The 112861-nt window shown below is 66.1% G+C and carries 110 protein-coding genes, 1 tRNA gene and 1 pseudogene (2 of these 112 only partly in view); 52 read left to right on the top strand and 60 right to left on the bottom strand.

Translation table 11 applies throughout. The features are described from left to right. Positions 1-1245, bottom strand: partial view of an alanine--tRNA ligase gene (gene alaS / locus NP511_RS10375; RefSeq protein WP_049965245.1) — the start only. The gene continues 1533 nt to the left of window position 1, outside the view; 1245 of the gene's 2778 nt are visible here — the first part of the coding sequence; the start codon lies at positions 1243-1245; the stop codon falls past the left edge of the window. 333 nt (positions 1246-1578) lie between these two features. Between alaS and NP511_RS10370 the strand changes: the two genes are divergently transcribed. Genes NP511_RS10370 through NP511_RS10360 form a run of 3 tightly spaced genes read left to right on the top strand, consistent with a single transcriptional unit; the run spans position 1579 to position 5108 of the window. Beyond that, entirely contained in the window at positions 1579-2235 is a 657-nt protein-coding gene (locus NP511_RS10370; RefSeq protein ID WP_049965412.1) for a hypothetical protein, read from the top strand. Beyond that, positions 2232-2942 (top strand): hypothetical protein, encoded by a 711-nt coding sequence (locus tag NP511_RS10365; protein ID WP_049965246.1) that lies wholly within the window; start codon positions 2232-2234, stop codon positions 2940-2942. The genes NP511_RS10370 and NP511_RS10365 overlap by 4 nt, the downstream gene beginning before the upstream one ends. Positions 2943-2987: 45 nt before the next feature. Next, positions 2988-5108 carry a GAF domain-containing protein gene (locus NP511_RS10360; RefSeq protein ID WP_049965247.1) on the top strand — a complete coding sequence of 707 codons (2121 nt, stop codon included), beginning with the start codon at positions 2988-2990 and terminating at the stop codon, positions 5106-5108. 9 nt (positions 5109-5117) lie between these two features. On the opposite strand, the gene NP511_RS10355 is transcribed toward NP511_RS10360, so the two are convergent. Further along, the gene (locus tag NP511_RS10355; RefSeq protein WP_006648477.1) at positions 5118-6110 is read right to left on the bottom strand and encodes a replication factor C small subunit; all 993 of its coding nucleotides are present in this window, start codon (positions 6108-6110) and stop codon (positions 5118-5120) included. Positions 6111-6240: 130 nt separating this feature from the next. On the opposite strand from NP511_RS10355, the gene NP511_RS10350 reads away from it, so the two are divergent. The 4 genes from NP511_RS10350 (at position 6241) to NP511_RS10335 (ending at position 8543) form a co-directional block, all read left to right on the top strand. After that, complete coding sequence (locus NP511_RS10350; protein WP_049965248.1) at positions 6241-7338, top strand: bactofilin family protein; 1098 nt, start codon at positions 6241-6243, stop codon at positions 7336-7338. An 84-nt stretch (positions 7339-7422) separates the two neighbouring features. Continuing rightward, positions 7423-7689 (top strand): ubiquitin-like small modifier protein SAMP2, encoded by a 267-nt coding sequence (gene samp2, locus NP511_RS10345; protein ID WP_049965249.1) that lies wholly within the window; start codon positions 7423-7425, stop codon positions 7687-7689. 2 nt (positions 7690-7691) lie between these two features. Then, complete coding sequence (locus tag NP511_RS10340; protein WP_049965250.1) at positions 7692-8114, top strand: GNAT family N-acetyltransferase; 423 nt, start codon at positions 7692-7694, stop codon at positions 8112-8114. 60 nt (positions 8115-8174) lie between these two features. Next, a complete protein-coding gene (locus NP511_RS10335; protein ID WP_006648473.1) occupies positions 8175-8543 on the top strand; it encodes a hypothetical protein in 369 nt (122 codons plus the stop codon). Between the two features lie 41 nt (positions 8544-8584). Here the strand turns inward: NP511_RS10335 and NP511_RS10330 are convergent, their stop codons facing one another. From NP511_RS10330 to NP511_RS10320, 3 genes are all read right to left on the bottom strand, one after another. Next, positions 8585-9931 carry a tryptophanase gene (locus tag NP511_RS10330; RefSeq protein ID WP_049965251.1) on the bottom strand — a complete coding sequence of 449 codons (1347 nt, stop codon included), beginning with the start codon at positions 9929-9931 and terminating at the stop codon, positions 8585-8587. A 153-nt stretch (positions 9932-10084) separates the two neighbouring features. Then, positions 10085-10711 carry a hypothetical protein gene (locus NP511_RS10325; protein ID WP_049965252.1) on the bottom strand — a complete coding sequence of 209 codons (627 nt, stop codon included), beginning with the start codon at positions 10709-10711 and terminating at the stop codon, positions 10085-10087. A gap of 144 nt (positions 10712-10855) precedes the next feature. Continuing rightward, complete coding sequence (locus NP511_RS10320) at positions 10856-12034, bottom strand: aspartate kinase (protein ID WP_049965253.1); 1179 nt, start codon at positions 12032-12034, stop codon at positions 10856-10858. Positions 12035-12240: 206 nt separating this feature from the next. Between NP511_RS10320 and NP511_RS10315 the strand changes: the two genes are divergently transcribed. Beyond that, on the top strand, positions 12241-12678 hold the full coding sequence (locus tag NP511_RS10315; protein WP_015298622.1) for a hypothetical protein: 438 nt from the start codon (positions 12241-12243) through the stop codon (positions 12676-12678). Positions 12679-12910: 232 nt separating this feature from the next. After that, positions 12911-13099 carry a hypothetical protein gene (locus NP511_RS10310; RefSeq protein ID WP_136396885.1) on the top strand — a complete coding sequence of 63 codons (189 nt, stop codon included), beginning with the start codon at positions 12911-12913 and terminating at the stop codon, positions 13097-13099. Between the two features lie 29 nt (positions 13100-13128). On the opposite strand, the gene NP511_RS10305 is transcribed toward NP511_RS10310, so the two are convergent. Further along, positions 13129-14688, bottom strand: coding sequence for a DNA-directed DNA polymerase II small subunit (locus NP511_RS10305; RefSeq protein WP_049965254.1), 1560 nt, complete (start codon positions 14686-14688; stop codon positions 13129-13131). A gap of 178 nt (positions 14689-14866) precedes the next feature. On the opposite strand from NP511_RS10305, the gene NP511_RS10300 reads away from it, so the two are divergent. Further along, positions 14867-15742, top strand: coding sequence for a S26 family signal peptidase (locus NP511_RS10300; protein ID WP_049965255.1), 876 nt, complete (start codon positions 14867-14869; stop codon positions 15740-15742). A 92-nt stretch (positions 15743-15834) separates the two neighbouring features. Next, positions 15835-16794: a S24/S26 family peptidase gene (locus NP511_RS10295; RefSeq protein ID WP_006648467.1), complete on the top strand. Its 960-nt coding sequence runs from the start codon at positions 15835-15837 to the stop codon at positions 16792-16794. Positions 16795-16881: 87 nt separating this feature from the next. On the opposite strand, the gene NP511_RS10290 is transcribed toward NP511_RS10295, so the two are convergent. Next, positions 16882-18642: a Cdc6/Cdc18 family protein gene (locus NP511_RS10290; protein WP_049965256.1), complete on the bottom strand. Its 1761-nt coding sequence runs from the start codon at positions 18640-18642 to the stop codon at positions 16882-16884. A 1247-nt stretch (positions 18643-19889) separates the two neighbouring features. Between NP511_RS10290 and NP511_RS10285 the strand changes: the two genes are divergently transcribed. From NP511_RS10285 to NP511_RS10270, 5 genes are all read left to right on the top strand, one after another. Next, on the top strand, positions 19890-20528 hold the full coding sequence (locus tag NP511_RS10285; protein ID WP_006648465.1) for an Era-like GTP-binding protein: 639 nt from the start codon (positions 19890-19892) through the stop codon (positions 20526-20528). A 6-nt stretch (positions 20529-20534) separates the two neighbouring features. Next, positions 20535-20936: a DUF2073 domain-containing protein gene (locus NP511_RS10280; protein WP_006183099.1), complete on the top strand. Its 402-nt coding sequence runs from the start codon at positions 20535-20537 to the stop codon at positions 20934-20936. Continuing rightward, positions 20936-21940, top strand: a complete 1005-nt coding sequence (locus NP511_RS10275; RefSeq protein ID WP_049965257.1) for an OapC/ArvC family zinc-ribbon domain-containing protein — start codon at positions 20936-20938, stop codon at positions 21938-21940. The genes NP511_RS10280 and NP511_RS10275 overlap by 1 nt, the downstream gene beginning before the upstream one ends. A gap of 253 nt (positions 21941-22193) precedes the next feature. Beyond that, positions 22194-22283: a hypothetical protein gene (locus tag NP511_RS22970; protein ID WP_015299283.1), complete on the top strand. Its 90-nt coding sequence runs from the start codon at positions 22194-22196 to the stop codon at positions 22281-22283. Then, positions 22283-23065 (top strand): DUF7089 family protein, encoded by a 783-nt coding sequence (locus tag NP511_RS10270; RefSeq protein WP_049965258.1) that lies wholly within the window; start codon positions 22283-22285, stop codon positions 23063-23065. The genes NP511_RS22970 and NP511_RS10270 overlap by 1 nt, the downstream gene beginning before the upstream one ends. Positions 23066-23193: 128 nt before the next feature. Here NP511_RS10270 and NP511_RS10265 read toward each other — a convergent pair whose 3' ends face one another. Then, positions 23194-23772 (bottom strand): DUF7090 family protein, encoded by a 579-nt coding sequence (locus NP511_RS10265; RefSeq protein WP_006648462.1) that lies wholly within the window; start codon positions 23770-23772, stop codon positions 23194-23196. A gap of 349 nt (positions 23773-24121) precedes the next feature. Between NP511_RS10265 and NP511_RS10260 the strand changes: the two genes are divergently transcribed. Next, positions 24122-24802, top strand: coding sequence for a class I SAM-dependent methyltransferase (locus NP511_RS10260; RefSeq protein WP_006648461.1), 681 nt, complete (start codon positions 24122-24124; stop codon positions 24800-24802). Between the two features lie 204 nt (positions 24803-25006). On the opposite strand, the gene NP511_RS10255 is transcribed toward NP511_RS10260, so the two are convergent. Both NP511_RS10255 and NP511_RS10250 read right to left on the bottom strand, forming a co-directional pair. Further along, positions 25007-25582 carry a DUF1684 domain-containing protein gene (locus NP511_RS10255; protein WP_049965259.1) on the bottom strand — a complete coding sequence of 192 codons (576 nt, stop codon included), beginning with the start codon at positions 25580-25582 and terminating at the stop codon, positions 25007-25009. A 144-nt stretch (positions 25583-25726) separates the two neighbouring features. Continuing rightward, positions 25727-25963 (bottom strand): DUF7127 family protein, encoded by a 237-nt coding sequence (locus NP511_RS10250; RefSeq protein ID WP_049965260.1) that lies wholly within the window; start codon positions 25961-25963, stop codon positions 25727-25729. 183 nt (positions 25964-26146) lie between these two features. Here NP511_RS10250 and NP511_RS10245 point away from each other — a divergent pair, with 183 nt between their 5' ends. After that, on the top strand, positions 26147-28519 hold the full coding sequence (locus NP511_RS10245) for an ATP-dependent DNA helicase (RefSeq protein ID WP_049965261.1): 2373 nt from the start codon (positions 26147-26149) through the stop codon (positions 28517-28519). 25 nt (positions 28520-28544) lie between these two features. On the opposite strand, the gene NP511_RS10240 is transcribed toward NP511_RS10245, so the two are convergent. Next, positions 28545-29033: an FAD synthase family protein gene (locus tag NP511_RS10240; RefSeq protein ID WP_049965262.1), complete on the bottom strand. Its 489-nt coding sequence runs from the start codon at positions 29031-29033 to the stop codon at positions 28545-28547. After that, positions 29030-29338, bottom strand: coding sequence for a DUF7521 family protein (locus NP511_RS10235; RefSeq protein ID WP_049965263.1), 309 nt, complete (start codon positions 29336-29338; stop codon positions 29030-29032). The genes NP511_RS10240 and NP511_RS10235 overlap by 4 nt, the downstream gene beginning before the upstream one ends. Before the next feature lie 378 nt (positions 29339-29716). Between NP511_RS10235 and NP511_RS10230 the strand changes: the two genes are divergently transcribed. Further along, positions 29717-31600, top strand: a complete 1884-nt coding sequence (locus NP511_RS10230; protein ID WP_049965413.1) for an SLC13 family permease — start codon at positions 29717-29719, stop codon at positions 31598-31600. A 21-nt stretch (positions 31601-31621) separates the two neighbouring features. Here NP511_RS10230 and NP511_RS10225 read toward each other — a convergent pair whose 3' ends face one another. The 5 genes from NP511_RS10225 to NP511_RS10205 all read right to left on the bottom strand — a co-directional run bounded on the left by NP511_RS10225 (position 31622) and on the right by NP511_RS10205 (position 36306). Then, positions 31622-31813 carry a hypothetical protein gene (locus NP511_RS10225; protein WP_049965264.1) on the bottom strand — a complete coding sequence of 64 codons (192 nt, stop codon included), beginning with the start codon at positions 31811-31813 and terminating at the stop codon, positions 31622-31624. A gap of 74 nt (positions 31814-31887) precedes the next feature. Next, positions 31888-32199, bottom strand: coding sequence for a hypothetical protein (locus tag NP511_RS10220; RefSeq protein ID WP_006648452.1), 312 nt, complete (start codon positions 32197-32199; stop codon positions 31888-31890). A gap of 84 nt (positions 32200-32283) precedes the next feature. Continuing rightward, the gene (locus NP511_RS10215) at positions 32284-33321 is read right to left on the bottom strand and encodes an ABC transporter ATP-binding protein (protein ID WP_049965265.1); all 1038 of its coding nucleotides are present in this window, start codon (positions 33319-33321) and stop codon (positions 32284-32286) included. Next, entirely contained in the window at positions 33318-35219 is a 1902-nt protein-coding gene (locus tag NP511_RS10210; protein ID WP_049965266.1) for an ABC transporter permease, read from the bottom strand. The genes NP511_RS10215 and NP511_RS10210 overlap by 4 nt, the downstream gene beginning before the upstream one ends. 4 nt (positions 35220-35223) lie before the next feature. Further along, positions 35224-36306 (bottom strand): thiamine ABC transporter substrate-binding protein, encoded by a 1083-nt coding sequence (locus NP511_RS10205; protein WP_049965267.1) that lies wholly within the window; start codon positions 36304-36306, stop codon positions 35224-35226. Positions 36307-36404: 98 nt separating this feature from the next. Between NP511_RS10205 and NP511_RS10200 the strand changes: the two genes are divergently transcribed. The 3 genes from NP511_RS10200 to NP511_RS10190 all read left to right on the top strand — a co-directional run bounded on the left by NP511_RS10200 (position 36405) and on the right by NP511_RS10190 (position 38461). Further along, on the top strand, positions 36405-37517 hold the full coding sequence (locus NP511_RS10200; RefSeq protein ID WP_049965268.1) for an AI-2E family transporter: 1113 nt from the start codon (positions 36405-36407) through the stop codon (positions 37515-37517). Between the two features lie 84 nt (positions 37518-37601). Then, complete coding sequence (locus tag NP511_RS10195) at positions 37602-37814, top strand: hypothetical protein (protein WP_049965269.1); 213 nt, start codon at positions 37602-37604, stop codon at positions 37812-37814. 89 nt (positions 37815-37903) lie between these two features. Next, a complete protein-coding gene (locus NP511_RS10190) occupies positions 37904-38461 on the top strand; it encodes a DUF5518 domain-containing protein (protein WP_049965270.1) in 558 nt (185 codons plus the stop codon). On the opposite strand, the gene NP511_RS10185 is transcribed toward NP511_RS10190, so the two are convergent. The 3 genes from NP511_RS10185 to NP511_RS10175 form a co-directional block, all read right to left on the bottom strand. Beyond that, positions 38462-39742 carry an ABC transporter permease gene (locus NP511_RS10185; protein ID WP_049965271.1) on the bottom strand — a complete coding sequence of 427 codons (1281 nt, stop codon included), beginning with the start codon at positions 39740-39742 and terminating at the stop codon, positions 38462-38464. Then, positions 39739-40497 (bottom strand): ABC transporter ATP-binding protein, encoded by a 759-nt coding sequence (locus tag NP511_RS10180; protein WP_049965272.1) that lies wholly within the window; start codon positions 40495-40497, stop codon positions 39739-39741. Before NP511_RS10180 ends, NP511_RS10185 begins: the two co-directional genes overlap by 4 nt. Before the next feature lie 110 nt (positions 40498-40607). After that, complete coding sequence (locus NP511_RS10175) at positions 40608-40919, bottom strand: hypothetical protein (protein ID WP_049965273.1); 312 nt, start codon at positions 40917-40919, stop codon at positions 40608-40610. A gap of 318 nt (positions 40920-41237) precedes the next feature. Between NP511_RS10175 and NP511_RS10170 the strand changes: the two genes are divergently transcribed. From NP511_RS10170 to rpiA, 3 genes are read left to right on the top strand one after another with little or no spacing between them, the layout of a single operon-like run. Next, the gene (locus NP511_RS10170; protein ID WP_084158268.1) at positions 41238-42179 is read left to right on the top strand and encodes an ABC transporter ATP-binding protein; all 942 of its coding nucleotides are present in this window, start codon (positions 41238-41240) and stop codon (positions 42177-42179) included. Beyond that, positions 42176-43030: an ABC transporter permease gene (locus tag NP511_RS10165; protein WP_006648441.1), complete on the top strand. Its 855-nt coding sequence runs from the start codon at positions 42176-42178 to the stop codon at positions 43028-43030. Before NP511_RS10170 ends, NP511_RS10165 begins: the two co-directional genes overlap by 4 nt. Positions 43031-43083: 53 nt before the next feature. Beyond that, positions 43084-43791, top strand: coding sequence for a ribose-5-phosphate isomerase RpiA (gene rpiA, locus NP511_RS10160; protein WP_049965274.1), 708 nt, complete (start codon positions 43084-43086; stop codon positions 43789-43791). A 22-nt stretch (positions 43792-43813) separates the two neighbouring features. Here the strand turns inward: rpiA and NP511_RS10155 are convergent, their stop codons facing one another. Both NP511_RS10155 and NP511_RS10150 read right to left on the bottom strand, forming a co-directional pair. Continuing rightward, positions 43814-44269: a hypothetical protein gene (locus NP511_RS10155; RefSeq protein ID WP_049965277.1), complete on the bottom strand. Its 456-nt coding sequence runs from the start codon at positions 44267-44269 to the stop codon at positions 43814-43816. A 117-nt stretch (positions 44270-44386) separates the two neighbouring features. Beyond that, positions 44387-44554, bottom strand: coding sequence for a DUF1931 family protein (locus NP511_RS10150; protein ID WP_004267503.1), 168 nt, complete (start codon positions 44552-44554; stop codon positions 44387-44389). Between the two features lie 298 nt (positions 44555-44852). Between NP511_RS10150 and larB the strand changes: the two genes are divergently transcribed. The 5 genes from larB (at position 44853) to NP511_RS10125 (ending at position 48703) form a co-directional block, all read left to right on the top strand. Next, positions 44853-45611 carry a nickel pincer cofactor biosynthesis protein LarB gene (gene larB, locus NP511_RS10145; RefSeq protein ID WP_049965279.1) on the top strand — a complete coding sequence of 253 codons (759 nt, stop codon included), beginning with the start codon at positions 44853-44855 and terminating at the stop codon, positions 45609-45611. Positions 45612-45728: 117 nt separating this feature from the next. Beyond that, entirely contained in the window at positions 45729-45878 is a 150-nt protein-coding gene (locus tag NP511_RS10140) for a DUF7563 family protein (RefSeq protein WP_006183067.1), read from the top strand. Positions 45879-45955: 77 nt separating this feature from the next. Continuing rightward, entirely contained in the window at positions 45956-46204 is a 249-nt protein-coding gene (locus tag NP511_RS10135; protein ID WP_006183066.1) for a GIY-YIG nuclease family protein, read from the top strand. Between the two features lie 88 nt (positions 46205-46292). Beyond that, positions 46293-47246 carry a DUF8054 domain-containing protein gene (locus NP511_RS10130; RefSeq protein WP_211249103.1) on the top strand — a complete coding sequence of 318 codons (954 nt, stop codon included), beginning with the start codon at positions 46293-46295 and terminating at the stop codon, positions 47244-47246. A 62-nt stretch (positions 47247-47308) separates the two neighbouring features. Continuing rightward, positions 47309-48703 (top strand): phosphoglucomutase/phosphomannomutase family protein, encoded by a 1395-nt coding sequence (locus NP511_RS10125; RefSeq protein ID WP_049965281.1) that lies wholly within the window; start codon positions 47309-47311, stop codon positions 48701-48703. Positions 48704-48991: 288 nt separating this feature from the next. On the opposite strand, the gene cysE is transcribed toward NP511_RS10125, so the two are convergent. The 4 genes from cysE to NP511_RS10105 form a co-directional block, all read right to left on the bottom strand. Continuing rightward, a complete protein-coding gene (cysE, locus tag NP511_RS10120) occupies positions 48992-49507 on the bottom strand; it encodes a serine O-acetyltransferase (RefSeq protein WP_049965282.1) in 516 nt (171 codons plus the stop codon). Between the two features lie 195 nt (positions 49508-49702). Beyond that, positions 49703-50371: a metallophosphoesterase family protein gene (locus NP511_RS10115; RefSeq protein WP_049965283.1), complete on the bottom strand. Its 669-nt coding sequence runs from the start codon at positions 50369-50371 to the stop codon at positions 49703-49705. Positions 50372-50497: 126 nt separating this feature from the next. After that, positions 50498-50884, bottom strand: a complete 387-nt coding sequence (locus NP511_RS10110) for a hypothetical protein (protein WP_049965284.1) — start codon at positions 50882-50884, stop codon at positions 50498-50500. 79 nt (positions 50885-50963) lie between these two features. Continuing rightward, positions 50964-51554 (bottom strand): IMP cyclohydrolase, encoded by a 591-nt coding sequence (locus NP511_RS10105; RefSeq protein ID WP_049965285.1) that lies wholly within the window; start codon positions 51552-51554, stop codon positions 50964-50966. A gap of 116 nt (positions 51555-51670) precedes the next feature. Between NP511_RS10105 and NP511_RS10100 the strand changes: the two genes are divergently transcribed. From NP511_RS10100 to NP511_RS10090, 3 genes are all read left to right on the top strand, one after another. Further along, complete coding sequence (locus NP511_RS10100; RefSeq protein WP_049965286.1) at positions 51671-52465, top strand: homing endonuclease associated repeat-containing protein; 795 nt, start codon at positions 51671-51673, stop codon at positions 52463-52465. A 116-nt stretch (positions 52466-52581) separates the two neighbouring features. Then, positions 52582-52654: transfer RNA gene (locus NP511_RS10095), tRNA-Gln, on the top strand. Between the two features lie 127 nt (positions 52655-52781). Next, entirely contained in the window at positions 52782-53480 is a 699-nt protein-coding gene (locus NP511_RS10090; RefSeq protein WP_049965287.1) for a rhodanese-like domain-containing protein, read from the top strand. 4 nt (positions 53481-53484) lie between these two features. Here the strand turns inward: NP511_RS10090 and NP511_RS10085 are convergent, their stop codons facing one another. The 3 genes from NP511_RS10085 to NP511_RS10075 form a co-directional block, all read right to left on the bottom strand. Then, the gene (locus tag NP511_RS10085; RefSeq protein WP_049965288.1) at positions 53485-54855 is read right to left on the bottom strand and encodes an oxidoreductase; all 1371 of its coding nucleotides are present in this window, start codon (positions 54853-54855) and stop codon (positions 53485-53487) included. Positions 54856-54916: 61 nt separating this feature from the next. Beyond that, the gene (gene cgi121, locus NP511_RS10080) at positions 54917-55417 is read right to left on the bottom strand and encodes a KEOPS complex subunit Cgi121 (RefSeq protein WP_049965289.1); all 501 of its coding nucleotides are present in this window, start codon (positions 55415-55417) and stop codon (positions 54917-54919) included. After that, positions 55417-57789, bottom strand: a complete 2373-nt coding sequence (locus NP511_RS10075) for an ATP-dependent DNA helicase (RefSeq protein WP_049965290.1) — start codon at positions 57787-57789, stop codon at positions 55417-55419. Before NP511_RS10075 ends, cgi121 begins: the two co-directional genes overlap by 1 nt. A 320-nt stretch (positions 57790-58109) precedes the next feature. Between NP511_RS10075 and NP511_RS10070 the strand changes: the two genes are divergently transcribed. Next, the gene (locus tag NP511_RS10070; RefSeq protein WP_049965291.1) at positions 58110-58568 is read left to right on the top strand and encodes a universal stress protein; all 459 of its coding nucleotides are present in this window, start codon (positions 58110-58112) and stop codon (positions 58566-58568) included. Between the two features lie 36 nt (positions 58569-58604). On the opposite strand, the gene NP511_RS10065 is transcribed toward NP511_RS10070, so the two are convergent. Together NP511_RS10065 and NP511_RS10060 are read right to left on the bottom strand one after the other, a co-directional pair. After that, a complete protein-coding gene (locus tag NP511_RS10065) occupies positions 58605-59813 on the bottom strand; it encodes an inorganic phosphate transporter (protein ID WP_049965292.1) in 1209 nt (402 codons plus the stop codon). A gap of 79 nt (positions 59814-59892) precedes the next feature. Beyond that, entirely contained in the window at positions 59893-60735 is an 843-nt protein-coding gene (locus NP511_RS10060) for a class I SAM-dependent methyltransferase (protein WP_049965293.1), read from the bottom strand. 114 nt (positions 60736-60849) lie between these two features. Here NP511_RS10060 and NP511_RS10055 point away from each other — a divergent pair, with 114 nt between their 5' ends. Then, positions 60850-61095, top strand: coding sequence for a ferredoxin (locus NP511_RS10055; protein ID WP_006648419.1), 246 nt, complete (start codon positions 60850-60852; stop codon positions 61093-61095). 111 nt (positions 61096-61206) lie between these two features. Here NP511_RS10055 and mdh read toward each other — a convergent pair whose 3' ends face one another. After that, positions 61207-62121: a malate dehydrogenase gene (gene mdh, locus NP511_RS10050; RefSeq protein WP_049965294.1), complete on the bottom strand. Its 915-nt coding sequence runs from the start codon at positions 62119-62121 to the stop codon at positions 61207-61209. A 169-nt stretch (positions 62122-62290) separates the two neighbouring features. Here mdh and NP511_RS10045 point away from each other — a divergent pair, with 169 nt between their 5' ends. From NP511_RS10045 to NP511_RS10035, 3 genes are all read left to right on the top strand, one after another. Then, positions 62291-62749, top strand: coding sequence for a TIGR00725 family protein (locus NP511_RS10045; protein ID WP_049965295.1), 459 nt, complete (start codon positions 62291-62293; stop codon positions 62747-62749). Between the two features lie 60 nt (positions 62750-62809). After that, positions 62810-63529 carry an Sjogren's syndrome/scleroderma autoantigen 1 family protein gene (locus NP511_RS10040; protein WP_049965296.1) on the top strand — a complete coding sequence of 240 codons (720 nt, stop codon included), beginning with the start codon at positions 62810-62812 and terminating at the stop codon, positions 63527-63529. A gap of 246 nt (positions 63530-63775) precedes the next feature. Beyond that, positions 63776-64633 carry a phosphatase PAP2 family protein gene (locus NP511_RS10035; protein WP_049965297.1) on the top strand — a complete coding sequence of 286 codons (858 nt, stop codon included), beginning with the start codon at positions 63776-63778 and terminating at the stop codon, positions 64631-64633. 1 nt (position 64634) lies between these two features. Here the strand turns inward: NP511_RS10035 and NP511_RS10030 are convergent, their stop codons facing one another. The 8 genes from NP511_RS10030 to NP511_RS09995 all read right to left on the bottom strand — a co-directional run bounded on the left by NP511_RS10030 (position 64635) and on the right by NP511_RS09995 (position 75731). Continuing rightward, entirely contained in the window at positions 64635-67070 is a 2436-nt protein-coding gene (locus tag NP511_RS10030; RefSeq protein ID WP_049965298.1) for a DEAD/DEAH box helicase, read from the bottom strand. Between the two features lie 755 nt (positions 67071-67825). Further along, on the bottom strand, positions 67826-68770 hold the full coding sequence (locus NP511_RS10025) for a hypothetical protein (RefSeq protein ID WP_136396884.1): 945 nt from the start codon (positions 68768-68770) through the stop codon (positions 67826-67828). Positions 68771-69196: 426 nt separating this feature from the next. After that, complete coding sequence (locus NP511_RS10020; RefSeq protein WP_049965300.1) at positions 69197-70024, bottom strand: ABC transporter permease; 828 nt, start codon at positions 70022-70024, stop codon at positions 69197-69199. Between the two features lie 256 nt (positions 70025-70280). Beyond that, a complete protein-coding gene (locus NP511_RS10015) occupies positions 70281-71492 on the bottom strand; it encodes an MFS transporter (protein WP_049965302.1) in 1212 nt (403 codons plus the stop codon). Positions 71493-71591: 99 nt separating this feature from the next. Continuing rightward, positions 71592-72176 carry a diacylglycerol/polyprenol kinase family protein gene (locus NP511_RS10010; protein ID WP_006648411.1) on the bottom strand — a complete coding sequence of 195 codons (585 nt, stop codon included), beginning with the start codon at positions 72174-72176 and terminating at the stop codon, positions 71592-71594. A 145-nt stretch (positions 72177-72321) separates the two neighbouring features. After that, positions 72322-72951 carry a DUF7978 family protein gene (locus NP511_RS10005; protein ID WP_144240367.1) on the bottom strand — a complete coding sequence of 210 codons (630 nt, stop codon included), beginning with the start codon at positions 72949-72951 and terminating at the stop codon, positions 72322-72324. Between the two features lie 166 nt (positions 72952-73117). After that, on the bottom strand, positions 73118-74887 hold the full coding sequence (gene glyS / locus NP511_RS10000; RefSeq protein WP_049965304.1) for a glycine--tRNA ligase: 1770 nt from the start codon (positions 74885-74887) through the stop codon (positions 73118-73120). Continuing rightward, positions 74880-75731 carry a CBS domain-containing protein gene (locus NP511_RS09995; RefSeq protein WP_006648408.1) on the bottom strand — a complete coding sequence of 284 codons (852 nt, stop codon included), beginning with the start codon at positions 75729-75731 and terminating at the stop codon, positions 74880-74882. The genes glyS and NP511_RS09995 overlap by 8 nt, the downstream gene beginning before the upstream one ends. A gap of 129 nt (positions 75732-75860) precedes the next feature. Here NP511_RS09995 and NP511_RS09990 point away from each other — a divergent pair, with 129 nt between their 5' ends. Next, entirely contained in the window at positions 75861-76022 is a 162-nt protein-coding gene (locus tag NP511_RS09990; RefSeq protein WP_162834891.1) for a DUF7556 family protein, read from the top strand. A gap of 178 nt (positions 76023-76200) precedes the next feature. After that, positions 76201-76722, top strand: coding sequence for a DUF7974 family protein (locus NP511_RS09985; RefSeq protein ID WP_049965305.1), 522 nt, complete (start codon positions 76201-76203; stop codon positions 76720-76722). Between the two features lie 158 nt (positions 76723-76880). Here the strand turns inward: NP511_RS09985 and NP511_RS09980 are convergent, their stop codons facing one another. Next, complete coding sequence (locus tag NP511_RS09980; RefSeq protein WP_162834892.1) at positions 76881-77036, bottom strand: hypothetical protein; 156 nt, start codon at positions 77034-77036, stop codon at positions 76881-76883. A gap of 270 nt (positions 77037-77306) precedes the next feature. Between NP511_RS09980 and NP511_RS09975 the strand changes: the two genes are divergently transcribed. Continuing rightward, positions 77307-77576, top strand: coding sequence for a hypothetical protein (locus tag NP511_RS09975; protein ID WP_136396882.1), 270 nt, complete (start codon positions 77307-77309; stop codon positions 77574-77576). Between the two features lie 1085 nt (positions 77577-78661). Here NP511_RS09975 and NP511_RS09970 read toward each other — a convergent pair. The 6 genes from NP511_RS09970 to NP511_RS09945 form a co-directional block, all read right to left on the bottom strand. Beyond that, the gene (locus NP511_RS09970; RefSeq protein ID WP_136396881.1) at positions 78662-79555 is read right to left on the bottom strand and encodes a hypothetical protein; all 894 of its coding nucleotides are present in this window, start codon (positions 79553-79555) and stop codon (positions 78662-78664) included. 668 nt (positions 79556-80223) lie between these two features. Then, positions 80224-81543 (bottom strand): ABC transporter ATP-binding protein, encoded by a 1320-nt coding sequence (locus NP511_RS09965; RefSeq protein ID WP_049965307.1) that lies wholly within the window; start codon positions 81541-81543, stop codon positions 80224-80226. After that, on the bottom strand, positions 81536-82696 hold the full coding sequence (locus NP511_RS09960; protein WP_006648403.1) for an ABC transporter ATP-binding protein: 1161 nt from the start codon (positions 82694-82696) through the stop codon (positions 81536-81538). Before NP511_RS09960 ends, NP511_RS09965 begins: the two co-directional genes overlap by 8 nt. A gap of 2 nt (positions 82697-82698) precedes the next feature. Continuing rightward, positions 82699-83727, bottom strand: coding sequence for an ABC transporter permease (locus NP511_RS09955; RefSeq protein WP_049965308.1), 1029 nt, complete (start codon positions 83725-83727; stop codon positions 82699-82701). A gap of 2 nt (positions 83728-83729) precedes the next feature. Then, positions 83730-84731: an ABC transporter permease gene (locus tag NP511_RS09950; RefSeq protein ID WP_006648401.1), complete on the bottom strand. Its 1002-nt coding sequence runs from the start codon at positions 84729-84731 to the stop codon at positions 83730-83732. Between the two features lie 96 nt (positions 84732-84827). Continuing rightward, entirely contained in the window at positions 84828-86405 is a 1578-nt protein-coding gene (locus NP511_RS09945) for an ABC transporter substrate-binding protein (RefSeq protein WP_049965309.1), read from the bottom strand. Between the two features lie 291 nt (positions 86406-86696). Here NP511_RS09945 and NP511_RS09940 point away from each other — a divergent pair, with 291 nt between their 5' ends. Next, positions 86697-87116 (top strand): PPC domain-containing DNA-binding protein, encoded by a 420-nt coding sequence (locus NP511_RS09940; protein ID WP_049965310.1) that lies wholly within the window; start codon positions 86697-86699, stop codon positions 87114-87116. 1 nt (position 87117) lies between these two features. Next, the gene (locus NP511_RS09935; RefSeq protein WP_049965311.1) at positions 87118-92283 is read left to right on the top strand and encodes a DNA polymerase II large subunit; all 5166 of its coding nucleotides are present in this window, start codon (positions 87118-87120) and stop codon (positions 92281-92283) included. Positions 92284-92574: 291 nt separating this feature from the next. Here NP511_RS09935 and NP511_RS09930 read toward each other — a convergent pair whose 3' ends face one another. Next, the gene (locus NP511_RS09930; RefSeq protein ID WP_049965312.1) at positions 92575-93486 is read right to left on the bottom strand and encodes an alpha/beta fold hydrolase; all 912 of its coding nucleotides are present in this window, start codon (positions 93484-93486) and stop codon (positions 92575-92577) included. A 352-nt stretch (positions 93487-93838) separates the two neighbouring features. On the opposite strand from NP511_RS09930, the gene NP511_RS09925 reads away from it, so the two are divergent. Both NP511_RS09925 and NP511_RS09920 read left to right on the top strand, forming a co-directional pair. Then, positions 93839-94177 (top strand): TFIIB-type zinc ribbon-containing protein, encoded by a 339-nt coding sequence (locus tag NP511_RS09925; protein ID WP_006183028.1) that lies wholly within the window; start codon positions 93839-93841, stop codon positions 94175-94177. A gap of 174 nt (positions 94178-94351) precedes the next feature. Beyond that, positions 94352-95257, top strand: a complete 906-nt coding sequence (locus NP511_RS09920) for a ketopantoate reductase family protein (protein WP_049965313.1) — start codon at positions 94352-94354, stop codon at positions 95255-95257. A 97-nt stretch (positions 95258-95354) separates the two neighbouring features. On the opposite strand, the gene NP511_RS09915 is transcribed toward NP511_RS09920, so the two are convergent. Further along, positions 95355-95720, bottom strand: a complete 366-nt coding sequence (locus tag NP511_RS09915) for a NifU family protein (protein ID WP_006183026.1) — start codon at positions 95718-95720, stop codon at positions 95355-95357. 72 nt (positions 95721-95792) lie between these two features. Next, on the bottom strand, positions 95793-96110 hold the full coding sequence (locus NP511_RS09910) for a DUF5783 family protein (RefSeq protein WP_006648395.1): 318 nt from the start codon (positions 96108-96110) through the stop codon (positions 95793-95795). A gap of 157 nt (positions 96111-96267) precedes the next feature. Here NP511_RS09910 and NP511_RS09905 point away from each other — a divergent pair, with 157 nt between their 5' ends. After that, a complete protein-coding gene (locus NP511_RS09905; RefSeq protein WP_006648394.1) occupies positions 96268-96657 on the top strand; it encodes a hypothetical protein in 390 nt (129 codons plus the stop codon). Between the two features lie 32 nt (positions 96658-96689). Here the strand turns inward: NP511_RS09905 and NP511_RS09900 are convergent, their stop codons facing one another. Further along, entirely contained in the window at positions 96690-97496 is an 807-nt protein-coding gene (locus NP511_RS09900; RefSeq protein WP_049965314.1) for a DUF7260 family protein, read from the bottom strand. Next, a complete protein-coding gene (locus NP511_RS09895) occupies positions 97493-98419 on the bottom strand; it encodes a DUF7551 domain-containing protein (protein WP_049965315.1) in 927 nt (308 codons plus the stop codon). The genes NP511_RS09900 and NP511_RS09895 overlap by 4 nt, the downstream gene beginning before the upstream one ends. A 1015-nt stretch (positions 98420-99434) precedes the next feature. Here NP511_RS09895 and NP511_RS09890 point away from each other — a divergent pair. After that, on the top strand, positions 99435-100190 hold the full coding sequence (locus NP511_RS09890; RefSeq protein ID WP_006183022.1) for a CehA/McbA family metallohydrolase: 756 nt from the start codon (positions 99435-99437) through the stop codon (positions 100188-100190). Positions 100191-100519: 329 nt separating this feature from the next. On the opposite strand, the gene recJ is transcribed toward NP511_RS09890, so the two are convergent. Further along, on the bottom strand, positions 100520-102004 hold the full coding sequence (gene recJ / locus NP511_RS09885) for a RecJ family nuclease (RefSeq protein WP_049965316.1): 1485 nt from the start codon (positions 102002-102004) through the stop codon (positions 100520-100522). A 158-nt stretch (positions 102005-102162) separates the two neighbouring features. Between recJ and NP511_RS09880 the strand changes: the two genes are divergently transcribed. Genes NP511_RS09880 through NP511_RS09870 form a run of 3 tightly spaced genes read left to right on the top strand, consistent with a single transcriptional unit; the run spans position 102163 to position 104803 of the window. Beyond that, positions 102163-103041 carry a complex I NDUFA9 subunit family protein gene (locus NP511_RS09880; protein ID WP_049965317.1) on the top strand — a complete coding sequence of 293 codons (879 nt, stop codon included), beginning with the start codon at positions 102163-102165 and terminating at the stop codon, positions 103039-103041. A gap of 53 nt (positions 103042-103094) precedes the next feature. Next, positions 103095-103778, top strand: coding sequence for a DUF4166 domain-containing protein (locus tag NP511_RS09875; RefSeq protein ID WP_049965318.1), 684 nt, complete (start codon positions 103095-103097; stop codon positions 103776-103778). Then, entirely contained in the window at positions 103775-104803 is a 1029-nt protein-coding gene (locus tag NP511_RS09870; protein WP_006648388.1) for a YndJ family transporter, read from the top strand. Before NP511_RS09875 ends, NP511_RS09870 begins: the two co-directional genes overlap by 4 nt. 15 nt (positions 104804-104818) lie before the next feature. On the opposite strand, the pseudogene NP511_RS09865 reads toward NP511_RS09870, so the two are convergent. From NP511_RS09865 to hemC, 5 genes and pseudogenes are all read right to left on the bottom strand, one after another. Beyond that, a pseudogene (locus NP511_RS09865) lies at positions 104819-104971 on the bottom strand (recombinase RecJ); the annotation flags it as partial. 63 nt (positions 104972-105034) lie between these two features. Continuing rightward, positions 105035-106123: a CapA family protein gene (locus NP511_RS09860; RefSeq protein WP_049965320.1), complete on the bottom strand. Its 1089-nt coding sequence runs from the start codon at positions 106121-106123 to the stop codon at positions 105035-105037. Further along, positions 106120-106860 (bottom strand): uroporphyrinogen-III synthase, encoded by a 741-nt coding sequence (locus tag NP511_RS09855; RefSeq protein WP_049965321.1) that lies wholly within the window; start codon positions 106858-106860, stop codon positions 106120-106122. Before NP511_RS09855 ends, NP511_RS09860 begins: the two co-directional genes overlap by 4 nt. A gap of 3 nt (positions 106861-106863) precedes the next feature. Then, entirely contained in the window at positions 106864-107670 is an 807-nt protein-coding gene (gene cobA, locus NP511_RS09850) for a uroporphyrinogen-III C-methyltransferase (RefSeq protein WP_006648384.1), read from the bottom strand. Positions 107671-107684: 14 nt separating this feature from the next. Then, on the bottom strand, positions 107685-108824 hold the full coding sequence (gene hemC / locus NP511_RS09845) for a hydroxymethylbilane synthase (RefSeq protein ID WP_049965322.1): 1140 nt from the start codon (positions 108822-108824) through the stop codon (positions 107685-107687). Positions 108825-109008: 184 nt separating this feature from the next. Between hemC and NP511_RS09840 the strand changes: the two genes are divergently transcribed. After that, positions 109009-109374 carry a group I truncated hemoglobin gene (locus NP511_RS09840; RefSeq protein WP_049965323.1) on the top strand — a complete coding sequence of 122 codons (366 nt, stop codon included), beginning with the start codon at positions 109009-109011 and terminating at the stop codon, positions 109372-109374. Between the two features lie 250 nt (positions 109375-109624). Further along, positions 109625-111949, top strand: a complete 2325-nt coding sequence (locus NP511_RS09835; protein WP_049965324.1) for a nitric-oxide reductase large subunit — start codon at positions 109625-109627, stop codon at positions 111947-111949. Positions 111950-112123: 174 nt separating this feature from the next. Here the strand turns inward: NP511_RS09835 and NP511_RS09830 are convergent, their stop codons facing one another. Then, positions 112124-112576, bottom strand: a complete 453-nt coding sequence (locus NP511_RS09830) for a hypothetical protein (RefSeq protein WP_233274328.1) — start codon at positions 112574-112576, stop codon at positions 112124-112126. A 96-nt stretch (positions 112577-112672) separates the two neighbouring features. Continuing rightward, on the bottom strand, positions 112673-112861 hold the end of the coding sequence (gene hemL / locus NP511_RS09825; protein ID WP_049965325.1) for a glutamate-1-semialdehyde 2,1-aminomutase. 1158 nt of this gene lie beyond the right edge of the window; 189 of the gene's 1347 nt are visible here — the last part of the coding sequence; the start codon falls outside the window, past its right edge — the gene reads right to left on this strand; the stop codon is at positions 112673-112675.

Genomic DNA, 112861 nt, shown 5'->3' with positions numbered 1-112861 from the left:
GCGGATCGTGTCGCGGTTCTCGTACTCGAGGCGCTCGGCCTGCATGTCGACGAGTTCGTCCAGCGGCGCGTCGACGCCGACCGTGTCACAGAGCCGTTTGGTGCGGCGAAGCACCATCCGCGCGAGGTAGCCGGTACCGACGTTCGAGGGGACGATGCCGTCGCCGAGCATGTACGCCAGCGTCCGGCAGTGATCGGCGATCGCGTAGATGTCCTCGAGCGGTTCCATCAGTTCCTCGAGGGTGTCGACGTCGACGTCGAGTTCGGCCGCGATCTCGCCACGGGCGGTCTCCATGTCCTCGGCCTCGTCGATGTCCATGTGGCCCGCGAGTTTCGCGGCCCGATGGATCAGTGCCTCCTGCTCGTCGGTGTGGTCGAGGCCGGCGTTGTCCTTCAAAAAGGCGATCATGTCGGGGTAGACCGCCTCGTAGACGGTCGGGGTCCCCTGTGAGACCCAGGTCCAGCGCTCGAGGCCGTAGCCCGTGTCGACGATGTAGGTGTCCATCGGGCTGTAGCGGTTCCCGTCTTTCATCTCGTACTCGCCGTCCGGGTCCTGTTCCATCGACATGAAGACGAGCGTGGCGAGTTCGACGCCGCGGTAGATGACCTCGATAGCGGGGCCGGCATTGCCGCCGCCGACCCACGGGTCCTCGATGTAGATGACCTCCTCGAGGTCGACGCCCATCGAGTCGAAGAAGCCGTCACAGAGTTCGACGGTGCGGTCCTTCCAGTAGACCTCGCCGTGGTAGGCGTACTCGTCTTCCTCGACCTCCTCGCGCGTGTTGAACGCGTGATGGGCCATCATCTCGAAGGCCATCGTGTGCCGTCCGGTCTTGCCGACGTTGTCGATGTCCTGCATCCGGATGCAGGGCTGGGAGACCGTCAGCGGGTTCGCGGGCGGGGGCGTCTCGCCGCTGGTCACCAGCGGCTGGAAATCGTAGATCGACGCCTGGGTCAGCAAGACGTCGTCTCGCCAGCGGTTCGCCGCGACCGGGTAGGGATCGATTCGCTCGTGGTCGTGGTCCTCGAAGTAAGAGAGAAAGGCCTCGCGCATCCCCGAGAGGTCGTACGACTCCTCGAAGCCGGAGTTGTCGATGAAGCCGTACTCCTCGCAGGGCGGTTCACCGCAGGTCTCCCTGCCGTGATCGCGCGTCCAGAAGTGCGCGCCACACTTCGGGCACTCCTTGCGCTCGAACCCTTCCTCCTCGAAGTACTCGAGGCGGTATTCCGCCGCCAGTTCGCTCATTACGCGTCTATTGGCCCTGCAGCGCGTAAAACAGTTCCGCAACCCCGCCGCCCGCCGGCGAGCGGGGCGAACGTGATCGGGAACGTAACGGCCGGACACGGATGTCGACCGACGACGATCAGGCGTGAGAGTCCCCGAGAGGGACCGCCGCTGCGCGTTATTGTCCGCGTGTCAAATTGGAAAACTAATAAATATGATCTTGTTGAAATAGTGACCAATGAGACAGGGTCAGCGGAACCGAGGCGAACGACGAGCGATCGGCGACGACGGCGGAGAGTGCCCGCCGTCGACTCCGGGTTCGGGAGTCGGACGCCAGCGACGGCAGAGGTAACCGTGTCGACGCGACGGAACCTCCTGCGAAAAGCCGGGTTGGCCGGCGTCGGGACCGTCTCGGGTGCGGCACTGCTTCCGTCCCCACCGGACGCAACCGACCCGAGCGGGACGGTCGAGGCCGCCGAACCGCCCGCGGAAGCCGGCGACTGGGTCGACGACCCGATCACCGACGAGGACGAGACACCGATCGGCCGCTACCACTACGAGCCGACGCTCGACGGCTACCGGGCGACCGCCCCGTTCAACGTCGTCGTCCTCCCGGCTGCGGGGGGCGAGAGCGGCCTCGAGCGGATCATGTCCGTCCTCGTCGACGAGGGGTGGGTCCGCAACCCCGAAGAGTACACCCGGTACGCCTGGGATCGGACGACCGAGGAGTACGTCCGTCAGGAGGCGACGGCCGCCCAGACCTACTACGGGATCAACGGGCGGCGACACGTCCGGTGCTGGTCGTTCGAGGGCGTCGTCTCCATGCAGGCCCACGAGGATACCCCCGCCCGGCCGACACACGGGGTCACCTCCTACCTGCGTGGCCGGGAGACGATGGAACGGATCTTCGCCGACGAGGGGTGGCGCGTCTCCCCGCGCGCGATCGATCTGCGAAACGAGACGGAGCCCGACCACGACGGGCTCGCGACCGTCATCGCGGAGGAGCCATGAGTCCCGGCACGGACGGCCGGAACGCGACGGGCGCGGCCACGTCGATCGGTGCCGCGCTCGAGCATCCCCTCGTCGGCCGCTATCGGCGACGGACGGCGCTGACGATTGCGTATCTGGGCGGACTGGTCGCGATGTTCGCCGGGAGCTACCTCGGGGCGCGAGTGAGCGTCGGCGGCGACGTCCTCGACACCGTCTCGACGACGGGGTTCGACGCGCTCAGCATGGTCTTTATCGCGCTCGTCGCGCTCACGCTGCTGGTCGTTCCCGTCTGCTATGCGCTCTGGAACGGCGGTCCCGGACTGGCCGCGCTCCTCCCGCTGGTCCCGGTCGCGCTCGGCGACCTCGTCGTCGGGAGCTACGTCCTCGATCTCGATCTCGCGACCGGGCTGACCGTCGGTGCGAGCGCGGCCGCGCTCGCACTCGTCGCGGCGGACGCCCGGCGAGCTGGCTCGCTGCGGTTCTGGGAGGCCCCGATCGACGACGACGGCTTGCTGTTCGTCACCGCCGTGTCGCTCGTCGGCGCGTTCGGCGTGGCCCGGTTCGTCGCCGCCGCACCCGCGTACGTCTACGAGTGGTACGGGCCCTTCGGCGCCCTCTGGCTCGTCCCTGCGGTCGTCGTCGGGAGCTACTGGCTCCGCCGGCTCCGGTCGGCGTGGCGTTCCCGATCGACGGCCGCCGCTCTGACGACCCGGCTCACCGGTCGATAGCGACGACAGAACTTTGTCCCGCGAGTCCAGTCACGTGGGACAGACGTGAGCCGCGACGGCACACCCCCTTCGGCGACCTCGAGACCCCGAACGGTTCTCTACGTGGCCGACACCGAACGGGCCGCCAGCGACGGTGCCGCCGCGCTCGAGGCCGTCGAGTCGGGGCCGACGCGGTCGGTCCACGCCGTGACGACGGTCGAGCGGGTCCGCAACTGGGCGGCCGAAGCCGACTGCGTCGTCTTCGCCGAGACGCCGACGACGGCGGCGGGAGCGACGCTGCTCGAGGTCGTCGACGCCTGCGGGGAAACGCCGCTGGTCCTCTTTACCGAGTCGTCGTACGCGCCGACGGCCGCCCGATCGACCGACGGGATCGACGGCTACGTTCGCCGGGACACCGACGACGCCGTTTCGCACCTCGCCGACGAGATCGAGTGGGTCTGTGCGGGGGCCGGGACCGTGGCCGACGGGCCGGAACGAGAGTCCGAGTCCGAACCCGCTGCGATCGCGCTGGCCGGCGACCGGGCGCCGTCGACCGACCGGGCGGCCGAGCGGCTGCTCGAGGCGGTCCCCGAGCTGGCCGCCTGTCGCGACCGCGACCGGCTCTTCGAGCTGGTCGTCGAGACGGTCGCAGACGCCCTCGAGCGGGATCGCTGCTGGCTGTCGACGGTCAACTTCGGGACGTTCGAGCCACGGGTGACGACATCGGCGATCGGGACCGACGAGCTATCGCCGCTTCCCCGCGAGGGACCGCTCGAGGGCATCCTGCAGTCCGGCGAGGCGCTTCGGATCGACGACCTCGCCGCCGACGATCGGCTGGCCGCCCCGCTCGCGGACGCGGCGTCGCTGTGTTGTGTCCCCGTCGGCGACGTCGGCCTGCTCTGTGTCGCCGCCGCCGAACCTGACGCGTTTGACGAGGCCGACTGCGAGGTCCTCTCGGCGTGGTGTCAGGCCGCCGGCGCGGTCCGCGAGCGGATCGACGACGAAACGGGTCGCCGACGCGAGCGGGACCGCCTCGAGAACCAGCGGGATCGATTCCGGAGCGAACGGGATCGACTCGCCGAGGAACGCGACCGACTCGAAGACGAACGCGATCGCTTCCGGGCGCTGTTCGCGAACGTCCCGGAGCCGACGATCCGCTATGAGACCGAGGACGGCCGGCCGGTCGTCCGCGACGTTAACGACGCGTTCCGCGAGGTGTTCGACGTCGATCCCGAGTCGATTACGGGGACGCCGGTCGGCGAAGACGCCGTCCCGCCGGGACTCGAACACCGACAGACCGCACTGGCGGACGCGCTCCGGTCGGGCGAGCGTCGCCAGCTCGTCAGCCGCCGGGAGTCGGTCGAGGGAGTCCGGGAGTTCCTGCTGACGCTGGTCCCCGTCGAACCCGACCCGGAGCGCGACGATCACAACCCCGAGGGGCTGATCGTCTACAGCGACGTCACCGCGGCCAACCGGACCGAGCGGGAACTGGCCGCCGCGCGGGCGCGCCTCGAGACGATCACGGACCTGGTCGACGACGGCGTTCGAACGCCGCTGAACGTCGCCCGGGGCTATCTCGAACTCGCGGCCGAGACCGGCGACCCTGACCACTTCGCGGAGGTCGACGAGGCACAGGAACTGCTGCGGGAACGGATCGACGAACTGGCCGCGATCGCCCGCGAGGACGACGTCCTCGTCGAGACCGAACCCGTCGCGGTCCACGACGTCGCCCGGCGGGCCTGGGTCGCCGTCGACACCGGCGACGCGCGGCTCGTGACGCAGGCGCCAAACGACCGCGTCCTCGAGGCGGACAAGGCGCGGCTCCGGGAGCTGTTCGAACACGTGCTGGCGGCCGTTATCGACGAGACGGCCGAGAGCGAGGGCGGCACGGACGGTGGCGGCGGGCGCGACGACGGCACCAGTGAGACGCCACCGGTCGTCACCGTCGGCGCGACCGACGACGGGTTCTACGTCGCCCGGCGGGCCAGTGAGGACGCCGACGAGGGAAGTCCGGCGACGGAGCCCGTACCCGGCCAGTTGGCCGCCGCCGACGGCACCGGGTACGGGCTCGGCACCGTCGAACGGATCGCCGACGCCCACGGCTGGGACGTCGGCGTCGCCGAGGACGGCGACCGCATCGCTTTCGCTTTCCGGGGCGTCGACTCGGCCGACGACGGACCTGCGTAGAAAAGCGCGTTAGGGCTCGTTCTCGAGGGCCAGCGACGCCAGCATCGCCTCGAGTTGCAGGCGTTCGTTCGCCCCTTCCGTGATCCGGTAGTCGACCTCGCCGAGTCGCTCGAGCAGGCGCACGGTCGCCCGCTCGGGGACGTCGAACTCCCACGCGGAACGGTGCAGTTGGTCGATCACGTCGCCGCCGGCCAGCCCGCGCTCGGTCAGGAGGTCCTCGAGGGCGGCGCGGGCAGCGGTGAAATCGCCGTCGATGGCGTGTTCGACCATCGCCTCGACCTCCTCGGGGCGGGCGGTAGCGGTGATCGCGAAGACCGTCTCCTCGTCGACGGTCTCGCCCATTACGGCGGCGGCCTGCAGCCCGTTGATCGCCTTCCGCATGTCGCCGTCGGCCGCGAAGACCAGCGCGTCGACCCCGTCGTCGGTGACGTCGATCCCCTCGTTCGCGGCGATCTCACGAACCTGTGCCTCGATGGCGTCTTCCGTGAGTTCGGTAAACCGGAAGACGGCACACCGCGACTGAATGGGGTCGATGATCTGACTCGAGTAGTTACACGAGAGGATAAAACGGGTGTTGTTCGAGAACTGCTCCATCGTCCGCCGGAGCGCGGACTGGGCGTCGGAGGTCAGCGCGTCGGCCTCGTCGAGGAAGATGATTCGATGCGAGTAACCGCCGAACGAAGAACGTGCGAAGTCCTTGATGCGGTCGCGGACGACGTCGATCCCGCGCTGATCGGAGGCGTTCAGTTCGAGGAAGTTCTCCCGCCAGTCGTCGTCGTAGACCTCGCGGGCGATGGCCTGTGCGGCCGTGGTCTTTCCCGTACCCGCAGGACCGGCGAAAAGAAGATGGGGGAGGTCGTCCTGCTCGACGTAGTTCTCGAGTCGCGGGACGATATCCGTGTGGCCCTTGATATCGGCGAGCAGTTCCGGCCGGTACTTCTCGATCCAGACCTCCGTCTTCCCGGGGGTGGGCTCCGCCGCCTCGGCGTCGGCCTCGCTCATACCGGTCGAAGGTGCGGACGCAAGATAAATCGCCCGAAGGGAGTTCTCGCATCTCGAGCCGACAACGGAACCGGCATGGTTATTAATACCTCATAACACGTTTTTCTATTTGCTCGTGGTCGGGAGGCGTATGCAGGGAGAGCGCTACGGTTCACGGCTCCTCGTCGCGATGCTAGTCACAATCGTGATCATCGGCATCGGTCCGCTGACGGTCGCCGCCCAGTCGAACGGCCAGACCGGCGGCACCGTCGTCGTCGAGGAGGACGAAACGGTCGACAGCCTCGAGGCGTTCGGGGGCAGCGTCGTCGTTCGGGGAACCGTCACCGGCGACGTCAGTGCCGTGGGCGGTGACGTCCGGATCGAACGCACCGGCGAGGTCGGCGGCGACCTCGAGGCCGCGGGCGGGAGCGTGACGATCGCTGGTACCGTCGATGGCGACGTCGATGCCGGCGCGGGGAGTCTGACGGTCACCGAAGACGGCACCGTCGGCGGGGCCCTCACGGCCGGCGTCGGGACCGCGACGATCGACGGCACGATCGAGGGCGACGCCGAGATCGGGGCCGATACCATCCGGCTGGGCGAGACGGCGTCGATCGCCGGGGATCTACGGTACGACGGCGACCTCGAGGGGAACACCGACGCGGTCGCGGGCGAGATCGAGGAGGATGCCTCGCTGGGGGTCGACGTCGCGCCGACGATCCAGCCGTTCGCGTCGTGGTTGTTCACGGCCTACGCCTTCGCCGTGAACCTGTTGCTGGGCGCGCTCTTGCTCGGGCTGTTCCCGCGGTTCTCCGACGGCGTGGCCGACCGCGTCGCAAGCAGTCCGCTCCGGTCGGGGCTGGTCGGGCTGGCCGCCTTCATCGGGATTCCCGTCCTCCTGTTCGCGCTCGCGATCAGCATCGTCGGCCTCCCACTGGCGTTCGTCGGCGGCTTCGCGTTCGCCCTGCTGCTCTGGGTCGGAGTCATCTACGGTCGCTTTGCCATCGCCGCCTGGGTCCTGTCGCTGGTCGGGCTCGGGAACCGCTGGCTCGCCCTCGTCGTCGGGCTGGTCGCCGGCGCCCTCCTCTCGCGGCTGCCGGTTCCGATCGTCGGCGAGGCCATCGGGCTGGTCGTCCTCCTGCTGGGGCTCGGCGGGCTCGTTCGGGGTCTCGTCGGCGGCTGGCGGACCGCGCGGAACCGCGATCGCGAGCGGTCGGCTCCCGGATCCGACGAGCCGACCGCGGACTGAGACGGCCGACGAGGCGGACCCCGATCCCGCCCCCGCACCGACCGCGAGCGACGCGCTCAAGAGCGCCCCGTTGCAAGTGGGAGTATGCACGTCACCGTCGACGTCAAGGGAGGGGACACCTACGAGTTCGATCTCGAGGCGGTCGCGGGAGCCGACGCCGACGCTGACGCCGCCGACGGGGCCGACGGGCGCGACACCGACCCGCCGACCTACGCCGATCTCCTCCGCGAGATCGACCTGAGTCCCCACGAGGTGAGCGTCCTCATCGACGGCCGTCCGGTGCCCGAGGATCGACCGGTCGAGAGCGAGCAGGTGACCGTGCTGCGGCTCATCAAGGGCGGCAGCCGGTAGAGATGTTCGTCCGTCCCGCGACCCCCGAGGAGTCCCTCGACGTGCGGCGGATCCTCGACGCCGCCATGCTCGAGCCCGGCGACGTCGAAGCCCGGATCGAAAACGGCGACGTCCTCGTGGCGGGCGACCGGCGCGAGGGGAGCGCCGACGGAACGGCTGGAACCGACCGGATCCTCGGCACCGTCGTCCTCGAGCCCCTCCCGGACGAGCGGGGTGCCCACGTCGCGTCGATCGGCGTTCGCCGTCGCCATCGTGATCGGGGGCTCGGGTCGGCCCTGATCGATCGCGCCTTGGAGCGCGAGCGCCGGCTCACGGCCCGATTCGACGACAGCGTCCGACTGTTCTACGAGCGACTGGGGTTTACGATCGAGGCGATCGACGACCGGCGACACCGCGGCGTCGCGGTGCAGGGAGACGACGATTGACCGAGACCCGTCGCCTGCCGGCCCAGCTTTATCCCGACGGAACGTGGTAGCCACCGTCGCATGGCGCTCCAACGGCTGCTCAGCGGTGATCCGTCGAAGAGTTCGAAGGTCTATCTGGCGATCGGTGCGCTCTCGCTGGCGAAAGCGATCGCCGTCCGCAACGACCGGGAGCGGTTCCGACGCGAGCTACGCGACGCCGGCCTGTTCCTCGGCGTCGGGCTGGCGCTGCGCCGGTTCGGCAAGATGCGGGCCCAGAAGCGCCGGGAACTCGAGTCACAGGTCCCCGACTGGGCGATCGAGTTGGCGACCTCCGAGCCGGCAAAGCAGGGCGTGCGAAACGTCGCGAAACAGCGTCTCGGGCGTGTGTCGGAACCGCAAGCGGAACCGAGCCTGAAGGACCGAGCCCAGCGCGTCCTCTCGAGTCGCTGATTGCCCAGTACAGCGACCGTCTCGAGCGATCGGTCGCGTTCTCACGACGGGATCGGCTCGAGGCTGGCAGTGAAGTGACGCAGTTCGCGGTTTTCGGGCTCGGACGTGATCTCGAGTCCGTCGACCGCTTCGCGCTTCTCGAGGACGGTCGCGGCGGTCTCGGCGACGTGTTCGAAGTGTTCCGCGTGGTACGTACGGCGCGGGACAGCGAGGCGGACCAGTTCCGGTCGGTCGGTGTCGGGGAACGCGAAACTCCCGAGTTCGACCCCGCGGACGCCGCCCTCGCGATACAGTTCACAGACCAGGGCCTGACCGGGGAACTCGTCGTCGGAGAGGTGGGGAAGCGCCGCACCGGCGTCGAGGTAGACGGCGTGACCGCCGGGCGGCGTGTAGATCGGGACGCCCGCGTCCTCGAGCAGATCCGCGAACGCGCGGACGCCGTCGAGGCGGTCGTCGACGTAGGCCGCTTCGACGGCCTCGCGAAGGCCGGTAGCCATCGCGGCGAGGTCCCGTCCGGACATCCCGCCGTACGTGGGAAAGCCCTCGTAGAGGATCGCGCGCTGCTTGCACCGCTCGAACAGCGCCTCGTTGTCGGTCGCGACGAAGCCGCCCGCGTTGGCGAGCCCGTCTTTCTTGCCGCTCATGACGATCGCGTCGGCGTAGCCGAGTTGCTCGCGGGCGATCTCGTCGATGTCGGCGCCGGCGAACTCGTCCTCGCGGCGGCGAACGAAGCCGGCGTTCTCGGCGAACCGGCAGGCGTCGACGACGAACGTCGCGCCGATCTCGTCGGCGAACGCCCGCACCCGACGGGTGTTCTCGACGGAGACCGGCTGGCCCGCCGTCGAGTTGTTCGTGATCGTCAGAATCACCAACGGTACGCGCTCAGCGCCCACTTCGTCGACGACCGAGCGGGCCCGCTCGAGCGAGAAGTTGCCCTTGAACGGCTCGTCAGACGTGAGGTCGTGGGCTCCTTCGACGGGACAGTCGACCGGGTCGGCCCCCTGATTCGCGACGTGGGCCCGCGTCGTATCGAAGTGCGTGTTGTTGAGCGCGACGTCGCCCTCCTCGAGAAGGGCGCCGTAGAGGACGTTCTCCGCGCCGCGGCCCTGGTGGGTCGGGACGACGCACTCGAATCCCATCACGTCTCGAACGGCGGACTCGAGGTCGTCGAAGCTCCGCGACCCCGCGTAGGACTCGTCGCCACGCAACAGTGCGGCCCACTGGGCGTCACTCATCGCACCGGTGCCGCTGTCGGTCAGGAGATCGACGAAGACGTCCTCGGCATCGAGATCGAAGACGTTGTAGCCGGCCTCGGCGAGCGCTCGTTCGCGACGGTCTCGAGAGGGGAGTCGGATCCGTTCGACGACTTTCGACTTGTAGGCGACCATACGGCAACGAGGACGGCGCGCGTGTTCAGTCTAGTTGCGGCTCCGTGTCCATCGATGGCGCGAACCGTCCGTTGCAGGATGGATCGGCTCATCGACGGCCGAAACGGGCGGCCTGCGGTCGAACGCGGCTGCCGAACGCCTCGTCGACCGCAGTCAACGGGCACCGGTGTCGCCGAACGCGTCGTTCCCGACCCGCGTCGGCGTCGGTTCGGGACCGACGAGTTCCAGATCGGTTCCGGCCCGGACGGTGAGCGCGGAATTCGAGTCGCCATCGTCCCCGCCCGCATCGCCGGTCTCGGTCGTCTCGGCTCGCCGGCTCGAGGCCGTGGCACCGCCACTCGAGGCGGCGTCGGAGCTGTTGTCGGTATCGGCCGACGCGTCCTCGCTCGACCCGGTCGCCGTGACGGCGCTGAGTTCGGTCGCCGTCGCGTCGATCACGTCGCCGTCGTCACGGACGACGACGTCCGGATCGCCGACGAATTCGAACGCGAGGGCAGCGGCGGGACCGGCCACCCCGTCGGCCGCGTCGCTCCGATCGGGCGGGTCCGGGTCAGCCGCTGAGTCCGCGTCCGCCGGCGTGACGGTCTGGAGGTCGGCGAAGAGTTCGGCCGCCGTCGTGTCGTCGACGGCAGCGTCGTCGGGGATCGGGTCGTGAGCGCCGTCACCCTCGAGGTCCGCCGGCGAGTCGACGCCGAACTCGGCGAGGACCGCGTCTGGATCTGGCTCGACGTCGGGGAACACTTCAGTCGGGGTCGAATCCGGGCTCATGACTCGCCCCATTCGGCACCGCCCCTTCGTTACGGCGTCGCTACCGTTGTTTCGGTAGTGATAGTCACGTACTAAAATTCGTCTCGATCGGACGACGGTCACGATCTGGAATCGATCGAGCGGCGTCGGAGCGGAGCCGACGCCGGAAACCGGTGCCTAGAACAGGTCCTGGGTCAACTCGAGGGTCTGCTCCCGGTCCTCCCAGTCGACGAACAGCGCGACGCTGGTCGCGCTGGTGATGATGTCGTTGAGGTGGATCCGGGCCTCGGACAGCGGGTTGACGATCTCGCTGATGATGCCGGGCTGGTTGGGGAGTTCGCCGCCGGTGACGCGGACGACCGCGACCGGCGAGTCGACGGTGACACTCGAGAGTTCGTCGCGGGCGATGACCTCGCGGTGAAGGATGTTCTCGGCGCGTTCGGCCTCCTCCTCGTCGATGTAGAAGGTGATGGTGTCCATCCCGCTGGCGACGGCGTCGACGTTGACGTCGCTTTCGGCAAGCGCCTCCGAGAGGTGGTTGAAGATGCCGGGCTGGTTCCGGATCGCCCGGCCGGCGACGGTGAGACAGGCCAGCGGCCGCTCGCGCAGGTCGACGAGGTTCTTGAACTCGCCCTCGATGCTCGTCCCGCCCGACAGCAAGTCACCGTGCTGGTAGTGGACGACGCGGACGTCTAGCTTGCCGTCCTTGTAGGAGAGCGCGGAGGGGGCGACGACCTCGGCCCCGCGAAACGAGAGGTTCCGGAGTTCGTCGACCGAAATCTCGCCGACGTTGCGAGCCCCTTCGACGACGTGGGGGTCGCCGGTCATGACGCCCTCGACGTCGGTCACGATGACGACCTCGTCGGCGTCCATGTACTTGCCCATCATGACGGCGGTGGTGTCGCTACCGCCCCGACCCAGCGTCGTGATCGAGCCGTCCGGCCCCTCCGCGAGGAACCCGGTGATGACCGGAACCGTGCCGTCGAGGTCGGCGGCGACCTCCTGGGCGCGTTTCTGGGTCTCCTCGACGTTGACCTCGCCGTACTCGTCGGTGACGACGGGCCAGCGATCGCTGCCGGGCTCCAGGAAGACGGCGTCGATGCCCCGGGAGGTGAGCGCGGCCTTGAGCATCCGAACCGACGTGCGCTCGCCCATGCTGACGATCTGGGCGCGGTCTTGCTCGTCGGTCTCGAAGGTGATCTCCTCGAGCAGTTCGTCGGTGGTCGACCCCATCGCACTGGCGACGACGGCGATCTCGTGGCCGTCCTCGACGGCGGCGGCGATCGAGTCCGCGGCGCGGTTGATCCGGTCGCCGCTGCCGAGACTCGTGCCGCCGAACTTGGCTACGACGCGCATGCTGACACCTCGCTGACCGTATGCGTGACGGTGGTGTGACTCATACTCGGACCGTTACCAAGGCGTGCAGATAACTGTGTCCCATCGACCGTGTTTTTGCCCCGGTCGTTCGGCCCGCAACGGCCCGAAACTGACAGTAACGATACCAGTCAGGGAAGACACTCGCGACCGGGATTTATTGTCGTGCGTAGCATTACCACATGCCGATGAACGTACGGGACGCTCTCGAGGCCGACGCCGACGCGCTCGCGTCGATCGCCGACTCCCCGACCGACGTGATGCGGAATCTCGTCCACGACCGGACGGTGCGCGTCGCGGAAGACGGGAATCACGATCCCAACGCCGACGTCTCGGGATCGCAATACGACGGCTCCGATCCGGAGGACCTCCTCGGGTTCATTAGCTTCGACGCGCGCGAAGATACTGTTCACGTTACCCAGCTCGACGGGACGGACGAAGCCTGCAAACGGCTGCTGGCCGAACCGGTCCGGTTCGCCGAACGCGAGTCGATGGCCGTCGAAGTGCTGGCCGCTCGCGACGCCGATCCGATCGAGACCGCCGCCGAGGACCTCGGCTTCGAGCGCCGGGGCCGCGGCCCGCGGTTCAACGGCTCCCCGACGGTCCGGTTTCGACTCGAGCCCTAGGTTCGACCCCGGTCGGTAGCGACCGCCTCAGCCGACGGTCGACTCGCGTACGGCGACGAGAGCGTTTTCGCTGGGACTTGATTTACTCGACCCCACCGTGATCCCAACTCGAGGTGATGTTCGGAACGGCGATGCACCGGTACGGGTGAGTGGATCACGAATGACCTACGCAACAAAAATGAGGGGGACCAAAGGAAGTTTTTAACCAGTGTGACGCTACACATGTAGATTCATGGACGCTTCCGACCTCGTTCAAGTATTACTCCTCTGGTACGTTGTGCGAATCGCTCTCGATATGACTCACCTCTCAGGGACAATGGGAGCAGTCTCCGACGTGGTCGGACTCGCACTCTTCTTTTTCCTCCCGCTCTATATTGCCAAAGGAGTTGTAGAAGTGATTGGAGATGCATCTAACGTGTGACTTCGGACGCCACATCGAGTGACACGGAGCTAACTGAACTTCTGGACGGTCACGTCGAGCGTGTCTAGATCGACGATCGGCGCGAAGCCGGCGTCGGGATCGATGTTGACGCTCTTCTGGAAGTCCGTCTGGGCCTGCCAGCAGCCGGAGTTGATCGCCAGCACGTCGTGGTACTTGCCGAAGCCGAGCTTGTGGACGTGACCGGTGTGAAAGATATCGGGCACCTCGTCGATGACGAGGTAGTCCTCCTCCTCGGGGGCGAGCCGCGTGTGGCCGCCGAACTGCGGCGCGACGTGGCGCTTCTTGAGGAGGTGGTACATCGCCTTGTGGGGGTCGTCGTAGCTGGCTTTCGACTCGGGCAGTTCCGCGATGACCTCGTCCAGACTGACGCCGTGGTACATCAGGACGGAGACGCCCTCGAGGGTCACCGTCGAGGGGTTGCTCACGATCCGGGGGTCGTGGGCGGACATGATCTCGCGCAGTTCCTCGTCGAAGCCGGGCTGGGGTTCGGCCAGTCGGACCGCATCGTGGTTGCCCGGGATCATGACGATCTCGATGTCGCCGGGGATCTTCTTGAGATGTTCGCTGAAGGCCTCGTACTGTTCGTAGATGTCGACGATGTCGAGTTCCTCGTCCTGATCGGGATAGACGCCGACGCCCTCGACCATGTCGCCGGCCAGCAGCAGGTACTCGACGTGTTCCGCTTCCGCGGTGTGAAGCCAGTCCGCGAAGGCGTTCCAGGCGTCGGCCATGAACTCCTGACTGCCGACGTGGACGTCGCTGATCAGCGCTGCCTGCACGTGACGGTCGGCCGTCGACGGCTCGTGGGTCCGAGGAACGTCGGGGAAATGCAGCGAGTCGACGAAGGCGATTCCCGAGTCGTCCGCCAAGGTCCCCTCCATCGCCAGCACCTCGTCACAGAGCAGTTCGTCGACCAGATCGACGTACTCCCGGTCCTTCATCACCAGCCACGGAAAGGTTCCCGTGGCGTCCTCGAGTTCGATCAGCCAGTGGCCGCTGGCAGTCGATCGGATATCGTTGACCAGTCCGACCATCGCGACCTCGCTGCCGCCCGGCATGTCCTGAATGGCGGTCGCCGGCCGGTGGTTGACCCGTCCCTTGAGCTTGCCGCCCAGCCGGTCGAGCCGGTCGCGAAAGACCGAGACGAAGTCCTCGTACTCGCCCGTCCCGGTACTCTGGCCGGTCATGTCGCCGACGATCTCGAGAGCGCGTTTCGCGGGATCGACGGAGCGATCGGCGGGCGGGGACCCCCCCGTTTCAACTGGAGTGACTCCGGCCGGTTCGTCGCCCGGGTCCGGGTCGGTTCCAGTTGAAACGGAGGGGGTCGAATCGCCGTCGGGAACGGCGGTCGGCTCGGCACGAGCGGCGTCGGGGGCGTCCGCCGAGAGCGCCGCCTCGACGTGTTCGGTCCGGACGACTAAGGCGTCCTCGGGGACCGCCTCGAGGACGCGTTCGAGGGCCGCACCGGGATCCGAGGCCCCGGCAAGCCGCGTCACGGCCTCGCGTTCGGCGTTGTAGCCGCGGCTCGTGAGTTCGCCGACGATCCGCGCGGGGGCCTCGAGTGGCACAGCCGTCACATTCGCGAGCGGAACAAAAAGGGTAGCGAATGCCGGGTCCGCCGGCAACCGGCGACCGATCGGGCTGCTCCGTCGCCGGGACGGGATCGTCCGAAGCCGGACGAGCGATCGGTCGACCGACCGGCCGCCGCCGGAAGGTTCATGCGCGACTCGACGCAACTGCTCGTCAATGGACGGGCCCGACGCCGGCGAGAGCGACCGCGGCCGATCGGGGCCACCCGACGATCCGCCGACCGCCGACGTGTCCGATTCGGCGGCCGAGCGGGACGGGGCCGACGACCGACTCGCGTCTCGACCCCGCCCGGGCGAAGGCGTCACGATCGACGACGGGATCGTCCGCTGGTTCCTCGAGGCCGACGACCGAGCGGCAGCCGTGGGTCGGGATATCGCTGCGAGCCTCGCGATCGTCGGCGTCGTCGGCCTCCTGCTGTTTGCCGTCGCCGGTACCTGGCCGCCGCTGGTCGCCGTCGAGAGCGGCAGTATGGAACCCCACCTCGAGCGGGGAGATCTCGTGATCGTCGTCGACGAGGGGCGATTCGCCGGCGACGGTGCTGTCGACGGAACCGGCATCGTCACGCGCGAGCGCGGACTGGAGACGGGCCACGAGACGCTCGGCGATGCGGGCGACGTCGTCGTTTTCAGACCGAACGGCGACCCGCACCAGACCCCGACGATCCACCGGGTCGCGTTTCGGGTCGAGAAAGGGGAACGCTGGATCGAGACGAAGGCCGACCCGGCGTTCGTCAACGGCGCGACCTGTACCGAGATCCCGTCGTGTCCGGCACCCTACGACGGGTTCATCACGAAAGGCGACGCCAACCCAGCATACGATCAGATCCCGCGGTCCGGGGCGGACACGACCGTCGTCAAACCCGAGTGGGTCCGGAGCAAAGCGATGGTTCGGCTCCCGTGGCTCGGCGAGATCCGGCTGGCGGTGGATTCCGCCCGTTCGCTTTTGGGCGTGGGTCCGGCGGGCGTCGCAGTCGTCGCAGGACTGGTCGCGATCGCGCTGTTTGCCGCGGCTGCCGACGGCCGCGATCCGTAGGACGTTTCGTGCCGGGCACTACGATCCGTCGCGGCGATTGGCAGTCGCGACGAACGGAAAGTTGATTGGCGGCCCCGGCAAAACGGGGCACGATGAGCGGTTCTGATTCCGGGGATCCCCCCGGCGATTCCGGCGACGATCGCGAGCGGTCGGCGGCGAGTCCCGGCCGCGACTCGCCGGATGACAACGCCGAGAGTTCACAGCAGCGCGGTGACCGCGAACACGCCAGTGGCGACGGCGTCACGATCGAGGACGACGGCATCGTCCGCTGGTTCCTCGAGACCGACGACGAGAACGTCGTGTTGGTTCGCGACGTCGCGAGCAGCGTTGCTCTCGTTGCCGTCGTCGGCCTCCTGTTGTTCGCGGTCAGCGGACTCTGGCCACCGTTGGTCGCCGTCGAAAGTCCGAGCATGGAACCGAACATGCACAGGGGCGACCTGATCTTCATCGTCGAGGACGGGCGGTTCACCGGCGACGGGGCCGTCGGCGACACCGGCATCGTCACGATGCAGCGGGGCGAGGAAACCGGCTACTCGGAGTTCGGGAATCCCGGCGACGTGATCGTCTTCCGGCCGAACGGCGTGACCGAAACAACGCCGATAATCCATCGCGCCCACTTCTGGGTCGAGAAGAACGAGAGGTGGGTGGAAACGAAGGCTAGCGAGGAGTTCGTCAACGGCGCGACCTGCGAAGAGATCGCGTCCTGTCCCGCTCCCTATGCCGGGTTCATTACGAAAGGCGACAACAACCCCGGCTACGATCAGTTGCCGGGGTCGGGTGCCAGAACGACCGTCGTCAAACCCGAGTGGGTGACCGGCAAGGCCATGTACCGGATCCCGTGGCTTGGCCACGTTCGACTGACCGTCGACAGCTTCCTGGGCGGCATGGTCGTCCCCGGCTCGCCTGCGGGTTCGGCCGCTCCCGCGACGACCGCGTCGGCTGCTGGCTCCGGAGCGTCAGGGACAGGACTCGGTGGGGCAGTCGCCGGCGCGACCGGTATCGCCGGACTCGCCGGCGGTGCCGTCCTCGCTGCCGGTCGCTACCGGTCCTGACTCGCAGTTCCGTTCTTGGAGCGTCACCCGTCGGTACTGGCAGCGAAACGAATCGGCGACGAAAAGACCATCGGAGACCGGCGGAACTCAGTTCTCGAACCGAGCCTGTACGAACGGCTGGACGTCGTCGATATCGGAAAGCCGTGAATCGGAAAGGAGGACGGCCTCCGTCTCCTCGAGCGGGACCGAGAGGCTGATCTCCTTGGTTCGGCCGTACCGGCCCTTGGAGACGACGACGGCGTTGACGATCCCGAGCATATCGAGTTCGCTGATGAGGTCGGTCACCCGGCGTTGGGTCAGTACGTCGGCGTCGATCTCCTCACAGAGGCGCTTATAGATGTTGAACACCTCGCCCGTGTTGATGCTGTGGACGCCGTTTTTCTCGAGTAGGATGATCGCGAAGAGGACGAGTTTGCTCTGGGTGGGGAGAGTGCGAACGACCTCGACGACCCGATCGAGTTCGATCTTGTCCTGAGCCTGTCGGACGTGTTCCTCGACGATCGTCTCCGACTGGGAGCGCTCGGCGAGTTCGCCGGCGGTCCGCAGCAGGTCCAGCGCACGCCGTGCGTCCCCGTGTTCCTGTGCGGCGAAGGCCGCACACAGCGGGATCACGTCGCCTGAAAGCGCGCCCCCCTTGAACGCGACTTCGGAGCGATGTTCGAGGATGTCCCGCAGTTGATTGGCGTCGTAGGGCGGGAAGACGATCTCCTCTTCCCCCAGCGAGGACTTCACGCGGGGATCGAGGAAGTCGGTAAACTTCAGGTCGTTCGAGATGCCGATGATCGAGACCCGCGAGTTCTCGAGTTCGGAGTTCATCCGCGAGAGATTGTACAGCGTGTCGTCACCGCTTTTCTCGACGAGTTTGTCGATCTCGTCTAACATGATGACGACGACCCGTTCGTCGTAGTCGACGGCATCGAAGAAGACGCTGTAGACCCGGTCGGTCGGCCAGCCGGTCATCGGTACCTCTTCGAAGGAGTCCTTGTCGTCTCGTAACCCCGCGATCCGGGCTTCGATCTCGTCCCGGTCGTCGAACGGCGTCGATGCGAGCGGGTGGTCGGGCGTCGGATCACCGGCCCCATCTCCGGACGCCTCGGTCCCGTCGGCAACGTTCTCGAGTGCCGCCGGTTCGGTTTCGGACGATGAATCTGTTCGGTCACCGGACCCCCCTTTTTCGAGTGGAGAATCACCGGACTGCGGTCCGATGTCAGTTCCAGTCGAAGTTTCGGCGTCGCCGTCAACCTCGTCCTCGGAGACGAAATCGAACGGGTCCGAGGCCGTCCCGTCCGCCGGCTCGTCGCTCGAGGCATCGACGTCGATAGCGCGGTCGTACGCCTCGAGATCGTCCAGCAGGGACTGGAGTTCGTCGATCCGCTCGTCGATTCGAGCCTCGTTTTTCTCGATGAACTTGTTCGCGAGCTGTGCGAGGACCCGGTACTGGGTGTCGGTGACCTCGCAGTTGATGTACTCGACGTCACAGGGGACCGAGTACTTCTGTGATGTACTCTCGAGTTCCTTGCTGACGAACTTCGCGCTCGCGGTCTTGCCGGTCCCGGTTTTCCCGTAGATGAGAATGTTCGAGGGGGTCTCCCCGCGGAGCGCGGCGACCAGAATCGTCGCCATCTTGTTGATCTGATCGCTCCGATGGGGGAGTTCGTGTGGGGTATAGGACGGTCGCAGGACCTCCTTGTTCTCGAAGATCGGTTCGCCGCTCAACAGATCATCGAACAGGCCCTGATTCGACTCTTCGTCGCCGAGATCCGCGTTCTCGAAGTTTCCCGAGAACCCGTTCGCTCCGTCGACCTCGACCTCGTCCGAACCCGTGATCTCTGAATCGTCGTCTGACATCGGTCGTACACGAACCCCCTGGTTTCGGGTGGAGTACCGAGCCGGCAACCGGGAAGAGCCTCGTACGATGGCTTCCTTCAGTGGATTCGCGATCCCGGTTACACGATTCGGGTCCAGTTGATGCAAACGAAACAGAGGAAAACCACGCTAATAAATTTGTCCCTTCCCCGTCCGGATCGAGAAGCAGCCGCCGATCGATGGCTGTGACTCGGCCCTGCCAACGACGTCGCGTCCGCCGTTCGGTGGCCGAACGGAACCGATCGCCGCTGTTCACACGCTTGAGTCACGAGCGACACCGCCGTCCGAAAGGTGAGTTCGAACCCGGGATCGGGGGCAGGGGAGAGCATTGGGAACGGAATTTCGAGTCGACCGGCAGGGGGCTGGCTTCGACTGGAACGGACGGACGTACTGCGTGTGCGTTGGTATCTACATGTCGACGTACATGTCGACGATACATGTTGGGGTAGTAACCGAAGAGTGCGGCCGAGTTCTGTATCGGAAGTAGATGTGGGTCCGACTGACAGAGTCGGAAGAGAATGTGTGGTGTGCGATACCAATAGCCGATACCTCTCCCCCCCACCCCTTCGTTTCGGGTGGAACGCAGTCCAAGGGTGGGGTGGGGGGAGGGGGTCATTTTGGAGGGAAAGTTTTATTTAGATAGACTAGAAACAGTATCCGCAGAACTAGCAGACAACAGTATTTTGCTAGAGGGTTATTCGGTGTTGCTAGTACCTACTAGATCGACACCTCATAGCACCTCTAATTACTAGATTAGTCTTCGAGTTACTAGAACCGATCCCTCCGCCGCGTTCGGCCTCGAGACCCTCCCGAACGGCGGCTCGAGTGGAAGTCAAGGGAGAATCCGCACCGACTCCGTCTCTTGATCCACTCCCCCGTTCGTTGGTCTCCACTCGAAACGAAGGGGTGGGGGGCTCCGCTCCGTGATCCTACTAGGTGGTCCTTTATCACATACAGTTCGACACACCGTATCGGGCCACTCGTTACCAGAGACCAATGTTGCCCTTCGAAACACGGGTCTATGCTAACGGCTCGGAGAGGAACGCGTTCTCGAGTCCTACTGCCGTTTTCCCTCGATTATCAGTCACTTCTCGTCAGTTCTAGGTAAACCACTGTCCGTCCGACCGACAACTCCCGTTCATCGAATTGTCTACATGTCTGACGTAGGCTTAAGTGAGTTCAGTTTGTAGTACGCGCAACTGCACCCCGCGGTGCTGGAGGCCCCACAGATGGGACTGTTCACAGAACTCAAAGATAGTATCTCTCGGGCAACGGATCGCCTGTTTTCGGAACAGGAGCCCAAACGAATCGGTATCTACGGTCCGCCCAACGCTGGAAAGACGACGCTCGCGAACCGCATCGCGCGTGACTGGACCGGTGACGCGGTCGGCGCGGAGAGTCACGTCCCGCACGAGACGCGACGCGCACGCCGGAAAGAAAACGTCGAGATCGAACGCGACGGCAAGACGGTGACCATCGATATCGTCGACACGCCCGGCGTGACGACGAAGGTCGACTACGAGGAGTTCACCGACGATATGGACGAGGAAGACGCCATCCGTCGCTCCCGGGAAGCGACCGAAGGCGTCGCCGAGGCGATGCACTGGCTGCGCGAGGACGTCGACGGCGTCATCTACGTCTTAGACAGCGCCGAGGATCCGATCACACAGGTCAACACGATGCTGATCGGCATCATCGAATCGCGCGATCTCCCCGTTCTCATCTTCGCGAACAAGACCGACCTCGACGACTCGAGCGTCAAACGGATCGAAGACGCGTTCCCCCAACACAAGACCGTCCCTCTGTCGGCCAAAGAGGGGGACAACATGGACGAAGTCTACGACAACATCGCGGAGTACTTCGGGTGACCACCGATGCCAAAAGCAACTAACGCGGACGATGCCGATGCCCCCGACGGCGTCCAGATCGACCTGATCAGCGGCGAACGCATGGCCGGCATGGCGACGATGGAGAAGATCAGGATGATCCTCGACGGTGTCCACGACGGCAATATCGTCATCTTAGAGGAGGGGCTGACGCCCGACGAGGAAAGCCGGCTCATCGAGGTGACGATGGCCGAGATCAGTCCCGACGAGTTCAACGGGATCGAGATCGAGACCTATCCCAAATCCGAGACCCGCGACTCGTCGCTGTTGGGCCGAATCATGGGCAGCAACGAGACGGAAGCGAAACTGACGGTGATCGGCCCGGCCAACCAGATCGAGACGCTCCACAAGGACGAAACGCTCATCAGCGCGCTCGTGTCCCGCAACTAATGCCCCATCAGTGTACGAACTGTGGCCGGCAATTCGCCGACGGCTCGAAGGAGATGCTGTCGGGCTGTCCCGACTGCGGCGGGAACAAGTTCCAGTTCGCGCCGACCACGACGGCCGCAGCCGATTCGTCGGCCTCGACGGAGGCCGAAACCGACGGTTCAGGGGCAGTCGACGCCGGATCGTCACCGGACTCGAGCGACACCGAGTCCCCGGACGGCGTCGCGACTCGAGCCGCCGAAACCGTCCGGAACCTGATGTCCGCCGGCTCGGCCGACGACGCCGAATCGGACGGTGCCGACCACCGACGACCGGCGGATACGGAACCGACTGCGGACACGGAACCGACCGTGGACACGGAACCGACCGTGGACGACGGTTCCTGGCCCTCGGGCGGGGCCGCCGAGACGGACGGTTCGGAGCCGGCAACCGGCAACGATGCCGGTTCCGCAGGGGAATTCGACGAATGGCCGGAGACGGCTCGCCGACCCGCGGACCGCTCCGACCCGCCGGCGGATCGGACGGTTGACGACACCGACCGGCCCGATCGGTCGTCGGACGGCTCGAGCCGGCCGACAGAGGGCCCGACGACGACGTACGCCGACGACGAGAACACGGCACAGGCCGACGCCCGAAGCGAGGTCGTTCCCACGGACGAACTGCCGGCACACGAGGGTGACGAACCCCGACTCGAGACCGAGAGTGGCGACGAGTCCCATCCCGGCACCGATGCCACGGGCGACTCCTCGCCCGTGACCGACGCCGCCGACGCGCCACCGGACCACGGACGGGTCGTTCAGGAGCCGAGCGGCCAGCGCCCGTCGATCGAGGAACTCCGGGCGGAACTCAACGAACAGTTCGAGAGCATCAAGATCGTCCGCCCGGGTCAGTACGAACTCAACCTGATGGAGCTGTACAACCGCGAGGAGTACATCATCTCGCTTCAGGAGGACGGCCGCTACGTGATCGACGTACCGGACTCGTGGCGAGACGCCGACGACGAGTGACACGGCCTCCGACACCCCTCCGTTTCGATTGTAATTCACCTGTCGTCTCCTTCGTGGCTCTCTCACACAGTGAAACCCGTTCCATTGGAAACGATGCCCACAATCCGGCTCTCCAACAGGTCGTACTGACGGCGATCCGACGACGGAGTCTCACGCAACTTCGGTGTGACCGTCGAATCCACTGTAGCCGCTCGAGGGCAGTCTCCGAACGAAGAAAGATGGATTTAAACGACGCGGCTACGACCCCTCGAACATGAGTACCGCAACCAAGGTCGTTCTCGCGACGGTCGGAGTATCGGCGCTCCTGTCGATCCTGCTCGTCTTCCAGACCGCACTCGCCTGATGTTCGAGGCCCGTGCGCTCTCGGCGGCGGTCGACGCCGTCCGCGAGAGCCACGCACCCGACGTCCGTGTCCTCGACTGCGAACGCGACTTCGAGACGTTGAACCCGGCACGCGCGGAGGATCTCGGGTTGGTCGTCGACTCGCTCGAGCCCGCGAGCTACCCGGCAGCGTGGCTGCCCGAGGACGCACCGACACTGCTCGCTCGCTACGCGAGTTCGGAGCTGACGATCGGGATGCCGGGCGACGGCAGCGTCGCCTGGACCCGCCAGACCGAGCCTCCGATCGTGCTGGTCAAACCGCGCGTCGAGGGCTCGCCCGACGCCTTCATCGACTTCCTGATCGCCGAGGCGCTGGTCCAACTCGATCTCGGCGTTCCGGAACACTTCATCGGCTTCTTCGAGGACTCCTATCCCGCCCTCGATCGGGCGGTCGAACTGGACCCGAACGGCACCTATCAGGTCGCCGCGGCGCTGTACGACGGCTGGGTCGGACTGCAGACCCGGGAAGTATTCGCCGAGTGGCACGACGACCACCCCGGCCTCGCCGACGCTTGGCAGGACGCGGGGACCCGCCTCGAGGATCGTGTTTCGGACCTGCCGCGGGCGGTCGCACGCGGCGACACCGACTTCGCCGACGCGACGGAACTGGCGTGTGCGGCGATCAAGCACGCGATCGAGTTGCCGGCACCCTTCGCCGCGCTCGACACCGAGGCCTACCTCGATCACGGCCCCGAGTACGCCATCCAGTGGGCCGAGACGACCTTCGAGTCGCTCGAGAACTAGTTCGTTTGGCGTCGGCTGTCGGCAACTAGACGCCTGCACTCGATCGTCCAAACGAGTCATGACACAGCACGCGCCACGCTGCGACGCTTTTCTGTGACCGGGAACCCGAACTCACCGCTGATCGCCGCTCAGAAGTCGGCGTCGATGCTGCCGTCCTCGTCGAGGTCGATTACGCCGTCGAACCGGTCGCGGAATCGGTCGACCAGTTCCTCGTCGTGGGGGTCCTTGGCGAGGTGGAACAGTCCGACCGCGTCGTACTCGGCGAGCAACTCGAGGATCCGGTCGACGGCCTCGAGGGCCTGCTCGTCGCCGGCGTAGTAGGCGAGTTCGGTGACGGAGTCGATACTGATGCGGCGTTTGCCGTCGTGTTCCGCGAGGAAGCCGTCGATGTGATCGACGATGCCGTCGACGTCGTCGGGGGCAGCGACGTAGTGGACGGTATCGGAGGAGCGCCGGGAGTAGCCGCGTTCGATGCTCAGCGTGTCTAGGATCTCGGCCCGTTCCTCGTCGACATCGTAGTACTCGAGTTTCTGTCTGACTTCGCGGGCGGTGGTTCGGGTGGAGACGACGAGGAAGTTGTCGGTATCGGTCTTGAAGAAGTCGGTGTCGATACGGTCGGTCTCGCCGGTACTCGGATGCAACAGGAGTACCCCGGTGCCGCCCGGTATGGTTGCCGGTGTCCCGTCTATCTCGAGCGTATACTCCATACTGGCCGCAACAACTCCGGGAACTCCCTTAAGCGTGCGGATGTCTCTCCCGGGGAAGTCGGAAGCGGTGGAAGGGTCTGAAAAACTGGCGAGGGGTGGGACAGTGCGACTCACCGAACGTCGAGACGAAATCCGGATGCCCACGGATTTCGATCCGACGACCCTTCGCCCACTACTTTTTAGGCCAGCCTAAAGAGTCTGTCGGTGGTTCTCGTGGCAGTGAGAACGATCGCCGATACCGGTGATCGTCGTCCCATCGATACCCCTGCGCTACTGCTGTCCCATTCCATCGGGGTTGCTTCCGTCTCGATGCGAACGCGTTTAGGGTCGCGGCGCGACGCTTGTGGATATGAGCGTTCGCGAGGAGTTCGACGACTGGGCGGCCAGCGGTCGGGATAGAGGCATGGAAGAACGACACTGGCACACCGCAAAACACGCGCTCGCACGGATGCCGATCGAGTCCGGCGACACCGTCCTCGATCTCGGCTGCGGGAGCGGCTACGCCGGCCGCGCCCTGCGGGACACGAAGGACGCAGGGCGGGTCTACGGCCTCGACGGCTCGCCGGAAATGGCACACAACGCGGCCGGTTACACGGACGAGTCGGCCGTTGGCTACCTCGTCGGGGACTTCGACGAGTTGCCTTTCGCCGACGACTCGATCGATCACATCTGGAGCATGGAGGCGTTCTACTACGCCGCCGACCCCCACCACACCCTCGAGGAGATCGCCCGGGTTCTCCGGCCCGGCGGTACCTTCTACTGTGCGGTCAACTACTACGAGGAGAACGTCCACTCCCACGAGTGGCAGGAGTTCATCGCCATCGAGATGACCCGGTGGGACCGCCACCAGTACCGCGACGCCTTCCGGGAGGCGGGCTTGCACGTCGCCGAACAGGACAACATTCCCGACCGCGAGATCACGATTCCGCCCGCGGCCGAGTTCCCGACCGAGGACTGGGAGACCCGCGAGGCGATGGTCGAACGCTACCGCGAGTTCGGGACCCTCTTGACCGTCGGCGTCGCACCCTGATTCCCCGCATTCGGCCGCCCGCCACACAAGAATCGCGTTCTGCCGCCCGCGATCGATCCGGAGTCGTGGGTCGAAACCCCCCGGTTTCCACTCGAGGTTCGTAACCCCCTTCGAGGGGCCGTCACACGGCCGCTGACTCGAGTCGAAACGGTCCCGTCCGATCGGTGACAATCATCGGCTCGTGACTGTGGCGTTTCGCCGTCGTTATTCGTGGCGTTCGCCGGCCGGGATCGCGACCTCGAGCCAGTTCTCCTCGGGCGGGAGCGGACAGTCGAACGTATCGCTGTAGGCGCAGAACGGCGAGTACGCGAGGTTGAAGTCGACGACGATCTCGTCGCCGTCCGCGAGGTCCCGATCGGGCTCGAGTTCCATGTAGCGGCCGCCGTCGTAGCTCTGCTGCCCCGTCGTCTTGTCCCGGAAGGGAACGAACAGCGGCTGTTCGTTCGGGCTCTCCTGCTCGTAGGCCGCGAGTTCGAACGTCCCGTCCTCGAGGTCCTCGTCCTCTCGATCCAGTTCGAACTCGAGGGTCGCGACCCGCAGGTAGCGCATCTCTCGGCCCGCCGTGGTGTCCATCAGCACGACCTCGGGGTCGTCGTGGACCGTCGCGGTCGCGGTCACGCGGTAGGCCGGATCCGGCTCGAAGTAGTCCAGTCCCGCGAAGTCCTCGCGCTCTTCGGGCGGGATCGGCGACTGCGGATGATCGGCGAAAAAGTCGTCTTTCTCGGCGCGCTTGGACTCGAGTTCCGTGCGCCAGCGGTCGACGTCGATGGAATCGCTCATAGCCGACGTAGTCGACCGAGTGGGGAAGGCGTTGCGCTTCGGCTCGCGGGGTCGCTGCGGGGCGCGTTCGATCGGCGCGTCGAAAACGGCGCGTAAGCGGGCCCTCGCTGTGACCGGTCGGCCGCTCTCCGACAGTCCGGCTCGTTACTCGTCGATCGTGAGGACGCCGTTCCGGGCCGAGACGGCGGTCGCTTCCGGCGGGAGTTCGAACTCGAACTGCTCGCCGTCCGCGACGATGATCGCGGTCGACCCGACGACGTCGACCGAGATGTCTGCGGCCGAGGTGCCGAAATCGACCGCGATGGTGCTACCGTCATCGTATTCGAACGTGCGAACGACGACGTCTCGGTCGACGTTCTCGAGAGAGTGGGGAACCTTCACATACGGTCGTAGGTACTGAGCTAAGTAAAGGCTCACGCTGGCAGCAATCGGGCGAGTCGATCGCGGAGGGTTCGGTGGCCGTCATCGCGTTCCGATCCGCTGCTCGACCCGACGTTTATCACTGATCGGGCGGCGACTCCAGTCCGTCAACGCTATGGACGACCGACCATGAGTACTGGCAGAATGACGGACTGGCGGACGGTGTTCGGCCACGACGAGCCCTACGAGCCGCAGGTCGACGGTATCGAGACGGCCATCGACACCGGACGGGAGGGCGGTTACACCGTTATCGAAGGGGCCTGTGGCACCGGGAAGACGATGATCGCGCTCACTGCCGGGATCGATCTGGTGCGCGATCCCGACACCGACTACGAGCGCGTGTTCGTCCTCACGAGCGTCAAACAGCAACTCCGCCAGTTCGAAGCGGACCTCGAGACGATCAACGAGAACCTGCCGGCCGACTGGAACCCCGTGTCGGGACTGACACTCGTCGGGAAGGCCGACGTCTGCCCGTACAACCGGGAGAAGACGGCGGGGTTCGACGACGGCAACGTCTACGACCGCTGTGAAACCCTGCGGGACCGCACCCGCGATCTCACCGGCGAGGGCGGCGACACGACCGCGAAGAACCTGGCCGCCCGCGCCCGCAGCCAGCAGATCGGGCTGGCCGACAGCGGGACCCGATCGAAAAACACCTTCCTCGAGACCGCCGGGGAGCCGACGCCGTACCCGCCCGACCTGCCGGAGTACGGCGAGGGCGGGCCGGTCGGGGCCGAGACGGAGTACTGCCCGTTCTACGCGCAGTATCTCGAGGATCTACCCGACGACGAGGAGGGATCGGCCGCCGAAGCGATCCCCTACGACTTCACCGACGCCGGGATGGTCACGCCCGAGGACCTCGTGGCCCGATCGGTGACACACGGCACCTGCCCCCACTCCGTGATGGGGGCCGCCCTCGGCGAGGCCGAGGTCGTCATCGGCAACTACTACCACGCCTTCGATCCCCGCACCGTCGGCTCTTTCACCGGCGCGCTGCTCGACGACTCGACGTTCGTCGTCTGCGACGAGGCCCACATGTTAGAGCCCCGCGTCCGCGACCTGGTCAGCGAGGGCGTCGCCGACCGCACGCTTCGGGACGCCGAGACCGAACTCTCGCGGGTCATCCAGCCGGTTAAGTTCGAGCGCGAGGGCCGGCAGGCCGAGGGCGGCTCCAAGACCGCCGATGCCGACCTCGTCCGCGGCGAACTGAACGACAGCGACGTCTCGTTCGAGGAACTCAACCGCACCCTCGAGTTCGTCCAGGATCTCCGGGCCGAACTCGATCGGCGCGTGACTGCCTCCCTCGACCGCAACCACCGGGGCTGGCAGTCGAACCTGAACGACCTCGAGGACGCGGAACTTCCCCTTCGAGACCCCGCAGCGCCCGCCGAGGACGAACTGACCGAGTGGGCCCGCGAGGCGGGGTACGGCGACGCCGACTGGGTCCGCGCCGAGGCCGTCGGCGCGGTCGTCCAGCGGGTCTTAAACGAGGCTGAAGACGAGGACCGGACCCGCGCCGCGCCCGCCGTCGGGCGGGTCCTCGGCGAGTGGTACCGCCGCGGTCACACCGATTACTTCCGCGAGATCGAACTCGAGCGCACCTGGGACGACACCGAGCCGCCCGATTCGTGGCGACGGGCCTACAACGCTCGCCTCTCGCTTCACAACTGCGTCCCAAGCGACGCCATCGGCGACCGACTCGGGCACTTCGGCGGCGGCGTCCTGATGAGTGCCACCCTCGAGCCGATCGAGGCCTTCACCGAGGTGACGGGCCTGCAGTACCTCGCACGGGAGGAGGACCGACCGGTCGTCGAACGCCGGTACGGCCTGCACTTCCCCGCCGAGAACCGCGAAAGCTTCGCGGTCGCCGCGCCGAAGTACACCTACGACAACCGCGGCCGGCCGGGCGAGGAGAACCCGACCCGCCGCTCCTACGCGAACGCCGTCGCGACGGTCGCCCGGCTCCCCGGCAACGTCCTCGTCGGCATGCCCAGTTACGCTGAGGCCGAGTGGATCGCCGGCCGGCTCGAGAGCCGGGTCGACAAACCCGTCCTGCTCGACGTCGCCAGCGACGACGAGACCACCGAGTCGCTCAAAGACGAGTTCTTCGCGGGCGAGGGGAAGGTACTCGTCACGAGCCTGCGGGGCACGCTGACCGAGGGCGTCGACTACAGCGGCGACCGCCTCGCCGCCGCGGTCGTCTGTGGCGTGCCGATCGTCAACACCTCGAGCCCGCGAACGAAGGCCGTCCGGCGGGCTTACGACGACGAGTTCGGCGACGGCTTCACCTACGCCCTGACGATCCCCGCGGTCCGGAAGGCTCGACAGGCCATCGGTCGGGTCATCCGCAGCCCCGAAGATGTCGGCGTTCGCGTCCTGCTCGACGAACGGTACGCCCGCGACAGCTGGGACTCGGTCCGCCCGTATCTCCCCGACGACAACGAGTTCCAGCCGGTCAGTCCCGACATGCTCGACGTGGGTCTCGATCGGTTTCAGTCGCGGCTCTCCTCGCAGTAGTAGCCGGCGATAATCACTGCCCCGCTCAGTCGTCCGATTCGGCCTCGAGCGACGGCCGTCGCTCTCCCCGCCGCCGCGCGAGAACCCGGTCGACGATGTCGCTGCTCGAGTGCAGGCGCTCCCCCGTCGGCTCGAGCCCGCTCGCCCGCTCGACGCGACAGTCGATTCCCCACGCTGCAAGCAGCCCGGCGATCTCGTCCTCGTCGTGGTGCTGGTCGTGACCAAGCACGACGACGTCGGGATCGATCTCGCGGATCGGGACCGAGAAGTCCGATGGATGGCCCAACCGGGCGTGATCGACCGCCTCGAGCGCGGCGACGGCGTCCCGACGCTGTTCGCCCGGCAGCACGGGGTCGGGTTTGTGCGTGACGCCCGCCGCGCGGGCGACGATGACGTGGAGTTCGTCGCCCGCGTCCGCGGCCGCCTCGAGGTAGTGAACGTGGCCCGGATGCAGGAGATCGAAGGTGCCCTGGGCGACGACCCGCGTCGCTCGGCCGGACGGTCCGTCGGTCATGTCGATAGCTCCGTGGTTACGGTAATGCCGCCCGTTTCGGCGTACAGCGAGTAGAGCAAGATCGCGAACCCGAGCGCCGTCGCCGAACTCTGGAGGGCGATGCCCAGTCCCATCGTGTCGCCGAGGAGGTGGACGCCGCCGCCGAGGATCGAGCCGACGACGATGACGCCGAAGCCGCCGGCGACGGCACGCAGCGCCGCCGACCCGGTCCGGCGGAAGGCCCGATAGGCGAGCGACGCGATTGCGCCGCCGGTCAGTACCGTCGCCGTGTTCGCGATCGCGATGGGGAGCGTGTACTCGTTCATGACTCGGTGGGTCCGGGGCCGCCGCCCGACTCTCCCGCTCGAGTCGGTCGCCGCGAGAGGCGCTGGGGAGTCGCGGCGACGAGAGGGGGTCGACCGTCGGCCGTCTCCGTACCCGTTCGTCCTCGGAACAGTCACTTGAGTACGCCCACCGGTTCTCGAACCAAAGGAACGTGGCCGATGATGTTCGCCGCATTCCGATGGCCGACCCGCCGCCGATCGCCCGGGAGGACAGCCGATCGCGACGGCGTCGGCGAACCGGGGGCTTCAAGCGGCATCGTCAAGGAATCCGTACTATCAACCGTGACCGGACGTCTCTTCTCCGAGGGCGGAGTCGTACCGCTGGCCGTCGATTCCGGCGGGCTCGCGGTGACGCCCCAGATGCTCGTGGTGTTCGCGATCATCCTTTTGGCGCTGGTACTCTTTATTACCGAGTGGCTGCCGATCGACGTGACCGCCATCCTGATCATGGTGCTGTTGATGATTCTGGGTGCCGATGGCGTCGCGAACTTCACCGAAATCTCGACGACGGAAGGGACCTCCGGGTTCTCCAATTCGGCGACGATCACCGTGCTGGCGATGCTCATTCTGAGTTCGGGGATCAGTCAGACCGGCGTCGTCCAGATCATCGGCCGGAAGATGTCCGCGTTCGCCGGCGAGGACCTCGATAAACAGCTGCTCGCGACGATCGGGGTTAGTGGTCCGATCTCCGGGTTCATCAACAACACCCCCGTCGTCGCGATCCTCGTGCCCGTCGTCTCCGACATCGCTCACAAGGGCAAGACGTCGCCGTCGAAACTGCTGATTCCACTGTCCTACGCCTCGATGTTCGGCGGCATGCTCACGCTGATCGGGACCTCGACGAACATCCTCGCGAGCGACGTCTCCGCGCGCCTCGGCGCGGAGTACCCCGAACTCCACGCCTTCTCGATGTTCGAGTTCACCAAACTCGGCGTCATCGTCCTCCTCGTCGGCAGCCTCTATCTCATGACCGTCGGTCACCGGCTGCTCCCCGAGCGAGTCCCCGTCGACGAGGACTACGTCACGGAGTACGCCATCGGGGAATACCTGACCGAAGCGATCGTCGACGAGGGCTCCCCGATCGTCGGCTCGACGGTCGCCGACGCAATCGATCGCGTCGAGTTCGACGCCGACATCCTGCAGGTCGTCCGCGACGGCGAGGAGTTCATCGAACCCATCGGCCAGAAGACGATCCGCGCCGGCGACACGCTCCGGCTGCGGGCCGACCGGCCGACCGTCCAACAACTCGTCGAACGCGAGACGCTCACGATCGACGGCGGTCCCGAGACCGACGCCGAACTCGAGCCCGAGGACATCTCCGACCGCACGCTGGTCGAGGTCGTCGTCCCCCGGGGCTCCTTCCTCGTGGGTGAGTCGCTCGAGACGTCGACGTTCCGCCAGCGCTACGACGCGACCGTGCTGGCCTTCCGTAGTCGAGGGGAAACGGTCCGCAGCGACATGGACGAACGCCGCATTCGAGTCGGCGACACGCTGTTGGTCCAGGCGGCACCCGACAGCATCGACCGGCTCTCGCAAAACGACGACTTCATCGTTGCCCACGAGCCGGACGAGCCCGATTACCGCACGGAGAAGATCCCTCACGCGGCGGCGATCATGGCCGGCGTCGTCGGCTTCGTCGCCGTCCCGTGGGGGGCCGTCGGGACCGCGCTGGCCGGCGTGACCGGCGTCGCCGCCCTCGAGTCCATGTCGGCGCTGTCCCTGCCGATCATGGTCACCGCGCTGGCCGGCGTCGTCGCGATGGTCGCGTCGGGCGTCCTCAAGCCGACCGAGATCTACGACGCCGTCGAGTGGGACGTGATCTTCCTGCTTGCGGGCATCATCCCGCTGGGGATCGCCTTAGAACAGACCGGCGGGGCCGACCTCCTGGGGTCGCTCGTCGCGTCGACCGGGGCCTACCTCCCGGCGCTCGGCGTCCTCTGGGTGTTCTACCTCGCGACGGGGCTCATCACGGGCGTGATCTCGAACAACGCCAGCGTCGTGTTGATGCTCCCGGTGGCCGTCGAGACCGCCTCCCAGATCGGTGCGAACCCCTTCGCGTTCGTGCTGGCGGTCACCTTCGCGGCCTCGACGGCGTTTCTCACGCCCGTCGGCTACCAGACGAACCTGTTCGTCTACGGCCCCGGCGGCTACAAGTTCATGGACTTCGTCCGGGTCGGCGCGCCGCTGCAGTTCCTGCTCTCGATCGTCACCGTCCTCGGGATCAACTTCTTCTGGGGGCTGTAGCCCTCGCGTATCGCCCGACCGCTACTCGTCGCTCGAGTCGCCTTCCTCGGCCGATTCCTCGTCGTCCGCGGCCGACTCGTCCCCGTCGCCCGCCTCGTCGGCCGGCGGCTCGTCCTCGTCGTCGCGCTCGAGGGCCTCCTCGAGTTCCCGCTCGCGCTGGCGCTCCTCGGCGTCGTCGGCCTGGTCCTCGCGCCCGTCCTTGGTGTCTGCCATAATCCCACACACATCGCCGACGGGGATAACGCTGTGCCATGGCGCTTCAACGCCGTCCGCCCGCCGAGCGCTCGTCACCGGGACCCGACGAGACGACGCGGTCGGCGTCTCGAGGCCGTCGAGACGACCCGAACGAGCGCCGACCCCGGCTCGTAGGCCACGCGGTCGGTCGGGGACTTCGCGGCGACGAGCTTCCAGAAGCCCGGCGCGTCGAGTCGCAGCCGACACAGTCCCCGCTCGTCCGTGCGGGCCGATTTCCGTCCCGCCTCGACGAACGCCCCTTCGACCGGCCGTCGCCGGTCGTCGCGGACGCGAACGGTGAACTCGGTTCCGACGGGTACCTCGTGGCGCTCGAGGTCGACCCGGAGCCGACGAGTAACTTGCATGCAGGTAAGTAACACGATCCGATCGAAAAGCGGCCACCCTGTGTATTCCGGTCCGGAGACGGGGCGCCGCGTCACGCGCGCGGCTCAGTCGGTCGCGACGACGTGGGCATCGTCGGGGTCGAACCCGACCGTCAGTTCGTCGGCTTCGGGGACCGCGGGCAGTTGGAGGACCATCTCGGTCCCGTTCCAGCGGCCGTGGACGCGGACGGTCTCGCCGAGGAACTCGCTGGTTTCGACGGTCATCGGCAGCCGGTTGGTCCCGACGTTCCGGGAGAGCGCACCCGGTCGCACGCAGACGGTGACCCGGTCGGCCCCCGGCGGGACCGCCGACACCGCGAGGGTCTCGCCGCCGACGTCGATCCGCGCCTGGTCCTCCTCTCGAGCCCGAACCGTGCCCTCGAAAACGTTGTTGTCGCCGACGAACTCGGCGACGAACCGCGTCGCGGGCTCGCGGTAGATCGCCTGTGGCCGGCCGACCTGCTCGACCCGGCCGCCGTTCATCACCGCCACGCGATCGGAAATCGCCAGCGCCTCGGCCTGATCGTGGGTGACGTAGACGGTCGTGATTGCGAGTGCCGACTGGATCCGTTTGACCTGCCGGCGCAGCGACTCCCGGAGCTGTGCGTCGAGCGCGCTCATCGGCTCGTCGAGCAAGAGCAGGTCGGGAGCCGGCGCGAGCGCCCGCGCCAGCGCGACCCGCTGGCGCTGCCCGCCCGACAACTGATCGGGGTCGCGCTCGCCCATTCCCTCGAGGTCGACCAGCGCGAGCAGTTCCCGGACGCGTTCGTCGACGGTCTGCCCGTCCGGCGGCTCCCGGAACCGCAGCCCGTAGCCGACGTTCTCGGCGACGCTCATGTGCGGAAACAGCGCGTAGCTCTGGAAGACGACGCCGACGTCTCGCGCCTCCGGCGGGACGCCGTCCATCGCCCGGCCGTCGAATCGGACGGTCCCCGCCGTCGGCGACTCGAAGCCGGCGATGGTCCGCAGCGTCGTCGTCTTCCCGCAGCCCGAGGGGCCGACGAGGGTGAAAAACTCCCCGTCCCGGACCGTCAGGTCGATCCCCTCGAGCGCGACGGTCCCGTCGTAGCGCTTGGCGACGCCCTCGAGTGCGAGGTCGGTCATCGCTCGAACCTCCCGCCGACGCGGTCGACGACGACGAAGCTCGCGGCCGTGACGAACAGCAGGACCGTCCCCATGGCGATCGCGGGACCGGAGCGACGACCGAGATAGCGCTCGACGGCGACCGGCATCGTGTAGGTGTCGCCGCTGCCCGCCAAAATCACCGTCGAAGAGAACTCCCCGATCGAGATGGCGAAGGCGAAGGCCGCGCCGGCGACGATGCCGCTGGCCACGAGCGGCAACTCGACGTCCCGGAGCGCGCGGTACCGGGAGGCACCCAGCGCACGGGCGGACTCGACCATCGCCGGATCCAGGTTCGCGAGCAGCGGCGAGACGTTGCGCGTGACGAACGGGTAGGCCGCGACCGCGTGGGCCGCGACGATCGCGACCGCGCCGGTCACCTGAAACCGCCAGCCGCCGGGCAACGGAATCCCGAAGACCAGTCCTCGGAGCAGGCCGATCCCGAAGACGACGCCGCTGACCGCAAGCGGCAACATCGCCAGCGCGTCGACGACGGCCCCCGCACGGCCCGCCCGGGCAGTTACGACCGAGATCACGACGCCCATCGGGACGGCGACCGCGAGCGTCGCGACGCCAAACAGCAGCGAGTTCCGGATCGCGATCCACGGCAGCGTCTGGTAGCTGGCCCCCTCGAGCTGGCGCTCGAGCAGGAACGCGTAATGGCGACCCGTGAGCCCGCTCCCGTCGGTGACGCTGCCGACGATCAGGCTCGCCATCGGTCCGACGAAGACCACCAGTACGACGAGTCCGTAAGCGACGATCGCCAGCCGGCGCGGCGACAGCGCGGTCCGCAGGTCGGGAACGAGCGGCCGCCTCGCGGTCGACCCGGCCGCACGTGCCAGTCCCGACTGGGCGGACTCGTATCGGAGATAGGCGTACGTCAGTCCCAGCGAGAGCAGCGTCTCGAGGACGGCAAGCGTCGCGGCCTCGCCGTAGGCCAACTGGCGCACCCGGTCGTAGATCCAGACCTCGACGGTCGCCAACTGGAGCCCGCCCAGCGCGAGGACGATGGGGAAGGTCATGAACGTGAAGATGAAGGTCAGCAACGCGCCGGTCAACACTGCGGGAAACAGTTGCGGGACGACCACGTCGCGGAACGCCCGTCGCGGACTCGCGCCGAGGCTGCGGGCCGTCTCGACGGCCCGGCGGTCGACGGACTCCCACGCGGCGACGGTCACGCGGGCCACCAGCGGCGCGTTGTAAAAGGCGTGGGCGACGATCACGATCGCCAGCGGGTTCCACTCGATGAACGGGTACGGCCCGAGCCCGACCAGTCCGAGCAGGCCGTTGAGCGTCCCGCCCCGGCCGAACATCGCGTAGAAGCCGACCGCGACCATGATCCCGGGCAGGACGAAGGGCAGGATCGTCAGCGACCGGACCGTCCGCCGGCCCCGGAACTCGTAGGTCGCCAGGACGTAGGCCGCGGGCAGCCCGAGCGCGACGCTTGCCACCGTCGACAGCGCCGCCTGATAGGCCGTAAAGCCGAACAGTCCCAACCGGACCCCCGGCGTCTCGAGGGCGAGCCACGGCACCGGCAGGTCGAGGCCGGGGATCGGCCGGACGACGGTACCGGACACCGAGACGGCCCCGAGCCAGCCGGCGACGCCCTCGAGATGTGTCCGGACGGCGAGCGGCTCCGCGAGGACGTCCGCGAGCGCCCCGACATAGAACGGATCGGTCAGGACCGCGCGGAAATGGGCGAGCGTCGGCCGGCCCGCCTCGAGGACGGCCTCGACGAAGACGACCCCGACCGGCAGGTAGAGCATGATCGCAAGCACCGCGGCCGTCGCGAGCGCCGCGAGCGAGAGGGCGTGGCGCTCGAGGCGCGACCGGAGGGTCACGACCGCGTTCCGGAGCCCAGGGCGATCCGATGCGGGCACGGGCTTACTGGCTGACGTACTCGCGGGCCCAGTCGTCGACCCAGCCGCCGAGGCTGCCCCGAAGCGCCTCGTAGTCGAATGCGACCGTTTCGGACGGCTCGTGGGCGTACTCGTCGAACGTCGAATCGAGGTCGACGTGATCGTCCGCGACGGCCGGGAACTGGACGTTTCGCTGGGCGATTTCGGCCTGGGGCTCGCTCGAGAGGACGAAATCGAAGAAGTCGTAGGCGACGTCGACGTCCGTCGCTCCCTCGAGGATGCCCATTCCTTCGGGGTTGGCGTAGCCCTGCCCGTTCGGGAACGCGACCTGATGGCGGCTCATCTCGTAATCGAACTCGTTCGCGTACACCTGATCGGTCGAGTAGGAGACGACCATCGCCCGCTCGCCCTCCATGTACGCGCCGCTGTAGGACTCCGTCCAGCCGTCGAGGACGCGAACGCCGTTGTCCTCGAGGTCGCCCCAGTAGTCGAGGTAGCCGCCCTCGCCGTGGGCGTCGATCGTCCACAGCAGGAACGCCCGTCCCGGATCCGAGTTCTGGGCGTTCTGAGCCAGCAACGCGTCCTCGTAGGCCGGCTCGGTCAGGTCCTCGAGCGTCTCGGGTTCGTCGACGAGCGTCTCGTCGTAGACGAGACAGATGTAGCCCGTGTCGTAGGGCAGCACGCGACCGTGGGGGTCGCCCATCTCGAGTTCGTCGCGGATCCGATCGGCGTTGTCGAGCCGATCGACCTCGAGTTCCTGCAGGAGTTCGCCGTCGCCGAGTTCGTCGTCGATCCGGACGAGGTCGTCGACGTTGACCCCGACGTAGGCGTCGGCGTCGATGTCCGCGTTCTCCCGCGCGCTCCGCACGTACTGTGTGAGCCCTTGGTCGGGAACCGTCCACTCGATTTCGGCGTCGTGTTCGGCCTCGAACGCCTCTTTGAGCCACGGCCCGGCCGAGTTCTCCGTGTTGACCATCGAATCGTAGGTCGCGATCCGCAGCGTTCCGTCGTCGCCGTCGCCGTTCCCGCCGCCGTCGCGAGTCAGACAGCCGGCGACGCCGGTGACCGTCCCCGCACCGACCGTCCCGATGAACGTCCGTCGATCCATTACTCGGTGGTTACACTGAGTGGTCTTAAACGGCGTGATCGGCCGATCGGTCCCGTCAATCGGACAAAGACTTTACCGCTCGAGTGAGAGTCTCGGCTGTGACTGGGACCGCTCGCGGGGACGATCGCTCGAGACGAAAGCGCCGCTACGTCCTCGCGGGGATCGTCGTCGCGCTCGGGGTCGTGACCGGCGGGATCCTGCTCGAGGTACTGGGAACGATCCTCTTCGCACTGACGGTTGCCTACGTCCTCATGCCGGTCCAGGGGTGGCTCGTCAGGCGCGGGCTCTCGGAGTGGACGGCCGCGCTCGCGGCGACCGTGATCGGCTTCGCGAGCGCAACCGCCGTCTTCGCGCCGATCGTCGTGACGCTGTACTTCCGCATCGAGGGCGTCCTCGAGGCGGTCGAGGCCCTGCCGCGTGAGCTGTCGATCACGGCCTTCGGGGCGACCCAGACCATCGAGGCCGGTGAGGTTCAATCGATGGCGGTCGATTCCCTGAGCGGCGTCGCGACCGACTTCGCGCTTTCCCTCCCGGTCCTCGCGATCAAGTTCGCGCTGTTTCTCGTCCTCATTTTCGGCGTCCTGCTCAAAGGCGACGAGGCGGGCCGGGCCGCCGTCGCGCCGATCCCCTACGACTATCGCGACGTCGTCTACGCGCTCGCCACGCGGGCTCGAGAAACGCTGTACGCGATCTACGTCCTGCAGGTGGCGACCTCGCTCGCGACGTTCGCCGTCGCCTACCCGCTGTTCTGGGCGCTGGGATACGAGGGCGCGCTGACGCTCGCGATCGTCGCCGCCGTGTTACAGTTCGTGCCGATCATCGGCCCGAGCATGCTGATCGCGCCGATCGCGATCTATCAGGCCGTCGCCGGCGACCTCGTCGCGGCGGCCCTGATCGGCGTCCTCGGTCTCGTCCTCGTCGGCTGGCTCCCCGACGTCGCCGTCCGGCCGCGGCTGGCGCGTCGCTCCGCCGGCCTCCCCGGGAGCCTCTACTTCGTCGGCTTCACCGGCGGGCTCTTTACCCTCGGCCCGATCGGCGTCGTCGTCGGCCCGCTGCTGGTCGCCGTCTTCGTCGAGGCCGTCGACCTGCTGGCCGACGAGGTCAACACCGACGCCACGTTCAGCGAGATCATCGAAGCCGACCTCGAGTCCGATTCCGAGGACACCGAGACGACCTTCGAGGAGTCGAGTCCGCGGACGGCCGACGACTGAGGCCGGGATATCGCTGGCGCGGCCGGTCGCCGTCGGAGCGGGGTGAACGACACGTTAATCCAGTTGGGTAACAAACACGTTCGCATGAAACGTCAGCCCCCGCTTCCCGTCGCCCTCTTGATCGTAGGGATCGCAACCGTCTGTGCGCTCGTCATCGCGTCCGGCTTCCTCGATCCCGAGTGGATGCTCGAGACGCTCGGGCTCGAGCTGTATCTCGGTGCGATCGTCGGGATGCTGGGCTGTGGCGTCCTCTCGTTCTGGTTCGACCTCGCCGGACCCATTCGCCGAGCGCTGTAACGCTGCCTTCGGTTCCCCGCTAATCGATATCGTCACCGTGCCGATCGCTTTCTCCCCACAATTTTTAGGATCCCCGTCATCCGTTCGGTATGGTCACCACTCGGACGCTTCTCAACGCCGTCATCGGTGCCGTCGTCGGTGTCGTCCTCTCGTTCATCCCGTTCTCGACCGTCCTCGGCGGCCTCGTCGCCGGGTTCCTCGAGGGACCGGACGGCCGCGAGGGCGCGATCGTCGGTGCGCTGGCCGGTGCGATCGCGTTCCTGCCGATCGCGGGGCTGGGACTGCTCCTGTTCGGGCTCCTCGGAATCGGCCTCGCCGGCGGGGTTCCGCTCGAGGGGTTCGCGGTGGTCTCGGTCGTGATCGTCGTCGCCGGGTTCTTCGCGCTTGCCTACACGGTCGGGCCGTCCTTGCTCGGCGGCTATCTGGGCGCGTATCTCGCCCGCGAGTATCCCGACCAACACCACCGGACGCGGGCCACCATCGGCTACGAAACGGAGTCGGGTGGGGTTCCCCCCACCGAGGGCGCGCCGACGCGGGACCGCGAGTACGACCGCGACTCGGGAACCGCGGACTCGAGGGAGTTCGGTGCCGATCGAATCGACGACGAACGGGACGACGATCGCGAACGGAACCGCGACCGGTTCTGATCACTCGTAGCGCAGTGCGTCGATCGGGTCCGTCCGCGCGGCCCGCCACGCGGGGTACAGCCCCGCCAGGATCCCCACGAGAATCCCCACGACGACCGCGAGCGCGACGTACTCGAGCGGGTAGACGAGCGGGAGATCGACGTACTCGGCCCCGACGTAGCCGCCGACCAGTCCGAGACCGGTGCCCAGGATCGCGCCGATCACGCCGAGGATCACCGCCTCGGTCAGGAACAGCCCGAGGACGTCGCGGTTCTGCGCCCCGACGGCTTTCATGATCCCGATCTCTCGAGTCCGTTCGGTGACGCTGACGAGCATGATGTTGGCGATGCCGATCGAACCGACCAGCAGGGAGATGGCCGCGATGCCGACGATGAAGTTCCGCAGCAGATCCAGCACGTCCTGGAGCTGCTGGAGCAGTTCCGTACTCGTCCGGAACGTGACCGCGAGGTCGTCGCCGAGCAACTCGCTGGCGTCGGACCGATCGCTCTCGAGGTACTCCGTCGCGCTCTCGCGGGCGGCGTCGATGGCGGCCTCGTCGTCGGACGGGGCCTCGATGATGATCGCGAGGAAGCGGGCCTCACTGCCGTTCCCGTCGCCGCTCTCGTTGCCGCCGCCGGCCCCCAGTCCCGACGCTTGTTCCGTGTAGTAGGGGTCGGTCGGAACGTACACCCGCGGCGAGGACTCGAACCCCTCGAAGGGGCTCAGCCCCTCGCTGGTGTCGGTGATCCCGACCACCTCGACGGTCCGCTGCTGGCCGCCAAGGATCGTCACCGTGAGTTCGTCGCCGACGGTGACGTTCTCCTCGAACTGGTTGGCCGCCGCCGGGTTGAGGACCGCCTCGCGTTCGCCCTGCCGGAACTGTCTCCCCTCCGCCAGTCGCTCCTCGCGGATGTAGGACGGCCCCGAGGCGATCAGTCCGTTCCCCTGCGCGACCGTCTCGTTGCCGTTCGAGATCGCTTGCGTCTGAATCGTCGCGTAGCCGTAGGCCGCCTCGACCTCGTCTAAGTCCCCGACCGCCGCGAGGTCGTCGTCCGTAAACACCGGTTGGGCACCCGCGAGCGGCCCGCCCTCGGTGTCGGGATCGGCGGCCCAGCCGTAGACGTTGCGCTGATCGTCGGGACTGATGTCGCCGATGATACCGGCCTGTAGGCTCGCACCCAGTGTGACGAACGCGATCACCGCCGCGATCCCGATCACGATCCCCAGCGTCGTCAGCGCCGACCGGAGCTTGTGGCCCCGGATCGAGCGCCACGCCAGCCGCAGGCTCTCGAGCGGGTTCACTCGGAATCGGCCTCCGTCGGCTCCGACGAACCCGTTCGGGAGGCCGGCTCCGGTGTGCCGTCGCCCTCGAGTTCCTCGATCCGTTCGATCCGCCCGTCGAGCAGGTGGACGATCCGGTCGGCCCGCTCGGCGACGTGGCGCTCGTGGGTAACGACGATCATCGTCGTCCCGGCGTCGTGGAACTCGTCGAAGAGATCCAGGATCTCGGCCTCGGTGTCGGTATCGAGGTTGCCGGAGGGCTCGTCGGCCAGCACGATCGCCGGGTCGTTGACCAGCGCCCGGGCCAGTGCGACCCGTTGGCGCTGGCCGCCCGACAGTTCGTTGGGCAGGTGATCCCCGCGGTCGGCGAGCCCGACCCGCTCGAGCAGGTCCCGGGCCCGCTCGCGCCGTTCCGTCCGGTCGATCCCCTGAAACAGCTGCGGGAGGGCGACGTTCTCGACGGCGTTCAGTCGGGGCATGAGGTTGAACGTCTGGAAGACGAAGCCGACCTCGGTGCCCCGGAGGCGGGTCCGCTCGCGGTCGTCCAGCGTGTCGACCGCTCGACCGCCGACGACGACCTCGCCCTCCGTCGGGGTGTCCAGACAGCCCACGAGGTTCATCAGCGTCGACTTGCCCGAGCCGCTGGGGCCCATGATCGCCGTGTAGGACCCTTCCGGTACCTCGAGCGAGACGCCGTCGAGCGCGTGGACGGGCTCGCCGATCCGATAGGTCTTGCGGACGTCCGAGAGGGAGACGGCCGTCTCCGCCGTTGCCATGAGCGTTGATCGACGGACGGCTCAAAAAAAAGTTCGGCGTAACGATGTGTCCGCAACGGCGGCCGACTGCACGGACGTCGGGTCTCGGAGTCGGCGACGATCCGGTGGCGCTACCACTCCCCGCTCGTCGCGTCGCCGCCCATCGGCTCCGTCGCCGTCTCGTCGCCTCGGAGGAGGACGTACGCGATGACGGCGAGGATACCGATCGGGAAGACGACGAACAGCAACGCGCCGACGCCGACGGCCCACGCGAGTTCGTTGTTCTCGCGTTTCGCGGCGTCCTTGTACACCCAGTAGGCGACGCCGACCGTGATCGCGACGGCGATGACGAAGCCGATCACCATCGCGGCGAGCATCGTCGTCGAGTCGACGGGGAGTTCTTCACCGCTGGACTGGAGCGGAAGGAGGGCGAGTTGCAACATTATACCACCCGGCTCGAGCGGCGGGTCGGTCGTCGAGCGGGACCATGTTGCCGATCGGGACCGGCGTAATCGGCGGGGTGGAGAGCAGGGTCTCGCATACAAGTGATTGTGTCCCAACAGGTACTATAGCTCTTCCGATCCGATTCCGAAATTGACAATACGTCCTCGCTGCCGGGACGGATATCGTAGCCGCTGAAACGATTGACACACTGATTGCAACGCTGTCGTACGATCAGGTTCGCAGTGAGTTTCAGTGGCGACTATCGTTCCGGCATGCAGAAAGTTATTTGTCACCCAAAATAGTAGTATAGTTAAACAGTGCCCTCCATCGATATATCCAACGTGACGAAACGGTACGGTACCGAAACGGCACTCGACGGACTCTCGCTGTCCGTCGAGCGCGGCGAAATATACGGCTTTCTCGGTCCCAACGGGGCCGGTAAGTCGACAACGATCAACCTCCTATTGGACTTCATTCGGCCGACTACCGGCGAGGTTCGGGTGTTCGACCTCGATGCGCAGGCGGACTCCCTCGAGATCCGCCAGCGAACCGGTATCCTTCCCGAGGGCGCCGAACTCTACGAGCGCCTGACCGGCCGCCAGCACGTCGAGTTCGCGATCGAGTCCAAGGGGGCCGACGACGACCCCGACGAACTCATCGAGCGGGTCGGTCTCTCGCCCGACGCGGCCGCGAAGAAGGCCGGCGGCTACTCGAAGGGGATGGCCCAGCGGCTCACCTTCGCGACGGCCCTGGTCGGCGAGCCCGACCTCCTGATCTTAGACGAGCCCTCCACCGGCCTCGACCCCAACGGGGCTCGCCGAATGCGCGAGATCATCCGCGAGGAAAACGAACGCGGCGCGACCGTCTTCTTCTCGAGTCACGTCCTCGGGCAGGTCGAGGCGGTCTGTGACCGCGTCGGCATCCTCCGGGACGGCGACCTGATCACCGAGGACACCGTCGAGGGACTGCGCGACTCGATGCCCGACCAGACCAGACTCCGCGTGACCCTCGATCGGATCCCCGACGACTCGGATGCTGCCCTCGCAGCGGTCGAGGCGATCGACGGCGTCTCCTCGGTGACCCCGGAGGGACGGTCCCTCGTCGTCGCCTGCGAGGACCGCGCCAAGACCGAGGTCCTCCACGTCGTCGAGGAGTACGGCGTCACTGTCGAGGACTTCGAGACCGACGAGTCCTCGCTCGAGGACCTGTTCGTCGCCTACACTACGGGGGCCGACGGCGGCCGGGAGGTGGTTCGATGAGCGCGATCACCGTCGCGAAGAAGGACTTTCGTGACGCGGTCCGGTCGCGCCTGCTGCTGGGACTGACCGCGCTCTTTGCCCTGTTTACCGTCGGCGGAGCCGCGCTGGCCTCGTGGGCTTCCGGGTTGTTTTCGGAGGGTGGCGGCGAGTCGACGATCGGACTGATCTTCGCGTTGCAGACGCCGGCGGGCTTTCTCGTGCCCGTGATCGCACTGATCGTCGGCTACGGTGCGATCGCGGGCGAACGCGAGACCGGGAGCCTGAAGTTCCTGCTCGGACTGCCCCACCGCCGTCGGGACGTCGTCCTCGGGAAGGTCCTCGGTCGAACGGGCGTCGTCGCAGTGTCGATCCTGATCGGCTTCGCCGTCGGCCTGATCGGGCTCGTCGCCTTCGTCGGCGAGGTTTCGCCCGTCGACTATCTCGCCTTTACGCTGGTGACGGTCGCTTTCGGGTTCGTCTACGTCTGTCTCGGCGTCGGCATCTCCGCGATGACCCGGTCGACGACCAAGGCCGCCGTCGGCGCGATCGCACTCGTGGTCCTGTTCAAAGCCCTCTGGGGAATACTCTCACAGGTCCTGCTCTACGCCATCGAGGGAACGTTCCTTCCCGAGACGTTCCCCGGCTGGTACCTCGTCTTCAACTCCATCACGCCGGATGCCGCCTACGGCTCCGCGATCGGGTTCGTCCTCCGCGAATCGCAGTTCACCTCGGCGGGTGCCTACGAGTCACAGGGACTGATCGAGAGCGTGCCGCTGGTGGCCGAGCCGTGGTTCGGTTTCGTGATCCTTGCCGTCTGGGCGCTCCTGCCGCTGGCACTGGGTCTCTGGGGGTTCGGACGAGCGGATCTCTGAGCGGCCGATCGCGAATTACAACGTTTTTGCCCTCGCCGCTCCCGTGAGGTGGTATGAAGACGGCAGGTGGCTCCGACGCGGCGAAACGACGGGCCGGCGAACGCGCGGCCGAGGACGTCGCCGACGGGTTCGTCGTCGGCCTCGGCACCGGCTCGACGACCGCCTATGCGATCCGCGCGCTCGGCCGGGCCGTCGACGACGGCCTCGAGATCCGGGGGATCCCGACTTCCTTCCAGTCCCGCCAGTTGGCTCTCGAGGTCGGCATCGAACTCACGGACCTCGACGCGGTCGACGGCCTCGATCTGGCGATCGACGGGGCGGATCGGGTCGTCGACGACCCGGACGCGGCCGCACACGGCGCGTTGATCAAGGGTGGCGGCGCGGCACACGCACGCGAGAAACTCGTGGACGCGGCGGCCGACCGGTTCGTCGTCGTCGCCGACCCCTCGAAGCTGACCACTCGCCTCGAGCGGTCGGTCCCGGTCGCCGTCCTTCCGGACGCCCATACCGTCGTCGCGGACCGGATTCGGGACCTCGGCGGCGAGCCGACGCTCCGAGATGCCGGCGAGAAGGACGGCCCGGTCGTGACCGACAACGGCAATCTCGTCCTCGACTGTGCGTTCGGCGCGATCGACGATCCCGACGAACTGGCGGCGCGGCTCTCGGCGATTCCGGGTGTGGTCGAACACGGGCTGTTCGTCGGTATGGCCGACGCGACCTACGTCGGCACCGACGACGGCGTCGAGGTCCGCCGGTACTGAAACGGTTTCGGGCTGGAGCCCCTTACCGCGCCGGGAGCGGGAGCCGACCCGACGACTCCGCGATCTCGGATTCCCGTTGCTCGGTCGCCGACTCCTCGTTCGTACTCCGCGAGAGCAGCGTCACGGTCAGATAGAGGACGCCGAGCAGCCGCGCCGCGGGCTCGACCCACGGCCGCAACTCGAGGTCGTCGGTGTTCGCGTAGACCAGGTGCTGGCTGAGGTCGATGACCGGTCGCGGGACGAGGACGAGCGTCAGTCCGGCGAGCCCGAGCAGCCCGGAAACCAGCGCCGATCCCTGCCGGCCGCGGACGAGCAGCCAGACGAAGACCAGCCCCTCGAGCCGAGCGCCGGCGAGCGCGAGCGGCCGCGGTTGGGGCTCGCCGGGGTTTCGGAGGCCGATCCGTTCGCAGGCGGCGATCACCGGTTCGGGTTTCACGATCTCGAGGAGGCCGAAGCCGATCAGCAGTCTGCGCAACATATCCGTCCGTATCACGGCATCGGGCAAAAAACTCGAGCCGGCAACGTCGCCCGGGTGTCGGCCGGCGACAGCTATCGCTATCGACCGTAGCGTCCGAAAAAATTGGGGTGGCGTCCCTTACAGGTCGCGGGGCTGGACCGTTTTCCGGTCGTTGGCTTCCGCGCGTCGGGCGGCGTCCTCGAGAAGCTCGTCGACTTCCTCGTCGAGTGCGTCGTAGAAGTCGGAGGCAACGTTTTTGTCATCGAGCGCTTCCTTTACGGCGGCTTTGACGATAAGATCTGCCATACGGTGTATCGGTTTCGCATAACTCCATATAAGAATTTTGGTTAGCAGCGGAAATACGGGGGTTGCAGCGGTTGATTCGCCCGTTTCGACCACCGATTTCACCGGAAAGTATATGGCATATGAGTGGCGGCCCCGCCGAACGGGGGTCGCGAATCGGCTGAGTTGCCTCGCGCGCGGTCCTCCGGGGCTCGCACGTACGTTACGAGATCACAAGATCCTCGACGGCGTCCGCGCCGTGACTCGTCCCGGACCGACCGCCAGCCGACGCATTCGAGTACGTCGACCCCGGAACGGCGGTATGCGCGAACTCCTCGAGGCCGTGGCCGACGGCGACCTGTCGCCGGCCGAGGCCGAAGCCGAACTCAGGGGGTACGTGGTCGGCGAGGCGGGCCGGTTCGACGCGGCCCGTCGACAGCGCCGCGGGATCCCGGAAGCGATCTTCGCGGAGGGGAAGTCGGCCGAACAGGTCGTCGCGCTCGCCGAAACCGCCCTCGAGACGACGGGCCGAGCGCTGCTGACGCGTCTGTCGGAGCCGCAGTTCGACGCGCTCAGGGATCACTTCGCAGCGACCGCCCCCGACGCGACGCTCGAGCGCCGGAGCGCGACGGCGCGAGTGCTGGCTCCCGACTACGAGCCGCCGTCGCTCGATGCGACGGTGGGGATCGCCACCGGCGGGACGGTCGACGAAGCGGTTGCCGACGAGGCCGAAACCGTCCTGCTGGACGCGGGCGTGACGGTCGATCGCGTCGACGACATCGGCGTCGCCGCGCTGTCCCGAACCCTCGACCAACTCGACCGGCTCCGCGGGGCTGACGTGTTGATCGTCGTCGCCGGCCGAGAGGGTGCGTTGCCGACCGTCGTCGCCGGCCTCGTTGATACGCCGGTCATCGGTGTCCCCGTCGCGAGCGGCTACGGCTACGGTGGCGACGGCGAGGCGGCGCTTGCCGGGATGCTCCAGTCCTGTACCGTCCTCTCGGTCGTCAACGTCGACGCGGGCTTCGTCGCCGGAGCACAGGCGACCCTCATCGCCCGTGCGATCGCCGCCGGCCGCGACTGAGCCCTACCCCGTTCGGCAAAAATAGTTTCCACAACCCAAAAGCCAAACAGTGTTTGGAGAAGGCTATTTAACCGTACACCCGGTATATCCGGGTACCGGCTCCGGCCGGTGTGACCAATGCCCAAGTGTGACCACTGCGGCGCGCACGTTTCCGAACGGTTCGCACGCGTCTTCGCCGACGAACGCGGCGAGATCCACGCGTGTGTCAGTTGTTCGGCCAACGCCGGCATCGCTGAAGCCGCGAAAGAGCGCGCTCGCGGCACCTGACCATCGCGATCGATCACGACTACCACGCGCCCCCACGGACGAGACGCTTTTTAGGCTGGTCTCCCTGCTCACGACCGATGGCCGATCACGTCGTCTACGTCCTCGAGTGTGCCGACGGCTCCCTCTATACCGGCTACACGACCGACCTCGAGCGACGCGTCGCCGAACACGATGCGGGCGAGGGCGCGAAGTACACCCGCGGTCGGACGCCGGTCGAACTCCGCTACCACGAGCGCTTCGACTCGAAATCGGCGGCGATGTCCCGCGAGTACGAGATCAAACAACTCTCACGAACTGAGAAGGAACGGCTCGTGGGCCTCGAGTAACGCCGGTCACGACGAATGTCTCGCCGGTCATTTCCCTCTGACACACGCCGAAAAATAGATACCCATCGGGAATGACAGTTCTCTCGAGATGCAAATCGACGTCGTCGACGAACTCAGACAACCGGAGTACACCGGCGACAACCGGTGTGAGCCCTGTACAGTCCTGAACCTGGTTATCGCGGCGATACTCGGCTCGATCGTCGCCCGCAAATCCCGTCTCGGCGGACTGGTCGCCGTCGGCGTTTCGATCGCGCTGATCTACCTCCGTGGGTATCTCGTCCCCGGGACGCCGACGCTGACCAAGCGGTACCTCCCGCCTGCAGTACTGCGCTGGTTCGGCAAGGATCCCGAGCCCACGGTCGCGAGCGGCCTCGGCGGCGGCCCGACGACCGAAACCGACCGCGATTCGACGGCGGACGACGCGGTCACGTTCGACGAGGACGCGGCCGTCGCGACCGACGACACGACGTCAGCCGCCGACGGCGACGGGACCGCCGCTGCCGGAGCTGACGCCGATCCTGTCGCCGATCTCGAGACGTTCTTCCTCGAGAACGACGTCCTCGAGCCCTGCGAGGATCGCGACGATCTCTGTCTCACCGACGAGTTCGAAGCCGTCTGGTTCGGCGAGATCGACCCGCTCGCTGAGTCGGGGGTCGACGTCGAGGCGGCCGTCGACGCCTTCGGGTTCGACGCCGACCCCGAGCGGTTCGAACTCAGCGAACACGGGGAGGCATACCGACTGCTCTCGCAGACCGGCGCGGCCGGCCGCTGGCCTTCCCACGCCGCCCTGCTCGCCGACGTTGCCGCCAGCCGCGCGCTCGCGTCGTGGACCGACGACTGGGACGCCTATGCGCCCGAGACGAAAGGCGAAGTCCTCAACGGACTCCGGATGTTCCTCGAGACCTGTCCCTCCGGCGGCGACGTCCGGATGGGCGAGGAGGTCGTCGAGTCCTGCTGTAGCTCCCACGAAGTGATCGCGGTCACCTGCGAGGACACCGGCGAGCGGCTCTTCGAGCAGCGACTCGCGGACGTCGACGCCTGATCGCTTCCGACCGGCCCCGTCGTCCCGTCGCTTTTTTCGCGCCGGCCCTCGACCACCGGTGCATGGAGTCGATCAGCTTCGGTACCGACGGTTGGCGGGCGACGCTCGAGGAGTTCACGTCGCCCCGCGTTCGGATGGTGGGGCAAGCGGTCGCGACGTATCTCACCGACGAGGGCCTCGAGGGACCGGTCGCGGTGGGGTACGACGCCCGCGAGGGTTCGCGGGGGTTCGCCGAGGAACTGGCACGGGTGCTGTGTGCCAACGGGTTCGACGTCCTGCTCGCCGATCGGGACCGACCGACGCCGCTCGTCGCCTACGCCATCGCCGACCGTGACCTCGCCGGCGGGCTGGTGATCACCGCCTCGCACAACCCGCCGGAGTACAACGGCGTCAAGTTCATCCCCGGCGACGGCGCGCCGGCCCTCCCCGACGTTACCGACGCCATCGCCGACCGGCTCGCCGAGCCAGATCCGCTCCCCGAGGCCGACCACGGGGCCGTCACCGAGGTCGACTTCGCAGGGCCACACGCCGACGCCGCCCTCGAGCTGGTCGAATCGATGGCCGGCGACGTCGACCTCGCCGACCGCACCGTCGCCTACGACGCCATGCACGGCAGCGGCCGCGGGACCACCGACGCCCTGCTCGAGCGGGCCGGCGCGTCCCTCGAATGCCTGCGCTGCGAGCCCGACCCCGAGTTCGGCGGCGGCGCGCCGGAACCGGCCGCCGAGAACCTCGAGACGCTGATCGACCTCGTCACCGCCGACGACACCGCGCCGGAGCTGGGGATCGCCAACGACGGCGACGCCGACCGCATCGCCGTCGTCACGCCCGAGCGGGGCTATCTCGACGAGAACCTCTTTTTCGCCGCGCTCTACGACTACCTGCTCGAGACGGACTCGGGGTCGGCGGTCCGGACCGTCTCCACGACCTACCTGATCGACCGGGTCGCCCAGTCCCACGGCGAGACGGTCCACGAGGTCCCGGTCGGCTTCAAGTGGGTCGCGCAGGCGATCGGCGAGTACGACGCGCTGGTCGGCGGCGAGGAGTCGGGCGGGTTCACCGTCCGGGGCCACGTCCGCGAGAAAGACGGCGTCCTCATGGCGCTGCTCGCAGCCGTGATGCACGCCGCGGAGCCGATCGACGACCGGGTCGATCGCCTGCTCGAGGCCCACGGGACCGTCGTTCAGGACAAGATCAGCGTCGACTGTCCCGACGACGAGAAGTCGCGGGTACTCGCCGACCTCGAGGACGTGATCCCCGAGACCGTCGCGGGGACCGCCGTCGAGGACATCAACACCGCCGACGGGTTCAAGCTGCTGCTGGCCGACGGCTCGTGGCTGCTGGTGCGTCCCAGCGGCACCGAGCCCGTGCTGCGGGTCTACGCCGAGGCCGAAGACGAGGCGCGGGTGAGGGAGTTGCTCGAGGCGGGTCGGGAACTGGTCGAACCGCTGGTGTGAGTAACCGCATCTGTTGAACGGTTTGCGTAGGCAGCAGTTCCGGGGTTCAGCGCGTTCTGCTATCGTGGCAACAGGGAGCGGCCACGCCCTCCCCAGCCGATTCGCTCGTTCCTTCCAGTCACTCGCTCATCCCTCGCGCAGTGTCATCGATCGCCCTCGCTAGCGCTCGGTCGATCGACAGTACGCGCCACCGCAGACGACAATTGGCTTGCAGTGAGACGCCTTTCACGTGTCTGTTTGAGGCGTCGGTCGGGCGTGCTGGATGAGGCGATCCGTTTCCTCGATCCCTCAGTCGACCCGCTCTGCGGGGACGCCGACGACGGTCGCACCGTCCGGAACGTCGCTCGTGACGACCGAGCCGGCGCCGACGGCCGCGTCCTCGCCGATCGTGATGTCCCCCAAAAGCGTCGCGTTCGCGCCCAGTTGCGCGCCGTCCTCGACGGTCGGGTGGCGCTTGACCGGTTCGTTCGTGTCGCCGCCGAGCGTGACGCCGTGATACATGTGAACGTCGTCGCCGATTTCGGCCGTCTCGCCGACGACCACGCCCATCCCGTGGTCGATCGTCACCCGGCGGCCGAGTTCGGCGGCCGGATGGATCTCGACGCCGGTCAGCCAGCGCACCAGATGCGAGATCAGTCGTGCGAGCAACCGGAACCCGCCGCCGCGGTTCCAGCAACGGTGGGCGAGCCGATACCCCCAGACCGCGTGTAGCCCCGAGTAACACAACAGGACCTCGAGTCGCCCCTTCGCGGCGGGGTCGCGCTCGGCCATCGCCCGGACGTCCTTACGCACGCGCTCGAACATCGGTCTCCGTCGCGGCGGCGGTCTCGCGGCGACGCGTGCGGTGCGGGGACGGCAAGCGACAACACCGGCCCACGGCGCGACGGGGTCGGTTCCGAGCGGGACGCGCGGTGTGGCCGATGGATACCATGTCCGGCAGTAGCAGCGGGGTGAGTGTAAAAGGGTTCGTTTCGGGGTGCCGACCGCGTCGCTCGAGTCCTATTTCCCGCGGGCCAGCCGGGTGCCGATGCGACTCGGCAGTCCGGCCTCCTCGACGGCCGCCTGGACGGCGTCGATATCGTACTCGACGCGGTGGGTCTCGACGGTCAGCGCGTCGAGATCGACGACCGCGTAGCCGGCCCGCGGGTCCCCGTCGCGGGGCTGGCCGACGCTACCCGGGTTGACGACGATCCCCTCCCCGAACCGTTCGACGCCCTGCACGTGGGTGTGGCCGAGTACCAGCACGTCCTCGTCGCCGAGCATCCGTTCGGTGAACTCCTCCGGGTAGGTGTAGCGCGTGTAGCGGTCGGGATCGTCCGGGTGACCGTGAACCAACTTCACCCGGCCGTCGCACGCGAGTCGCTCGGCCGGGAGGTCGGCCAGCCACTCGAGCTGGTCGTCGGATAGTGTCGCCTTCGCGTGGTCGACGCCGGCCTTGGCCATGCCGTTGAACCGGAACGGGGTATCCCCGGCGACGGCAGCGTCGTGATTACCCATCACCGTCGGCACGTCCCGCGCACACAGTTCGTCGACGCAGTCGCCGGGCCAGGGGTTGTAGCCGACCACGTCGCCCGCACAGCACAGTACGTCGACCGCGGGCATGTCCGCGAGGACGGTCTCGAGCGCGACCCGGTTGCCGTGGACGTCAGAGACGAGTCCGACCTTCATGGACGAGGATAGCGCCGCGAGGGGCTTGTAGGTTGGCCGACCGGTCGTCGGCAGCGAGCATCTCGAACGGGGACCGCCGCTCAGGAACGGCCAACGGACACGACAACTGTGGTGACGCTGCTGCTGTCAGTCCGGCCCGATCCGGAGCAGGAACTTCCCGGTGACGCTCCCCCAGACCACCGCAAGGACGCCGAGTTCGACCGCAACTGGCAACCCGTCCGGGACGACGATTGTACCCAGAACGAATCCGCCCCCGACGACGGCGACGGCCACGCGGAGTCCCCGCCGCCATGCACCGGTACGGACCGTCCGTCGGTCGTCGAGGACGGCGGCCATACCGCCCAGCGCGAGTCCGCTCCCGACGGCTATCAGCAGCACCACTGTGTCCGGAAGCGGCGGGACCGCCCCGTCCCACCATTCGACGTAGACGACGGTCCCCACGAAGAGCGCGAAGAGGAACTCGAAGACGAGCCCTGCGGACTCAAACCGTCGGCTATCCCGGTCGGTCGCCATAAATATCGATCATATAGGTGTTGATAAAAAGGCACCGACGATTCTCACGTCCGCCGATCAATTCCGTCCGCCAGCGGCGTCACTTGCCGTTCTCGATCGCCGTCTCGAACCCGTCCTCGGTCCGGGCGACGCCGGCCGCACAGACCGCGTGTTCGAACTCGAGGTCGTAGGCCTCGCTCGCGGCCGCCGCGGCCCCGTCGGCGTCGAACTCGAACGCCTCGGGCGCGTTCTTCTCGTAGGTCGCGACCAGCGTCGGCTCGTCGACGGTCTCGATCAGCAGGGCGTCCTTGCGAACGGTCCCGATCAGGGCCTCGCCGTCGCCGCTGATCGTCGCTGCGATCCGGGGCGTGTCGTAGTCGTCTTTCTCGTAGTCAAGCGCCAGCAGGCTCTCGGCGAGGGCGTCGCGGGCGGGATACCCCAACTCGAGTTTCTCCGCGATCGGATCGACGTGCGAGCCGTTGCCGAAGGCGGCCGTCTCACCGGTCGGCGTCTCGACGACCCGCAGGCAGTTGTAGGAGACGTAGGGGTTGTCCGCCTCCGGAGCGTCCGCGGTGGGCCCGACGGTCAGGGCCTCGTCTCGAGCGGTGAGCTTGCGGTTCGGGAACGATCGCGAGGAGACGCGGTACGCGCCGACCTCGGGACCGACGACGACGAATCGTCCGACGTACATACTCGAGCGTGCGCGCGACTGGGGAAAAGGAATGTCGGTTCGCGCCCGCTCTCTCGCCGCGCTTCGGATCGGAGCGCCGGCGAGGGTTTATATGGAATGCCGCGGCCAACGGCGATATGGTTTCCGAGGCGGAGTGCCTCGAGGCGCTTCGGGAGGCCGCCGAACGACTGGGTGAGTCGCCGACGAAGGCGCAGTACGAGGAGCTGGGGCTGACGCCGGCTTCGGCGACGATAATTCGGACCTGTGGTGGTTGGAACGATGCGAAGGAGAGAGCGGGGCTCGAGACGGCTCCGTCTACCGGATCCCGCGTGGAGCCGAAGCCGGCTGATGTCGAATTGCCGCCCGGACTCGTCTGGGAGGAACTCTCGGTCGACCAGCGGTGGCACTACCGAAACGTCGACTGGAATACGGAACGATCGTTACGCCGTCGTTCGCGGCTTCGTTCGTGGCTCAATGAGATCAAACAAGAGCGTGGCTGTTCCAGATGTGCGGTCGACAGCGTCGCGTGCCTCGATTTCCACCACCTCGAGACAGCGACGAAGGAAATGGCAATCGGGAAGATGGTGACCTACGGCTACGGAAAAGACCGGCTCCGTGACGAGATCGAGAAGTGTGAGGTCCTCTGTGCGAACTGCCACCGAAAAATCCATTACTCGCAGCCGACTCGGGAGCGCCGTCAGTGGGTTCACGACCGGAAACGAGAGCGGGGGTGTAACCGCTGTGGAGAGTCCGATCCCGGGTGTCTGGATTACCATCACGACGCCCCTCCGAAGGCGGCGAGTGTCACGAAATTGGTCGCGGACGATCGGCCGAAAACGCGGATACGAGCCGAAATCGAGCGGTGTAGCGTCCTCTGTGCGAACTGCCATCGAGCGGAGCATTACGAACCGCCGACGGTCGACACGTCATGAACGGCAGCGTCGACTCGATACGCACCCCGTCCTCGTCCCAGTTCGTAACACTCTAATATGCACCTCCACTACTATCTGGTACCTCGTCGGAAGTCGAAGACCGACGAAACATGTCAAGTCCATTAGGGTAGTGGCCAATCCTGAAGCCTTCTGGGGGCTTCGACCCTGGTTCGAATCCAGGATGGACTACTTCTCCGCCGTTTCGACTCGAGCAATCTTCCAGCCTCGTCTGTCGGTCTCCAGTTGAAACGAAGGGGTCGGTGGTGACGTGAGAGTCACCAGAAACCATATCTCCCTCTCGTCGCTAGACGAACCTATGAACCGACGGAGATTCCTCGCTCTCGGGGGGACGGTATCGCTCGGGGCGGTCGCCGGCTGTCTCGGCGACGACAATGGAACGCCGGCCAACGAGTTCGACTACGAGACGACGACGACCGACGGAACCGAGGTCCCGCTCGCGCCGGTCACGGACGTTTACGAGTGGTACGACAACGATAAGGCACGGTTCGCGGACGCACGGGGCCGCGATCAGTACGAGGAACTCCGCATCGCGGGTGCCGTGTTCTCGCCGGCTCCGGACGGAACCGAGAACGACCCGGTCGAGGAATGGTCGACGGACACGCGGATCGTTACCTATTGTCGGTGTCCCCATCACCTGTCCTCTCAGCGCGCCGCGTCGCTGATCGATGCGGGCTACGAACACACGTACGCGATCGACGAGGGACTGGGCGGCTGGGAAATGCAGGGATATCCGGTCGAGGGGTCGAACGTTCAGGCAGACTTCCAGCGCTACGAGATCAGCGGGACGACCGATACCGAGTACGCCGACGAGATGGTCGCACTCGAGCAGGTCGATGCGGACCGGAAGGAAGCGGCACCGATCGCCGACGACGGTTCGTACACCCTGCAGCTTCACTATGCGGGCCCGACCGACTCGCGGTTCAGAGTCGGCGTCGACGACACCTGGACCGAGGGGACGCTCGCGGAGTTGACCAGCGACACCGTGACGCTGTAAGGCGCTACGACCGGTCGTAGGTACCGTTTCGCTCGAGTTCGCCCCGTTTTCGCACCACTGTGGGCGTCCGGCAGATCCCCGGTGCCCCGGTCACTTGCGGCACCGTACAGTTGTTGCAGCTCTCACAGAGGGCGCGTGTCCGTTCGCTTGCCGTGCCGTCAGTGCCACCCTCGAGCAGCCGTGCGCCAAGTCGCGGCTCGGCGTAGAACGGTCGAGCCATGCCGGCCATGTCACAGGCCGGGTCGGCGTTGCTCGCACCGCCCCGATCCCCGCTCGAGTCGCCCAGCAACCGATCCATCTGCGCTCGCTCGCGAATCCCTCCCTCCGCCAGCACCGGGATCGACACCTGCTCGCGAACCCGGCGACAGAACGTCTCGTTCCACGCGGGTTCGAAGTCGTACTGCAGCGATTGGAGCCGGTTCGCCAGCGCGACGAGTCGCTTTCGGGCCGGGCCGCCGAACGCCGCGTCGTACTCCGCCTGCAGCCCCTCGTTGTCCCACGCCCGCTCGGGGTACTCTCCGCGGACGATGCTCATGTCCCAGACGACGGACGTCTGTACCGGCACGACCGCGTCGTAGCCGATCCGCTCGAGTCGACGCGCGATCTCGACGCCGTCCCGAAGCGAGAGTTTGCGACGGACGATCGGCGCGGGCGGGGCGGGCGTTTCGGCCGGCACCTTCGTCAGCAGCGGCACGTCGCCGGCCCGCTCGCGGATCTCGTCGTGGACGACCGCGAGGAACTCGAGTCGCGCTTCGGGCGAGCCGCCGAACTCGTCGTCCCGGCGGTTGTAGAAGGGCGAGCAGAACTGTTGGACGATCCCCATGTTCGCGCCGGCGAGGTGGACGGCGTCGTAGCCGGCGTCGACGGCACGGGCCGCCGCCCGGCCGAAATCCGCCGCGAGTTCGTACACTTCTTCGGTCGTCAGCACGTGCGGGTCGTACGCGAGAAAGCCCAGCCGATCGAGGACGCGTAACTGCCACGGCGGCTCCGAGACGGCGAGTTGCTCGAGATCGGGATGCTCGTCGTGGTATTCGGCGTGCCAGGTCTCCATGCTCCGGAGGCCGCCGTGTTCGAGCTGGATGGCGATCCGGCTCCCGTGGTCGTGGATCCGGTCGGTCAGCCGCGACAGTCGCGAGACGAACTCGGGGTCGTGGACGCGGGTCATCCCCGGCGCGGCACAGCCGCCCTCGCCGCGGACGATCGTCGCGCCCTGACAGACGAGCCCGACCCCCGATGCCGCCGCAGGCTCTAAGTCCGCGATCAGCGCGTCGACCGCGTCGGGGTCGTTGCCCGCACACTCGAGCAGCGGCGCGCGGTAGAGCCGGTTCGGGATCGTGAGACCGCCGATCTCGACGGGGTCCTCGAGGGTAGCCATGGCGGATGTATCTCGTGCCGACACAAGAGCGTAGTGTCGATTCGGACCTGTCGACGCCGGCCTACTTCTCGACCTCGAGCAGCGCCACCCGCTCGCGGACCAGCGCCGCCAGCCCCGCGTCGGTCGCCGCCCGCTCGGCGTCGGGAACCCCGAAGAAGTCACACAGCGTTTCGTCGTCCCGCGAACCGAGCGTCTCGGTCCGTCCGTGAAACGCGGTCAGGTCCTCGACCGCCTCGAGCGCGGCGCGTTCGTCCCCGTCGCCGTCGACGAGTACCACCGCCTGCGTCTCGCCCTCGTCGACGCCCATCTCGAGGGCCCGATCGATCTGCCGGCGGCCCGCGGCGTACAGCAGGATCTCGACGGCGCGGTCCCGAGCGACGTTCTCGCCGCGGTCGATGGCTCGATCGGCCAGTTCGACGGCGCGCTCGAGGTGTCGTCGATCGGCCACGTACCGCGAATCGAAGGCCTGGACCGTCACACCGTGGCGGTCGCCGAGTTCGCCGAGCGCGGCAACGAATTCGTCCAGATCGTCGATCACAAGGGTACACTCGAGTAGCTCCATCAGAAATCACCCAGGCTCGCTTGACTGTCGTCTGGCTCCGCCTCCGTCGCTTCCACGGTGCCGTCGTCCGTTCCATCGCTTCCGGCCGTCCCGTCAGCGGCGTCGCTCGCGCTCGGCTCGACGCCGTCCATCGAGGGGTCCTCGCGGCCGGCGTTCTCGAGGACGGTCTCGGCCGTCTTCTCCCCCTTGAGGACGCTCAGGACGACGCCCTTGTCCGCGGTCCGGAGGTCGGCGGGCTCCTCGATCCCCGCGTCGTGGAGCCGCCGGGCGCGCTTGCGGCCCACGCCGCCCACCGAGACGAGTTCGAGCAGGTCCTCACCGACCCCGTGTTCGACGCGGGCGCGGGCCTCCCGGACCGCGACGGTCCACTCGCTGTCGATCTCGGCGGCCAGCGATTCGGCCGCGCCCAGCAGCCACTCGGCGGTGTCGACCTTCCCGCGGAGGTCGCCGGGGCCGACCTGGTACCGGTCCGTGATCCGCTCTTCGTCGGTCTCGTCGGCCCAGTCCTCGAGCAGCTTGCCCGTCTTGAGCGCGGCCAGCCAGTCCTCGAAGCGTTCCTCCTCGAACTCGCTGGGGGCGGCACCCAGCAGTTCGGCCTCGCGCTCGTAGAACAGTTCGCCGTACTGCTCGTCCTCGCCCGACCGGAGGTAGAGTTCGTACATGTCCGGCGTCCGCGAGACGAGTTGGTAGAGCCCGAGCGCCGTCGGACGCTCGTCGGCGTCCTCGAGTCCGTGGACGATCTCGGCGGCGCTCATCGGATCCAGATAGAGCCGCGAGACGGTGTGGCCGAGGCTGGTCGCCTCGAGTTTCTCGTCGCGGCCGCCGCCCTCGAGGGCGGCCGCGGTGGTGAACGCGCCGTCGTCGTCGCGCTCTCGCGGTGAATCGCTCGAGGATTCCGAGGCGCTACGCGCCTCGCGCTCGATGAAGTCGTTCGACTCGAGGTACTCCAAGACGGTGTCGGTCACCGTCTCGAGCCGGCCGGCTTCGCTCGACTGGCTGGCATAGAGGGTGGCCTCGAGGAACTCGAGCAGGCCCTCGCGGGTGCGGGCGAAGCCCGAGGCGATGGTCGCGAGGACGTGGGTCCGCAGCGCGGGCTCGGCCGCCAGTTTCGACCGGACGGGCTCGGGATCGGCCCAGATATAGCGGTCGAACAGCTCCTCGCTCTCGTCGTGGCTCTTGGCGAGTAACACGGCCTCGCCGTAGGGGTCGAGCCCGGGACGCCCCGCTCGCCCCATCATCTGGTGGACTTCGAGGACGTCGAGCGGGGACATCCCGCCCGCACTGGGGTCGAACCGCCGCCAGTCGCGGACGATCACGCGGCGGGCGGGCGTGTTGACCCCCGCGGCGAGCGTTGGCGTCGCCGAGATCACCTTCAGGAGCCGGTCGCGGAAAGCCGCCTCGACGATCGAGCGCTGGGTACTTGAGAGGCCGGCGTGGTGGAAGGCCGCGCCCCGTTCGACGCAGTCGGCCAAGTCCTTGCTCGTCTCGGTGTCGCTGTCGTCGCGGATATCGTCGGCCAGATCGGCGAGTTCGGCCCGCTCGTCGCCGGTCAGCTCCGGTTTCACGACCCCGCCCAGCCGGCCCGCGGCGGCCTCGGCGTTCCGGCGGGAGTTGACGAACACCAGCGACGAGCCGCCCTCCCGGACGATGTCGCGGACGAGCGCGGCCTCCTGCTTTTCGCTGCCCTGGACCGGCACCTCCCGGGTCGAGCCGTCGTCGAAGTTCAGGGCGTTGCCGTAGTGGACGCCCATCCGCAGGTCGATCGGCCGCCAGTCGGTGTCGATCAGGGCCGCGTCGAGCCAGTCGGCGATCTCGTCGGCGTTGCCGACCGTCGCCGACAGCGCGACCTGTTGCATCCCCGGGTTGAGCTTCCGGAGCTTTGCGAGCGTCACCTCGAGGGTCGGTCCCCGGTTGCGGTCGTCGATCAGGTGGACCTCGTCGCTGACGACGCAGGTCAGCTCCGAGAGCCAGTCCGCGCCGTTGCGCACGAGCGAGTCGACCTTTTCGCTGGTGGCGACGACGATATCCTTCGTCGCGAGCCAGTCGCTGGTACTCTCGTAGTTACCCGTCGTGACCCCGACCGTGACGCCGAACTCCTCGTAGGCCTCGAATTCTTCTTTCTTCTCGCTGGCGAGCGCCCGCAGGGGGACGATATAGAGCGCTTTCCCGCCGCGTTCGATCGCCGACAGCATCGAGAGCGCGGCGATCATCGTCTTCCCGCTGGCGGTCGGGACGGCGGCCACGAGGTTCTCCCCGTCGGTCGCCCCGGCCTCGACGGCCTCGGCCTGGGGCGGGTAGAGTTCCTCGATGCCCTCGCGCCGGAAGTGGTCGACGGCACCGGCCGGGAGCCCCGACAGCTCCTCGATATTCATTACGCGTCCTTGGCGCGTCCCGTGGTTTAAACTGTCGTCTCGCGCTACGCTGGACGCTCGACTGCCCCGTCACGTCTCGCCCGCCATCGGCCGAACGGTCTGCGGTGGCGCGCGCTGTCGACTGCCTGAGCGTCAGCGAGGGCAGTCGATGATGTCGTGCGAGGGATGAGTGAGGGAGTGAAACGACTGAACGAATCGGTTGGGGAGGGCGTGGCCACTCACTGTTGCCACGATAGCAGGGCACTTCGTTTTCTCGATACCATCGGAACCCACCGTTCTAATACCTCCCTAGAGAGCGATCGGTCGACGGCGATAGACCGATGCGACTGGCTCCCGAAGCGCAACGCATGTCCGATCCCGACCGCGTCCTCGTCCCCACGCTCGGCCGCCCCCGCGAGGACGAGGCGCTTGCCTACGCCCTCGAGACGTTTTCCGACGCCGAGATCACGCTACTCGCCGTTGTCACCCCGCTCGATGCCCCCCTCAGCGAGGGCGGCGTCCTCGAGCGCGACGACGAGCGAACGGCGGCCGCCCGGGAGAGCGCGACCGAGTTGCTCGAGTCGGTCGCCAACGCCCGGCCGGAGCGGGTTCGGATCGAGACGGCCGAGGGCCGACCGGGGACCGTCGTCCCGCGCTATGCGTCCGACGAGGGGATCGACCACGTCGTGCTGTACGGCTCGGAGACCGGCTCAACGGGCTTTTTCAGGCGGTTCCTGGGTCGCGGGATTGCCGCCACGGTCGTCGAACGCACCGCGGAGCCGGTGACGGTGCTGGAATGACGGCCCGGGGTCGCTCTCGAGCCGCGCGGATACTCATCATCCGCCGATTATCGCCGCGAACAGCCGGTACAGTCCGTAGCTGACGACGACGGAACTCGAGAGCGTGATCAGCCAGAAGGTGATCGTGACGGCGATCTTCCGTCGGGAGACGCCGGCCGAGCCGCCGGCCAGCCCGCCGCCGATGACCCCCGAGAGGACGATGTTGTTCAACGAGATCGGGATGCCAAGCGCGATGGCGAGCTGGGCGATGATAAAGCCGGGTACCAGCGCGGCGATCGACCGTCGCACGCCCAGCTGGGCGTACTCCCGAGAAGTCGCCTGCAACAGTCGCGGTGCGCCCATCCACGCGCCGGCGAGGATGCCCGTCGCACCGATCGCCAGCAGGAGAATCCCCGGCAGCCCGAGTTCGACGCGGAAGAGGTTCTCGAGCGGCCCGGTCGCGAGCCCGACCTGCGAGCCGCCCGAGGAAAAGGCGACGATGCCGCCCAGCACGAGCAGGAACGAGCGGATGCCGTCCTCGACGGAGACGCGGACGCGCTCGCGGACCAGGAAGAACGCGAGGAGACCGGCTCCGACCGTCACGAGGCCGGTGCCGAGGTCGATCCCGGCGGCAAGCGTGGGACCGCCGCCGAACTGCCGGGAAACGAAGCCGGCCAGCGTTCCCTGCGCGGCGGTCGGATCGGGAATCACCCCGAGCCGGACGTTGGCGACGATCGCGCCGACGATGCCGGCCAGCAGGGGGACCCCGACCGTTTCGGGAACGTCGTCGCGTCGCAGGATCGTCGCTGTCGCGTACGCCAGTCCGCCGGACATGACCGGCACCAGTGCCCAGAAGATCCCGAGGCGGCGGTAGGTCGCTATCGCGGGATCGCCACCGAGCGAGAGGCCGACGCCGATCATCGCGCCCGTGGTCGCGAACGCCGCGGGGATCGGGTACCGCGTGTAGATGCCGATCGCCATAAAGCCCGCCGCGGTCAGCAGCCCCGCGGTGGCCGCAAGCGGCGTGATCGTCACGCCGTCGATCAGGTCCGCGCCGACGGTCTCGGAGATACTGCCGCCTTGCATGAGCGCCCCTGCGGCCGCAAGCAGGCCGATGACGAACGCCGCCTGCATTGTCGAGATGGCGTTCGCGCCGATCGCCGGGGCAAAGGGCGGCGAGTTGCTGTTGGCCCCCAGGACCCACGCCATAAACAGGCAGGTGGTGACGGACGCGACGACGAGAACCGCGAAGGAGAACGCGACCATTTCGTCTCGTATCCTGTCGTTGTACGACCCGGTGCAAAAGCGTTGGCTCGGCAGTCGTGTCGCGGACCCCGGGCCGTCGCTATTTCGTCGGGCCGTCGTGGGTCCCCTTTCGCAACTCGAGGCTGTAATGACCGCCCTCGTCAGTCCGAGAGACGCGGGCCGTCGTCCACGGCGTTCCGACCGTCGCCTCGCGAAGCCGTCCGGGCGAACACAGCAGGAACTGCAGGGTGGGTCCGACCTCGCGTCGCTGCTCGCCGTTTGCCTCGCGAACGAACTCGAGGTGGAAACAGCGATGGGCGATTCCCTCGCGGGGATCTGTCCGGTAGCCGAGGAAGTCGTCGTCCAGTCGCGCCGGGTCGTAGTTGTCCACGACGGCCACGCCCGCGTCGTCGGTCACGCGGGCGAACTCGCGGAGCAGGTCGCGGATTCCGGCCAGCGACCGCCCGAGGCCGACCTGCGTCCCGACGGCGTGGACCGCGCCTACTGCGCCGGTCGCGACGGGCAGGTCGAACATGTTGCCAGCCAGAACGCCCCCGATGCCGCGCTCCGCGGCTTCGCCGCTTCGCCTCGTGGGACTGCGGACCTCGCACCGCTCGCGGGCCGTTCGCACGGCGGTCGGACTCACGTCGACGCCGACGGCCTCGACGCCACGCTCGTCCCACCACAGGAGGTGTTTGCCCGCGCCACAGCCCACGTCGAGGATCGGTTCGCGCTCGGCGACTCGCTCGAGAACCGCGACCGTCGCCGGTGCCCACGACTCCGGGCTCGAGAAGTAGAACTCGGCGACGTTGCCATCCCGTACGTCCGTCCCGTCGCGGTAGACGAGTCGTCCCGGCTCGTCGCGGTGGTGTGCGAGCATCGCCAGTCCGAACGGGTCGGCCGCGGCCGTCGATTCGGACGGCCCGGATCGGTCCGCAGTCATGCTCGGAGTGACGACCCGCCGAGTAATAAAATCATACTGATATGTGGTCTATGGTATCACGACTTGTGGGCAGGGACCGCTACCGATTTACGCCGATCGATCCAACGCCATCGCATGAAGGTCGAATTCGACGAGGACGTCTGTATCGGGATGTTCCAGTGTGTCGCCGAATGGGACGCCTTCGAGGAGGACAAATCGAAGGGGAAGGCGATCCTCGCGGACAGCGAGGAAGTCGAGGAGGGTGTCTTCGTCCGCGAGGTACCCGACGACGCGGAACTGGACGCGAAGTTCGCCGCCCGCTCCTGTCCGGTCGACGCGATCACGATTTACGACGACGACGGCGAGCAGGTGATCCCGTAGCGAGCAGGACGGGGTCCGTCCGTCGACGGTCAGCACGTTCGGTCCGTCGAGACACACTGCTGACGGCGAGGACGAAACTATGCAAAAAACGGACCGCAAGCGAGGACCGCGTTAGCTGATCTTGTCGTACTGTTCCGAGAGCTTCTCGGCAGCCTCGCCGAGCTGGTTGCGCTCGTACTCGGTCAGGTCCCACTCGACGATCTCCTCGACGCCGTCCGAGCCCAGCTTGACGGGGACGCCGAAAGCGGCGTCCTCGTGGCCGTACTCGCCCTCGAGCCTGACGCTCGCGGGCAGCACTTCGCCCGTGTCCCGGAGGATGGCCTCGACCATGTGGCCGACGCCGGTGGCCGGCCCCCACTCGGTCGCGCCTTTCTTCTCGATGACGTTCATCGCCGAGGTCTGGAGTTCCTCTAAGAGTTCCTCCTTCTCGTCCTCGTCGAACGCGACGTCTCGCCCGTCGACCCGCACTTTGGAGAAGACGGGGACCTGGGCGTCGCCGTGTTCGCCGAGGATCGTCGCGTCGACGTTCTGGACGGGGACGTCGAAGCGCTCGGAGATCACGTAGCGAAAGCGGGCGGAGTCGAGCCGGCCGCCGAAGCCGATCACTTTCTCGCGGGCGCGGTCGCCCGTCTCGTAGAGGTGCCGGTTCAGCAGGTCGACCGGGTTGGACGTGGTGACGGTGACGAAGTCGTCGTTGTGTTCGGCGATCGAGGAGCCGATGTCCTCCATGATCGGCGCGTTGTCGCCGGCCAGATCGATCCGGGTCTGGCCCGGCTGGCGCGGAATGCCGGCCGTGATGACGACGACGTCCGAGCCGGCGGTGTCCGCGTAGTCGCCCTGTCGGATCGTCGTGTTCGAGTCGTAGGCCACGCCGTGGTTCGTGTCGGCGGCCTGTCCGACCGTGTCGTCTTCCTTGTCCGGAATGTCCACGAGGACGATCTCGTCCGCGACCTCCCGAAGCGCGATGTTGTAGCCCGCAGCGGCCCCGACGGTTCCGGCCGCGCCGACCACGCTAACTTTCGTCATATCGCGTAATGCTTCCCCATCCCACACGTTAAATCCGTCGAAACCTCCCACTTCTAACGAGTTTTCCGGTACGTATTTCGTCGATCGTCGTACCGAATTCCCGGCCCGTCGATCGGGCGACCGACTCGAGACCGAACCGATCATGGTGGCCGCTCGCGCCCACTCACGTATGCGCGTCAGCGTCATCGGCGGCGGGACGATCACGGACGAACAGGCGGCTCGCGCCGAGCGGGTGGGACGCGAACTCGCCGCGCGCGGCCACACGGTCGTCTGTGGCGGTCGCGGCGGGACGATGGCGGCGGTCTGTCGCGGCGCGAAAGCCGAGGGCGGAACCACGATCGGGATCCTCCCCGGCGAGCGCCGCGACGCCGCCAACGACGATGTCGATCTCCCGATCGCGACCGGGCTGGGCCACGCCCGGAACGCGCTCGTCCCGCTGAACGGCGATGCGGTGATCGCGCTGGCCGGCGGCGTCGGCACCCTCTCGGAGATCGGCTTCGCCGGAATCTACGATCGGCCCGTCGTCGGCCTCGAGACCCACGACGTCGACGCGGCCGGCCTCGACCTCGAGCCCGTCGACACCCCCGCGGCGGCCGTCGACGCCGTCGAAGCGGCCCTCGAGTCCTGATCGCCGGCTCGAGCCGTCGCTGTCGCAGCTTTTTCGACGCCCCGTCACTTCTAGACGGACATGAGCGACTTCGATAAGGAAGCCGAGCGCGAGAAACTCCGCGAGAAGTACGAACAGGACAAGAAAGAGCGCGAGGCAACCCAGCGGATGAGCGACCTGCTGCTCAAGGGTGCGACGATGACCAACGCCCACTGTGGCACCTGTGGCGATCCGCTGTTCCAGCAGAACGGGACCACGTTCTGTCCCAGCTGTCACGGCAACCCGGACGCCGTCGAGGGGACCGATCTCGAGGCCCAGCCGGCCGAGGGAGCTGCCCCCGAGGGAAGCGACGACGAACGGGCCGAATCGGCGTCGACCGACACCGCCGCACCGGGCGCTGCTGGGACCGAATCCACGACGGGCGACGGTGTGGCCCCGACCGACCAGCGACATGATGACCGAACCCCGACCACCGACGACGCGACTCCCCCGAGCGCCACCGACCGCACGCGGTCGACTCCGACCGAACCCGAGCGCCAGCCATCGACGGCCGACGCCGCCGGCCGCGACGCCTCGCGTTCGCCGACCGACGACCGCTCGAGCGACCCCGATCCGTCGCGACGCACTCCCGCGGCGACCCCGTCGTCGGTCGACGGCGACCTCGAGGCGGCCCGCGACGCGCTGGTCCGGTCGCTCGAACGGTTCGCCGAGGAGGCGGCCGCAACCGACGACCCGCGGTACGCGCGGGACTGTCTCGCGGCGGCTCGCGAGGCTGGTGAAGCGCTGTCGACGCTGCGGTAACCGGTTCGACGCGCCGGTGTCGTCTTTCTCGCCATGGCACCACGGTTCCCGCCGTCGCCCCGGCTCGAGGTGATTGACGTACCAATAGATATATATTTGATATAGATGTATGCTATCGTGAGTTTCCAACAGATGGATAGATCGACCGGCGCGTGTGTCCCGTCCGGTCAGTACCGCCCTCCCCGGGCGACCGACGTCTCGCCCGGCCCCGTCAATCGGTCCACGATCACCTACTAATCCCCACCCATGGCACTCGGATTCGTCGTACTGCTTACGGTACTCGTCGTCTGCATCGGACTCGTCGCGACCTGCGTGGCGTGTCTCGATCGAACCATGCTCGGCCGGACGATGGCCGACTACGATCGCCGATTCGTCGAGATCGTCCCCTATCTCGGTGTCACGGCGCTGTTCTTCGTGGCAAAACGTGCGACACACGGCCACACGCTCCGCATCTCGAAGGCGCTTGACTGGGACCTCACCGCCGAGATCTACGCCGTCGAAGGGGAGTTCGTCGCGTGGCTCCAGACGATTACGCCCGAGGCCACGCTCGAGTTCTTCTCGGCGATGTACATGTTCGGGTTCCCGTACCTGCTGGTGACCGCGCCGATCCTGTACTTCCTGCTGTCGTCCCAGCGGTATTTCAAGGAACTCCTCGTCTCGTATCTGCTGAACTACGTGATCGGGGCGCTTTTCTACACGCTGTTTATCGTCTACGGGCCGCGCAATCACCTGTCGTCCGTCGACGGACTGATGTACTCTTTCTACCCGCAGACACAGGAGGTGACCGCGGCCGTGTCGGCGAATACGAACGTCTTCCCGTCGCTGCATACGTCGCTGACCGTCGTCGTCGTGTTGCTCGCGTGGCGCTCCCGACGGGAATATCCGCGGTGGTTCCCGATCGCGTCGTTCGTCGGCGCGTGCGTCGTCTTCTCGACGATGTATCTGGGCATCCACTGGCTGATCGACGTCGTCGCCGGCGTCGTCCTCGGCGTCGGGGCCGTCGTCGCCGCCGAACGGATCGTCGACCGGGCGGAGGGCGACGCCGGCCCGACTCCCGCGTCCGACGAGCGCGAGGACGGGATCGCGTCCGGCCCGAGCGACTGAGCTACCCCGTGTAGTCGCTCCCGACGACCTCTCGAATTCGCTCGGCGGTCACCTGCCCGACGCCGTCGGCGTCCTGTAACTCGTCTTCGGTCGCGATCATCACGCCCTCGACGGTCCCGAACTCCTCGAGCAGCGAGCGCGCCGTCACGGGGCCGATCTCGGCGATCGAGGCGACGACGTACTCCTGCTGTTCGGACAGCGTTTTGGACTGTTTCTCGCCATGGACTGACACCTCCCGGTCCGACACTTTCTGTTCGCGGCCGGCGATCACGTCGAGCAGTTCCGTCGTCTCGTCCTCGCCGCCGGTCCGCAGGACGCTCGCGCCGAAGTCGACCGCCAGACTCGAGAGCGCCCCCCGGATGGCGTTGGGGGCGACGTTGCGCTGTTCGTACAGCCCCTCGCCCTCGACGATCACGATCGGCCGGGAGTAATGGCGCGCCATCGCGCCGACCTGCTCGAAGACCGAGCGGTCGCCCCCGACCAGCGAGTCGACGAAGTCCGCGACCGACTTGCGCTCGACGACGACGCGATCCGACAGGACGTAGTCGCCAACGTCGAGCGTCTCGAGTTGGACCTCGATCGCCTCGCGTCGCGAGAGGTCCCGCGCGATGTTGGCGTCCATCTCGCGCTGGTCGGCGACGATCCCGACGGCCTCGCCCTCGGCGTGGGGTTCGTGGGTCTCGACCTCGTCGTCGGCCGGGTCATCATCGCTCGAGCCGGCGGCGTCGGCGGCGAAGTCCTGCAGTCCGGGCCGGTCCGTGACCCCCTCGCTTCCGTTGGAAGAATCGCCGACGGCGTCGGGATCTCCATCGTCGTTGTTCACTTCCGCTGTACGCTTCCCGTCGCCGAAGTCGGCGAGCGACTGCTGGGAGTCGTCGAGTTCCTCTGCCAGCTCGTCGGCCATCCCCTTGAGGTCGCGCAGTTCCGACTCCATCTCCTTCTCGCGCCGCCGGGAGATCCAGAAGTAGGCCTCGTCGCGGGTGTCCTCGGCCATGAGGACGACGACCCGCCCCTCCGACTGGCGGCCGGTTCGGCCCTTCCGCTGGATCGACCGGATCGCCGTCGGCACGGGCTCGTAGAAGAGGACGAGATCGACCTCGGGGACGTCCAACCCCTCCTCGGCGACCGACGTCGAGACCAGCACTTCGAACTCGCCGGCGCGGAACTCGTCGAGGACGGCCTGCTGTTCCTTTTGGGTCATCCCGTCGGAGCCCTCGCGGTCGCCCTGCCCGACGAACCGCTTGGCGTCGAAACTGTCCGAGAGGAACTCCGTCAGCGCCTCGGCGGTGTCCCGCGATTCGGTAAAGACGATCACGCGCTCGCCGCCCTCGAGGCCCAACGTTTCGGCGAGTAACATCCGCGCCTTGCTGTATTTCGGGTGGATCTCGTCGAAGCTCTCGGCCTTCCGCATCGCCTCGCGGACGCGGGGATCCGAGACCATCCGCTGGCTGGCCTTCGACGCCCCCGACGAGCGGGCCTGGTTGCGCTGGCGGTCGAAGTACCGCCGGACCGCCTCGACGCTCTGGGTCTCGACCAGCGTGACGGCCTGCCGGAGCTTCATCACCTCCGCGTGGATCGACATCCCCTCGAACCCCTCCGACTGGTCGTTGTTGATCAGCTCCTGGAGTTCGGCCCGCATCCGATTGAGATCCTTCTGGGACTGGTCGGGCTGGGTCGAACTCGCGACGCCCAGTTCCTTGAGCTTCTCGAGCCGTTCCTTGATCACCTCGTTTAACGCGTCCCGGATCTCGAGGACGTCCTCGGGGAGGTCGATCCGCTCCCACTCGACGTCGGTCTCGTGGGTGAACTCGTCGACGTCGGCGTCCTCCTCGGTCATCACCTCGACCTCGTCGAGGCCGAGGTTCTCACAGACCTCGAGGATTGCTTCCTCGTCGCCGCCGGGCGAGGCGCTCATCCCCGTCACGAGCGGCCGTTTCGCGTCGGCGTGGTAGCGCTCGGCGATGTAGTTGTAGGCGTAGTCGCCGGTCGCGCGGTGGCACTCGTCGAAGGTGATGTGGGTCACGTCGGCGAGCGAGATCCGGCTCCCGACGAGGTCGTTCTCGATCACCTGCGGCGTCGCCATCACGACCGTCGCCTGCTCCCACATCTCGGCGCGGTCGTCCGGACTCACGTCGCCCGTGAAGACGACGATTTCGTCGTCCGGGATCTGTAGCGCCTCCCGGTAGAAATCGGCGTGTTGCTGGACGAGGGGCTTGGTGGGGGCGAGCATCAGCGCCTTCCCGCCGACCTCCTCGAGCCGTCGTGCGGTCACCAGCAGGCTCACCGTCGTCTTCCCCAAGCCGGTAGGGAGACAGACCAGCGTGTGATGGTTCGCGGCCGTGCCGGCGAGCTTCAACTGGTAGAGTCTGCGCTCGAGGAAGTCGGGCTCGAGGAGCGGGTGCTCGATTGAGGGCGGTTCCTCGTCCTGTGCTGCCATTGCCGGCGGTTCGACGCGGCTGCGGTTAAGCGTTGAGAAAGCACGGTGGAAGTATAACTCCCGTGTATTGCATTGTGGTTGGCTTCCTCAGGGGTGTGTACACGACGTTCTAGGATATGATCGTCCCTGCCGCTGGAACTGTCTGAACCCCAAGGGTCATGCTCGGACCGAGAACGATACTGTGCCACCGACTGGTGGCTCCGGAAGCGCCTCTATCGAGCTGCCGATCGATTCTTCGACACACACTTATCGACGACTGAACGAAACGAAGGCCTCGAGGATCTACCACACCCGTTAGTGCGTTGTATCGTTCGAGAACGATCATGTGTCCATCGGGCTGCTATCCATTTCGGTAGGAGAACTGAGTAGTACTTCTATTTCTCTGGCTATTTATATACCTCGTACAATGTGAGTATAGCCCCGGATGCGTGTAAGGCGACGGCACCGGGTCGTAGCGACTCTTCCATAAAGGCAATTGTTAGTGCAGCCACCCACACTAGCGCCAACGGAAGCTCGAACAGCGGACGCCCCTTCACGACACCAAGAGCAGTACTCAGTACTCCTCCCATCCCGATACTGACGAGAATGACTACCCAACTTATAGAGAATCCCTGCACAAAACAGACAACGCCTGACACTACCGTTAATAATACGAAAATGACAGAATCGCGCCACCTATCGCGATAAGTTATATCCCTGCTATCCATGGTTAGTTTCCACTACTTAGGGTAAAAAATCTTCTGATGATGTAATCCTTAGACTGGAAGGTGAACGTTATAATCAAATTCCTTGCTAGCTCCCATCTCGTCCCAATCCTTGTAGTAGCCGCCCGCGACCCCCATCATTATCGTTGGGCTGGTGTTCACGCCGAAAGGATACTCTTCGTCTTTGTCCCAGTACGACACTGTCATTGAAGCCTTGTTTGGAATCATTTCGAGGTCGATAAGTTGGTCCACCGCAGCAGCGAACCCTCCACAGCCGACTGCAGCGGCCGCTCCGCTCCATCCACCCGTGGGGATGGAACCGGCAGCACCAGCCACGTAGCAGACCAGGGCTGAAAGGCCTGAGACTCCGATACTGCTGAACGCACCTCCACCTTGGAGGTGGAATTCGACCGCGCTGTGGTTATTGAACGCAATGTCTCCACAGGAGTCGGAGATTTTCTTGGTATCGACATCGTAATCCTCGATGAAGTTCTCCGGCGTGAAGTCAGGCCCTTGCGCTTCTATTCCGCCGGTAGTGCTGATGTTGCTCGCGGTGACCGCCGTATCGATCTCCCCGAACTCCAGCGGATGGCCACTCTTCGTGGCTTCATACGTTGATTGCGTGGACGGGCCGTTCGAATGCCTATATTTCTCGGCTTCTCTGAATAGGTATTTCTTCCCAGATACTTCGACGATAACCACTGTAGCATTATCTTCAGTTTCGACCCGCTTTCTGCTGATGTTTTCTCCACTGCAATTGAACTCGTCACTGTTGCTCCGGTCAGAACCGCTCTCCTTCGCACTGGCAGTTCCACTCGCACCGAGGATCAGGCCGCTGCCAATCGTTGCACTGGTAGTTCGGAGGACGTTACGACGATGGAGTCCATCTCGACTATTATTGTCTTCCACCCACCATATTATTATCGACCAATAATATAAATTTTCTCCCATTATCACCCTGGTTAAACCATCAGATACTACAATAATAGTAGTCACAATGGTGGTGGTATCCGAGAGATAATTGACAAAATTATCGTTCGAGCAGCTTTAGATTCTGAAACGCAACGCTTGATCACGAGATACGGTGAACTGGTTATCCGGATCGACGAACGATTCGTCGATTTGACTCCAATTCCGACGTTGCGAGGATCACCGATGTTATCGGCGTCGATTTTATACGAGATTCGACACGCTGTCGCCGCGGCTCGATCGACGGCACCGCCGTATCCTCGTCCGTCGCTGCCATTGTCGGTCGTTCACCGCCGCCCCGAAGAGGGTTCCCGTACCGCGGTGAAAGTGAACGCGCGGGACGACGGCGCGCTCGCGTTCGGGTCCGCACGCCACGGTGACGGAAGAACGGGGCCGAGACGCACTGTCGCAGGACGAGAGCCTCGAGGCCGGTCGGGACGCGGTACCGACCGCTTACAGTTCGGCTCGGTTGAAGTTCCAGCAGCCGAGCGCGATCGGTCCGCCGATCCACACCGCGAGGAGGACGAACGCGAACCAGTGTTGGAGGTAAAACGGAACCTCGCCGCCGCCGCTGACGGCCGTCGAGGCGCTGGTGACGTCGTCGTTCCACAGCGAGGCGACCGCGTTGGCGATGTCTTCGCTGACGGTCCCGAGTTGAAACCGAGCGACGAACGTCGCCGCGTGGCCCTCGAGGAGTCCGAACGCGTCGTTGATCGCGGAGAAGATCCCCTGCCAAGAATATACGAGAAAGAAGATGGCGAACCCGGCGACGGACGCCCGCGATTCCGATTTCGTCAGCGCCGACGCACAGAGGCCGATGTTGAGGAAGATGAATCCGAAGCAGACCATGACGACCAACACGCCGAGAAACTGGACCACTGCGAAGCCGGGAATCCCGACGGCGAGGATGACCAGCGCCGGGAGGTAGCCGACGAGGATCGCGGCCGTGAACACGGCCAGCCGCCCCAGTAGTTTGCCGGCGTACACCTCCGTTCGCGTGTGCGGACAGGCTAACAGGAACTTGATGGTTCCGTGTGACCGTTCGCGAACGATCGATTTGATGCTCACGAGCAACGCCGTGACGGGAATGAGGACGGTCATCACGAACACGGCCGAAAAGACGATCGCGGGCGGGAGGCCACCCTCGACGTTGGTGTCCGCGGTCACGTCGTAGAGGGCCACGACCGGCAAGAACAGGACGAAAAGCCCCATGAGAAGCCACAGTTCCTTCGACCGAACGGCATCGCGGAACTCCTTTTTCGCGACGGTGAGCGTACTCATGGTCTCACCGCGGCCGTTTCGGTCGCGACGGTGTCGGCACTGTCTCGGTTTGCCATCGTCACGCTCGCTGCCGCTGGCATAGTCCAACGTTTACCCCCGCTGTCATTAAAACGTTTGATTTCTAACCATAGTAGCAGAACGAAATCCGCCGCGCTTTCGTCCCGACGACGGCCGACGCTGCCGACGGACTCGCGGCCGGTTTTCGAGGACCGGACCGACTGGGCCGATGGACGGTCCGACGATCCCGATGACCGGCCTACTGCTCGGGCAGCCACCACGTCAACCCGATCGCGACGACGACCAGTCCGGCCAGGGCGAGGTACGCCTCGTCGAAGTAATTCCGGTCGGCGAGCGCGCCGAACGCGACCGGGCTGATCGCCCCGATCGTCATGTAGACGGTCCGCAGGAACCCCAGCCCGGTCCCCTGCATGTCCGAGGGAAACGCCGAGGTCATGTACGGCAGGGTGATCGTCCCGTAGCCGAGGATGCTCGAGAGGAAGACCGTCCCGACGACGATCGGCCAGAACCCCTCGAGGACGGGGAGCGCGACGAGCGAGACCACGACGACACCCAGGACCGGTGGCAGCGATTTCCGGATGCCGAACCGGTCGTACAGCCGGCCGGTCAGCGGCTGAACCACGATTCCGGCTGCGAAGAAGGCGCTGAAGAGCCCGGTCGCGACGCTCTCCGAGAACCCCTTGATCTCGATCAGATAGGTGGGGTAAAACCCGGTAAAGGCCTGCCAGACGCAGTAGGTCAGGATCTGGATCGCGGTCACGGTGACGATCTCGGGCCGGCGCAGCTCCGAAAGGACGTATCGGACCGTCTCGAGCGAGACGCTGTCGACGGCGCTGTCCGCGCCGGAGGTGTGGGCCGGCACGACCAGCCGGAGGCCGACGGCGACGAGCGCGAAGGCGGGGACGACGAGGCCGAAGCCGTACTGCCAGGCGAAGGCCGAGGCGATCCCGCCGGCGGCAAGCGGCAGGAGGGTGTTGCCGGCCTGGCCGGCCGCCATCGTGACGCCGATCGCCGTGCCGTCGTTGTCGGGGTAGACGTCCGACAGCGTCGTAAAGCGGGCGACGCCGTACAGTGCGGTCCCGAAGCCGAAGGCTCCGGTCGCGAGGTAGACGACCGGCGCGGAGCCGGCGACGGCGACGACGCCGAGGGTCACCGCCGAGACGAGCGTACTCGCGACGAGGACGTTCCCCTCGCCGAACCGGTCGGCGAGCAGTCCGCCGGGAAGTTGGCCCAGTGCGTAACAGAGCCAGAGAGCGGTCAGCAGGAAGCCGGCCGTCGTCAGATCGAGGCCGTAGGCCCGCCGGAGGTAGGGCAGCAAGACGGGGTAGGCGAGTCGAACGCCGATCGAGAGGAACCAGCCGGCGGCGACGGCAACCAGAATCTCGCCGCGGCCGTCCGTCAGGAACGACCCCACGTTCGACAGCTTCGTCCGCGCGCTTGACAGCGACACTGTTGCCCCTCTTTCGCTGTCGATCGCCTTGAGGGACCCAGAACGGTGTGCGTTTGCCGGTATCGGAACCACGGTCCTGCGGCGCTGCCCTCGAGGCCGCTACAGCGGCGCGAACTCGAGGGCCGCCCACGCTAGACAGGCCGCGTAGATCGGGATCGTCAGGTTGTCGTCGACGATGTAGGTCCGGACCTCGAGGGTGACGCCGTCGGCCAGTGTCGCGCCCACCGCGGCGATCAGCGCCGCGGTGATCGGCAGGAACGGGATCGCGATGAGCGTCGAGACGAGAAACATCGTCCCGAGTACCTTCGGCGGCTTGACTCGCTTGAGGGTGTTGTCCGAGACCGCGCCGCTGATCGGGTCCCCCAGTGCGAGCATCAACATTGCGGGCAGCGCGATGTCGGGTTCGAAGACGACCACGACCGCCGCCATACTGATCAGATAGAGCGCGTAGGCGGCGGGGTTGTCCTGTTCGTACTCGCGGGTGAGAACGTCGTAGAGCCGCCAGTCGAGTCCGATCCGAAGTCGGAGGAACTCGAGGACGAGTGCGCCGGTCGCCAGCACGACCATGAGGAGCCGGAAGCCGGTCCAGGTCAGCCCGGCATCGAGGGCGTCGGCCAGCAGCCAGAGGGCGACCAGTCCCGAACCGCTGGCGTGAACCAGGCGGCGCTTCAGTTCGTCGGCCATCACGTCGTGCCTCGGGAGAGGTGACCTTCAGTCCGTCGGTTAGTTCTCCGGACACCTATATAGTATATAAAGGCTCGCGGGACGGGCCCGTCTCGAATCGAGGGCCGGGTCCACGAGATGACTCGGCGGGTGCCGTCGATCGCCGTCAGCGGTTCCCGCGGACGTAGCCGCCGAGTCCGCCGAACCCGACGGTGAACAACGCGCCAAAAAAGAGGAGTCCGAGCCCGAGTTCCGGCCCCGCGACGATCTCCGGATCCTCGACGGAGAGGACGAACGTACCGAGAACGAACAACGGGAGATAGCCGACGGCGACGCTCGCCCCGGCGGCGGCACTGCTCTCGGCCGACAGCGAGGATCCCGCCCGTCCAGCGATCACGTATCCCGTGAGAAACAGAATCGCGGCCGGGATCGCGTTGAACACCAGCGGATTGAACTCGGGCGCACCGACGGCGGTGAGCTGGTTGAACAGGTCGAAGTAGCCGTCGGCGACCGTCTGCGAGCCGAAGCCACCGCCCGCGTTGAACTCGATCGGCGTGTTCACCCGGTGTGCGTTGTAGAACGGGTACCCGACGAACTCCGGCACCGGAAACACCTCCTCGAGATCGGGCTCCGTTTCGGCCGCATCGAAGATCCGGTAGGTGAAATAGCCAGTCGTAATTATGAATACTGTGATGAATGATAGGATGCCATAGATTATCCCGCCGATCGGACGGATACCTTCCGTTATTGGCTGGCTAGACGACCGTGGCTCCGTATTCGTCTCTTGTAAGGACACACATCAATCACGTAATTTGTAAAGAATAAAATTTGTGGCGGACGTTCCCGGACACGAGCGACGACTCACCTGCGCTCGGCGGCGTTGGCCGCCGATTCGCGGGGCAGTCGTCGTCCACGGGCGCGTCCTCTCCGGCCAGTCCCGTCTCCAACCGCGAAACGGTCGCTTACAGCTCGTCGAACGCCAATTCGCCGGCACGGATCGCCGCCAGCGTCTCGGCGAGATCGTCCACCGGGAGTCGCTTCTGCTCGGTCGTGTCGCGTTCGCGGACGGTGACGGTCGTCTCCTCGTCCTCAACGGTCTCGAAGTCGACGGTCACACAAAACGGCGTGCCGACCTCGTCCTGCCGGCGGTAGCGACGGCCGATGTTCCCCGAGTCGTCGTACGTGACCGAGAGGCCGGCCGCGCGCAGGTCGTCGACGATCTCGTTCGCTTCTGTCTCGAGTGCGTCGTCGCTTTGCAGCGGGAAGACACCGACGAAGGTGGGTGCGACCTCTGGCTCGAGTTCGAGGTAGGTCCGCTCCTCGCCGTCGACTTCGTCCTCGCGGTAGGCGTGGTGGAGAACGGTATAGACCAGCCGGTCCACGCCGAAGGAGGGTTCGACGACGTGGGGCGTGATGTGTTCGCCGGCCTCGGTCTGTTCCTCGACCGCGAAGCCGGTCTTTTCGACGGGGATCTCGTGGGTCTCGCCCTCGAGGTCGATCTCGACGCTGTCACCCTCGAAGGCCGAGCGGTCGCGGGCGGCGAGGTCCTCGAGTGTCCCGACGACGGCCTGGGCGTCACCGCCGAACTCCGGACCCAGATAACTCATGTCGGGGTCGACGGTGGCGCGCTCGACCGTCTTGGGCTCGTCGTACTGTTTGAAGATGGTAAACCGGTCGTCGGAGTACTCGTCGTGTTTCGAGAGGTCGTAGTCGCCGCGGTAGGCGAAGCCGGCCATCTCGATCCAGTTGCCGTCGACCTCGCTCTCGGCGTCCCAGCAGTCGCTGGCGTAGTGGGCCCGCTCACCCGAGAGATGCTGGCGGAACCGGAACCGGTCCATGTCGACGCCGACCGCCTCGTACCACGGCTTGGCGACCCCGAGGAAGTACGCGACCCACGGGCTCGAGACGATCCCCTCCTCGACCGCCGCGCCGATCGTCGTCTCGATCTCCTCGCCGCCCTCCTCGTTCTGCTCGCTGGCCGGGTAGAGCGTGACCTCGACGTCGGCGACGCTCTCGAGGTCGGGCTCGTCGGTCTCGGGGTCGATGAAGTACTCGAGTTCGGCCTGCGTGAACTCCCGGGTCCGGATGATCGAGCGCCGGGGGCTGATCTCGTTGCGGTAGGCCCGGCCGATCTGGGTGACGCCGAAGGGCAGCTGGTTGCGGGCGTACTCCTTGAGCCGGGGGAACTCGACGAAGATGCCCTGGGCGGTCTCGGGACGCAGGTACCCGGGCTGGGCGTCGCCGGGGCCGATGTTCGTCGCGAACATGAGGTTGAACGTCTCGACGGCCTGGCCGGCGAGGCCGGCGCCGCAGGACGGACAGACGAGTTCGTACTCGGCGATGACCTCCTCGACGTCCGGAATGGGGAGGCTCTCGGCGTCCTCGTACTCCGTGTTGTCCTCGACGACGTGGTCCGCGCGGTGGCTCTCGCCACACTCCGGACACTCGACGAGCATGTCGTCGAAGCCGTCCAGATGGCCGGAGGCCTCGAAGACGGGCTCGGGCATGATGGTCGGCGCGTCGATCTCCATGTTGCCCTCCGCGACGGCAAAGCGGTCGCGCCAGGCGTCCTCGACGTTGCCCTTCAGGGCCGCACCCTGCGGCCCGAAGGTGTAGAAGCCGCCGACGCCGCCGTAGGCGCCCGACGACTGGAAGAAGTAGCCCCGCCGCTTGGCGAGTTCGACCAGTTTCTCGCTCGTTACCGCCGTCTCCTCGGTGTCGTCGTCACTCATAGAGTGCCTCCAACAGATCGATGTCGCGAGCGATACCGACGAGGTCCTCGCCCGTGACTATCGGGATCTGTTCGATATCGTTGCTGATCATTCGCTGTGCGGCCTCCTGGACCGACGTGTCCGCCGCGACCGTCACCACGTCGTCGCTCATGAACTCCCGGATCGAGCCCGCGGGGATCTCGATGTCCCGCGTCGGGAGATAGCGGCTCCCGACGGCCTTGATCCCCTCCCAGGACCAGTCGTCGTCCTGGTCGCCGAAGTTGTCGCCCGTCTCCTCCTCGCCCTCGACGATCCGGGCGACCTCGAGGATGTCGACCTCAGTCAGCACGCCGCTCATTCGACCCTCGTCGTCCAGCGCGACGGTGTAGGGGACGTTGGCGTAGGAGAGTTCCCGCTCGGCGACGGGCAGGGGCGTTCCCTCGTAGGTCGTGTTCACGTCCTGGCTGGCGTAGGCGTCGACGGTGCCCTCGGTCGCCTGATCGCCGGCCGCGATCGCGTGGATCACGTCGGTCACGGTAACGATCCCCTCGAACTCGCCGTCGACGACCGGCACGCGGCGCGCGCCTTCCTCGACCATCGTCCGCGCGACGTCCGCGAGCCCGGTTTCGGCGGTCGTCGTCGGTACCTCCTCCATCAACATGACGAGCTGGTCCTCGTCGGGCTCCTCGATGAGTCGCTCTCGGGAGATCAGACCGCGGTACTCCGGCCCGTTGTCGGTCGGTTTGACGACCGGGACCGACGAGAACGATTGCTCTTGCAGGTACTCGAGGACGTCCGAGCGGGTCCCGGGCAGGTCGGCGGTAACCACGTCTTCACGGGGCGTCATCGCGTCGGCTACGTTCATATCCCGTCGGTACGGCGAAAATGAGTATAAACCCAGTGTTTCACGGACCGACGTTCGATCGGCGACCGGTCATTTGGCTGGACAGTCCGATTCGATGCGTTTATATGTGAGTGGTTGTCACTCACTCACATGGCGACGAACCCCCACGCCATGGCGTCCGACGAGACGATCGTCGGTTCGATCGATTCGACGGCCACGAGCGATGAGTACGTCATCGCGGACATCTCGGCCGACGGTGCCTGGCTGTCCATGCGGGCCGATGACGCGCTTGCGCTTCCGGCCTGGCGATAACTGGGGGTGGGATGGGATCGATTGTCGCGTCCGGTCGCGACTGCGCTGTTTTCCGTTGTCCGCGTTCCGACGCGAGATGGCCCCGATCGGACGGCTGCCGCGATGTCGACGTTCTCGCCGTTTTCAGCACGTCTCGAGCGGCCATACCGTTTAGTGGATTCGGGTGGTCGCTACGGCCATGAGACGCTCTCGGCCGCGACGCGACGCGGAACCCGACCCGAGCGACGGCGACGAGTTCGGCCTCGAGCGCGCGCGCTCTCGTCCCTCCGTCGTCACGGCCCTCTCGCGGTTCGTCCCGGCGGCGCTCGCCCGCCGCTCGATCGCCGTCTCCGTCGCGACCGACCGCGAGGTCTACGCGCGTGACGACCCGGTCGAGATCACCGTCGACTTCGAAAACCGGCTCCCGGTCCCCGTCGAACTCCGGACGCCCCGCCAGCGCCGCTGGGGCTGGACGATCGACGGCCACCTCGAGGCCACCGACGAACGCCGGTACACGCCGGACCGACCCGCTACGTTCGACTTCCGCGCCGGCGAACGAAAGCGCGCGTCGGTGACCTGGAACGGCCGCCTCGAGCGGACCGACGGCGACCGCCACGAGTCGGTCGTCCCCGACGCCGGCGAGTACGAGATCCGGGCGTTCGTCGCGACCGCTGCGGGGACGACTCGGCCGGCCGACGCGACGACGATTACGATCAACTGACTGGCCGAGGCGTGGCTACGAGAGGAGGATATCGATCGGGAACGACGGCGCGTCGCTCCCGATCGGAAAAACCGCGTGTCGTCCGTGACTCGCCGGTATCGGTTCGGCCCCGTCGTCGGGGCGACTCGAGCGGTGCATGCTCAGTCAACTCCTTCGGCTTAGCCGGTGAGGAACCCGCCGGGCGAGACCTGCGTCGCCGGCCGGCCGTCGTCGGTCGTCTGGACGCCCGTGAACGAGGGCGAGTGTTCGATCGTTCGCTGTACCTTCGCGCCGGTTTTCGTGTGCGTTGCCAGGATGGCGAGCATCTTACTCATGTATGAGTAAATAGTGGGGGTCCACTCATAAGTATTATTGCGATGATCGACCGTGTTGGATGATCCCCTCTCGGACTATCTGTGCATGACTGTCACGGGATCGAAAAGCCGTCAACGGTTCGATAGCCAGTCTATCGCGGCTATCAGGCACACAAACGCCGGTTCGTGCTTTGCGATGGGAACGATGGCTACGTTGTCATCGCCTCTCTGTCGCGGTTAGCTAAATATAAATGGGAAATTATTTTACGATACAATAAATACAATTATTTAATGGAGCCTGTCGTTTTCCTCGGTCTGACAATCGTGTACGTATCGATACACGTGCTACTGTCAATTCTTGTATTGAGAGACGCAGAGAAACGGGGAATCGAAAATTCGGTGACGTGGGCCACAATTGTTGTTGTCTTCTCTGGGGTTGGACTCGTTGCCTACCTCATCAGACGGACTATGCCCGAAAGTGAAGCTAAGGACTCTGAAGATGCAGGCTTTCTACTCCCCGAAAAAGAGCATTCCGATGACTCATCACACACAGACGAGTGACCGAGTTATTTTATTGAACCATTCGTTATATTGGTTCCCTGTACTGATCACTCACTACTCATTCCAGACCGGCCCTTGATCAATGTCTCATTCGTGCGTTGTATTCACATGGCTGCTGAAACCCATCTCTGATTGAGGGTTTCAACAGGACTGAAAAATTCTATTGAGTGGGTATCTCGTAGTGGTGCTATAGTAGCTCTTGAAAGTCAATCCACACCCGTTCGCAGGACACGTTACGATCGGTGTGTATCTCGTTTCAAGAGCTACTATAGGTTCATTCTCCGTAGTGTTTATCCTGACTTTGGTGCGAGAACCATTCTATTCCGGCGAGGAAGTCATCCGCTCACCCTCGTTACTAGAGTTAGTGTAGTACGTGTCTTGATTTACTGGAACTGACGTCCACGGTTTGGAACTCTCCTTCCAAAATATTTCTGAACGCTCTATCTCTCCGTAATTTACTTCGATTCCAGACATAAACGCCATACTAACTGTTGGCGACGGATAGTCGCTTCGCAAATGCACTTTACCCCGAGTCAACTGGTCCAAATCCGGCGTATCGATTTCCCAGCGAAGCGGGACAGTATATGCCTCATCTTCAGTCGGTTTCGAAAAGTCGAGAATAGCCACAAGCTGATCCGCGGCAACTTGATATGCCTGAACGGACTTGATACTCGGTCTTGGCTCTTTATCATCTTCACGAAATTGGCACCCTGCTAACCCAATTCCAATCCCTACTCCACCAGTCGTAAGAATGCTCCGCCGAGAAACACAGCTTTTTGGCTCTCTCATTTTATCCCTTTCGCTACTAATTTTTCTACTAAATAAATAAGTATAACGTTCTGGCCGCATTTTGTGGTATCAGGCATAGCTAAAGTAGAATCCGAGTTCACGTTGGTGGCAGAATGTAGATTGGTTTTGAGCCTTGAAAGTACGTCTCTAGGTAAATTAGGTTGGGTATTGAGTTCTGGCCACTTGGTATTTGACTTTACTCTACAAAACCTAAGCAATCCTGTCGCCACAATTACTAAAATGAGCGATCTCAGCTACTGAATATGTATAATATACCTGTCTATTTATACCCTTAACTAATCTTCTCCTCCAGTTACCGGGACATAAATAGTATAGTCAAGCGTCTTATTATACTGGTCAGTGGGTTCACGATTTCCAGTCCAGTCAGTAGCTGGTTTATATAGAGCATTGTTAAGGGTCTGGTTCACGGATACATCAATAGTATCTGAACCCAGTTCATTAGCAGGTGGGAATATGTGCGAATATTCAATATAATGGCCTAATACAGATTGGCCACGGTTGTGTGCATGCCATTCTCTATTGATGTCAGAACCTATCGTAGACTGTTTATAATTTGAATAAATCTGCATGGCGGTGTATAGACTGGATATCCCTTCTCCAAAACTTGAATAAAGGAGAACCGCTCCTTCAGCAATTGCATCGGTCTCCGAAGGTGAATCATTATTTTCGGACCTTCCAAGTACGGAAACTCCCCAATCAGTGTCATCGTGGGCTACTGTTGATACTTTATTGGAATGTTCAGTATCTACGTTTATTTCACTCCATGACCGGAAAAGATCCTCGGTTCCTGTAGTGCCATCATCTAGTTCGTAACCAGTAGCGGCACATGCCGTTGCGGACATATGAACAGAATACTTTTGGGCCCCCTCATCCCATTGAAGCCCATTAGACAGTTGGCGAAATTGGCAGCCTGCGGTTGTATAACTTATTCCACTACCAGTCGGAAATTCAGAACTTGCCGATCGTTCAGTTGAATTCCAACCTCTGTTAGCGGAAATATTATCCTCACTACCACATATCCCTTGTGGACAAGTATACCTTTCAGTACCAATATCTGAGTCTGCCGCTGTAGTGTTTGAAAAAAGGGATATTCCAATTACCGTGCCACTCACAGTCCCTACTTTCTTTAAGATAGTGCGCCTCTTACTGTCAATATTCTCGCCTTTCATTTCTAAATATTACTTTGCCATTGCCATGTTTATATCTTTCGCTACTCATGCTTGGTTGCATTTATACTCTACAAATAATATTGATAATGGGTTGGGAGCTTCGATGATTATGATGGCATCTGATTGATAACAACCATCAAACACAGCACGTCCTGCAGGTCCGCATATCGAAAAAGTCCCGCAGAACTTCGCACCTGTCCGATCGTAGTTCGTTGTTGAGTAGTCACGAGAGGGTAGTCGTGAGCGGCCTGCCTCCCCGTCGAATACTTCGATGTACGTCCGGTAATCTGACAGGAGATTGAGGACCCACGGTGACAGTCGAGTCGCTTGCCCGGGTACAGGAAAACTGAGTTCAGTTGATTGGTCATCTCGATACCCTCCGGTCGACAGACGCTCGTACTCCGACGGATCGCCCGCCAGGAGATCGTTGGGACGCTCCGGTCAGCCGTACCGGTGGCCGTACTCCATGTCCATCGTTCTAGGTGGCCGTCGTGGTCGCTTGCCGTGACCGTGTACAGTGGTCTCTCGTCGGATTTGTTGGCCGCGTTACTGTGCAGCCCTCGTAACATGCCGTTTCGCAGCAGCACGAACGCGTCGGCCTGTACTTATCGTTCGAAGGGTCGTCACAGGACGTGACTGCGACCGTCCTATGACACTTTCAGCACTTGTCATCGGTGCAGGTGACAGGCGGCGAACCGCTCCCCGTCGCTGGACTCGAGGTCGTAGGCCGGCCGCTCGCGGGCACAGACGCTCGCTTCGGCGAAGGACTCGAGCAACAGGTCGGTCGCGGCTTCCCAGCGGTCGGCGTCGTCGCCGTCCGCCTCGCCGTCGGTGGCGACCAGATCGATCGCCTCCGCGACGATCGAGCCCGCCTCGCCACGGGGCAGCGTTCCGTCGAAGAACTCGGCTTCGATCCGTGCCGCCGGCATGGGTTCGAACGTCCGCCGTTTGACCGCTCGCATGAACGCCCGCGTCCGCGGCCACTCCTCGCCGGTCCAGTCGTACGCGTCGGGGGCGATCAGGCGCGGACACCGCGTCCGGAACCGACATCCCGAGGGCGGATCGACCGGGCTCGGCACCTCGCCCTCGAGGACGCCTCGGGAGCCGCCTTCGCGGGGATCCGGGACGGGAATCGACTCGAGCAGGGCGCGGGTGTAGGGATGCTGTGGGTTCTCGAACAGTTCCTCTTTCCCCGCCAACTCGATGATGTGGCCCAGATACATCACCGCCACGCGGTCGGAGATATGGCGGATGACCGAGAGGTCGTGGGCGATAAAGAGGTACGTGAGACCGAACTCCCGCTGCAGTTTCTCCATCGTGTTCAGCACCTGCGCCTGAATCGAGACGTCCAGCGCGGAGACGGGTTCGTCACAGACCACGAAGTCGGGATCGACCGACAGCGCCCGTGCGAGGTTGATCCGCTGGCGCTGCCCGCCGGAGAAGGCATGGGGATAGCGGTTGTAGTGGCGTGGGTCGAGCCCCACCTTCTCGAGCAGTTCCTTCGCGCGGGCCTCCCGCTTCTCGTCGTCTAACATGTCGTGGGCCCGCATCGGCTCCTCGATGATTTGCCCGACCTTCATCCGCGGATCGAGCGATGACTGGGGATCCTGGAAGATCATCTGCATGTCCGAGCGCGTCTGCCGGAGTTCCTCACCACCGAGGTCGGCCAGGTTCTCCCCTTTGAAGTAGATGTCTCCCTCGGTCGGCTCGAGCAGGCGCAGGATCGTCCGCCCGAGCGTACTCTTGCCACAGCCGGACTCCCCGACCAGTCCCAGCGTCTCGCCGGGTCGAACCTCGAGCGAGACGTCGTCGACCGCTCGCACCCGCTCTTGCTCGACGCTGAACGGCGGGAACTCGCTCGCGTCGAACTGCAGGCCCGCGAACAGTCCGGACTCCTGCCCGAAGTGTTTCGAGACGCCGTCCAGTTCGAGCAGCGGCCCCTCGCTGTCGTACTCGCGGTCCTCGTCCAACCGGAGCCCGCTACTCACGACCCTCACCCCCGTCGTCGGCCGGGTTCGGCGCGAGTTCCGACGCAGTGCCCTCGGCCACCCCGTCTCCGGTTTCCCTCGTCGCGCCCGCAAGCGGCGGACTGCCCTCGTAGTCGACATCGAAGGCGTCGTGTTTCACGCAGGCCGCCCGGTGGGGCTCACCGTCGGCGTCCGCGACCACCCTCGTCTCGGGATGGACGCGCTTGCACACCTCGCGCGCGTCGGGACAGCGCGGGTGGAACCGACAGCCCGACGGCGGCTCGATCGCCTCGGGCATCACCCCCTCGATCGCCTCGAGTTCCGTGACGGTGCGGTCGGGTCGGGGGATCGAGTCCAGCAGGGCGTCGGTGTAGGGGTGTTTCGTCTCGTAGAACAGCTCGTCGACCGGTGCTTGCTCGACGATCTCGCCGAGGTACATCACGTTGACCCGGTCACAGATCTCGGCGACCACACCCAGGTCGTGGGTGACCCAGACGAAGCTCGTGCCGTATTTCGACTGTAGCTCGTCGACCAACTCGAGGATCTGGCCCTCGACGGTGACGTCCAGTGCCGTCGTCGGCTCGTCGGCGATGATCAGACTGGGTTCGCAGGCCAGCGCCATCGCGATCAGCACGCGCTGGCGCATCCCGCCGGAGAACTGGTGGGGGTACTCCTCGTAGCGCTCCTCGGGGTCCGGAATGCCGACCTCGCGGAGCATGTCGATCGCTTCTGCGCGAGCCTCGTCGGCCTCGAGGCCGCGGTTGAGTTCGATGAACTCCCGCAGCTGGCCGCCGACAGTGAAGACGGGGTTGAGCGACTCCATCGGGTCCTGGAAGATCACCGCGATCTCGTTGCCCCGGATGCGGGTCCGAATCTCCTCGTCGGAGAGGGCGTCGTCTCGCTTTCGCAACTCGCCGTCGGGGCCCTCCTCGAGGCCGAAGATCGTCTCGCCCTTGTAGGTGATCTCGCCGCCGACGATCTCGCCGGGGGCCTCGACGAGTCCCATGATGCTCATCGAGGCGACCGATTTCCCGGCGCCGCTCTCGCCGACGAGGCCGACGATCTCGCCCTCGCGGACCTCGAAGGAGATGCCGTCGACGGCGCGTACTGTGCCTGCTTCGGTGAAGAACTGGGTCTTCAGGTTCTCGACGCGGAGTAGTGGTTCGGAACTCATTGTCAGTCGTCGATTCGGGGGTCGAGGGCGTCCTGCAGGCCGTCGCCGAACAGGTTAAAGCCCATAATGGTGATCATGATCGCGATACCCGGCCAGATCGAGAGCCAGACGTTCGAGTGCATGTAGCCGTGGGCGATGTTGAGCATCTGCCCCCAGTCCGGCGTCGGCGGCTGTGCGCCGTAGCCAAGGAAGGAGAGCCCGGCGACGATGAGGATCGTCACGCCGATCTGGAGCGTCGCGTAGACCAGGACCGGCGCGAAGCTGTTGGGAACGACGTGACGCAGGATGATCTCCCGATCCCTGACGCCGGCCGCCCGCGCCGCTTCGATGTAGTCCATCTCGCGGACGCTCAGCACGCGACTCCGGATGATGCGGGCGAAGACGGGGACGAACGCGATCCCGACGCCGAGGACGGCGTACCAGATGTTCGCGCCGCCGACGAAGACCGTGAAGACGATGATGAGGATCAGCGGGGGGATCGCGTACACCGTCTCGACGATTCGCATGAGGACGTCGTCGACCCGGCCGCCGTAGTAGCCGGCGACGGCACCGACGACCGTCCCGCCGGTGAGTCCGATGAACGTCGAGACGATCCCGACGAACACCGACACCTGCGTCCCGTAGACGATCCGCGTGAAGTAGTCCCGGCCGGTGTGGTCGGTCCCCAGCGGATGCTCGAGCGTGCCGCCGGCCGGCAGCGGGTTCCACGGCTGCTCGGCCAGCGGGAAGTACGGCGGCATGTGTTGGGTTCCCTCCCCCGGCGACGGGATGTAGGTCGGGTGATCGAAGATCGGCAACAGCCGCGCGAAGGTGTAGTCCGACAGGACGCCGAACGTGAGCAGGGAGAGGTTGCTGTCGATCGCGGCGTAGATCGCGACGAACAGGACGACCATGACGACGTACAGTCCCCAGCGGGCCGTCGTGTCCGCTTTGATCCGTGCGGCCGTGTAGCGCCAGCCGACGCGGGCCTCGATGTCGTCTTCGCTTTCCGTCTCTCGATTGTCTTCGAACTGTGATTCACTGACTGCCATGCTTATTCTCGCTCACCGTAGGTGACTCGCGGATCGACGTACGCGTACGAGATGTCGGTGATGATGACGCCGACGACGAACAGGACGCCGAGCATCATCGTCACGCCCATCACGAGCTGGTAGTCGTTTCGCTGGATCGCGCCGACGAACAGCTGTCCCATTCCGTTGATGTTGAACACCGTCTCGACCAACACCGCGCCGCCGATTGCCGTCGACAGGTTGAGTCCGACGATCGTGATGATCGGTAACTGGGCGACCTGGAACGCGTGCTTTCGCAGGACTGTCCGCTCGGGCACGCCGTAGGCACGGGCCAGCTTGACGTACTCGCCCTGCAACGACTCGATCATCTGGGTCCGCTCGACGCGCATGATCGTCGCCATCTGCAAGGTCCCCAGTGCGATCATCGGCAACAGCAGGTGTCTGGCCGACTGATAGTACAGCTCGAGGTGGCCATCGATTCCCCGATAGGCGCTCGGCGGTCGCCACGGGTAGTAGAGCCCGCTCGAGGGGAGCCAGCCGAGCTTGACGGCGAAGACGAGGATCAGGACGATCCCGATCCAGAACGAGGGGGTGCTGACGCCGACGAGCGCGGCGATGCGGGAGACGTGGTCGGTCGGTTCGTTGCGTCGGTCGGCGGCCACGACGCCGAGCGGGATCGCGGTCGCCAGCGCGAACACGTACGCCGAGACGACCAGCAACAGCGTCGGTCCGAGCCGGTCCAGTATCAGGTCGGTGACCGGCCGCTCGTAGTAGATGCTCTGTCCGAGGTCTCCCTGTAGCAGCCCCGCCATGTACGTCAGGTAGCGTTCGTGTAACGGCCTGTCGAGCCCGTACCGCCGTTCGATCGCCCTGACCAGTTCTTCGCTGTGTTCCTGGCCCTGAAGCATGAGGCTAACCGGATCGCCCGGTCCCAGGTTCGCCAGCAGGAACGTGATGACGGAGATCCCGATCAGGACCGGGACCGCCTGTGCCAGCCTGTATACCGTGTACTTGAGTAGCTTCATTGCTCAGCGAGTCGATCGCGTTGGTCGTCGGACGATGCGACGCGGTCGAGGGGAGTCGACGGCCCGCCGACCGCGACGGGATCGCCGTTCGTCAGTTCACTCCATCGAGACGTTCGTGTACTCCGCGACGAGGGTCGGATTCCTCGTCACCTCCGGATGCGCCTGGAGGTCCTGGACGTAGTTTCGGGAGGCCATCGTGTTGTCCTGCGTAAACGCCGGCAAGACGGGCAGTTGATCGACGATTTCCCGGATGACGGGTTCGTAGATGTCGTAGCGGTTCTCCTGACCTGCCGAGTTACGCCCCTCGGCGATCGCCTCGTGGAACCCGTCGCTACCCCCGTAGTAGTGGCCCTGATTGGTTCCCGCCTGGCTCTCGTGGAACAGCGGGTAGAGGTAGTAATCGGGGTCGGGACCGCCGGTCCAGCCGAGCAGGTACATCTGGTAGTCGTCGGCGTTCCCGCTGGTGTAGGTATCGACCAGCGTCGCGAAATCCAGTACCTGTACGTCCGCGCCGTACCCGATCTCGTCCAGTCGGGTCGCGATCCGCTCGGCCAACTGGGCACGGATCCCCTCGGGCGTGATGATCGTCGGGGTGAAGTCGTCGGGCGCGTGTTCATCGAGCAGCGACTGGGCCTGATCCGGATCGTACTCCGGCAGCATCTCCTGATACTCCTCTTCGGGGAATCCCCAGACCTCGTTGACGACCGGCGGGATCGGGCTGTACATCGGCGAACTCACGTTGCCCGCGTTCGACTCGATGAAGTCCTGCATCGAGAACGAGTGGGCGATGGCCTGTCGCACCTCGGGGGTGGTCGTCGGCCCCTCGTTGCAATTAAAGGCCATGTACATGAACGTCGGGCTCTCGGCCGAGTGGAGGGTCACGCCGTCTTCGTTCTCGAGGACGTCCCAGTCGTCGTTTGGAATGCCCGCGATGACGTCGGTGTTGCTCGCCCTGATGTCGGAGACGCGACCGGCGGGATCACCGTGGGCGACGAATCGAACCTCCTCTAAATTCGGCTCGAGGTCGCCCCAGTAGTCGTCGTTTCGCTCTAAGTCGACGTATTCGTTTTCTTGCAGGTCGGCGAACTCGAACGGGCCGGAGCCGACCGGGTCCGTGTTGAACGCCTCGCGGTCTTCGGTCCGGACGCTCTCCGGAACGACCGTCACGCCCATGGTCGCGAGTTCGAACGGGCCGTAGGGCTCCTCGCCGAGGTCGACCTGCAGCTGGTAGTCGTCGATGACCTCCGTACTCTCGATCATGTCGTACTCGGAGGCGTTCTCCGTCTCCTCTTCGACGGGTGCGGTAAAGGAGTGGGCGACGTCCCCCGCGGTCACCTCGTCGCCGTTGTGGAACGTCGCCCCTTCCACCAGTTCGAAGATGTAGCGCGTGCCGTCGCGCTCGACCGTCGGCTCGCCGGCCGCGAGTTTCGGCTGTAACTCGAGGCCCTCGTCGTACTCGTAGAGCCCGTCGAAGACGAGCTGAATGACCTGAAAGCTGTACGCGTCGTTCGAGACGACCGGATCGAACTGCTCCTCGCGCGATTGTTCCTGCGTGAAGTGGAACCGATCGCCGTCTCCGGAGCCGCCCCCACCGATACAACCCGCAAGCGCCGCCGCGGAGACGGCGGCGCCCGAGGCGAGTAGCCGTCGTCGCGTTGGGTAGTCCAGCACCATCCTGTGGAGAGTTATCACCCAACCCATTTTGGTATCGACCGAGTACGGCGTGCAATCAGCTCTTACTAACGGAGAATACGTCTACTACCGGTTCCATCAGTGAGACGATTCGGCCAGCGATGAACCCACCTGTGCATCGATGTCGGTTCGCGAAGTCGGGGCCGTCGCCGTCACGAGTCGGGCCACGACGCGGGGTCACGCTTGTGGAGTGAACGGCCGCTATCGACGGTCGGCGCGGCCAACGCCGACGGACCCGTGGTATTTTTCTTCAGCCGGACACAGAACACGTGTATGAACTATCGCGCCGTCGAGACCACCGAAGAGTACGTCGCCCGACTCGAGACGGGTGCCGACTGGCGGGCCGAGATCGAGTCGCTGGCGGACGCGGTCGAGGCCGAGGCCGGCTGGTTCACCGCGCTCGGCGCGGTCCAAGACGCCGAACTCTGGTTCTACGATCAGGACACCTGCGAGTACGCCCCGATCGAGTTCGACGAGCCGCTCGAGGTCGCCAGCTGCGTCGGCAACGTCTCGTGGCTCGACGAGGAGCGGTTCGCACATACTCACGCCGTCCTCTCCGACGACGAGGGTCGGACCTACGCGGGCCACTTGAACGAGGCGACCGTCTGGGCCGGCGAGGTCCACCTGCGCGTCTTCGAGGAGTCCCTCGAACGCGAGTACGACGAGCCCACCGAACTGGATCTCTGGCTCTGACATGCGCGAAGAAGACGAACAGTACTTCGAGCGACTCGAGGGCCAACTCGAGTCGGCCTTCGACGTGGCCGAACGCGCCAAGGAACGGGGCGGCGATCCGAAACCCGAAGTCGAGATCCCGACCGCGCGGGACATGGCCGACCGCGTCGAGAACATCCTCGGTATCGACGGCGTCGCCGAACGCGTCCGCGAACTCGAGGGGAAGATGAGCCGCGAGGAAGCGGCGCTCGAACTCGCCGAGGACTTCGCCGAGGGACGGGTCGGCGACTACGAGACGAAAGCCGGCAAGGTCGAGGGGGCCGTTCGCACGGCGGTCGCCCTGCTGACCGAGGGCGTCGTCGCGGCACCGATCGAGGGGATCGACAAAGTCGAAATCCTCGAGAACGACGACGGGACGGAGTTCGTCAACGTCTACTACGCCGGCCCCATTCGCTCGGCGGGCGGGACCGCACAGGCACTATCCGTCCTCGTGGCCGACTACACCCGCGCGCTCGTCGGTATCGATCAGTACGGCCCTCGAGAGGAGGAGATCGAACGCTACGCCGAGGAGATCGCCCTCTACGACAAGGAGACCGGCCTCCAGTACTGCCCGAAGGCGAAGGAGGCCAAGTTCATCGCCAAACACCTTCCGATCATGTTGGACGGCGAGGCCACCGGCGACGAGGAGGTCTCGGGCTTTCGCGACCTCGAACGGGTCGACACCAACAGTGCCCGCGGCGGGATGTGTCTCGTCCTCGGGGAAGGGATCGCGCTGAAGGCCCCGAAGATCCAGCGCTACACCCGGAACTTGGACGAGATCGACTGGCCGTGGCTGCAGGACTTAATCGACGGCAACTACTCCGACGACGGCGACGAGGACGACGCCGCCGACGAGGCCGATAGCGACGACGACGCGGACGAGACGGCCGCCGAGGAGAGCGAGGACGGTGACGACACCGCCGACGAACCCGAGGGACCGCCCCGCGTCGACACCTCCGAGAAGTTCCTCCGGGACCTGATCGCCGGCCGGCCGGTCTTCTCCCATCCCTGCGCGGAGGGTGGCTTCCGGCTGCGCTACGGTCGCGCGCGCAATCACGGCTTCGCGACCGCCGGCGTCCACCCCGCCGCGATGCATCTGGTCGACGACTTCCTCGCGACGGGCACCCAGATCAAGACCGAACGGCCCGGGAAGGCCGCCGGCGTCGTCCCCGTCGACTCCATCGAGGGACCGACGGTCAAACTGGCAAACGGCGACGTCCGCCGGATCGACGACCCCGAGGACGCCCTCGAGATCAGAAACGGCGTCGAGAAGATCCTCGATCTCGGCGAGTACCTGGTTAACTACGGCGAGTTCGTCGAGAACAACCACCCGCTGGCCCCCGCCTCCTACACCTACGAGTGGTGGGTCCAAGACCTCGCGGCCGCCGGTGCCGACGTGCAGGCCCTCGAGGACGATCCCCGAATCGACCTCGAGTTCCCCGACCCCGAGGAGGCCCTCGAGTGGGCTACGGAGTACGACGCTCCCCTCCATCCCGAGTACACCTACCTCTGGCACGACATCTCCGTCGATGCCTTTCGCGACCTCGCGGCGGCGGTCGCCGAGGGTCGGATCGAGCGCGACGGCGACGGCAGCGTCAACGGGAACGGGGACGACAGCATCCTCGTCCTCGCGTCCGACGACGGCGTCGCCGACGCCCTCGAGACGATCGTCATTGAACACCGCCAGCGGCCCGACGAGGACCGCATCGAGATCGACGACTGGCGGCCGTTCGTCCGCTCGGTCGGCTGCGAGCCCCGGCAGGCCGTCGCCGACGGCGCGGCGCTCGAGCCCGACCAGCGTCCCGAGATCGAACTCGAGCGCACCTGGACCGACGGCGACCTCTCCGAGCGCGCCCGTACCTGGGGCCACGAGACCGAGGGCGACAACGCCATCGAGGCGGTCAACGAGGTCGCGCCGTTCCGGGTTCGCGAGCGCGCCCCCACGCGGATCGGCAATCGAATGGGCCGGCCGGAGAAATCGGAGAGCCGCGATCTGAGCCCGGCGGTCCACACGCTGTTCCCGATCGGCGAGGCCGGCGGCACGCAGCGCAACGTCGCCGACGCCGCCAAACACGCCGAGACGATGTCGGATACCCCCGGCGTCGTCGAACTCGAGGTCGGCCGCAAGCGCTGTGACTCCTGTGGCACGGAGACGTTCAAGAACCGCTGTCCCGACTGCGACGAACGCACCACGCCGGACTACCGCTGTCCCGACTGTGACCAACAGCTCGAGCCCGACGAGGCCGGCCGCGTCGAGTGCGACCACTGCGAACGCGAGGGCTCCTGCGTCGAGACCCGCGAGATCGACGTCAACGACGAGTTCCGCAGCGCCCTCGAATCGGTCGGCGAACGCGAGAACGCCTTCGAGATCCTCAAAGGCGTCAAGGGACTCTCCTCGCAGAACAAGGTCCCCGAACCGATCGAGAAGGGAATCTTGCGGGCCAAACACGACGTCTCGGCGTTCAAGGACGGCACCGTCCGCTACGACATGACCGACCTCCCCGTGACCTCGGTCCGGGCCAGCGAACTCGACGTCGACGTCGGTCAGCTCCAGGCGCTTGGCTACGAGGAGGACATCCACGGCGAACCCCTGACCCACGAGGACCAACTGGTCGAGCTCAAGGTCCAAGACATCGTCCTCTCGGACGGCGCGGCCGAACACATGCTCCAGACGGCCGACTTCATCGACGACCTCTTGGAGCAGTACTACGGGCTCGAGTCCTTCTACGAGTTCGAGGACCGCCAGGATTTGGTGGGCGAACTCGTCTTCGGGATGGCTCCCCACACGAGCGCGGCAACTGTCGGTAGGGTGATTGGTTTCACGAGCGCGGCCGTTGGATACGCACATCCGTACTTCCATGCGGCAAAGCGGCGGAACTGCTTCCATCCCGAGACGAAGGTCTGGTTCCGGGACGAAGAAGATGAGTGGCACCACGAACCGATCGAAACGCTCGTCGAAGAACGCCTCGATGATCCTGAAACGGACGATTTCGGGACGCTCGTTCAGGAACTCGACGGCGATGTCACTGTCCCATCGATCGACGGGGACGGAGACCTTACGCGAAAACCGGTCGAGGCCGTCTCGAAACACCCCGCGCCCGACCACCTCGTTCGGCTCGAGACGCGGAGCGGCCGCGAAATCACGCTGACGCCGGATCACGAAGTCCACGTATACAAAGGTGGACAACTCCAGTCGAAACGAGCCGCCCAATTGACGGCGGAGGATCACGCCGTCGTTCCAGAGCATCTCGATGTCGTCGATACCGACAACGATTCACACGTGTTCGACCTCCTCGAGGAGTTCCTTGAGGTCGACTCCGTCGATCGATCCCGGCTGATGATCAAGGGACTGGAGAAGGACCGACTATACGAACTCTTCGAGGAACGACTCGGTGACGAGTGGGACGGCCAGTTCTATCCGCTCACGAGTACGGCCGAGTACTTCGATCTGAGCAAGAAGACGTTCAGCAACTATCTGTACCGGGAGAGCTTCCCCGCGGATCTGCTACTCGAACTGTTCGACTCGCAGCAGGAATTCCTCGAGTTCGTCCCGGACGACGTCCAGCTCGGTATGCGTCGTGATCGAACCGAGATCGATCGATTCGTCGAACTCAACGAGCGTGTCGGCACTCTGTTGGGGTATTACGCCGCTGAAGGGTTCGCGCGAGAACAGGAGACGCCGAAGGGAACGATTCACCAAACGACGATCTGCGGAACCGAAGCCGAGGCTCGCGATTTCTACGCCGATGTGTTCCGAGAGGAGTTCGGAGTCGGCCCGTATCGCGAAAACGAGGCGAAAGTGACCGTTTCGGGGCGACTCATGCGCGTCTTCTTCGACTCGGTACTCGAGGCGGGAATCCTCGCGGAGACGAAGCGCGTCCCACAACCGATCTTCGACGCGTCGGACGAGATCGTCGCTGCCTACCTCCGAGGTTATTTCAGCGGTGACGGTGGCGTTGATGCGAACGCGTTGTTGGTCTCTGCGACGACGGTCAGTACCGAACTCAAGGAGGACCTGCTCGCGTTACTGAGTCGGCTGGGAATCTGCGGCCGAGTGACGATCACCGAGCCGGTTCCGCTCTGCGAGAAGTTCCCCGACTTCTACGAAATCGACGACCCGTCGATGTCCGCTCCGACCTACGTCCTTGAGGTGTCATCCGAGGACGCGAGTCAGTTCGCCGAAACTGTAGGATTCCATCTCTCCCGAAAGGCCGACCTCTTGCAGTCACACGTAGACGAAATCGTTCCCCAGGGCCGTCGCGTCTTCGACGGCGGGGACGACGCGTACCTCGTCGAATCGATCTCGTCGGTCGAGTACGTCGAGTCGACCGTCGACTCGGTCTACTGTCTTACCGTTTCCGAGACGCACTCTCTCGTTGCGAACAACCTGTCTCAAAAGCAATGCGATGGCGACGAGGACTGTGTGATGCTCCTGCTCGACGGTCTGCTCAACTTCAGCAAGACGTTTCTGCCCGACCAGCGCGGCGGGAAGATGGACGCCCCGCTGGTCATGTCCTCGCGCATCGACCCCTCCGAGATCGACGACGAGGCCCACAACATGGACGTCGTTTCGCAGTACCCCCGCGAGTTCTACCTCGCGACCCGCGAGCAGGCCGACCCCGAGGACGTCGACATCGAGATCGCCGAGAAGAACCTCGGCACCGACCTCGAGTACACCGGCTTCGATCACACCCACGACACCACCGACATCGCGATGGGGCCCGACCTCTCGGCGTACAAGACGCTGGGTTCGATGATGGACAAGATGGACGCCCAGCTCGAGCTATCGCGCAAGCTCGCGGCGGTCGACGAGACCGACGTCGCCGAGCGGGTCATCGAGTACCACTTCCTGCCGGACCTCATCGGGAACCTACGCGCGTTCTCCCGGCAGGAAACGCGGTGTCTCGACTGCGGCGAGAAGTTCCGACGGATGCCCCTGACCGGCGACTGTCGCGAGTGTGGCGGCCGGGTCAACCTTACCGTCCACAAGGGATCGGTCAACAAGTACATGCAGACTGCGATCCAGGTCGCCGACGAGTACGACTGCCGGCCCTACACCAAACAGCGGTTAGAGGTGCTGGAACGATCGCTCGAGAGCATTTTCGAGAACGACAAGAACAAGCAGAGCGGAATTGAAGACTTCATGTAAACCTAAATTTTGCTCTGCGGGCCAGCATAGCTGGCCCTCGGCAAAATTTAGTATAAAAGCACTCCTCCTTCCGTTCGCTCGGCCTTTCAGGCCTCACTCACATCAGTCGTCGGCCCGCTCGCTCACTGGCTCACGGCTACGCCGTTCGCCTTCCTGCGGCGCTACGCGCCGCGCACCCGTTCGCTCGCGGTCGGAATCGGGTAGCGGCCTGCCCTCCCCCGAGTCGTGCGTCTCTCGCAGTCGCTCGAGGCGCCCTCCCGGCCATCTGCCTGTGCGAACAGCGAGACGGAATCAATCGCCGCTGGCCCGCGTCACGCCGGGCATTCCTTCCTTGGTGTACTGCGGTTCCGGCGCGTGACGGGGGTCTGGCAGCCAGCTCTCGAGGACCTCGTTGAACCGGTCGGGTCGCTCTCGAGGCGTCCAGTGGCCGCAGTCCTCGATGATCTCGAGGTCGGCCTCGGGGATCCGGCCGGCGGCCCGTTGTGACCACTCGAGGGGGACCAGCGGGTCCTGCCGGCCGTGGACGAGCAGCGTCGGCACGGAGAGGGTCTCGAGGTCGTCGACGTAGTTCGTCGCGACCCGGCCGTTGAACGAGAGTTCGTTGTCCTGAAACTGCTTGAACGCCTGTATCGAGCCCGGTTCCTGCAGCTTTTCCCTGACGTCCGCGACGAAGGGGGCGGGGAGGGCGTCGGCGTCCGCGACGAGGCTATCGAGGACCAGCCGGACGCTCCGCGTGGATGCGCTGGCCGCGATTTTCCCGAACTCGGTTGCGCCGGGGAACCGCGAGAGGACCTTCCACTGGAGGGCGCTCGGTAGTCGGTCACCCAGCCCGTAGCTGTCGATCAGCGCCAGCCCCTCGACGCGGTCGGGGTTCGCAAGCGTATAGCCCAGGGCGACGCCGCCGCCCATCGAAATGCCCGCAAGCGTCACTCGATCGAACGGCAGCGTCTCGAGAAAGCCCTCGAGAACGTCGATGTAGCCGTCGACGGTGTGGGTGACGTCGCCGGTGCTGTCGCCGTACTCGGGCCAGTCGATCGCGTAGACGCGATAGTCGTCGGCCAGTGCGTCGATCGCGTGTTGCCAGGAGACGGTCGCGTCGTCGATCCCCGCGCCGTGACAGAGGACGACCGGCGGGCCGTCCGTTCCCGCGCGTCGGTAGGCGACCCGACAGCCGTCGATCGTGGCGACGCCGGTCCCGCTCATGATCGAATCACGTGCCCGTTTCGAGGGCCCGTGACTATCTCAGCGACCGGGTTGCCCGTGCCGGCCGCGACCGGCCACGGGAGACACGCACTACCAGTGGCCGTGTCTGGTGGGACGCCGGCGAGTACTCCCTGGGTGAGACGAACTATCATGATACGGGTTCAGTACTGGGAGTGTATATTGTTTTCTATTAGCACGGTGTGGCTTAACAGTCGTATCTCGTCGCGGTGCTGACGCATCGACTGCAGCCGTCGCTCCGTTCGTGGCCGATTCACGCCGTCTCGAGGCTGTGAGCGGCCACTCGCACAATGCACGCCCTGTCTTTATTCCGATCGGCGGTGTGGCTCCGGTCATGGTCGAAACCGGTGAGAAGCCCGCGGAAGAAGGTGAGCAGGAGGCAATCGAGGCGGTAGAGAAACTCAACTTCGGCCAGCGGGTCTACGACGAGGACGGGAACGAGATCGGGCGGATCCGGGGGTTCGAGCAGAGCGGCGTCTTCGTCACGACCCGCGAGGGCGCGGAGGCGATGAGCGTCGAACACGCCCGCTCGGGCCACGAGTTCGGCGAGGCCGAACTGATGTGGCGCTGCATGGAGTGTGGCGAGATGGGCGAAATCGACGACGGACTGCCCGACCGGTGTCCGAACTGTGACTCCGAGCGCGAGCAGTTGATGTACTGGACCGAGGACTGACTCGAACCGCGTCGACCGGGTTTCTCCACCGGCTAGTCCGCGATTTAATATAGCACGATAGGATTTACGGTGGGTATTGCTCCCGTCTTCGGGCGTCGGCGGGGAACTCGTCCAGCCGGTTCGAGCCGTCCATCGGACGAAACCCGTTTATACCGCTCCGTGTGACCTCGAGCCATGGAGATCGTCGTGTTCGGAGCCGGCAGCCTCGGCAGTCTCGTCGGCGGCCTCCTCGCGCGCGACCACGACGTGACGCTGGTCGCTCGCGAGGACCACGCCCGCGCCGTCCGCGAGTCGGGGCTGTCCCTCGAGGGGGCAGTCGACGGCCCTGACCGCGTCTTCCCGGCGGCGACGACCGACGGCACCGGGCTCGAGGCGGACCTCGCCGTGGTGACCGTCAAGGCCTTCGATACGGCAACGGCGGCCGACCGGCTTGCGACGGGTGCCGTCGACGCGGTTCTTTCGTTGCAAAACGGGATGGGAAACGAATCGATCCTCGCCGACCGGCTCGAGGCCCCGGTTCTCGCCGGGACGGCGACCTACGGGGCCGTCCTGCGGAAGCCAGGCGTCGTCGAGTGTACCGGCGTCGGCGAAGTGGTGCTGGGCGCTCGCGCGGGCGGTCCCTCGTCGCTCGCCGATCGCATCGGCGAGCGGTTCCGCTCGGCGGGCATCGAGACCCTCGTCGCCACGGATATGCCCCACCGGCTGTGGGAGAAACTCGCGGTCAACGCGGGGATCAACGCCGTTACTGCCCTGACCGAAACCGAAAACGGGGCCGTCCTCGACGCGCCGGCGGCCGATCTCTCGCGCGCGGCGAGCCGCGAGACGGCCCGCGTTGCCCGCGCCTGCGGCGTGTCGCTCTCGAGCGACGAGGCGGTGGCTGCCATGGAGGCCGTCGCCGAAGCGACGGCCGCGAACACGTCCTCGATGGCCCAAGACGTTTGCGCCGGTCGGCGCACCGAGATCGACGCGATCAACGGCTACGTGGTCGACCGGGCGGCCGACCACGGTCTCCCGGTCCCGACGAATCGGACGTTGGCAGCGCTGATACGGACGTGGGAACGCGGTCGCGGGTTGCGATAGCGCCGTTCGCTCGGATCAATAATGGACGTTCCGCGACCCGTACCGTCGGCTATCGGGGCGGAAATAGCGGAAAACTCGCGTCGAAACTACGGCGGCGTTAGAACGGTGCTTCGGGGCCTTCGTCGACCTCGCCGTCGTCGTCATCGACGGTTTCGCCGGGGAAGGAGGGACTCATGCCGCCCATCTCCTCTTCGCCGCCGTCCATGCCGGTGGAGGCGTTGACTTTCTCGATTTCGGGAATCTCCTTGACCATCCGGCTCTTGATCGCCTGGATCGTCATCGGCGAGATCCCACAACCGCTGCAGGCGCCACCGAGAGCGATGCTGACTTCGCCGCTCTCGCGATCGATGTCCTGAATCGCTGCGCTGCCGCCGTGCATCTGGATCTGCGGGAAGTTCCGGCGAAGGAAGTTCGTCACGCGCTCCTCGAGGTCGTCCCCGTCGTTCTGGGTCTCGGTGCTCATGAAACGCTCTTGGGTATCAGCCCCCCTAAACCTTCCGTCCGCCATGTTCGTCTGCCACCGTCGCCGACGGCGTTACTCGAACTCGAAGACGCGTCGGAGTTCCGTTTCGATCTCCGTGACGTGTTTCTCGAGGAGTTGCTCGAACCGCTCTTCCTCGACGAGGACGCCGTCGAGACGGCCATAGGGGTCGTCCGGGAGTTCGACCCGGAACTCGCCGTCGCCCTCGTAGAAGGGTTCGCTCTCGTTCAGGACCTGCTGGTCGATCGCATGGACCAGTTCGGAGTCGTAGCTGTCGTTCATCCGGTTGAACGCGTTCTTGTACGCCTGCTGGAGTTCGGGGAAGTAGTTGGCGTACTTGTCCTCGAACTGCTCGGGGTCGAAATCGGCCATACCCGACTCGAGGACGAGCGGAGACAAAAGTCGGACGATCGACCCGTTCGCCCGACTTCTTCGCGACCGACCGTCGACCCGCGGTAGGGGATGCCTACAGAGGTGCCCGCGCTCGCAAGCGGAACGAACACCCCCGCACCCGGCGATATCAGCGTACATGGCTGTCGACCAGGATCCCATTCCCCAGGAGGCCCTGCCGCCGCGCTGGGGCCTCGCAGAACGCTGTGAGGGTCGATTCGTCTACCGACACGCTCGCCCGCGGATCGACCTGATCGCGGACTGTGTCCCCGCACGGTCCCATCCGACCCTCGGGCTCTGTCGACACTGGGAGCTTCAGTATCGCTTTTTCCTCACTGATCGGTCGGTCTCCCGCTCGATCGGGCGCGTCTCGACCCGACGGGCGGCCGTCGACGGCCTGCTCGAGTGCATGCGGCGGGTCCACGAGAGGGTCTCGACGGCCGACGATCCGCTCACGGTCGGGACCGTTCTCGAAGACGTTTCGCTGGCCGATCTCGTTCCGGACCGACTCTCCGAGTCGCCGCCGTAGCGCGGTCCCGCCGGACTGAGACGCGATACGGACTACACGCGCCGAGTCAGGTGGGCCCGGACCGTCCGCTGACAGTCGCCACAGACCCCGTAGAGCCGCGCGGCCGTCGAGAGGAGCGGATATCTAGCCGGCTGCGCGGAGTACACCGACTCGACCAGCGTCCGATACCGGGTCCCGCCCGGCCCGTACCGGTTCGTCGTCTCGGTGAGCTGTGACTGCCGCCGGGCAGTCAGTTCGTCGAGTCGCTCCCGGTAGCGCTCGAGGCGGTCGTGTTTCGCCCGCAGCGTCTCGAAATCACATTGTAGCAGCGACTCTTCGGCCGTCGACTGCAGCCACGTCAGGACCTCGTCGACCTCGTCGATCGCCGCGACGACGGTCTCCCGTTCGGTCTCGAGGGTCTCCCGAACGACGTCGACCTCGCGGCGTCTGGTGGCGATCTCCTCGAGAACCGCGCGTTTGAGCGTCGGCGTCCAGCCCGTTTCGGCGGCGAGCGCGACGGCGACGTCCTCGTTCAGTTCGGCCGCGATCGTCTCGACGAGCGGTTCGTCGTCCGCGAGATCGGCGGTGCTGTGGGGTGCGACCGTCTCGGCGAAGGCCTCGCGAACGGCGACACACTCCTTCCCGTCCGTCGTCGCGCTCGCGCCGCCCGCTTCACCCGCCGTCGTCATCGCGACCGGCGCCGCCGCGGTCGTCCCTCCGCGGCCCGTCGCCGGGTTCGTCGCTGGGAGGTCACGGACGCGCCGGGCGAACGTCCCGAACGCCTCGTCCCGAGTGGCTATCGCCGCCAGTTCCCGGTCGACGCAGTCGGGGGCGCCGTGGAGCGCGGTCGATCCGGTCATGGCTGCTTCCCTCGAGTACAGACGAGTCCGGCCGCCGTTCCCACGTTGCTGGTGAGGACGAATTCCCAGTCGCCATCGCCGAGGGCCCGCACGTCGGTGACGGCCGGTGTGTCGGCCGTTTCCGACCGTCGCAACACGTCGATCCCGATCGGCAGCGTCGGGAACCGCCGGTCGCCACACTCGATGGCGTACCCCCGCAGCGAGACGGTCCATACGTCCCGGTCCCCGGCCGCTGTCGACCCGCGGCTCAGTCCGTACTCCCGAAGCAGCGACAGCGAGTCCAGGAACTCGAGGCTCGCGGCGACCGGATCCGCAGCCGACGCCACCGGCGGGAGGTTCGACGCCGCTGCCTCCAGCAGGCGGGTCCGCTCGGCCGCCGCGAGGTGGGTCTCTAACTCCGCGGCCATCGCCTCGAGCAACACCAGACAGAGCGTGTTCGGGTCTGTCGTCGCCTCGGCCGCGGCCAGATACGTCTCCATGATCGCTCGCTCTGCGGCGTCGTGATCGCGGGCCGACAGCGCCTCGAAGACGGAGCCGGAGACGTCGTGGCAGAAGCTGATCAGGGGGTCGTCGTCCGCGGGCGCGCTTCCGGTCGTCGACGCCGAGACCGCCTCTTCCGCCCGTGGCTGTCCCGACTCCGGGGTCGGCCGACTCGAGGCCGTCGGCGTCGGGTCGTCGCCGGACCGCTCCTGACAGACGACCGGATCGTAAAACGGGAGCTGTGGATCGTAGCGTCTGAGCGCGGCGCGGTACTGTTCGGTCGCCTGTGCGGCGTCGGCCGCGGCGGTCCGCGTCGGGAACCGCTGTCCGGCAACCGGGACGGGGCGCTCCCCGGAGCGGGCACAGACGACGTAGTAGTTCCCGTCGTCGCTGGCCAACTGTTCGATGTGATGGCGAATCTCTCGGAGCGTGGTTCCGACCATGGGTTCCTCCTGTCTCGTCCCCGAAGAGCCGACTCCGAGCCGTTCGAGGTGGCTCGAGTGCCCATCGGCGACGGTGTTGTTATCGTTTAGGCCAACCTAAACAATGATAAGTCCATCGGAATTTAGGCCGGCCTAATTCACCCGTTCACGCGAACGATCCGGCAAACCCGGCTCGAGAATCCGGTAACAGGTGATTTCCGGTCGATCCCCTGTTCGCTCTTTCTGACCGACTATCACCAATTCTGTATACCGAAATGGAATATATGATCGGGCCGCGTTCCGGTCGGCTGGGTCACGATTCCCCGACGAGACGTCCTGTCGCCGGGTCACACGACCGTTTACGAGGATTCGGCCATCTATTGTGGCCGCTTCCTCGAGCGCGGGCATCCGCTACGTCTCGCGACGCGGCGAAAGCGACGGATTCGACCGACGCTCGAGACGGTCGTGCGCCACGTAGCGACTCCGATGCGGTCGTGCGGTTCGGCGGCTGGCTGCTGTCGCGCCGGCTCGGTCCCCGGTGTGAATGGCCAGTTGCCGGCTGCCTACCGGCGACGACCGAACGAAACCGACCTCCTCCTGACCTCCCACGGGGTCACGTCGTGCCCTCGAACGGAGTCCCCGGCCTCGAGTGGTCCACCCGTCACCCGTCGGCTATCGATCCCATCGTGGGCACCGGTGAATACCGGTCACGTTGACGACCGTCGACGCAGTGGGGTCGTTCGCTCGCGACTCGGGATCAGCGACTCCCGTGATGACTGTTCACGGCTGCTCGTCGACCATCGAGTATGGTGTTTCCGCTGATGTAATCCGCTGACACCGCGTTTTCACCGTTTTGCTGCCGTCTCGCCGTTCGCGACTGCCGCTCTCGAGTCGCCCGTTCCATCCCCTATTAAACTGAATAACGATATATTGAATTGGGCGACGGCTCGACGATGCCCCGATCGCCGCGACACACAGTGTTTATGCTCGGCAACGAGCTATTGGTAGTCACGACGCGCAGGCCAGTCATTCCCCTATGTCCTCTCAGATTCCGTTCGCGATCGACTTTCACGTGCATTCGGACGACTCCTACGACGGCCACGAACCGATCGAACTCATCCTCGAGCAGGCCGCCGACATCGGACTCGACGGCGTGGTGATCACCGACCACGACGAGATCTCGGAGTCGCGGCGGGCTGCCGACCTCGCGCCCGACTACGGGTTGATCGGCATCCCCGGCGTCGAGGTGTCGACGCGACACGGGCACCTGCTGGCGATCGGGGTCGAGGAACGGCCCGATCCCGGCCAGCCGTTCATGGCAACCGTCGAGACCGTCCGCGAGCTGGGCGGGGTCGCGATCGTTCCCCATCCGTTTCAGCGCAGTCGCCACGGTGTCCGCAAGCGCTATATCGAGGACGCCGACGCGATCGAGACCTACAACTCGATGGTCTTTACCGGGTATCGCAACCGTCGGGCCCGGACTTTCGCCAGCCGGCGGGACTACCCACAGATCGGTGCCAGCGACGCCCACTACCTGCCCAACGTCGGCAAGGCTTACACCGAGGTGCTGGTCACGCCCGAGGCCGCGACCCCGACCAAAGCCGACATCGACGGCGACGACCTCGTCGAGGCGATCCTCGAGGGCCGGACCCAGATCCGCGGCAAGCGCACGCCGATCCGGAAAAGCGCCGTCCAGTACGGCAAGGGAGCAGTGCGCAAGGCGACCTACATGTTCACCTCGCGCGCGCCACTGTTACCGACGGTGCCGGCCTCGATGGACCGATCGACCTGATTCGTGGGTAGCGGAACCGAGTTGCGTCGCCGTTCCGTCTCCGTTCCGTTCGAACCGGTATCACACCGGCAGACTTGCGTACCGGATTCCAAAATCGGGTCGAGTCTGCTATCGTGGCTGCAGTGAGTCGCCACGGCCTCCCCAACCGACTCACTCGCTGCTCACGGCTCCCTCCGGTCACCGTTCGCTTTCGAGACCTCACTCCGTTCGGCCTCGCACCGCTCGTTCGTTCCCTCGCACGACGTCGTGAGACGGCTCACTGGTCATTCGCCGTCTCACAGCGCGCGCCACCGCAGACCGGTCGAACGGTCCGAGCTGCGACGACAGTACTAGGACAGTTGCTCGCCGACGAGATCGTCGGCGCGGTCGACGAACGTCTCCTCTTCGCCTTTCGGTACCGTCGCGCCCGCGGCCACGTCGTGACCGCCGCCGTCGCCGCCGACGGCGCGGGAGGCTTCACCCATTACGACCGAGAGGTCCAGTCCCTGCCGGACCAGCGAGTGGGTCCCTCTGGACGAGACCTTGACCTCCTCGTCGTTCTTCTCTGCAAAGGCGATGATGGGCTTCGAACGACTGATTCCCTCGTTGCCCATCGCCATCCCGGCGACGATGCCGACGATGGTCTCGCGGATCTCGTCGCCCGCGTGGAACCACTGGATGTGGTCTTCTTGGGTCGCCCCCTTGCGTGTGACCAAATCGATCCCGTTCGAGAGGTTCCGCCGGTGTTCGCGCAGGAGCTGTCGGGCCCGCTCGAGCGCGCCGTCGCGATCGCCCAGACAGACCCCGAGGCCGACGTCAGCCCGCTCGTAGCGGGCGGTCGCGTTCAAAAGCGTCGAGAACTCGCTGGCATCCCGGAGTTCGGTGCCGACCGGCTCCTCGCTCAGGACGTAGGCCGTACTGACGAGTTCGTCGATCTTTGTTGCGGGGACGCCGCTCGAGACCGCCCGCTGGACGAGCGCGCTGGCGACGGTCCGTTTCTCGTCGTTCGAGAGATCGGCCCACGTTCGCCACTCGCCGTCGCGTTGCAACTCGAGATCCAGCCCGTCGAGAAAGCGCAGCGCCCCGTTCTCGTCGTTCGAGATGCCGGGAATGTGAACGTCGGTGGCGTACTCGAGCAGTTTGGGAAGCGGCCGGGTCTGCTTGCCATAGAGCGCGAGGTCCTTGCCCGTCTCGAGGACGCCGGCCTCGACGCCCTCTTCGACGATCTTCGCGTTCGCGCCGTGGAGTTGGCCGCTGGAGGCCTGCATGTCGCCGACCGCGCCGACCACTGCGAGGGCGGCGAGATCGCGGTTGTCCGCGCGGGCGTCGGCTGTTCCCGACGCGGTGATCGTCCCTCCATCGGTCGCGACCGACGAACCGGGACCGCCGTCCGCTACGTCCGCGAGCGCCCGTGCAAGGACGTAGCTCGCGCCCGCTCCCGACAGCTCCGACGCGCCGTTGATCCCGAACAGCAGCGGATTGAGGTGGTACTCGGTCTCCCGGTCGGCGGGCTGGTGGTGGTCGGCGATGACGGGGGTAAAGTCGCCCGCGTCCTCGTGGTCGCCGATGAGATCGAGCTGGCCGCTCCCGAAGTCGGTAAAAAGGACGGTGTCGTACTCCGTCGCCGCGATCGCCGCGATCGCCTCGTCGTCGAGCTGTTTCTCGAAGACCGTCTCGAACGGAATCCCCGCCCGCTCGAGCGCCTGTGCGGCGATCGCGGCGCTGGTGAGTCCGTCGGCGTCGATGTGTGAGGCAAGCAGCACGCGGTCGGCCGCACACAGCCGCTCGGCGCACGCGACCGCACGATCCTCGAGTTCGGGAACCGGCCCTGTCATCGGTGCATCGGTCGATGATGGGGCGCCATCGGGGATAAATTTCCGGATGCACGTTCCCCCGTCCGACGTGTCACGTCCCGGCGCTCGAGCGTTCCGAACCGGATTGTGTGCCGTCAGTACAGCGGTAACATTAGGTTGCGTTGGCCGAATAAAAGCGTATGAACGTCCTGATCGCGGGCGGTACGGGATTCGTCGGCCGTTCCCTCTGTCGCGTTTTGGTCGACCGCGGACACGCGGTGACGGCCGCCTCGCGGACGCCCGACGCGGCCGGATTGCCGGACGGCGTCGAGACGACGACGCTGGACGTGACCGAACCGGATCTCACCGACGCCGTGACCGGTCACGAGGCGGTCGTCAACCTCGTAGCGCTCCCTTCTCACGTCCAGCCCCGCGGCCGGAGCCACGAGGCGGTCCACTACGACGGGACGCGCCACCTCGTCTCGGCCAGCGAGGACACCGGCGTCGAGCGGTTCGTCCAGCTGAGCGGACTGGGCGTCGACGGCGGCGTGGAGACGGCGTACTTCCGAGCCAAGCGGCGAGCAGAGCGCGTCGTCCGCGATTCGAGTCTCGAGCACGTGATCTACCGCCCGTCGGTCGTCTTCGGCGACGGCTGTGCGTTCGTGTCGTTCGTCGAGCGGATGGTCCCGCCGCTCGTGACGCCGCTGCCCGGCGGCGGCCGGATGCGACTCCAGCCGATCTGGGTCGAGGACCTCGCCCCGCTGATCGCCGATGGACTCGAGGACGACCGCCACGCGGGCGGGTGTTACGAGATCGGTGGCCCCGAGCGGCTCACCCTCGCGGAGACGGTGACGACGATTCGCGGCGGTGGCGTCGTCGTGCCGATTCCGATGGCCGTCGCCGGACTCGCGGCGCGAGCCGTCGACCCGCTCCCCTGGCCCCCGTTCGGTCGCGATCAGTACCGCGTGCTTGGGTTGGAGAATACGACGGCCGACGACGCCCTCGCAGCCTTCGGCGTCGATCCGGACGCGCTTTGCACGCTGTCGGCGTACATCGAACGGTCTCGAGGTGAGCGATAGATGCGAACGACGGGTGCAGGCGACCGGATCGACGCAATCGCGGAGGGACGACCGTGACCGGACTCTTCGAGCGTGCGGTCGGCGAGGGCTGGGACACCCTTCATCCCTGCGTCCGAGAGCGCTACGGCCTCGAGGCCGGCGAGGACCGCGAGGCGGTCGGCGTCGGTCGGATGGACGACCTCCAACGGAACCCGCTCGCGACGCCGATCCGCTGGCTCGCGACCCTCGACGACTTCCTCTTTCCGGAGGGCGGCACCGACGTTCCGTTCTCCATCGTCACGGAAGCGTTCGTCGACGACGCCGGGAACGAGGCGCTGTGTCTTCACCGGCGATTCGAGACCGACCCGCCGCGGGAGTTCGTGGACACGCTACGGTGGAATCCCGCTCGAGGCTGTCTCACCGACCTGTTCGGCCGCCGGGGCCACGTCGCTGCGGACCTCCACGTTCGAGCCGACGACGGTGCGCTCGCGCTCTCGATCGGGACGCAGTGGCTCCGTGCGGGTGGACGCTACGTTGCGCTCCCCGGCCCGCTGTCGGTCGACGGCCGGCTCCGCGACTGGTACGACGATGACAGCGACCGGTTTCGCGTGGCCGCGGAGATCACCAACCCGATCGTCGGGACCGTGTTCGGCTACACGGGCAGGTTCGAGAGCGACTTCCGGACCGTCGACCGCGACGCGGCGACTCGGACCCGATCCGATCTCGGCGGCGTCGATCTCCCGGGTGAGAACGCGTGACCGACCTCGAGCCGTCGAGCGCCAGAACGCGGCGCTCGAGTCCGTCCCCGACCGTCGCCGGCCGGCGTCTCACCGACCTGAGCGCGCTGATCGGCGGTGCCGTCTGGCTGGCGCTGGCGATGGGGACTGTCGGCGGGTCGATCCCGCTTTCGCCCGTCGAACGCTACGTCGCCCTCGCGACGTTCGTCGTCGTGCCGCTGGGGCTCGGGCTGCTCGAGCCGATGAGCGACGCCGCGGGCTCGCTCCCTGACCGAACGGTGACTCCCTATCGAGTCGCCGTTGGCGGCCAGCTTCCCGCCGCGCTGGCCGTCGTCGCCGGACTCGTCGCGCCGCAGGGATCGCCGGCTGCGGTGGCGCTCGTCGCTCCGTGGCTCGTCGTCACCGGTGCGATCGCGCTGGTTGGACTCCGACGATCCCTGGCTCGAGGCACCGGTCCGCTGCCGGAACTCGCGATCGACGCCGCGCTCCTCTACGTGCCAGTGGCCGCAGTCTTCCTGTGCCTGCACGCGGCCGACATCAGTTTACGATTCGCACCGATCATCGTTCTTCTGACAGGGGTCCACTTCCACTACGCGGGGTTCGCCCTGCCGCTGGTCGTCGGCCTGACCGGGCGCATCGCGGCGACCGACGACGGCGGATTCCCGCCCACCGTCGCGGGACGAGCGTCGGCCGCGGTGACGGCCGTCATCGCGGTCGGCATTCTCCTGATCGCCGTCGGTATCACCTTCTCGCCGCTGCTCGAGGTGGTCGCGGCTGCTGCGTTCTCGGCCGCCGTGGTCGGGTTCGCGCTGTGTCTCCTCCGCACGGTCGTCCCGACGGTCCCGCGGTTCGCTGGGGCGCTGTTCGCGGTCGCCGCGGTCTCGCTGTGCTGGACGATGGCGCTGGCGCTCGCGTTCGCCTACTCGGCCCTTCCCGGCACCGCCACGCTCGTGTCGATTCAAGAGATGATCCGCTGGCACGGGAGCGTCAACGCCTTCGGGTTCGCGCTGCCGGCGCTGCTCGCGCTTCGATCGCTCGAGCGATGATGCAACTCACGTACGGATCGCCGCCCGCTCGAGGGCCCGGGCGGCGATCGCGGCGCTGGTGAGCCCGTCGGCGTCGATGTGTGAGGCGAGCAACACGCGGTCGGCCGCACACAGCCGCTGGGCACACGCTACCGCACGATCCTCGAGGTCGGGAACCGTCCCTGCCATCGACACACTGCGGTCGGCTTCGCGCATAAACCTGGATCGCCGTCGGAGCGGCCGCCACCGCACTTACAACGAGAGGACGAGGTCCCTGCCGTCGCGGTCGTACTCGGTGTCGAAGGGTGCCGAACGCTCGCGCATCGTCTCTCGGAGCCACGCTGCCTCGTCCCCGTCGGCCGGTGTGACCGTCTCGTCGTCGATGACGGCGGGAACGAGGCGTAGTTCCACCGGACTCCCGTCCTCGAGCCCGAGCTCGAAGAGGACGGTTCGGTCGTTGCGCAACTCCTCTTTGATCACGTAGTCGTCGACGATGTCGCCGGTGTCGTGGAGGACGAGGCCGTCGCCGTCGCGCTCGACGCCTTGGACGACGTGAGCGCTATGGCCGTGGACGACGTCGACTCCCTGATCGATCAGCCAGTGGCCGAACGCCCGTAGGTCGTCGTCGGGATGTTCGACCCAGTTCGGTCCCCAGTGGACCGAGGCGACCAGCAGGTCGGGGTCGGTCGCCGCGGCGCGCTCGAGGGACTCGCCGACGAGCCGCCGACTCTCGGCCGATTCCGGGTCGAACTCGACGTAGGCCGTGCCGGGTCGGTCGTCGGTCGCGCCGTACTCGGCGTAGTGGTCCGCGAAGGAGACGACCGCGACGTCGACATCGCCGATCGAGACCGTCGCGGGAGCGCGGGCCGCCGTCGGCGTCTCGCCGGCACCCGCGAACCCGATCCCCGCGTCGTCGAGGGCGTCGACGGTGTCGCGAAGCGCCGCCGGTCCGTAATCCAGCATGTGGTTGTTCGCTAGCGATGCAAAGCGGACGTTTCCGGCCTCGAGGGCGGGAACGGCCCACCCGGGATCGGCCCGGAAGTAGTAGGTCCGGTCGGGGAACCGCTGGCCCCGCGTCGACAGACAACACTCGAGGTTACAGCAGACGCCGTCCAGCGACTGCAGTCGGGGTCGGAGGGCCCCCCAGACGGCTGCCGGGTCGGTTCCGGCGCGTCCGTATCGCCCGTCGACGTTGCGGCCGAGCATCGCGTCGCCGACGAATCCGATCGTCGCGTCGTGGCGCTCGTGGTCCTCGAACGCGGTCGGCTCGACAGCGGGCGCGGCACAGCCGCCAAGCGCCGCGGCACCTGCGGTCGCGAGAAACGCGCGACGGCCGGTCATTCGCCGTCTGTCGCCGCGTCGACGGTCTCCGCGGCCAGCCGCTCGAAGGTCGCTTCGCTCGCGACCAGATCGACATCGACGCCCCGCTCGGCGGCGGTCTCGGCCGTCGGCTCGCCGATGACGCCGACGACGGCGTCCTCGAGTCCCGCGATGGTTGCTTCCCGAACCCCCGCCTCCGCGGCGGCCTCGAGGAAGTGGTCGACGGTCAGCGACGAGGTGAAACAGGCGGCGTCGAGGTCGCCCGCCGCTGCCAGCCGGGCGGACTCGCCGCTTCCCTCGGGACGGACCAGCCGGTAGAGGATCGTCTCGTGGACGTACGCGCCAGCCTCCTCGAGCCCGTCGAGCAACACCGGGCTGCCGTGGTCGCTGCGGGCGACCTCGACGCGTGCGCCGTCGACGGCGTCCGAAAGCGCTGCGACCAGCCCGCTCGAGGTGTACTCCTCGGGGACGAGGTCGACCGCGTACCCCTCCGCGCGGAGCGCGTCGGCCGTCGCTGGCCCGATGGCACAGACGGTTTCGCCGGTCGGCTCCCAGCCGGCCGCGGCGATCAGTTCCGCGCCGGTCTTGCTCGTGAAGACGACGTAGTCCGCATCGGTCCGCGGGACGGCGTCGGTCGCCTCGACCGCGAGCATCGGGTCCGGGACCGGCTCGGCACCCAGTTCCGCGAGCAGTTCGGTCGCCCGCTCGATGCGGTCGTCGTCGGGCCGAAAGACGGCGACTGTCGGTGTCTCGGTCATTGGTTACTCCCCGGCCCCGGCGTCGCCGGCCGCGCCGTAGTCGTTTTGCAGGAACTCGACCACCGACTCCCGCGTCCCAGCCACGTCGCCGATCACCGTCACCGCGGGCGGTTCGATCCCCGCCTCGTCGCGGGCGTCGACGATCGTCTCGAGGGTGCCCGTCGCGACTCGCTGGCCGGGCCAGGTGCCGCGCTCGACGAGCGCGACCGGCGTCTCGGGGGCCATCCCGGCCTCGAGCAGGGCCGTGGTGTAGTCCGGCAGGCGGCCGACGCCCATCAGGACGACGATGGTACCGCCGGTCGCGGCAAGCGCGTCCCAGTCGACCGCGGATTCCGCCTTGGTCGGGTCCTCGTGGCCGGTCACGAACGAGACCGAGGAGGCGTGATCGCGGTGGGTGACGGGAATGCCCGCTACCGCGGGCGCGGCGATCGCCGAGGTGACCGCGGGAACGACCTCGAAGGGGACCTCGTGGGCCGCGAGATACTCCGCTTCCTCCCCGCCGCGGCCGAAGACGAACGAGTCGCCACCCTTCAGACGGACCACGCTTTTGCCCTCGCGGGCGAGTTCGACCAGCCGCTCGTTGATCTCGGACTGGGGCGTGCGTTCGCCACCGGCGCGCTTGCCCACGTCCTCGCGGCGGTCCTCGGGAAGCCGGTCGATGATCTCGGGGCCGGGCAACTTGTCGTGGAGGACGACGTCGCACTCCTCGAGCAGCCGCTTCGCTTTCACGGTCAACAGGTCGGGATCGCCGGGGCCGCTGCCGACGAGGTAGACGGTGCCGGGTTCGGCGTCGATGGCGTTGCCTGACATTCGTTACTCGCTAGCTATTTCCCCTCGGGCTTATCTTCCTCGGAGACGCCCTCGTCGTCGCCCTCGGCGTCCTCCCGTGCCCCTTCGATCAGCGCCGCGGCCCCGCGGTTGGCGAGGTCCCGGGCGAACTCCCGGGCGGCCTCGGCGTGGCTGTCGACGGGCAGGTCGCGGCTGCCGGTCACCGACTCGTCGCCGTCCCGATCGAAGACGGTCACGGTCGCATGGACGTGTTCCCCCTGCAGGATCGCGTAGATGCCGACCGGCGCGATACAGCCCCCACCGAGTTCCGCGAGGATCGTCCGCTCGACGGTCGTCTCGACGCGGCTCCGCGGGTGATCGATCGCGCTCTTGATCTCGCGTGCGGTCTCGCCGTCCGGGGCGGTCACCGCCAGCGCCCCCTGTCCCGGCGCGGGAACGAACGTATCGGTCGGCAGTTCCTGATACGCCACGTAGTGGGCGAGCCCGCTGCGCTCGAGGCCGGCCTGTGCCAGCACGATGGCGTCGTACTCCGTCTCGACCTCCCGGCCCAGGGCTTGCCGCTCGAGTTCCGAGAGATCGTCGAACCACTCGTCGGTGGTGCGGTCGTACTCGGCCTCGAAATCGTCGTCGCCGGTATTCCCCTTCCGTTCTTTGTCGGCTTCCGAGCGCTCCTGATGTTCCGCCTGCAGCGACGGGGCCAACAGCTTCTCGAGGCGCGTGTCGACGTTGCCACGCAGGGGTTCGACCTCGAGGTCGTCCCGTTCCGAGAGCAGTTGTGCGCGCCGGCGCAGACTCGAGGTGCCGACGGTCGCACCCGCCGGCAACTCTTCCAGCGTCGAGCCGTCGGGCGTGATGAGGACGTCACCCGGTCGTCCGCGCTCGGGAATCCCGGCGGTCACGAGTTCTTCGGGCTGTTCGGTGGGCATGTCCTTCATCGAGTGGATCGCGCCGTCGAGGTCGCCCTCGAGGACCCGTTCGTCGAGTTCGCGGACGAACGCGCCCGTCTTGCCGAGCCGGTGAATCAGTTCGTCCCGGATCTGGTCCCCCGTCGTCTCGACCGTGACGAGTTCCACCTCGTACCGGCGGTCTTCGAGGGCCTCCTTGACGAGCGAGGCCTGTCGCCGGGCGAGAGCGGACCCCCTCGTCGCCAGTCGTAACGTCCCGCGTGTTCTCATAGGCGTCAGTCCGAGCCTCGGGTATGAAAAGCGCACGCTTGTCCGACGCGTGGCGGATCGGTCTCGGACCCGTCGATCGAGAATGAAGTCGGTCTCTTTTCATGTGTTTGGTAACCACACACAAGTTTTTCCACAACGTGTTCGGGCCGGACTTTATCTACTTCAAGTGGGTACATATGACCCGATGACAGACTCGCTTTACGAGCGACTCGGTGGCGAAGACGCGATTACGGCCGTCGTCGACGAATTCTACGACCGCATCATGGCGGACGAACAGGTTGCAGGGTACTTCGACGATGTCGATATGCAGAAACAGCGGGCCCATCAGGCCCAGTTCATCAGTTCGGTCACCGGCGGTCCCGTCGAGTACGCCGGCGGGGAGATGGAAGCCGTCCACGCGGACATGGGTATCACGCCGTCGGACTTTCAGGCGATCGCAACCCACCTCGACGACGCGCTCGCCGAGTTCGACGTCGACGAGGACGACCGCGAGGCCGTCCTCGATGAGATCGCGAGCTATCAGGACGCGATCGTCACGGCCGCCGACTGAGACGGTCCATCCGAATCGCGGATCGACCATACCCGTCGTATGATGGGGCCAGCACCGTTTTCGTGACTCGAGCGATCACTGCCTCGCAGCGGCGGCCGCGTCCCTTCGTAGCCCCGTAATTTTCGTTCCCGAACGAACTGATACTCGCTCCGTTCCCCTAACCGCTGTCGCGAACACGTTCGTATGTTTTTCCAGACCGTAGGAACTCCCGGGACGTTTGACGGGGGTCACGGACTGAGTTGCGATCGTCATGCAAGTAACGCGAAAACAGCTGGCGACGTTCCTCGCCACGATCTTCGTCGTCAACCTCATCGTCATGGGCGGTGGGGCGTGGCTCTCCTATGCGAACTCGCCCGACATCCCCGATACCATCGTCGGGCCCGACGGCGAGACGGTCGCCACGAGCGAGGACGTCCAGGACGGCAAAGCTGTCTTCCAGGAGAACGGCTTGATGAACCAAGGGTCGATCCTCGGGCGCGGTAGTTACTACGACACCGACTACACCGCCGACACGCTCGATTCCAAGGCCGAGTACATGCGCGACTATTACGCGCAAGAGCGCCACGACGAGAACTACTCGGCGCTGAACGCCTCGGTCCAGGCCGGCATCGACCAGCAGGTCCGGCAGGAACTGCAGGGAAGCGAGTACGGCTCACAGGTCCAGTACTCCGCGGCGGAAGTCTATGCCCACCAGCAGGTGCGTGAGGACTACGTCGAGCGCTACCATGAGGGCGACCGGGAGCGCGGTATCCCCGCCGGACAGATCGAGAGCGCCGAGGAAGCGGAGGAGTTCGCCGACTTCGCGCTCTGGACCGCCTGGATCTCCCACACTGACCGCCCCGACTCCTCGGCTTCGTTCACCAACGACTGGCCGTACTCGCCCGCGGCGGGCAACGACGCCGGCGGCCCCATCATGACCTGGAGCGTCATCGCCATGGTGTTGCTGGTCGGCGGTGCCGGGGCCGCCATCTGGCTCTACCAGTCCATCGACCTCCCCGAACCGGAGGCCGAGGGCGCGTCGATTCCCCACCCCAGCGAGATCGAACTCACGCCGAGTCAGCTGTTGAGTACCCGGTTCGTCCTCATCGGAGCCCTGCTGTTCGTCGCCCAGACGTTCCTCGGGGGCTTGCTCGCCCACTACTACATCGAGCGCGACGGCTTCTTCGGCATGCGGGAACTGATCGGCGTCGACATCCTCCAGTGGCTCCCCTGGTCGATCGTCAGGACCTGGCACGTCGATCTGGGTATCCTCTGGATCGCCACCATGTGGCTCGGCGCCGGGCTCTTCCTCGCGCCGCTGCTGACCGGCCGCGAACCGCCGAAACAGGCGCTGTACGTCAAAGGCCTCGTCGGCGCACTACTGGTCGTCGCCGTCGGCGGTCTGGCCGGCATCTGGCTGGGCATCAACAACTTCTTCGACGGCCAACTGTGGTGGCTGCTGGGCAACGAAGGCCTCGAGTACGTCGAGATCGGCCGGATCTGGCAGGTCGGCCTGCTGGTCGGCTTCCTCGGCTGGACCGCCCTCGTGGCGCGGGGCTTCAAGCCGCTGCTCGATCGCGAACCCCGCTATGGACTTGCCCACATGATCGTCTACGCGGGCGGCTCGATCGGCCTGTTGTTCATGGCCGGCTTCCTCTATACGCCCAAGACCAACATCGTCGTGACGGAGTTCTGGCGCTGGTGGGTCGTCCACATGTGGGTCGAGGGCGTCTTCGAGTTCTTCATCCTCGTCGTCATCGCCCTGACGCTGGTCTCGATGAACCTCCTCTCGAAGAAGTCCGCCGAGAAGGCGGTGATCTTCCAGGCCGCCCTCGTAATGGGCAGCGGGATCATCGGCGTCTCCCACCACTACTGGTGGGCCGGCCTCCCCGAGGTCTGGCTCCCCATCGGGAGCGTCTTCTCGACCATCGAGTTCATTCCGCTCCTCTTTATCCTCTACGAGGCGCTGGGCCAGTACCGCGCGATGGATACCGCCGGGAAGGACTTCCCTTACCGGATGGCCTTCTACTTCATCGTCGCCTCGAGCGTCTGGAACTTCTTCGGGGCCGGCGTCATCGGCTTCTTCATCAACCTCCCGATCATCAGCTACTACGAGACCGGGACCTACCTCACGGTCGCCCACGCCCACGGCGCGATGTTCGGTGCCTTCGGCCTGCTCGCGATGGGGATGTCCGTCTACATCCTCCGGGTGACCACCCGCGCCGAGAGTTGGACCACGCGCCGGCTGCGCTGGTCGTTCTGGCTGTGTAACCTCGGGCTGGCGCTGATGATCTTCCTCTCCCTGCTGCCCGTCGGCTTCCTCCAACTCGAGGTCGGGTTCACGCAGGGGTATGCCGCCTCACGGAGCCTCGAGTTCTACAACGGCGAGCTGATCCAGACGCTGTTCTGGCTGCGTATGCCCGGCGACACGATGCTGATCGCCGGTGCAGTCCTCTTCGCCTGGGACGTCGTCGCGAAGCTGCTGTTCCAGCGGAAAGCGACCGCCGGCGAGTCGAGCAGTCACGTCATCGCCGACCGGATCTTCGGCGACAGTGACCCGTCGGACGTCGTCGACCCCGTCAGCGACGACGACTAACCCGACGCGGGCCGGCGGCTCTTTTCGAGGTATCCTGCCGATCAGTGACGGCCCCCTCGGCCGTCCCGGTCCCGTCGAGACCGAAAACAGATCGCCGGGGCCGGAACCCGATCCCGACTACTGAAACGATTCTCCACCGATCATACCGCATCGGACGAGCAGGGACGTTCGATTTCAGTCGCTACTCGAGTCCGTGACCGCGATCGTGTGTTCTTTCGTCACCGAGTCGGCGTCGTCGCGGTCGGCATCGGCCCAGGCCGTGACCGCGTAGGCGTACTCCCCCGGCTCCGCGTCTTCGGCGGCCCGAATCGGCACCTCGAGGTCGACGTTCGAACGCGTCTCGGCCCAGCGCCAGCACGGCGGCGACGAGTCGGTCCGATCCGACGGCGACGGTGACAGCGTCGCTGCGTCGATCTCGAAGACCACCGTCTCGGTGGCCGGGACGCGCTCGAACTCGATCGCGCCGACGGTCGTGGCCGAGAGGTAGAGGGTCGTCTCTTCGCCGGGACCGAGCGAGACCGTTCCGCCACCGATACTGGGAGACCGCTGTGCGCGGGCACCGAGACACCCGGCAAAAGCGCCGATACTCGTAACTGCCGCGGACGAAAGCAGCGCCCGTCGATTCATGCCGACGGCTTTCCGGACGACCCCGATACGTGCTCCCCCGAACACGTCCGCGTCGGCGGCGAGGGGTCAGCGATCGAGCCCGCGACGGGCGGACACCTATAGCGCTTCTTTGTACGCCTCGAGGGTCCGCTCGACGTCGTCGTCGGTGTGGCCGTAACTGACGAACTGACACTCGAACTGGTTCTGCGAGAGGAACACGCCCTCGTCTTTCATCCCTCCCCAGAAGACGCGCCGCCAGCGTTCGGTCTCGGCGTTTTTCACGTCGGCGGCGTTTTTCGGACAGTA

Origin of the sequence: Natrinema thermotolerans, from assembly GCF_031165565.1 — an archaeon.
Lineage (GTDB): Archaea > Halobacteriota > Halobacteria > Halobacteriales > Natrialbaceae > Natrinema > Natrinema thermotolerans.
The sequence above is the reverse complement of the archived record's forward strand: the minus strand, read 5'-3'. Positions and strand labels throughout refer to the sequence as shown.

Coding starts and splice junctions, on each gene's coding strand:
- NP511_RS10205 (WP_049965267.1), bottom strand. CDS start 36,306: ATGGATCGACGGACGTTCATCGGGACGGTCGGTGCGGGGACGGTCACC.
- NP511_RS09930 (WP_049965312.1), bottom strand. CDS start 93,486: ATGAGCGGGACCGGCGTCGCCACGATCGACGGCTGTCGGGTCGCCTAC.
- NP511_RS09985 (WP_049965305.1), top strand. CDS start 76,201: ATGAGACGCTCTCGGCCGCGACGCGACGCGGAACCCGACCCGAGCGAC.
- rpiA (WP_049965274.1), top strand. CDS start 43,084: ATGAAGACGGCAGGTGGCTCCGACGCGGCGAAACGACGGGCCGGCGAA.
- NP511_RS10130 (WP_211249103.1), top strand. CDS start 46,293: ATGCAAATCGACGTCGTCGACGAACTCAGACAACCGGAGTACACCGGC.
- NP511_RS10270 (WP_049965258.1), top strand. CDS start 22,283: ATGTTCGAGGCCCGTGCGCTCTCGGCGGCGGTCGACGCCGTCCGCGAG.
- NP511_RS09915 (WP_006183026.1), bottom strand. CDS start 95,720: ATGAGCACCGAGACCCAGAACGACGGGGACGACCTCGAGGAGCGCGTG.
- NP511_RS10315 (WP_015298622.1), top strand. CDS start 12,241: ATGAACGTACGGGACGCTCTCGAGGCCGACGCCGACGCGCTCGCGTCG.
- NP511_RS10065 (WP_049965292.1), bottom strand. CDS start 59,813: ATGGTCGCGTTCTCCTTCGCGGTTCTCGTCGTCGCGTCCGTCACCACC.
- NP511_RS10220 (WP_006648452.1), bottom strand. CDS start 32,199: ATGCAAGTTACTCGTCGGCTCCGGGTCGACCTCGAGCGCCACGAGGTA.
- NP511_RS09860 (WP_049965320.1), bottom strand. CDS start 106,123: ATGACCGGCCGTCGCGCGTTTCTCGCGACCGCAGGTGCCGCGGCGCTT.
- NP511_RS09975 (WP_136396882.1), top strand. CDS start 77,307: ATGGAGCCTGTCGTTTTCCTCGGTCTGACAATCGTGTACGTATCGATA.
- NP511_RS10020 (WP_049965300.1), bottom strand. CDS start 70,024: ATGAGTACGCTCACCGTCGCGAAAAAGGAGTTCCGCGATGCCGTTCGG.
- NP511_RS10180 (WP_049965272.1), bottom strand. CDS start 40,497: ATGGCAACGGCGGAGACGGCCGTCTCCCTCTCGGACGTCCGCAAGACC.
- NP511_RS09990 (WP_162834891.1), top strand. CDS start 75,861: ATGGCGACGAACCCCCACGCCATGGCGTCCGACGAGACGATCGTCGGT.
- NP511_RS10265 (WP_006648462.1), bottom strand. CDS start 23,772: ATGGAGTATACGCTCGAGATAGACGGGACACCGGCAACCATACCGGGC.
- cobA (WP_006648384.1), bottom strand. CDS start 107,670: ATGTCAGGCAACGCCATCGACGCCGAACCCGGCACCGTCTACCTCGTC.
- NP511_RS10225 (WP_049965264.1), bottom strand. CDS start 31,813: ATGGCAGACACCAAGGACGGGCGCGAGGACCAGGCCGACGACGCCGAG.
- recJ (WP_049965316.1), bottom strand. CDS start 102,004: ATGACAGGGCCGGTTCCCGAACTCGAGGATCGTGCGGTCGCGTGCGCC.
- hemC (WP_049965322.1), bottom strand. CDS start 108,824: ATGAGAACACGCGGGACGTTACGACTGGCGACGAGGGGGTCCGCTCTC.
- NP511_RS10110 (WP_049965284.1), bottom strand. CDS start 50,884: ATGGCGACCGACCGGGATAGCCGACGGTTTGAGTCCGCAGGGCTCGTC.
- NP511_RS10325 (WP_049965252.1), bottom strand. CDS start 10,711: ATGGGGCGAGTCATGAGCCCGGATTCGACCCCGACTGAAGTGTTCCCC.
- NP511_RS09970 (WP_136396881.1), bottom strand. CDS start 79,555: ATGAAAGGCGAGAATATTGACAGTAAGAGGCGCACTATCTTAAAGAAA.
- NP511_RS10085 (WP_049965288.1), bottom strand. CDS start 54,855: ATGGCTACCCTCGAGGACCCCGTCGAGATCGGCGGTCTCACGATCCCG.
- mdh (WP_049965294.1), bottom strand. CDS start 62,121: ATGACGAAAGTTAGCGTGGTCGGCGCGGCCGGAACCGTCGGGGCCGCT.
- NP511_RS09960 (WP_006648403.1), bottom strand. CDS start 82,696: ATGAGTTCCGAACCACTACTCCGCGTCGAGAACCTGAAGACCCAGTTC.
- samp2 (WP_049965249.1), top strand. CDS start 7,423: ATGCACGTCACCGTCGACGTCAAGGGAGGGGACACCTACGAGTTCGAT.
- NP511_RS10255 (WP_049965259.1), bottom strand. CDS start 25,582: ATGAGCGATTCCATCGACGTCGACCGCTGGCGCACGGAACTCGAGTCC.
- NP511_RS10285 (WP_006648465.1), top strand. CDS start 19,890: ATGGGACTGTTCACAGAACTCAAAGATAGTATCTCTCGGGCAACGGAT.
- NP511_RS09910 (WP_006648395.1), bottom strand. CDS start 96,110: ATGGCCGATTTCGACCCCGAGCAGTTCGAGGACAAGTACGCCAACTAC.
- NP511_RS10190 (WP_049965270.1), top strand. CDS start 37,904: ATGGTCACCACTCGGACGCTTCTCAACGCCGTCATCGGTGCCGTCGTC.
- NP511_RS10320 (WP_049965253.1), bottom strand. CDS start 12,034: ATGCGCGTCGTAGCCAAGTTCGGCGGCACGAGTCTCGGCAGCGGCGAC.
- NP511_RS09905 (WP_006648394.1), top strand. CDS start 96,268: ATGGCTGTCGACCAGGATCCCATTCCCCAGGAGGCCCTGCCGCCGCGC.
- NP511_RS09855 (WP_049965321.1), bottom strand. CDS start 106,860: ATGACCGAGACACCGACAGTCGCCGTCTTTCGGCCCGACGACGACCGC.
- NP511_RS10355 (WP_006648477.1), bottom strand. CDS start 6,110: ATGAGCGAGGCCGACGCCGAGGCGGCGGAGCCCACCCCCGGGAAGACG.
- NP511_RS09890 (WP_006183022.1), top strand. CDS start 99,435: ATGTCCTCTCAGATTCCGTTCGCGATCGACTTTCACGTGCATTCGGAC.
- NP511_RS10150 (WP_004267503.1), bottom strand. CDS start 44,554: ATGGCAGATCTTATCGTCAAAGCCGCCGTAAAGGAAGCGCTCGATGAC.
- NP511_RS10230 (WP_049965413.1), top strand. CDS start 29,717: ATGCTCGTGGTGTTCGCGATCATCCTTTTGGCGCTGGTACTCTTTATT.
- NP511_RS10330 (WP_049965251.1), bottom strand. CDS start 9,931: ATGGTCGCCTACAAGTCGAAAGTCGTCGAACGGATCCGACTCCCCTCT.
- NP511_RS10335 (WP_006648473.1), top strand. CDS start 8,175: ATGGCGCTCCAACGGCTGCTCAGCGGTGATCCGTCGAAGAGTTCGAAG.
- NP511_RS10105 (WP_049965285.1), bottom strand. CDS start 51,554: ATGTACGTCGGACGATTCGTCGTCGTCGGTCCCGAGGTCGGCGCGTAC.
- NP511_RS09835 (WP_049965324.1), top strand. CDS start 109,625: ATGCAAGTAACGCGAAAACAGCTGGCGACGTTCCTCGCCACGATCTTC.
- NP511_RS09900 (WP_049965314.1), bottom strand. CDS start 97,496: ATGACCGGATCGACCGCGCTCCACGGCGCCCCCGACTGCGTCGACCGG.
- NP511_RS09895 (WP_049965315.1), bottom strand. CDS start 98,419: ATGGTCGGAACCACGCTCCGAGAGATTCGCCATCACATCGAACAGTTG.
- NP511_RS10290 (WP_049965256.1), bottom strand. CDS start 18,642: ATGTCAGACGACGATTCAGAGATCACGGGTTCGGACGAGGTCGAGGTC.
- NP511_RS10300 (WP_049965255.1), top strand. CDS start 14,867: ATGGACGGGCCCGACGCCGGCGAGAGCGACCGCGGCCGATCGGGGCCA.
- NP511_RS10260 (WP_006648461.1), top strand. CDS start 24,122: ATGAGCGTTCGCGAGGAGTTCGACGACTGGGCGGCCAGCGGTCGGGAT.
- NP511_RS10010 (WP_006648411.1), bottom strand. CDS start 72,176: ATGGCCGACGAACTGAAGCGCCGCCTGGTTCACGCCAGCGGTTCGGGA.
- NP511_RS10195 (WP_049965269.1), top strand. CDS start 37,602: ATGAAACGTCAGCCCCCGCTTCCCGTCGCCCTCTTGATCGTAGGGATC.
- NP511_RS10245 (WP_049965261.1), top strand. CDS start 26,147: ATGACGGACTGGCGGACGGTGTTCGGCCACGACGAGCCCTACGAGCCG.
- NP511_RS09945 (WP_049965309.1), bottom strand. CDS start 86,405: ATGGTGCTGGACTACCCAACGCGACGACGGCTACTCGCCTCGGGCGCC.
- NP511_RS09830 (WP_233274328.1), bottom strand. CDS start 112,576: ATGAATCGACGGGCGCTGCTTTCGTCCGCGGCAGTTACGAGTATCGGC.
- NP511_RS10100 (WP_049965286.1), top strand. CDS start 51,671: ATGGTTTCCGAGGCGGAGTGCCTCGAGGCGCTTCGGGAGGCCGCCGAA.
- NP511_RS10155 (WP_049965277.1), bottom strand. CDS start 44,269: ATGTTGCGCAGACTGCTGATCGGCTTCGGCCTCCTCGAGATCGTGAAA.
- NP511_RS10090 (WP_049965287.1), top strand. CDS start 52,782: ATGAACCGACGGAGATTCCTCGCTCTCGGGGGGACGGTATCGCTCGGG.
- NP511_RS10235 (WP_049965263.1), bottom strand. CDS start 29,338: ATGAACGAGTACACGCTCCCCATCGCGATCGCGAACACGGCGACGGTA.
- NP511_RS10310 (WP_136396885.1), top strand. CDS start 12,911: ATGGACGCTTCCGACCTCGTTCAAGTATTACTCCTCTGGTACGTTGTG.
- NP511_RS09935 (WP_049965311.1), top strand. CDS start 87,118: ATGCGCGAAGAAGACGAACAGTACTTCGAGCGACTCGAGGGCCAACTC.
- NP511_RS10140 (WP_006183067.1), top strand. CDS start 45,729: ATGCCCAAGTGTGACCACTGCGGCGCGCACGTTTCCGAACGGTTCGCA.
- cgi121 (WP_049965289.1), bottom strand. CDS start 55,417: ATGGAGCTACTCGAGTGTACCCTTGTGATCGACGATCTGGACGAATTC.
- NP511_RS10070 (WP_049965291.1), top strand. CDS start 58,110: ATGCGACTGGCTCCCGAAGCGCAACGCATGTCCGATCCCGACCGCGTC.
- NP511_RS10350 (WP_049965248.1), top strand. CDS start 6,241: ATGCAGGGAGAGCGCTACGGTTCACGGCTCCTCGTCGCGATGCTAGTC.
- NP511_RS09950 (WP_006648401.1), bottom strand. CDS start 84,731: ATGAAGCTACTCAAGTACACGGTATACAGGCTGGCACAGGCGGTCCCG.
- NP511_RS10365 (WP_049965246.1), top strand. CDS start 2,232: ATGAGTCCCGGCACGGACGGCCGGAACGCGACGGGCGCGGCCACGTCG.
- NP511_RS09925 (WP_006183028.1), top strand. CDS start 93,839: ATGGTCGAAACCGGTGAGAAGCCCGCGGAAGAAGGTGAGCAGGAGGCA.
- NP511_RS10075 (WP_049965290.1), bottom strand. CDS start 57,789: ATGAATATCGAGGAGCTGTCGGGGCTCCCGGCCGGTGCCGTCGACCAC.
- NP511_RS09880 (WP_049965317.1), top strand. CDS start 102,163: ATGAACGTCCTGATCGCGGGCGGTACGGGATTCGTCGGCCGTTCCCTC.
- NP511_RS10030 (WP_049965298.1), bottom strand. CDS start 67,070: ATGGCAGCACAGGACGAGGAACCGCCCTCAATCGAGCACCCGCTCCTC.
- NP511_RS22970 (WP_015299283.1), top strand. CDS start 22,194: ATGAGTACCGCAACCAAGGTCGTTCTCGCGACGGTCGGAGTATCGGCG.
- NP511_RS09840 (WP_049965323.1), top strand. CDS start 109,009: ATGACAGACTCGCTTTACGAGCGACTCGGTGGCGAAGACGCGATTACG.
- NP511_RS10175 (WP_049965273.1), bottom strand. CDS start 40,919: ATGTTGCAACTCGCCCTCCTTCCGCTCCAGTCCAGCGGTGAAGAACTC.
- NP511_RS10045 (WP_049965295.1), top strand. CDS start 62,291: ATGCGCGTCAGCGTCATCGGCGGCGGGACGATCACGGACGAACAGGCG.
- NP511_RS09955 (WP_049965308.1), bottom strand. CDS start 83,727: ATGGCAGTCAGTGAATCACAGTTCGAAGACAATCGAGAGACGGAAAGC.
- glyS (WP_049965304.1), bottom strand. CDS start 74,887: ATGAGTGACGACGACACCGAGGAGACGGCGGTAACGAGCGAGAAACTG.
- NP511_RS10035 (WP_049965297.1), top strand. CDS start 63,776: ATGGCACTCGGATTCGTCGTACTGCTTACGGTACTCGTCGTCTGCATC.
- NP511_RS10055 (WP_006648419.1), top strand. CDS start 60,850: ATGAAGGTCGAATTCGACGAGGACGTCTGTATCGGGATGTTCCAGTGT.
- NP511_RS10125 (WP_049965281.1), top strand. CDS start 47,309: ATGGAGTCGATCAGCTTCGGTACCGACGGTTGGCGGGCGACGCTCGAG.
- NP511_RS10275 (WP_049965257.1), top strand. CDS start 20,936: ATGCCCCATCAGTGTACGAACTGTGGCCGGCAATTCGCCGACGGCTCG.
- NP511_RS10280 (WP_006183099.1), top strand. CDS start 20,535: ATGCCAAAAGCAACTAACGCGGACGATGCCGATGCCCCCGACGGCGTC.
- NP511_RS09995 (WP_006648408.1), bottom strand. CDS start 75,731: ATGAACGTAGCCGACGCGATGACGCCCCGTGAAGACGTGGTTACCGCC.
- NP511_RS10295 (WP_006648467.1), top strand. CDS start 15,835: ATGAGCGGTTCTGATTCCGGGGATCCCCCCGGCGATTCCGGCGACGAT.
- NP511_RS10060 (WP_049965293.1), bottom strand. CDS start 60,735: ATGACTGCGGACCGATCCGGGCCGTCCGAATCGACGGCCGCGGCCGAC.
- NP511_RS09940 (WP_049965310.1), top strand. CDS start 86,697: ATGAACTATCGCGCCGTCGAGACCACCGAAGAGTACGTCGCCCGACTC.
- NP511_RS10115 (WP_049965283.1), bottom strand. CDS start 50,371: ATGAAGGTCGGACTCGTCTCTGACGTCCACGGCAACCGGGTCGCGCTC.
- cysE (WP_049965282.1), bottom strand. CDS start 49,507: ATGTTCGAGCGCGTGCGTAAGGACGTCCGGGCGATGGCCGAGCGCGAC.
- NP511_RS10165 (WP_006648441.1), top strand. CDS start 42,176: ATGAGCGCGATCACCGTCGCGAAGAAGGACTTTCGTGACGCGGTCCGG.
- NP511_RS10340 (WP_049965250.1), top strand. CDS start 7,692: ATGTTCGTCCGTCCCGCGACCCCCGAGGAGTCCCTCGACGTGCGGCGG.
- NP511_RS10135 (WP_006183066.1), top strand. CDS start 45,956: ATGGCCGATCACGTCGTCTACGTCCTCGAGTGTGCCGACGGCTCCCTC.
- NP511_RS09980 (WP_162834892.1), bottom strand. CDS start 77,036: ATGAGTAAGATGCTCGCCATCCTGGCAACGCACACGAAAACCGGCGCG.
- larB (WP_049965279.1), top strand. CDS start 44,853: ATGCGCGAACTCCTCGAGGCCGTGGCCGACGGCGACCTGTCGCCGGCC.
- NP511_RS10215 (WP_049965265.1), bottom strand. CDS start 33,321: ATGACCGACCTCGCACTCGAGGGCGTCGCCAAGCGCTACGACGGGACC.
- NP511_RS10040 (WP_049965296.1), top strand. CDS start 62,810: ATGAGCGACTTCGATAAGGAAGCCGAGCGCGAGAAACTCCGCGAGAAG.
- NP511_RS10240 (WP_049965262.1), bottom strand. CDS start 29,033: ATGACCGACGGACCGTCCGGCCGAGCGACGCGGGTCGTCGCCCAGGGC.
- NP511_RS09920 (WP_049965313.1), top strand. CDS start 94,352: ATGGAGATCGTCGTGTTCGGAGCCGGCAGCCTCGGCAGTCTCGTCGGC.